General features: G+C 73.3%; 76 protein-coding genes, 1 tRNA gene and 1 pseudogene. 44 read left to right on the top strand and 34 right to left on the bottom strand.

What is annotated here, in order from left to right; genetic code table 11:
• Positions 1 to 639 (bottom strand): endo-1,4-beta-xylanase (locus tag CGE01nite_RS05325; RefSeq protein WP_141369441.1); only part of this gene is annotated, 639 nt, incomplete at its 3' end.
• Positions 640 to 848: 209 nt separating this feature from the next.
• Between CGE01nite_RS05325 and CGE01nite_RS05320 the strand changes: the two genes are divergently transcribed.
• The 6 genes from CGE01nite_RS05320 (at position 849) to CGE01nite_RS05295 (ending at position 4,903) form a co-directional block, all read left to right on the top strand.
• On the top strand, positions 849 to 1,313 hold the full coding sequence (locus tag CGE01nite_RS05320; RefSeq protein ID WP_141369439.1) for a nitroreductase/quinone reductase family protein: 465 nt from the start codon (positions 849 to 851) through the stop codon (positions 1,311 to 1,313).
• A 114-nt stretch (positions 1,314 to 1,427) separates the two neighbouring features.
• Positions 1,428 to 2,147, top strand: coding sequence for a PAQR family membrane homeostasis protein TrhA (gene trhA / locus CGE01nite_RS05315; RefSeq protein ID WP_048344038.1), 720 nt, complete (start codon positions 1,428 to 1,430; stop codon positions 2,145 to 2,147).
• 59 nt (positions 2,148 to 2,206) lie between these two features.
• On the top strand, positions 2,207 to 2,683 hold the full coding sequence (locus CGE01nite_RS05310; RefSeq protein ID WP_141369437.1) for a heme-binding protein: 477 nt from the start codon (positions 2,207 to 2,209) through the stop codon (positions 2,681 to 2,683).
• 146 nt (positions 2,684 to 2,829) lie between these two features.
• A tRNA-Lys gene (locus CGE01nite_RS05305) sits at positions 2,830 to 2,905 on the top strand.
• Between the two features lie 581 nt (positions 2,906 to 3,486).
• A complete protein-coding gene (locus CGE01nite_RS05300) occupies positions 3,487 to 3,975 on the top strand; it encodes a hypothetical protein (RefSeq protein ID WP_141369435.1) in 489 nt (162 codons plus the stop codon).
• Between the two features lie 46 nt (positions 3,976 to 4,021).
• A complete protein-coding gene (locus tag CGE01nite_RS05295) occupies positions 4,022 to 4,903 on the top strand; it encodes an IS5 family transposase (protein WP_141369433.1) in 882 nt (293 codons plus the stop codon).
• A gap of 9 nt (positions 4,904 to 4,912) precedes the next feature.
• Here the strand turns inward: CGE01nite_RS05295 and CGE01nite_RS05290 are convergent, their stop codons facing one another.
• Together CGE01nite_RS05290 and CGE01nite_RS05285 are read right to left on the bottom strand one after the other, a co-directional pair.
• Positions 4,913 to 5,233 carry a hypothetical protein gene (locus CGE01nite_RS05290; RefSeq protein ID WP_141369431.1) on the bottom strand — a complete coding sequence of 107 codons (321 nt, stop codon included), beginning with the start codon at positions 5,231 to 5,233 and terminating at the stop codon, positions 4,913 to 4,915.
• 76 nt (positions 5,234 to 5,309) lie between these two features.
• Entirely contained in the window at positions 5,310 to 5,762 is a 453-nt protein-coding gene (locus tag CGE01nite_RS05285) for a hypothetical protein (protein ID WP_141369429.1), read from the bottom strand.
• 267 nt (positions 5,763 to 6,029) lie between these two features.
• On the opposite strand from CGE01nite_RS05285, the gene CGE01nite_RS05280 reads away from it, so the two are divergent.
• The gene (locus CGE01nite_RS05280; RefSeq protein WP_141369427.1) at positions 6,030 to 6,551 is read left to right on the top strand and encodes a hypothetical protein; all 522 of its coding nucleotides are present in this window, start codon (positions 6,030 to 6,032) and stop codon (positions 6,549 to 6,551) included.
• A gap of 798 nt (positions 6,552 to 7,349) precedes the next feature.
• Positions 7,350 to 7,988, top strand: coding sequence for a fasciclin domain-containing protein (locus CGE01nite_RS05275; RefSeq protein ID WP_141369425.1), 639 nt, complete (start codon positions 7,350 to 7,352; stop codon positions 7,986 to 7,988).
• Between the two features lie 61 nt (positions 7,989 to 8,049).
• Here CGE01nite_RS05275 and CGE01nite_RS05270 read toward each other — a convergent pair whose 3' ends face one another.
• Positions 8,050 to 8,859 (bottom strand): SRPBCC family protein, encoded by an 810-nt coding sequence (locus CGE01nite_RS05270; RefSeq protein WP_141369423.1) that lies wholly within the window; start codon positions 8,857 to 8,859, stop codon positions 8,050 to 8,052.
• Entirely contained in the window at positions 8,856 to 9,437 is a 582-nt protein-coding gene (locus CGE01nite_RS05265) for an ArsR/SmtB family transcription factor (protein ID WP_048344045.1), read from the bottom strand. Before CGE01nite_RS05265 ends, CGE01nite_RS05270 begins: the two co-directional genes overlap by 4 nt.
• A gap of 312 nt (positions 9,438 to 9,749) precedes the next feature.
• Between CGE01nite_RS05265 and CGE01nite_RS05260 the strand changes: the two genes are divergently transcribed.
• Positions 9,750 to 11,291, top strand: a complete 1,542-nt coding sequence (locus CGE01nite_RS05260) for a non-reducing end alpha-L-arabinofuranosidase family hydrolase (RefSeq protein WP_141369420.1) — start codon at positions 9,750 to 9,752, stop codon at positions 11,289 to 11,291.
• 258 nt (positions 11,292 to 11,549) lie between these two features.
• Here CGE01nite_RS05260 and CGE01nite_RS05255 read toward each other — a convergent pair whose 3' ends face one another.
• Positions 11,550 to 14,600 (bottom strand): glycoside hydrolase family 2 TIM barrel-domain containing protein, encoded by a 3,051-nt coding sequence (locus CGE01nite_RS05255; protein ID WP_141369418.1) that lies wholly within the window; start codon positions 14,598 to 14,600, stop codon positions 11,550 to 11,552.
• Between the two features lie 243 nt (positions 14,601 to 14,843).
• On the opposite strand from CGE01nite_RS05255, the gene CGE01nite_RS05245 reads away from it, so the two are divergent.
• Positions 14,844 to 15,446, top strand: a complete 603-nt coding sequence (locus tag CGE01nite_RS05245; protein ID WP_141369416.1) for a class I SAM-dependent methyltransferase — start codon at positions 14,844 to 14,846, stop codon at positions 15,444 to 15,446.
• Positions 15,447 to 15,458: 12 nt separating this feature from the next.
• On the opposite strand, the gene CGE01nite_RS05240 is transcribed toward CGE01nite_RS05245, so the two are convergent.
• Positions 15,459 to 17,591: an MMPL family transporter gene (locus tag CGE01nite_RS05240; protein WP_141369414.1), complete on the bottom strand. Its 2,133-nt coding sequence runs from the start codon at positions 17,589 to 17,591 to the stop codon at positions 15,459 to 15,461.
• A 168-nt stretch (positions 17,592 to 17,759) separates the two neighbouring features.
• Between CGE01nite_RS05240 and CGE01nite_RS05235 the strand changes: the two genes are divergently transcribed.
• Both CGE01nite_RS05235 and CGE01nite_RS05230 read left to right on the top strand, forming a co-directional pair.
• On the top strand, positions 17,760 to 18,899 hold the full coding sequence (locus tag CGE01nite_RS05235) for a sensor histidine kinase (RefSeq protein WP_218022599.1): 1,140 nt from the start codon (positions 17,760 to 17,762) through the stop codon (positions 18,897 to 18,899).
• Entirely contained in the window at positions 18,896 to 19,600 is a 705-nt protein-coding gene (locus CGE01nite_RS05230) for a response regulator (RefSeq protein ID WP_141369412.1), read from the top strand. The genes CGE01nite_RS05235 and CGE01nite_RS05230 overlap by 4 nt, the downstream gene beginning before the upstream one ends.
• Positions 19,601 to 19,709: 109 nt before the next feature.
• Here CGE01nite_RS05230 and CGE01nite_RS05225 read toward each other — a convergent pair whose 3' ends face one another.
• The 3 genes from CGE01nite_RS05225 to CGE01nite_RS05215 all read right to left on the bottom strand — a co-directional run bounded on the left by CGE01nite_RS05225 (position 19,710) and on the right by CGE01nite_RS05215 (position 21,319).
• Complete coding sequence (locus CGE01nite_RS05225; RefSeq protein WP_048344049.1) at positions 19,710 to 20,276, bottom strand: hypothetical protein; 567 nt, start codon at positions 20,274 to 20,276, stop codon at positions 19,710 to 19,712.
• A 16-nt stretch (positions 20,277 to 20,292) separates the two neighbouring features.
• A complete protein-coding gene (locus CGE01nite_RS05220) occupies positions 20,293 to 20,739 on the bottom strand; it encodes a GNAT family N-acetyltransferase (RefSeq protein ID WP_141369410.1) in 447 nt (148 codons plus the stop codon).
• 157 nt (positions 20,740 to 20,896) lie between these two features.
• Positions 20,897 to 21,319 (bottom strand): hypothetical protein, encoded by a 423-nt coding sequence (locus CGE01nite_RS05215; RefSeq protein WP_141369408.1) that lies wholly within the window; start codon positions 21,317 to 21,319, stop codon positions 20,897 to 20,899.
• A 167-nt stretch (positions 21,320 to 21,486) separates the two neighbouring features.
• Between CGE01nite_RS05215 and CGE01nite_RS05210 the strand changes: the two genes are divergently transcribed.
• The 5 genes from CGE01nite_RS05210 (at position 21,487) to CGE01nite_RS05195 (ending at position 25,071) form a co-directional block, all read left to right on the top strand.
• The gene (locus CGE01nite_RS05210; RefSeq protein WP_053071767.1) at positions 21,487 to 22,089 is read left to right on the top strand and encodes a class I SAM-dependent methyltransferase; all 603 of its coding nucleotides are present in this window, start codon (positions 21,487 to 21,489) and stop codon (positions 22,087 to 22,089) included.
• Between the two features lie 75 nt (positions 22,090 to 22,164).
• On the top strand, positions 22,165 to 22,329 hold the full coding sequence (locus CGE01nite_RS16930; protein WP_156186677.1) for a hypothetical protein: 165 nt from the start codon (positions 22,165 to 22,167) through the stop codon (positions 22,327 to 22,329).
• The gene (locus tag CGE01nite_RS05205) at positions 22,326 to 23,807 is read left to right on the top strand and encodes a glycosyltransferase family 39 protein (protein ID WP_082156501.1); all 1,482 of its coding nucleotides are present in this window, start codon (positions 22,326 to 22,328) and stop codon (positions 23,805 to 23,807) included. Before CGE01nite_RS16930 ends, CGE01nite_RS05205 begins: the two co-directional genes overlap by 4 nt.
• A 73-nt stretch (positions 23,808 to 23,880) precedes the next feature.
• Positions 23,881 to 24,714 (top strand): aldo/keto reductase, encoded by an 834-nt coding sequence (locus tag CGE01nite_RS05200; protein WP_141369406.1) that lies wholly within the window; start codon positions 23,881 to 23,883, stop codon positions 24,712 to 24,714.
• Positions 24,715 to 24,807: 93 nt separating this feature from the next.
• The gene (locus CGE01nite_RS05195) at positions 24,808 to 25,071 is read left to right on the top strand and encodes a GlsB/YeaQ/YmgE family stress response membrane protein (RefSeq protein WP_141369404.1); all 264 of its coding nucleotides are present in this window, start codon (positions 24,808 to 24,810) and stop codon (positions 25,069 to 25,071) included.
• Between the two features lie 78 nt (positions 25,072 to 25,149).
• On the opposite strand, the gene CGE01nite_RS05190 is transcribed toward CGE01nite_RS05195, so the two are convergent.
• Complete coding sequence (locus tag CGE01nite_RS05190; protein ID WP_141369402.1) at positions 25,150 to 28,413, bottom strand: glycoside hydrolase family 48 protein; 3,264 nt, start codon at positions 28,411 to 28,413, stop codon at positions 25,150 to 25,152.
• A 318-nt stretch (positions 28,414 to 28,731) separates the two neighbouring features.
• On the opposite strand from CGE01nite_RS05190, the gene CGE01nite_RS16925 reads away from it, so the two are divergent.
• The 5 genes from CGE01nite_RS16925 (at position 28,732) to CGE01nite_RS05165 (ending at position 33,908) form a co-directional block, all read left to right on the top strand.
• On the top strand, positions 28,732 to 29,256 hold the full coding sequence (locus CGE01nite_RS16925) for a peptidoglycan-binding domain-containing protein (protein WP_053071769.1): 525 nt from the start codon (positions 28,732 to 28,734) through the stop codon (positions 29,254 to 29,256).
• 99 nt (positions 29,257 to 29,355) lie between these two features.
• Positions 29,356 to 29,940: an NUDIX hydrolase gene (locus CGE01nite_RS05180; protein WP_141369398.1), complete on the top strand. Its 585-nt coding sequence runs from the start codon at positions 29,356 to 29,358 to the stop codon at positions 29,938 to 29,940.
• A 34-nt stretch (positions 29,941 to 29,974) separates the two neighbouring features.
• Positions 29,975 to 31,474, top strand: a complete 1,500-nt coding sequence (locus CGE01nite_RS05175; protein WP_141369396.1) for an outer membrane protein assembly factor BamB family protein — start codon at positions 29,975 to 29,977, stop codon at positions 31,472 to 31,474.
• A 76-nt stretch (positions 31,475 to 31,550) separates the two neighbouring features.
• The gene (locus CGE01nite_RS05170; protein ID WP_141369394.1) at positions 31,551 to 33,038 is read left to right on the top strand and encodes a PQQ-binding-like beta-propeller repeat protein; all 1,488 of its coding nucleotides are present in this window, start codon (positions 31,551 to 31,553) and stop codon (positions 33,036 to 33,038) included.
• A gap of 51 nt (positions 33,039 to 33,089) precedes the next feature.
• Positions 33,090 to 33,908, top strand: coding sequence for a M15 family metallopeptidase (locus tag CGE01nite_RS05165; RefSeq protein ID WP_141369391.1), 819 nt, complete (start codon positions 33,090 to 33,092; stop codon positions 33,906 to 33,908).
• A 69-nt stretch (positions 33,909 to 33,977) separates the two neighbouring features.
• On the opposite strand, the gene CGE01nite_RS05160 is transcribed toward CGE01nite_RS05165, so the two are convergent.
• On the bottom strand, positions 33,978 to 34,598 hold the full coding sequence (locus tag CGE01nite_RS05160; protein WP_048344091.1) for a CE1759 family FMN reductase: 621 nt from the start codon (positions 34,596 to 34,598) through the stop codon (positions 33,978 to 33,980).
• A gap of 23 nt (positions 34,599 to 34,621) precedes the next feature.
• Positions 34,622 to 35,797, bottom strand: coding sequence for an LLM class flavin-dependent oxidoreductase (locus tag CGE01nite_RS05155; protein WP_141369389.1), 1,176 nt, complete (start codon positions 35,795 to 35,797; stop codon positions 34,622 to 34,624).
• A gap of 152 nt (positions 35,798 to 35,949) precedes the next feature.
• Between CGE01nite_RS05155 and CGE01nite_RS05150 the strand changes: the two genes are divergently transcribed.
• The 7 genes from CGE01nite_RS05150 (at position 35,950) to CGE01nite_RS05125 (ending at position 43,775) form a co-directional block, all read left to right on the top strand.
• Positions 35,950 to 37,023: a response regulator gene (locus CGE01nite_RS05150; RefSeq protein ID WP_048344060.1), complete on the top strand. Its 1,074-nt coding sequence runs from the start codon at positions 35,950 to 35,952 to the stop codon at positions 37,021 to 37,023.
• Entirely contained in the window at positions 37,020 to 38,015 is a 996-nt protein-coding gene (locus tag CGE01nite_RS05145; protein WP_141369387.1) for an ATP-grasp domain-containing protein, read from the top strand. The genes CGE01nite_RS05150 and CGE01nite_RS05145 overlap by 4 nt, the downstream gene beginning before the upstream one ends.
• A gap of 7 nt (positions 38,016 to 38,022) precedes the next feature.
• Positions 38,023 to 38,766 (top strand): PHP domain-containing protein, encoded by a 744-nt coding sequence (locus CGE01nite_RS05140; RefSeq protein WP_141369385.1) that lies wholly within the window; start codon positions 38,023 to 38,025, stop codon positions 38,764 to 38,766.
• Complete coding sequence (locus CGE01nite_RS05135) at positions 38,763 to 40,256, top strand: glycosyltransferase family 2 protein (protein ID WP_048344063.1); 1,494 nt, start codon at positions 38,763 to 38,765, stop codon at positions 40,254 to 40,256. The genes CGE01nite_RS05140 and CGE01nite_RS05135 overlap by 4 nt, the downstream gene beginning before the upstream one ends.
• Positions 40,253 to 40,429, top strand: coding sequence for a hypothetical protein (locus CGE01nite_RS16920; RefSeq protein ID WP_170210900.1), 177 nt, complete (start codon positions 40,253 to 40,255; stop codon positions 40,427 to 40,429). The genes CGE01nite_RS05135 and CGE01nite_RS16920 overlap by 4 nt, the downstream gene beginning before the upstream one ends.
• Positions 40,426 to 42,213 carry a sensor histidine kinase gene (locus tag CGE01nite_RS05130; RefSeq protein ID WP_141369383.1) on the top strand — a complete coding sequence of 596 codons (1,788 nt, stop codon included), beginning with the start codon at positions 40,426 to 40,428 and terminating at the stop codon, positions 42,211 to 42,213. Before CGE01nite_RS16920 ends, CGE01nite_RS05130 begins: the two co-directional genes overlap by 4 nt.
• Before the next feature lie 167 nt (positions 42,214 to 42,380).
• Positions 42,381 to 43,775: an FAD-binding oxidoreductase gene (locus tag CGE01nite_RS05125; RefSeq protein ID WP_141369380.1), complete on the top strand. Its 1,395-nt coding sequence runs from the start codon at positions 42,381 to 42,383 to the stop codon at positions 43,773 to 43,775.
• 38 nt (positions 43,776 to 43,813) lie between these two features.
• Here the strand turns inward: CGE01nite_RS05125 and CGE01nite_RS05120 are convergent, their stop codons facing one another.
• The 4 genes from CGE01nite_RS05120 to CGE01nite_RS05105 all read right to left on the bottom strand — a co-directional run bounded on the left by CGE01nite_RS05120 (position 43,814) and on the right by CGE01nite_RS05105 (position 47,650).
• Entirely contained in the window at positions 43,814 to 44,032 is a 219-nt protein-coding gene (locus CGE01nite_RS05120) for a hypothetical protein (RefSeq protein WP_048344065.1), read from the bottom strand.
• 4 nt (positions 44,033 to 44,036) lie between these two features.
• On the bottom strand, positions 44,037 to 44,759 hold the full coding sequence (locus CGE01nite_RS05115; RefSeq protein WP_048344066.1) for a signal peptidase I: 723 nt from the start codon (positions 44,757 to 44,759) through the stop codon (positions 44,037 to 44,039).
• Positions 44,760 to 44,770: 11 nt separating this feature from the next.
• Positions 44,771 to 45,463 (bottom strand): TasA family protein, encoded by a 693-nt coding sequence (locus tag CGE01nite_RS05110; RefSeq protein WP_141369378.1) that lies wholly within the window; start codon positions 45,461 to 45,463, stop codon positions 44,771 to 44,773.
• A gap of 90 nt (positions 45,464 to 45,553) precedes the next feature.
• Positions 45,554 to 47,650 carry a putative bifunctional diguanylate cyclase/phosphodiesterase gene (locus CGE01nite_RS05105; protein WP_141369376.1) on the bottom strand — a complete coding sequence of 699 codons (2,097 nt, stop codon included), beginning with the start codon at positions 47,648 to 47,650 and terminating at the stop codon, positions 45,554 to 45,556.
• A gap of 216 nt (positions 47,651 to 47,866) precedes the next feature.
• Here CGE01nite_RS05105 and msrB point away from each other — a divergent pair, with 216 nt between their 5' ends.
• The 3 genes from msrB (at position 47,867) to CGE01nite_RS05090 (ending at position 49,755) form a co-directional block, all read left to right on the top strand.
• Positions 47,867 to 48,271, top strand: a complete 405-nt coding sequence (msrB, locus tag CGE01nite_RS05100) for a peptide-methionine (R)-S-oxide reductase MsrB (protein WP_048344094.1) — start codon at positions 47,867 to 47,869, stop codon at positions 48,269 to 48,271.
• Between the two features lie 169 nt (positions 48,272 to 48,440).
• Positions 48,441 to 49,136 (top strand): nuclease-related domain-containing protein, encoded by a 696-nt coding sequence (locus CGE01nite_RS05095; protein ID WP_229747493.1) that lies wholly within the window; start codon positions 48,441 to 48,443, stop codon positions 49,134 to 49,136.
• 142 nt (positions 49,137 to 49,278) lie between these two features.
• On the top strand, positions 49,279 to 49,755 hold the full coding sequence (locus tag CGE01nite_RS05090; protein ID WP_141369373.1) for a MarR family winged helix-turn-helix transcriptional regulator: 477 nt from the start codon (positions 49,279 to 49,281) through the stop codon (positions 49,753 to 49,755).
• A gap of 76 nt (positions 49,756 to 49,831) precedes the next feature.
• Here CGE01nite_RS05090 and CGE01nite_RS05085 read toward each other — a convergent pair whose 3' ends face one another.
• The 3 genes from CGE01nite_RS05085 to CGE01nite_RS05075 all read right to left on the bottom strand — a co-directional run bounded on the left by CGE01nite_RS05085 (position 49,832) and on the right by CGE01nite_RS05075 (position 53,868).
• Entirely contained in the window at positions 49,832 to 51,493 is a 1,662-nt protein-coding gene (locus CGE01nite_RS05085) for an MDR family MFS transporter (RefSeq protein WP_141369453.1), read from the bottom strand.
• A gap of 195 nt (positions 51,494 to 51,688) precedes the next feature.
• A complete protein-coding gene (locus tag CGE01nite_RS05080) occupies positions 51,689 to 52,168 on the bottom strand; it encodes a MarR family winged helix-turn-helix transcriptional regulator (RefSeq protein ID WP_170210899.1) in 480 nt (159 codons plus the stop codon).
• 152 nt (positions 52,169 to 52,320) lie between these two features.
• Complete coding sequence (locus CGE01nite_RS05075) at positions 52,321 to 53,868, bottom strand: sugar porter family MFS transporter (RefSeq protein ID WP_141369369.1); 1,548 nt, start codon at positions 53,866 to 53,868, stop codon at positions 52,321 to 52,323.
• A 217-nt stretch (positions 53,869 to 54,085) separates the two neighbouring features.
• On the opposite strand from CGE01nite_RS05075, the gene CGE01nite_RS05070 reads away from it, so the two are divergent.
• Entirely contained in the window at positions 54,086 to 54,685 is a 600-nt protein-coding gene (locus CGE01nite_RS05070) for a hypothetical protein (RefSeq protein ID WP_048344071.1), read from the top strand.
• Between the two features lie 48 nt (positions 54,686 to 54,733).
• On the opposite strand, the gene CGE01nite_RS05065 is transcribed toward CGE01nite_RS05070, so the two are convergent.
• The 5 genes from CGE01nite_RS05065 to mshD form a co-directional block, all read right to left on the bottom strand.
• Positions 54,734 to 55,738 (bottom strand): inorganic phosphate transporter, encoded by a 1,005-nt coding sequence (locus CGE01nite_RS05065; RefSeq protein WP_048344072.1) that lies wholly within the window; start codon positions 55,736 to 55,738, stop codon positions 54,734 to 54,736.
• A 5-nt stretch (positions 55,739 to 55,743) separates the two neighbouring features.
• Positions 55,744 to 56,364 (bottom strand): DUF47 domain-containing protein, encoded by a 621-nt coding sequence (locus CGE01nite_RS05060; RefSeq protein WP_048344073.1) that lies wholly within the window; start codon positions 56,362 to 56,364, stop codon positions 55,744 to 55,746.
• Between the two features lie 322 nt (positions 56,365 to 56,686).
• Positions 56,687 to 57,661 (bottom strand): NUDIX hydrolase, encoded by a 975-nt coding sequence (locus tag CGE01nite_RS05055; protein ID WP_048344074.1) that lies wholly within the window; start codon positions 57,659 to 57,661, stop codon positions 56,687 to 56,689.
• Positions 57,658 to 59,898: an RNA degradosome polyphosphate kinase gene (locus CGE01nite_RS05050; protein ID WP_048344075.1), complete on the bottom strand. Its 2,241-nt coding sequence runs from the start codon at positions 59,896 to 59,898 to the stop codon at positions 57,658 to 57,660. Before CGE01nite_RS05050 ends, CGE01nite_RS05055 begins: the two co-directional genes overlap by 4 nt.
• Positions 59,895 to 60,881, bottom strand: a complete 987-nt coding sequence (gene mshD, locus CGE01nite_RS05045; protein ID WP_141369367.1) for a mycothiol synthase — start codon at positions 60,879 to 60,881, stop codon at positions 59,895 to 59,897. Before mshD ends, CGE01nite_RS05050 begins: the two co-directional genes overlap by 4 nt.
• 147 nt (positions 60,882 to 61,028) lie before the next feature.
• Here mshD and CGE01nite_RS05040 point away from each other — a divergent pair, with 147 nt between their 5' ends.
• A complete protein-coding gene (locus CGE01nite_RS05040; protein WP_176587484.1) occupies positions 61,029 to 62,657 on the top strand; it encodes a flavin-containing monooxygenase in 1,629 nt (542 codons plus the stop codon).
• Between the two features lie 107 nt (positions 62,658 to 62,764).
• Here the strand turns inward: CGE01nite_RS05040 and CGE01nite_RS05035 are convergent, their stop codons facing one another.
• The 4 genes from CGE01nite_RS05035 to CGE01nite_RS05020 form a co-directional block, all read right to left on the bottom strand.
• Entirely contained in the window at positions 62,765 to 64,177 is a 1,413-nt protein-coding gene (locus tag CGE01nite_RS05035; protein WP_141369365.1) for a cellulase family glycosylhydrolase, read from the bottom strand.
• A gap of 275 nt (positions 64,178 to 64,452) precedes the next feature.
• Positions 64,453 to 66,465 carry an acetate--CoA ligase gene (gene acs / locus CGE01nite_RS05030; RefSeq protein WP_141369363.1) on the bottom strand — a complete coding sequence of 671 codons (2,013 nt, stop codon included), beginning with the start codon at positions 66,463 to 66,465 and terminating at the stop codon, positions 64,453 to 64,455.
• 165 nt (positions 66,466 to 66,630) lie between these two features.
• Positions 66,631 to 67,431, bottom strand: coding sequence for a hypothetical protein (locus CGE01nite_RS05025; RefSeq protein WP_141369361.1), 801 nt, complete (start codon positions 67,429 to 67,431; stop codon positions 66,631 to 66,633).
• A 47-nt stretch (positions 67,432 to 67,478) separates the two neighbouring features.
• Positions 67,479 to 68,441: a formate/nitrite transporter family protein gene (locus CGE01nite_RS05020; protein WP_141369359.1), complete on the bottom strand. Its 963-nt coding sequence runs from the start codon at positions 68,439 to 68,441 to the stop codon at positions 67,479 to 67,481.
• A 91-nt stretch (positions 68,442 to 68,532) separates the two neighbouring features.
• On the opposite strand from CGE01nite_RS05020, the gene CGE01nite_RS05015 reads away from it, so the two are divergent.
• Entirely contained in the window at positions 68,533 to 69,660 is a 1,128-nt protein-coding gene (locus CGE01nite_RS05015; protein WP_218022598.1) for an NADH:flavin oxidoreductase/NADH oxidase, read from the top strand.
• Between the two features lie 87 nt (positions 69,661 to 69,747).
• Here the strand turns inward: CGE01nite_RS05015 and CGE01nite_RS05010 are convergent, their stop codons facing one another.
• Complete coding sequence (locus CGE01nite_RS05010) at positions 69,748 to 71,136, bottom strand: NAD-dependent malic enzyme (protein WP_141369355.1); 1,389 nt, start codon at positions 71,134 to 71,136, stop codon at positions 69,748 to 69,750.
• An 89-nt stretch (positions 71,137 to 71,225) separates the two neighbouring features.
• Here CGE01nite_RS05010 and CGE01nite_RS05005 point away from each other — a divergent pair, with 89 nt between their 5' ends.
• On the top strand, positions 71,226 to 72,158 hold the full coding sequence (locus CGE01nite_RS05005; RefSeq protein ID WP_229747492.1) for a Fic family protein: 933 nt from the start codon (positions 71,226 to 71,228) through the stop codon (positions 72,156 to 72,158).
• Positions 72,159 to 72,553: 395 nt separating this feature from the next.
• Here CGE01nite_RS05005 and CGE01nite_RS05000 read toward each other — a convergent pair whose 3' ends face one another.
• Positions 72,554 to 73,390, bottom strand: a complete 837-nt coding sequence (locus CGE01nite_RS05000; protein WP_048342094.1) for an HAD family hydrolase — start codon at positions 73,388 to 73,390, stop codon at positions 72,554 to 72,556.
• Positions 73,391 to 73,694: 304 nt separating this feature from the next.
• Here CGE01nite_RS05000 and ssd point away from each other — a divergent pair, with 304 nt between their 5' ends.
• Complete coding sequence (gene ssd, locus CGE01nite_RS04995; protein WP_229747491.1) at positions 73,695 to 74,753, top strand: septum site-determining protein Ssd; 1,059 nt, start codon at positions 73,695 to 73,697, stop codon at positions 74,751 to 74,753.
• Positions 74,747 to 75,949 (top strand): TadA family conjugal transfer-associated ATPase, encoded by a 1,203-nt coding sequence (locus CGE01nite_RS04990; RefSeq protein WP_229747490.1) that lies wholly within the window; start codon positions 74,747 to 74,749, stop codon positions 75,947 to 75,949. Before ssd ends, CGE01nite_RS04990 begins: the two co-directional genes overlap by 7 nt.
• 400 nt (positions 75,950 to 76,349) lie before the next feature.
• Here CGE01nite_RS04990 and CGE01nite_RS16915 read toward each other — a convergent pair whose 3' ends face one another.
• Positions 76,350 to 76,838 carry a hypothetical protein gene (locus CGE01nite_RS16915; RefSeq protein ID WP_170210898.1) on the bottom strand — a complete coding sequence of 163 codons (489 nt, stop codon included), beginning with the start codon at positions 76,836 to 76,838 and terminating at the stop codon, positions 76,350 to 76,352.
• An 82-nt stretch (positions 76,839 to 76,920) separates the two neighbouring features.
• On the opposite strand from CGE01nite_RS16915, the gene CGE01nite_RS04980 reads away from it, so the two are divergent.
• From CGE01nite_RS04980 to CGE01nite_RS17535, 4 genes and pseudogenes are all read left to right on the top strand, one after another.
• On the top strand, positions 76,921 to 77,484 hold the full coding sequence (locus CGE01nite_RS04980; RefSeq protein ID WP_170210897.1) for a type II secretion system F family protein: 564 nt from the start codon (positions 76,921 to 76,923) through the stop codon (positions 77,482 to 77,484).
• 188 nt (positions 77,485 to 77,672) lie between these two features.
• Positions 77,673 to 77,984: a DUF4244 domain-containing protein gene (locus tag CGE01nite_RS04975; RefSeq protein WP_141369351.1), complete on the top strand. Its 312-nt coding sequence runs from the start codon at positions 77,673 to 77,675 to the stop codon at positions 77,982 to 77,984.
• Entirely contained in the window at positions 77,981 to 78,325 is a 345-nt protein-coding gene (locus CGE01nite_RS04970) for a TadE family type IV pilus minor pilin (protein ID WP_141369349.1), read from the top strand. Before CGE01nite_RS04975 ends, CGE01nite_RS04970 begins: the two co-directional genes overlap by 4 nt.
• Positions 78,310 to 78,663: pseudogene (locus tag CGE01nite_RS17535) on the top strand (Rv3654c family TadE-like protein); the annotation flags it as partial. The gene CGE01nite_RS04970 and the pseudogene CGE01nite_RS17535, both read left to right, overlap by 16 nt.
• A 189-nt stretch (positions 78,664 to 78,852) precedes the next feature.
• Here the strand turns inward: CGE01nite_RS17535 and CGE01nite_RS04960 are convergent.
• Both CGE01nite_RS04960 and CGE01nite_RS04955 read right to left on the bottom strand, forming a co-directional pair.
• A complete protein-coding gene (locus CGE01nite_RS04960; protein WP_141369347.1) occupies positions 78,853 to 81,273 on the bottom strand; it encodes a DEAD/DEAH box helicase in 2,421 nt (806 codons plus the stop codon).
• Positions 81,274 to 81,398: 125 nt separating this feature from the next.
• Entirely contained in the window at positions 81,399 to 81,926 is a 528-nt protein-coding gene (locus CGE01nite_RS04955) for a GNAT family N-acetyltransferase (protein ID WP_141369345.1), read from the bottom strand.
• A 438-nt stretch (positions 81,927 to 82,364) separates the two neighbouring features.
• Here CGE01nite_RS04955 and CGE01nite_RS04950 point away from each other — a divergent pair, with 438 nt between their 5' ends.
• Both CGE01nite_RS04950 and CGE01nite_RS04945 read left to right on the top strand, forming a co-directional pair.
• Positions 82,365 to 84,206, top strand: coding sequence for a ribonucleoside triphosphate reductase (locus tag CGE01nite_RS04950; protein WP_141369343.1), 1,842 nt, complete (start codon positions 82,365 to 82,367; stop codon positions 84,204 to 84,206).
• 11 nt (positions 84,207 to 84,217) lie between these two features.
• Positions 84,218 to 85,063 carry an anaerobic ribonucleoside-triphosphate reductase activating protein gene (locus CGE01nite_RS04945; protein WP_307722630.1) on the top strand — a complete coding sequence of 282 codons (846 nt, stop codon included), beginning with the start codon at positions 84,218 to 84,220 and terminating at the stop codon, positions 85,061 to 85,063.
• The last annotated feature ends 243 nt before the right edge of the window (positions 85,064 to 85,306 follow it).

Genomic DNA, 85,306 nt, shown 5'->3' with positions numbered 1-85,306 from the left:
GTCGATGTTGTAGTCGTTGTAGCAGAGCTTGGCGCCCGGGTCCGCGGTGCGGGCCGTGCGGAACGCGACCTCGATCCAGTCGTTGCCGGTGCGCTGCAGGTTGGAGTCGCGGCGGCCGCCCGACGAGCCGTCGGCGAACGCCTCGTTCACGACGTCCCAGGCGTAGATCTTGCCCTTGTAGTACGACGCGACGCCGTTGACGTGGTTGATCATCGCGGTCCGCAGGCTGGAGCCCTCCATGCGCTGCATCCAGCTGGGCTGCTGCGAGTACCACGCGAGTGCGTGGCCACGGACCTGCTTGCCGTTCTGGCGGGCCCAGTTGAGGATCTGGTCGCCCTGGCTGAAGTTGAACTGCCCCTGGTTGGGCTCGGTCGCGTCCATCTTCATCTCGTTCTCGGCCGTGATCATGTTGAACTCACGGTTCGCGATGGACGAGTAGGTCGAGTCGCTGAGCTTGTACGCGGCGATGGCGGTGCCGAAGTACCGGCCGCTCTGAGCGGCAGCCGCCTGCAGGGTGCTGCCGGCGGCCTGGGCTGGGAGGGTCGCTGCGATCGTCGCCGCGAGGGTCAGCACGGCAAGGCCCGCGGCGCCTCGAGCGCCGAGCCCACGCCCGCGTCTGCGCGTGGTTGGGGGGGTCATCGTTCCTCCTTGATCGGCCGAGCGCCGGATCAACGGTGAGCCGGTCGGCGAACGTCACTCTCCGACCGGCCTCAGACGCGGTCAACGGACATAAACGTTTGGCTTTCGCGCGACGAGCCGAAACGTCTCGCCATCGATGAAGGGTGTGCCCGGGCAGCCCTCGTCGGTACTGTCGACCGTGTCGCGCCCATTCCCACGAGGGGGCCCACGTGACCGGTGACGCGCCGACGAAGCGGCTCCCCCCGCGCTGGTTCATCCGCACCGCGTGGGTGGTGCACCGCGCGATCTACCGCGTCACGCGGGGGCGCCGCGGGCTGTGGAAGCCCAAGCCCGGCAAGTGGGGCACGATCGTGCTGCGCACCACCGGCCGACGCACCGGCGCCGAGCGCGCCGCGATCGTCGCGTACCTCGAGGACGGCCCGAACCTCGTCACGATGGCCATGAACGGCTGGGCGGACCCGGAGCCGGCCTGGTGGCTGAACCTGCAGGCGACGCCGGACGCGACGGTCGACCTGCCCGACGGTGGCCGCCTGGCGGTGCGCGCCCGCGAGGCCGAGGGTGCCGAGCGTGACCGGCTGTGGGCCGCGTACCTCGTCACCGACGAGAACCTCGCCTCGTACACGGCCCGCCGCAACCGCCGCACCGCGATCGTCGTCCTCGAACCCCGCCGGTAGCACCGGGCACTCGACCGCGCAGTGACCGCGTAGGACGTGTGCCGCCGTGCGCGTCGCACGCGCGGGTAGGCTCCCGGACGAGCCGGGTCGACGGCTCACCAGGAGGAACGAACGGTGGAGACCACGTCCGCACGCACCACGCCGACGCCGACGACGGCCCCACCGCCACGGCTCAGCCGCGACGGCAGCGTGCACGTCACCGACGAGCGGATCAACACCGTCTCGCACCTCGCAGCGAGCTGCTTCGCGCTCGTCGGAGGCGCCGTGCTTGTCACCCAGGCGGTCACCCAGGGTGACCTCTGGAAGATCGTCGGGCTCAGCGTCTACGCAGCCTCCGTGCTCCTGCTGTTCGTCGCCAGCACGCTGCACCACGGCATCGACCGGGGGCCACGCGTCAACGGCGTGCTGCGGACGCTCGACTACGCGTCGGTGTTCGTCCTGATCGCCGGGTCGGTGACGCCGCTGGTGCTGGTGCTGTTCCGCAACGCGTTCGGCTGGGCCGTGCTCGGAGCCGTCTGGGCGGTCGCCGCTGTCGGCATCGCGCTGCGGTCGGCGCTGCGCGAGCTGCCCAAGTACGTGACGAACACGCTGTACATCGCGATGGGCTGGATGCCGGTGGTGCTCGTCGGGGCCGGCGTCACCCTGCCCGTGGGGGCGTACGTGCTGATGGCCGCCGGTGGGCTGGTCTACAGCATCGGGTTCGTCGTGTTCGTCGTCGAGCGGCCCAACCCCCTGCCCGGCGTTCTCGGCTTCCACGAGATCTGGCACGTGCTGGTGGTGCTCGCCTCGGTGCTGCACTACCTGCTGATGTACCGGTACGTCCTCCCGGCCTAGCAGCCGTGCATCCGGGGTCGTTGCGGTCATCGTGTCCCGGCATGCCGCAAGATGGGCCCGTGACCGAGCTCCCCACCTTCACCGTCGCCGACCTCGAGGCCGAGCCCGTCCTCGACCTGCCGGCGTTCACGCAGGACGACGCCGTGGACCTCGGTCTGCTGGCCGTCGCCGTCATCCGCGAGCGCGGCGCGAACCTCGCGGTGCGAGTCGAGCTGCACGGCGAGACGGTCTTCCTGGCCATGACCGGCTCGACCGGCGCTGGCAACCTGCCCTGGCTCGAGGGCAAGGCGCGGGTGGTGCACCGCTTCGGCGAGGCGTCGCTGCTGGTCCGTCGGCGCCACGAGGCCGCGGGCACGCCCTTCGACGAGCGCGCCGACGTCGACCACGACCGCTTCAAGGCGCACGGCGGGTCCGTGCCCCTGCGGGTCGACGGCGAGGTCGTGGGGACCCTGACGACGTCGGGTGAGCCGGACGTCGTCGACCACGCCGCCTCGGCGGAGACAGTCCGGCGGTACCTGGCGTCGCGCTCCCTCTGACGCGACGGCCGCAGGTCTCGCCGAGATCGAGCCCAGCGCGTCACACGCGGTACCTTCGACCTCGTCCTCGCCGGCCACCCTCGCGTGACTGGCGAACGACGCGGGTGGTGGTCCGAGGGCTCCACGGATGGACCGCCTCACCACCCGGGCCTCTAGCTCAACCGGCAGAGCAGCGGACTTTTAATCCGCGGGTTGTGGGTTCGATCCCCACGGGGCCCACCAGACCTTTGCGTTCCACTCGATCCTGAGTCTGCCCAGGCGCACAGAGTGTTTGTGCTGGTCACCGGCTGTCTTGGCGCCACGGCAGCAGCCGGGACCGTGTCCCATTTATCGGGCACTGGTCAGTGTGTGGCAGCAACTTGGTCGCAGGATGTGGACGGATGTTTGCGGACGCGTCATGGAGCCTCGCCGCTCGCCTCGGGCACCGCTCTCCGCGCTTTGTTCGGCGGTACGAGACGTAGTCGACGCGCCGCACTTGGCTCCTACGCCGCCACGGGCCGGGAAGGCACCCGAGTGGCACGTCTGCTTGAGCGGTCTCAGCCACGGTGCCATCGCGGAGCGTCACCCTGACCTCGGAGCGTGCGAGCCCGAATATCTCCGTGACGCGGCCATCCACCACCGCTTCAATGACGTCGCGCAGGAACGCCGCGTCCCGCCGCGTCCACGAGAGCTCCCATCGGCGGCCACCATCCCCGACGCGCAGGATGATGTCATCGCCCCTTTGCACTTCGCTAGGCAAGGCCAGAGGTCATCTGGCCAAGTATCGATGGCCACGGGGGCGGCATTCACGCCAGAGTGAGCCAGTGAGCACCTTCGAGTGGTGGACGATCGGTCTCGCGGCTCTCGCTGTGGCCGTTTCCCTCGTTACGGCGGTCTCCGTGGCACTCGGTGCACGTCGGGCGGCGAAGCGCGCGGCTGTCACCGTCTACCTGCACCGCCTCAACGACATGGCGCGGATCGTGCTGCCCACTGGCGGGGTCGCGCAGACGGGGTATCACCTGGTGCTGCGCAACCGTGGGCCAGCAGACGCCACCCAGGTACGAGTCACGGTCGCCGGGCCCGACGGGCAAGAGCTGAAGCTGGAAGCCTTGGACGCTGGAGAGCTCCCCCTCGCTTCGCTCGACGCTGGAAGCCGTTATCCGATTCCGTTCGTGCTGCCGGGTGGTGTCCACGAGGGTCGGCGCGGCTACCGGCGGTTCACAGTCCTTCTCGTATGGCGCGATGGACGAAGCAGCGAGAACCGGAAGATTATCCCGCTGAGACGCGGAGAGACAGGTGGTGCCGGCGACTAGGGCGTGTCTCTCAACCTCCGCCGTGGAGGGCGGGGATGCTGCGTTGGTGTCTCGTCGTGCGGTGCAGACCGATGCTCAGTGGGAGCGAATCGCTCCACTGCTGCCTTCGGACGTGGGCAAGCCCGGTCGCCGGTTCCGAGATCACCGGCAGGTGGTCGAGGGCATCGTCTACCGCTATCGAACCGGCGTCGCCTGGCGCGACCTGCCGGCGGAGTTCGGCCCTTGGCAGACCGTCTGGAAGCGTCACGCCCGGTTCTCCAGGCACGGCACCTGGGACAACGTCCTGACCAGCCTGCTCACTCAGGCCGACGCGGCCGGCGAGATCGACTGGGCCGTCTCGATCGACTCCACGATCAACCGCGCCCATCAGCACGCCGCGACCCTGCCCCGCGCCACAGGGGCCAATGCGAATCACAAGAATCAGATATCCGAGCCCGCTGACCACGCGATTGGCCGCTCACGCGGCGGGCTGTCCACGAAGATCCACCACGCGGTCGACGGACGCGGCCGGCCGCTGGCCGTCCTCGTCGGACCGGGGCAGGGCGGCGATGCGCCGATGTGTCTGCCGGTTCTGAACGCGATTCGCGTCCCGCGGCTGGGCCCAGGGCGTCCGCGCACTCGACCGGACTCGGTGCTGGCGGACAAGGCGTACTCCTCCCGGGCAATCCGGACCGAGTTGCGCCGCCGCGGGATCGTCGCGGTCGTCCCCGAACCGCGCGACCAGCAAGGAAACCGCAAGAGGCGCGGCTCACGCGGAGGGCGACCCGTCACTTACGACATTGACGCCTACCGCGGTCGCAACGTCGTCGAGCGGTCCTTCAACGCCCTCAAGCACTGGCGCGGACTCGCCACTCGCTACGACAAGCTCGCCATCACCTATCGCGGCGGCGCTGTCCTGGCAGCGATCATCGTCTGGTTGCGGGACTGACTCCAGCTTTCAGCGCCACTGCTCCCAGTCAGTGATCGCCCGGCACGCAGCCGCCGCATCTCCAAGCCGGGTCGACGTCGGCCATGGCGGAGACTCAACGCTCGCACTCCACGTCGGGTGAACGAGTGCGAACGCGCCATCGACCAGTCTGACCACGACGTCATCAGAGAGGCCGAAGCGCGCCTCCACCCGCACGACCTGACCGAACAGATCGTGGTCAGGGCCCAACTCCAGCTCGATCTCTCGAAGGACCGCCGCGAAGCTGTCCTCAGCAGGTCGCTCCGGATCGTGACGTGCCCACCAGTCGTCCGAAAGCTCGAGTTCTCCCACGCACCGATCGTGCCACGCTGGCCGGATCCGACGACGAGTCGTCGCGGTGACTCGAGACCTGGCCGCGGTTGACGTCCTACAGATCGAACTCCCCCAGGACTTCGTCGATCTCGCTGTCCGTCGCGCGCCACGGTGTGCGGGTCTCGGCAAGCTTGACGAGCCCGAGGAGGGTGACCGGGTCGTCCGCAATGAACCGCGCCCGACCGAATCGGGCCACCCAGCGTTCCGCGTCCTGGCTCACGTCGAAATGGAGGCGCCTCAGGGCGAGCACCGCGGGAACGAGCGTGTTGCCCGCGGCCGCGATGTCGACGGGACCCATACGCTCAGCCAGCGAGCCGACCGAGATACCTGCGGCCGGGCAGCCACCTGCGCGGCACTCGACATCGGGATCGCCGAGGTGCTCGAACGCGTAGTGGAAGCACGTGTAGTGCATCTGCTCGAACACGTCGAACGAAGCCGCATTCGCGACGACGTCCTTGCCGCAGCGACGACAGGTCGGGCGGTTCTCTCCCGAGTCACGGCTGCGCACCGAGGAGACGCTACTCCGGGGTTCCACGACGCGATGCTCCCATGCGCCGATAGCGCCGCTCATCATCGCGCGCACCGGTTAAGAGACACGTCCTAGGAGTCCGGACGCGCTCAGCGCCTGCCAAGAGCGTCATCGCGGCGCAGCACGAGACGTTGTGAGGGGTGCCGTGCTTGTCTCTGTTACCGCAGGAACCGCACGGCGTAGTCCGAGTGACATACCGCCGTTAGGGTCACGACGCCAGGTCCACACGAGTCAGGAGTCTGTCGGGTGCACGTGTTCGTCGACGAGTCGAAGGCAGGTCCATACCTGCTCATCGCGAGCGTTGTGCTACCCGCCGACCTGGGCGCCGCCAGGAGTGCCATCCGCTCGCTCCACCTGCCGAAGCAGAGCCGTATCCACATGAAGACGGAGACCGATGCGCGTAGACGCACGATCCTGAGCGCGTTCGCGAAGGCTGGGCTGCGGGTGACGATCTATCACGCAGTCGGCTACAAGACGAACATTGCCGCACGTGAGGCTTGTATCGACACGCTCGTCCGTCCGCTGGCATTCGAGCCGACCGCGCGGGTGACGCTCGAGTGCGACGAAACCCAGGACGCGCGCGATCGCCAGCAGCTGTACCGCTTGGTTCGCGAGCTCGGCTGCACCGAGCGGGTCCAGTACGAGCACCGTCTCGCATCGGCCGAGCCGCTGTTGGCCGTCCCGGACGCGATCGGTTGGGCATACGCGCGCGGTGGGGACTTCCGTAAGCGAGCGATGCCGCTCGTCACGAAGGTCGTGAACATCTGATGCCGGGACATGCGTAAGGCCCGAGCGCCACGACCGTCCGGACGGGTCTCGAGCCTTCGACTTCCCTCGGCTACTGCCTCGGGCACTGGAGACGATACGGGACTGCGTACGCCGCGTCTACCGCGTACGCGCGGCCCAGCACGTAGTTCAAGTGACCGCCCGGGATCACGCTTCCGGAGGCCTGGGCCTCGTTGAAGTCTTCGAACGTGAGCCGCTGCCGGATAGTCACCTCGGGCTGAGCTAGCCAGGTGGCTCCGTCGCCGCCCCGTAGGCCCACCCACAGGTCCTCCTGGCGGCAGCCGGCGTGTCGCACGCTCGTGAGTCGGCGTCCTCGATCTCGATCCGGGGTCATTCCAGAGTCACTCTCGACACTCGTGAGCGCTCCCTCTGGCCGATGAGGTCCAGTGAACGCTTGTCTGCAGGTCAGCGGCGCTTTCGATGGCGTCGGATGATGTCCAGTCGGCCTGCCACTACTCATCCGCGGGTTGTGGTTTCGATCCCCACGGAGCCCCACCTACGAGGGGGTTCCTCGTCGGCCACGGGCTGCGCTCGCTGTCGCCCACGGAGGACCGCGCGGCAGTGGGGGGGTGGCGCGTTCAGCCGGCCCGCACTCGACGGCGATGTCGCGCGCGGTGCCGGCGCGCATGTCCGCCGACGGGCGGAACGACTGGCCCGGCGAACCAGGATGAATCAGGTGCATCCAGACGTGGGCCCACGTCGGAAGAGGCGGTGAGGGTGTCGAGGACGACGCCCGCGGCGCGCCCGGCGTGCCGCCCGACCGTTGCCAAGGAGTGCCCCATGAAGAACCGTCGTCTCGCCGCATCGGTTGCCGTCGCCGCCCTGGCCGCAGGTGCGTTCATCGGCTCCGCGTCCGCGGCGTCCGCCGCCCCCGCGCCCAGGAGCCTCGCGTCGGTGCTCGCCGCCGACGGCAGCGGCTTCGACCGCAACTGGTACGACTTCGACATCGTCGACAACGCGGTCAACGCCGTGCTCGCGGCCAAGCCGGACAGCCCGGTGGCGGTCCTGGCCGACGGCACCGTGCCGCTCACCGCGTTCCTGCCGAACGACCGCGCGTTCCAGGTGCTCGCCCTCGACCTCACGCACCGCTGGTACGGCTCGGAGAAGAAGGTCTTCACGGCGGTTGCCTCGGCCGTGGGCATCGACGCGATCGAGCAGGTCCTGCTCTACCACGTGGTGCCTGGCGTGACCATCGACTCGGCGACGGCGCTCGCGTCCGACGGTGCCGTGCTGACGACCGCGCAGGGTGGCACGTTCACGGTCGACGTCCTGTCCAAGCGGATCCCGCTCGTCGTCCTGAAGGACGCGGACCGCAACGACGTCAACCCGCTGCTGGTGCGCAGCAAGCTCGACCTCAACAAGGGCAACCCGCAGATCGCGCACGGCATCACCTTCGTGCTGCGCCCCCTCGACCTCTGACGGCCAGGGCGCCCGGCCTGTCGACCCGGCCGGGCGCCCTTGCATGCCTACCGCCGTCGCCTCACGGCTGGGCGGCGCCCGTTGCCGCAGGCACGGCCAGTCCCTCGAGCAGGGCCTGCCAGGCCGGCGCCTCGTCGCGGGCGTAGGCGGCGGCGCCGGGGCCGAACAGGTAGGCCCGCACCCCGACGTACACCTCGCTCTCCATGGCGTGGGTGGTGACGGTGAGCATGCCGGGGACCGGGGTGTCGAGCCGGACGAGGGCGCTCCGGCCGGTCAGTCGCTCGACGGTGCCCGTGGCGCCGTGAAGCTCGACGGCGTGCCCCTCCTCGGTGAGGCCGAGCGCGTCGCGCACGGTGCGCCACACCGTCTCCTCGTCGCCCGCGTGGGGCGCGAACACCTCGACGGGTGTGGCCTCCTGGCCGGGGAAGCGCGCGAGGTACAGGCGCAGGACGTCGAACGACGGGCGCCAGGCGCGACCCATGTCGTCCCACCACTCCTGCTCCCAGTCGGCGCCGGTGCCGAAGCCGCTGGTGGTCACCCGCACCACGCACGTGCCGCCGGAGCTCGACTCGATGACGAACTCCGACGTCATGGGGCTGAGCTCGTCGGGGCTCTTGCCCATGAGGGCGGCCCAGTCCTCCTCGTAGCCGAGGGTGCGAGGCGGGTCCCAGCGGGTGACGTGACCCTCGGAGCCCATGCCCTCGCCCATCGCGAAGCGCAGGGCGCCGCCTTCGCGCTCCTCCAGGACGGTCGGCAGGAACCACGAGCTCAGGCCGGGAGCGGTGGCGATGGCCTGCCACACCTGCTCGGGGGTGCCGGGCACCTCGACGGCGAACTCCAGGCGGTACGGGACGGTGGGGTGCGTGGTCATGGCGTCTCCTCCTCGGGGACGGGGTGGGCGGCGACGACGAGGCGGTGCGGCCGACCGTCGTCATGGTGGTAGCGCGCGGCCAGGTCGAGCACCGCGGCGGTCAGCTCGTCGGCGAACGCCGCGCGGTCGGCGGCGGAGCGGAAGCCGATCTGCGTGTCGATCGTGAGCGTCGGCACGCGTGAGCCGGACGTGCCGGCGCGGCGGACGAGCGCGCCGACCTCGCGGACCACACGGCCGGCGAGCGCGACGAGGTAGCCGGCGGAGAGTCGGTCGCCTGTGGCTCCCGGGTCGGCGGCGGTGGCACTGACTGCGGCAGGGGAGACGACGAAGCGCGCCGCGGACGCCTGCAGCACGCGTTCGGTCAGGCCGCCGTGCCGGCGTTCCTCGGCCAGCTCGACGAGGCCGTGCGCCTCGAGGGACCGCAGGTGGTAGTTGACCTTCTGCCGGGGGAGGCCGACCCGAGCCGCGAGCCCGGCGGCGGATGCCGGGACGGCGAGCTCGGCGAGCAGCCGCGCGCGGATCGGGTCCAGCGCGGCCGCGGCGGCGCTGGGGCTCTCGATGACTTCCACGTCGTGCATGGGTCCAACCTCCTCTTGACAACAATATCTGTCAATAGGTCCCGCACGACGAGTGTGAATCGGGGCCCCGAGCGGAGCGGGAGTCGCCGGGTCGCGGGTCTTCACCGGCGGAAGTCGGTACCGGTCACACCCGTCGTGAATCGATTCGGAGCCCCACGAACCCCTTCGGCAACCGGTCTTCATCGGTGCAATGTGAAGGCTCACATTCGCGGTTCGAGGTCGTGGGAGTACCCGGACCGACGATCGGCGGACCTGATCGCAGCGGGCCACGGTCGCCCGAGGCGCCTAGAACGGCTCAAAGGAGAGCACCTCATGAGAGCAGCACATCTCGCCCCGACGAGGCGACGTCGCACGTGGCTGGCCACCCTCGTCGCGGCGGCCACGGCGGTGTCGGCCGGCGTCCTCGCGCTCGTCGTCGCGCCGGCGGCGTCGGCGGCCACGGTCGACCCCAACGCCTCGTACGTCCTGATCGGCCGCGGCAGCGGCAAGGCCCTCGACGTCTACAACCTCTCGACCGCCGACGGCGCCCGGATCACGCAGTGGACCCGCAACGACGGCCTGCAGCAGCAGTGGCAGTTCGTCGACTCCGGCAACGGCTACTACCGGATCAAGTCCCGCCTGTCGGGCAAGGTGCTCGACGTCTACAACTGGTCCACCGCCGACGGCGGCGCGATCGTCCAGTACTCCGACTACAACCAGAACAACCAGCAGTTCCGGCTCCAGGACACCTCCAACGGCTACGTGTCGCTGATCAGCCGGCACTCGGGCAAGGCCGTCGAGGTGCAGGGCGCGTCCACCGCCGACGGCGCCAACATCGTCCAGTACTCGAACTGGGGCGGGAACAACCAGCAGTGGCAGCTCGTGCGCGTGGGCGGGGGCAACGAGCCCACCCCGAACCCGACTCCCACGCCGAGCCCCACGCAGACGCAGAACCCGAACCCCGGCACCTGCCAGCTGCCCTCGTCGTACCGCTGGTCGTCGACGGGCTCGCTCGCGAACCCGCGCTCGGGCTGGGCCTCGCTCAAGGACTTCACCGTCGCGCCGTACCAGGGCCAGCAGCTCGTCTACGCCACGACGCACGACACCGGCAGCTCGTGGGGCTCGATGAACTTCGGGCTCTTCAGCAACTACAGCCAGATGGCGTCCGCCAGCCAGAACCAGATGCCGTTCAGTGCGGTCGCGCCGTCGCTGTTCTACTTCGCGCCGAAGAACGTCTGGGTCCTGGCCTACCAGTGGGGCGGCCCGGCGTTCTCCTACCGGACCTCGACCAACCCGGCGAACGTCAACAGCTGGTCGTCGGCGCAGACGCTGTTCTCCGGCAGCATCTCCGGCTCCGGCACGGGCCCGATCGACCAGGCCGTCATCGGTGACGACCAGAACATGTACCTGTTCTTCGCCGGCGACAACGGCAAGATCTACCGGGCCAGCATGCCGATCGGGAACTTCCCGGGCAGCTTCGGCTCGTCGTCGACCGTGGTCATGAGCGACACGACCAACAACCTGTTCGAGGCCGTGCAGGTGTACAAGCTCCAGGGCCAGAGCCGCTACCTCATGATCGTCGAGGCGATCGGTTCGCAGGGTCGGTACTTCCGCTCCTTCACGGCCACGAGCCTGAACGGGTCGTGGACCCCGCAGGCGACGAGCGAGTCGAACCCGTTCGCCGGTAAGGCGAACAGCGGCGCCACCTGGACCAATGACATCAGCCACGGTGAGCTGCTGCGGACCAACGCGGACCAGACCATGACGGTCGATCCCTGCAACCTGCAGCTGCTCTACCAGGGCCGCAGCCCGAGCTCGGGCGGCGACTACGGGCTCCTGCCGTACCGGCCGGGTCTGCTGACCCTCCAGCGGTAGCAGCCGCTCGGGCAGGCAGGCTGAAGCCCGCCCGGACCGATCGCCCGCCTCGTGCCACGACTCCTTCCCCGGAGTGGCACGAGGCGGGCGTCTCGTCGTCAGCGCGTTCCCGTCACGCCCCGTCGCGCGAGCCAGCGTCTGCTCCGGCCAACGCGCGCTGAGCCCGGAGCAGGCGCTGGTTCGTCGGACGACGCAGCGTCTGCTCCGGCCTGGGCGTGCCTTCGCCGGAGCAAGCGCTGCATGGCGAAGTCGCGAGCGTCACGCGTGGCGGAAGCGGAGGGTCAGCGTGCGGGCCTGTGGGCGCAGCAGGTGGTCGGGCCACACGTCGGGACCGCAGGCCCGTGAGCCGAGCCCGTTCTGCGCGGCGTCGAGGTAGAGGTACGCAAGGCCGGTGTCCGGCAGCTCGTGCGGGTGGCGCGCCGCGTCGAGGTGCTGCGCCGTGTGCCGGGTGAGCGTGAAGCCCGGCCTGCGGCCGCTCGTGTCGGCTGCGGCGTCCACCTGGAGCCACGCGGTTCCGCCACGAGTGAGCGTCAGCGAGCGCAGGGCGCTGCGGTGGCCGCTCTCCTGCGGTCTCGAGTAGCGCTCGGTGAGCTCGTCGATCGGCGCCGCGAACCGGCCGACTCGCGCGGCGTGGCGGCTGTCCGGGTAGGACTCGCGCGGCCCGGTGCCGAACCACGACGCGCCGTCGACGTCGCCCGGCAGGTCCAGGCGCAGGCCGATCCGGGGCCAGACCATGTCCCACCCCCGGCTGGGCTCGATCTCGGTGCGCAGCCACAGCTCGTCGTCCACCAGCTGCCACCGCTCGTCGGTCACGACCGTCGCTGCCTGGTCCGCGGCGGACCAGCGGCGGCGGACGTGCGCCGCCTCCTCGGTCGTCTCGACGAGCTCGACCCGGGCGGTGAGGCGGTCGAGGCCCGCCGCGCGCCAGATCTGGTCGTAGGCGGGGGCCGGCACGCCGTTGCCGTTGTTCTCCCACGGGTCGGCCAGGTCGTACGAGCCGCCGCCCTGGCCGCGGTCGTTGTCGGTGGGGCCTCGCCACAGCTCGAGCCGCGGCCCGGACACCGGCAGGCCGGCGAGGCGCACCAGGCGACCGTGCGCGAACTCGGCCGGTCCGAGCGTGAGCAGCTCGGCGGGTTCGGCCGCCGCCCGCGCGGGCGCCTCGAGGCGGGGCGCCGTGAGGCCCGCGCGCCGGGGGGTGAGCGCGTGCTGCGTGAACACGATGCCGTGCCCCGACGGCGCCCAGGGTGTGGCCTCGCGCAGCTCGGCCTCGACGGTCAGCCAGACCTCGCCGGTCGCCGGGACGTCGAGCTCGGGCAGCGGGACGGTCGCGGTCGCGCCGGCGGCCACGACACCGGCGTCGAGCACGCCGGTCGCGGTCGGGGCGCCGTCGGCCTCGACCCGCCAGCGCAGGACCAGGTCGCTCGTGTCGGCGGTGTGCCGGCGGTTCGTCACGGTCAGCGCCAGGCCGCGCCCGTCGTCGGGACCACCGGTCACGGCCAGACGCACGGGCGCCACCACCTGCTTGAACTCGAACAGGCCGGGCGTCGGGCTCGAGTCGGGCAGCACCATGCCGTCCATCACGAAGTTCCCGTCGTGCACGACCTCGCCGAAGTCCCCGCCGTAGCCGAAGAACTCCGTGCCGTCGGCGTCGCGCGTGCGCACGCCGTGCTCCCGCCACTCCCAGACGAAGCCGCCGTGCAACCGCGGGTGCTGCCACACGAGGTCCTCGTACTGGTCGATCGCCCCAGGGCCGTTGCCCATCGCGTGCACGTACTCGCACAGCAGGAACGGCTTCGTGCGCTGACGGGCCGACTCCGCCGCGGTGCACCCGAGCAGCAGCGAGCGCGAGTCGTCGGTGCCGATCGCGGCGGTCTCCGCCACTGAGGAGTACATGCGCGAGTACACGTCGGTGTAGGCGCCGGTGTGGTCGCCCTCGTAGTGCACCGGGCGCTCGGGGTCGCGGTCGTGCACCCAGGAAGCCATCGCGGCCAGGTTGTGGCCCGTGCCGGACTCGTTGCCGAGGGACCAGATCACCACCGACGGGTGGTTCTTGTCGCGCTCGACGGTGCGCTCGATCCGATCGAGGTACGCGTCGCGCCACGCCGCGTCGTCGCTCGGGTTGCCCGCCCAGCCGACGTGCTCGAAGCCGTGCGTCTCCAGGTCGCACTCGAGGATCACCCAGAAGCCGAGCTCGTCGGCGAGGTCGAGCAGGCGCGGGTGCGGCGGGGCGTGACTGGTGCGGATCGCGTTGACGTTGAACCGCTTCATCAGGGCGAGGTCCTCGCGCGCCCACTCCTCGTCGAAGACGCGTCCGCGGTCGGGGTGGGTCTCGTGCCGGTTGACCCCGTGGAACACGACGCGTTCGCCGTTCACGAGGAACCGGTCGCCGACGATGCGCACGGTGCGGAAGCCGAGGCGCAGCGAGAGGGTCTCGGCGGCGCTCGACACGGTCGCGTCGTACAGCCGGGGGACCTCGGCCGACCACGGCTCGACGGTGTTCACCCGCACCGGCGCGACGTCCGCGGGCGACGACCACTCGACGTCGATGCCGAGCTCGGGGACCCGCAGGGTGATCGGGTACGACCCATCGCCGGCCGTCAGCTCCGCCGTCACGAGGCCGGAGCCGTCCGGCTCGACGCCCGCCCGCAGCCACACGTCCTCGATGCCGCCGACCGGGCGCGCCTGCAGCGTGACGTCGCGGAAGATCCCGGGCAGCCACCACTGGTCCTGGTCCTCGAGGTAGCTCGCGGCGGACCACTGGTGCACGCGCACGACGAGGACGTTGGTACCGGGCCGCACGGCCGCGGTCACGTCGAGCTCCTGGGCGAGTCGGCTGCCGGACCCGACGCCGATCTCGGTGCCGTTGACCCACACCTTGTACCGGGACTCGACGCCCTCGAAGCGCAGCACCACCGCCTCGGCGTCGGACCACGCGGCCGGGACCTCGAAGCGGCGGCGGTAGTCACCCGTCGGGTTCTCGTCGGGCACGTGCGGCGGGTCGAGCGGGAACGGGTACTGCACGTTCGTGTAGATCGGTGCGCCGTGGGGTCCGCCCGCCGGCAGCACCCAGTGCGACGGCACGGGGATGGTGTCCCAGGTGCTGTCGTCGAACGCCTCGAGGGCGACGTCCTCGGCACCCTCGCCCGGAGGGAGGACGCCGTACGCACCTGGCTGGCCCGGTGCGCCGGGCAGCAGCCGGAAGCGCCAGTCGCCGTTCAGGGAGAGGGTCGGGGCGTCGGTGTGCAGCCAGGAGCGAGCGGGGCGCCGCGCGCCGGTGCCCGGTCCGCGATCGGTGAGATACCCGGTCATGCCGTGACCGCTCCTTCCGTGAGGCCGCCGCGCGACAGACGCTGCAGCACGGCCTTCGCGAGAGCGAGCGGGACGACCGCCAGCAGCACCTCACCAGTGGTGAGCCCGACGTTCAGCCCGAGCGTAATGGGGTCGAGCGAGGAGTATGGGCGCGACGGCCGTGGTGGAGCGGCAGGTCGGGCGCCCGGACGGGACGGTCGGCGCCGAGCCACGTGCTGCCGGTGAGGTCGATCGGGAGGCCGGGTGGACGGACGCGAGTACTGGGACGGGCAGGCGGCGACCTACGACCGGGCGACGGCGTGGGTCGAGCCGCGGCTGCTCGCGCCGGCGCGCGAGTGGGTCGCGCAGCGCGTGCGCGGGCGGACGCTGGACGTCGCGGTCGGGACGGGGGCGAACCTGCCGTACCTGCGCGGACGGTCCGACGAGCTCGTCGTGACCGACCAGAGCGCGGCGATGCTCGCGATCGCGAAGGACCGGGCGGCCCGCGAGCGCGTGGCCATGACCGCGGTGCAGGCCGACGCGGCGCACCTGCCGTGGCCGGACGCGTCGTTCGACTCGGTGGTGTGCACGTTCTCGCTGTGCTGTGTTCCCGACGAGGTCGCGGTGCTGGCCGAGCTGCGCCGCGTGGTCCGGCCCGAGGGGCGGGTGCTCGTGGCGGACCACGTGGAGTCGTCGGCGTTGCTCGGGCGCGTGGTGCAGCGCGGGTTGGACGTGGTCGGGCGGCGGCACGGTGAGCACCATCGTCGTCGGCCGTTGCTGCGGCTCTCGGACGCGGGCCTGGCGGCGGTCGAGCACGGGAGCAGCCGCTACCGGCTGGTGGAGCGGGTGGCTGCGCGCCGCGTCTGAGCCGCGGGGGCGTCACGCCGGTTCGGTGACGTCGACGTGCGGGAGGAGGCGGTCGAGCCAGCCCGGGAGCCACCAGTTCGCGTCGCCCAGGAGCTTCATGGTCGCGGGGACCAGGACGAGGCGGACCAGGGTCGCGTCGAGCAGGATCGCGGTGGCGAGCCCGATGCCGAACATCTTCGTCGCCGCGTCCTCGCCCAGCACGAACGCGAGGAAGACGCAGATCATGATCGCGGCAGCCGACGTGATGACGCGCCCGGTGCGGGCGGTCCCCCGGACCACGGCCTCGTCGTTCGAGCCGGTGCCCGTGTACGCGTCGCGCACGCGGGACAGCAGGAACACCTCGTAGTCCATGGACAGCCCGAACAGCAGCGCGAACATGAACATCGGGATGAACGACACGATCGGCACGGTCGACTCGAGCCCGATCAGGTCGGCGGCCCAGCCCCACTGGAACACCATCACCATGACGCCGTACGCGGCGCCGATGCTCAGCAGGTTGAGCAGCACGGCCTTGAGCGGGACCAGCACCGATCGGAACACGAGCATGAGCAGCACGAACGACATCGCCAGGACCGCGCCGACGAGCAGGGGGAGCCGGTCGTTCACGCGTTGCCCGACGTCGGCGAAGCTCGCGGTCTGACCACCGACGTGGGCCGCGGCGGGCGTCCCGGCCAGCGCCGCGGGGAACACCTCGGTGCGAAGCCGGTCGATCGTCCGGGCCGTGGCGACGTCCTGCGGGCCGGTGGTGGCGTGCGTGACGATCGTCGCGAGCCCGCCGCGCCGCACGGGCGGCTCGACCGCGGCGACGCCCGGGTCGGCGGCGACCGCCCGCGCCACCGCGTCGGCGGCGTGGGTGTCGCCGGCGAGGTCGACGACGACGACGAGCGGGCCGTTGCGACCCGGCCCGAACCCCTCGGCGACGAGGTCGTACGCCTGGCGCTCGGTGCGGCTGGGAGGGAGGGCGCCGTCGTCGGGGATGCCGACGCGCAACGCGACGACCGGTGCCGCGAGCGCGAGCAGGACCACGGTCACGCCGACCCCGTACGCGGCGGGGTGCCGGGTGACGTGCCGGGTCCAGCGCTCCCACCGCGGGCTCGTGGTCTCGAGGCGGTGGCGGCCCACGACGCGTTGGCCCGCGACCGCGAGGAGTGCGGGCAGCAGGGTCACGGAGGCGACGACCATGACGAGCACGACGAGGGAGATCGCGATGCCACCGGCGGTCATGAACGGCACGCCCGCGACCGCGAGGCCCAGGATCGACACGACGACGATCCCGCCGGCGAACACCACGGGCCGCCCGGCCCCGGCGAGCGACCGCGCGACCGACTCGTCAACCGCCATGCCCTCGGCGAGGTGCTCGCGGTGGCGGGTCACGACGAACAGTGCGTAGTCGATCCCGACGCCGAGGCCCACCATGGCACCGAGCACGGGCGCGAAGCTCGGCACGGTCATCACGCCGGCCAGCAGCGTCATCCCGCCGATCCCGACGCCCAGGCCGAGCACCGCCATGCCGACAGGCAGCGTCGCCGCGACGAACGAGCCGAACGCGAGCAGCAGCACGACGAGCGCGGCGACGATCCCGACGAGCTCGCCCACGTTGCTGTCCGCGCTCGAGTAGGCGAAGAACAGGTCGCCGCCCATCTCGACGCGCAGCGCGGGGTCGTGCGGCACCGCCTCGAGCGCCGTCAGGTCGGCGGCGGAGAGCTGGTCGAGCCCCGGGTACTGGACCCGGAGCTGCGCGACGCGACCGTCGGGTGACAGGGCGCCGACCGCCGCGGCGTCCTGCGCCCCGGTGAGGGCTCCCACGGGGTCGGTGGTGCCCAGGACGTGCGGCAGTGCGCGCACGTCCGCCTGGAGCCGGGCGAGGGCCGCGCGTGCGGCCTCGTCGTCGCGGAACGTGCCGTCGCCCGCGGGGGTGACGACCACCTGCGCGGTGATGCCGGCCTGCCCGCCGCCGGACGCGGCAACGAGCTCGTTGGCGCGCTGGGAGTCGAGCCCGGGCGCGGTGAACCCGTCCTCGAGCTTCGCGCCCGAGGCGGCGGCCGCGCCGACGACGACGACCGTGAGCGCCAGCCACGTGCCGATCACCGCCCAGCGGCGCCGGGTGGCGAACCAGCCGATCCGGTACAGGATCTGGGCGAGCATCGGTTTCTCCTCGGGACGACGGGCGGCAGCATCGGACCCGTCGATCGTCGTGACGGGCCCCGGTGCGCCACATCGGCCGCGCGGTCCGTGCCCGATGGCCGGACGTGCCGCCCAGGCCTGACCTTTCGGCCGATCCGGCCCGCGGCCCGCGTCCCTACGCTGGGCGCCGTGATCCTCGACGCCGCGCGACGACTGTGGGCGCTGCCGCCCGCCCCCGACCCGCCCGTGCGCGTGTGGCGCGACTGGGCGCTCGTCGTGCTGGTCACGGTGACCGCGGTCCTGGAGGTGACGCTGCGCAAGGACGTCGCGTGGCCGTTCGCGGCGGTGCCGATGACGGTCCTGCTGGCCGGCACACTGCTGTGGCGCCGGACCCACCCGTTGGCGGCCGTGCTGGTCGCGTTCGGCGCCGTGCTGGTCGTGGAGGTGGCGGTCCGCGTCTCGGGGACGACGAGGTCGGTCGGCCTGGGCTCGATGGGGTTCGTCCTGGTGCTCGGCTACGCCCTGTACCGGTGGGGCTCCGGTCGGCAGATCGTGCTCGGGTCGGCGGTGTTCGGCACGGCGTTCGTGTCGAGCATCACCCGTGACCCGACGTCGGTGGCCGAGACGGTCGCGGGGCTGTTCGTCGTGACCCTGCCGGCCGTCGTGGGCCTCGTCGTGCGACTGGGGTTCGCGGCGCGCACGCGTGCGCTGCAGGACGCGCGGTCGCGCGAACGTGAGCAGCTCGCGCGCGAGCTGCACGACACCGTCGCCCACCACGTGTCCGCGATCGTGGTGCGTGCGCAGGCGGGCCGCGTCGTCGCCGCGACGGACCCGTCCGCGGCGCGTGAGGCCCTCGCGGTGATCGAGCGCGAGGGTGCCCGCACGCTCGCCGAGATGCGCACGCTCGTCGGTGCGTTGCGCGGGACCGACGAAGCCGCCCTCGCGCCTGTCCGCGACGTCGCGGACGTGCCCTCGCTCGCCTCGACCGACTCGCGCGTGGTCGTCGAGCAGTCGGGCCGGCTCGAGGACCTGGGCCCCGCGGTGGGTGGCGCCGTGTACCGGATCGCGCAGGAGTCCGTCACCAACGCGGTGCGGCACGCGCGCGCCGCCACGAGGATCGTCGTGCGCGTCACCGGGGACGACGACGCGGTCCGGTGCACGGTGGCCGACGACGGTGAGACGGTGGGGCCTGTGCGCGGGACGGGGTACGGGATCGTCGGGATGGCCGAGCGGGCGGCGCTGCTGGGCGGCTCGCTGACCGCGGGGCCCGCGGAGCCTCGTGGCTGGGTGGTGGCGGCCGTCCTGCCGCGTCGGGGAGTGGGGGCATGACCTCCGACGACGAGCGCGGCGGGGGGCCGGGCGACCGCGCGCCCGGGACGGACGTGCGTGTGCTGGTCGCCGACGACCAGGAGATCGTGCGCACCGGGCTGCGGATGATCCTCGACGCCCAGCCCGGCATCCGAGTGGTCGGCGAGGCCGCCGACGGTCTCGCCGCCGTCCGGCTGGCCCGTGAGCTGCGCCCCGACGTGTGCCTCCTCGACATCCGGATGCCGGGGACCGACGGCCTGGCCGCGACGCGCCTGCTCGCCGGACCCGACGTCACGGACCCGCTCGCGGTCGTGGTCATCACCACGTTCGACCTCGACGAGTACGTGCACGGCGCGCTGCGCGCGGGTGCGCGTGGGTTCCTGCTCAAGGACGCCGGCCCCGAGCTGCTCGCGCAGGCCGTCCGCGCGGCCGCCGACGGCGAGGCGTTGATCTCCCCGGCCGTCACCGTCCGCCTGCTCGCGGCGTTCGCGCAGACCCGACCTTCCGCACGCCGCGACCCGCTCGAGCCGCTGACCGCGCGCGAGGAGCAGGTCCTGGTCACGGTCGCGCGCGGCCTGACCAACGCCGAGATCGCGACGGAGCTGCACGTCTCCCTGAGCACCGTGAAGACGCACCTCACGGGCCTGACGACCAAGCTCGGCGCTCGCAACCGCGTGCAGATCGCGATGTGGGCCTACGAGACGGGCCGCTTCCGCCCCTGAGCCCGAGGAAGGAGTCGCGCGCGCTACACCTCCTCGTCGACGCGGCTGCAGGCGCGTCGCGCCGACGAGCTGGCACCCGGCCCTGGCCATCACAACGAGGGCGCGTTTGTCACGGGCTTCTTGAAGAAGAGATGTGGAGCAGGCGGCGCAGTCGTGCGTGGCGCTCGTCCCTGCGGGCCGCGCGGGCTCGCTCTCGTTTCTCGCGTCGTCGTCGGTGGACCTCCGCGAGCGGGACCAGCGGAGCGATGTGCGCCACCCGCTCGCGCAGCATGGCGGCGTCGGCGTCGGTCAGCTCGACGACGATCGACGACGCGCAGTCGTGCAGGCCGACGATCGACTCCCTCGAGGCGTTCGGCGTCACGTAGCCGGACACGTAGATCGACCACGGTGCGTACAGCTCCGCGTCCGCCCACTCGGGGTCGTCGGGAGTCAGCGAGAGGCTGATGCCTGGATCGGAGCGCTTCGGGTGGCGTCGTCGGATGAGAGCGGTCAGTCGCGCCTGCGCCGCGAGCACCGGCTCGGGCATCTGGTCGTCGCGGTAGTCGCTGCAGACGTCGATGGACACGCAGCGCAGGTCCGGCCGGACCAGGTCGAAGATCGCGGCACTGACCGTCGCGGCGTCGTCGCGATCGCGCACGTGCGCATCGATCGTGTACGCCACGCGCGCCTGTTCCACGGGCCCGACCGTAGTGCTAGGGCGCGTCGGTCAGGGGCTTCTTGAAGAAGGTGGCGGACTCCTCGTAGCCGAGCGCGGTGGAGAACGCGCCTGCTCGTCGGCTCGCGAGCGCGAGGTAGGCGGCGCCGTTGTCGCGTCCCCACTGCTCGGCGTGACGCATGAGGTCTCGGCCCACGCCTGACCGGCGGCGGTGCTCAGCGACCATGACCTCCTCGACCCAGGCGACCGGGCCGTTGGCGAGGAACGTCAGGTGCCGGTGGGCGAGCAGGTATCCCACCACGACCTCGTCGGACTCGGCGACGGCGATCAGCGCGCCCGGGGCCGAGCGCAGGGCCCGCCACGTCGCCTCGAAGGCCTCGCGCCGTGGGGCGAGCGACGTCGCGAAGTCGCGGGCGAGCGGCCAGACCTGGTCGGAGTCGGCCGCCCGCGCGACGCGCACGCGCGGGCGAGGGTTCTGCGGCATCGACGCAGTGTCGCGAGCGGCCGTGCATGCCGCAAGGGTGTGGGCCGACGCTCGTCGCTCGCAGACTCCGGGAGTGCGGCTCTCCACACGCATGCTCGTCGTCGAGGGAGCCGCCGGACGGTCCGTACGCCGGCTGCCCGACGCGCGCGCGCGACCGCTACGGCACTGCGGAAGGTACCGGGTCGTGCGGCACCACCTCGGTGGAGCTGCCGCGAGCGAGCACGAACCAGTACACAGCCGCAGCCACACCCACGGCAGCCAGGACGACGCCCACGCCCAACCACACGTTGCGACGCAGGTCGGGGCGCCTGACCCGCAACCAGACGCCCACTGCGAGCGCGAGCAGGGAGACCAGCGCCCCAGCCGGCGGCAGCAGCACCAGCAGCACCAGGCCCGTGACAGCCGTGACCACGGCACCTGTCACCGCACGCCTGTCGTCTGCGGTCAGCGTCCTCGGGTGTTCGACGCTGGCCGCGAGAGCCTCGGGCGGTCCCAGCTCAGCGATCGCCGCGGTCACGCCCTCGCCCGTCGAGCCGGGCCCCAGCGGCTGGTCCACCTCGGTGCGTGCCGTTCGCTTCACGTGTGAAGTCCCCCTTGAGTGCGCGGTCGTCCTCGCGGACGCACTCCCGCCAGGCCGACCTGAATGCCATCAGGGCGGACAGCCCCGATGGTGTGAGCATGCCGTACCGGCGAGGCGCCCCATCCGACGCCGCGCCTAGGCTGGCCGGGCGCGGGAGGGGAGCTGCAGTGGTGGAGGGGCAGGCGTACTGGGACACGCAGGCGGCGACGTACGACCGGGCGACCGCCTGGATCGAGCCGCGCCTGCTGGCTCCCGCCCGCGAGTGGGTCGCGCAGCGCGTGCGGGGCCACACGCTCGAGGTCGCCGCCGGCACCGGCGCGAACCTGCCGTACCTCCGGGGCCGGTACGAGCTGGTGGTGTGGGACTCGAGCGGAGCGCTGCTCGCCGAGGCGCGGGGCCGCGCACGTGACCTCGGCGTCGACGTCACCGCGGTCCAGGCGGACGCGTCGCGCCTGCCGTGGCCCGACGCGCACTTCGACACCGTGGTCTGCACCTTCGCGCTGTGCTGCGTGCCGGACGAGGTCGCGGTGCTGCGCGAGCCCGCGAGTGTGGTGCACCCCCAGGGAGCAGTGCTGCTCGCGGACCACGTCGAGTCGTCCGCCTGGCTCGGGCGCCTGGTGCAGCGCGGGCTCGACGTCGCCGGCCGACGATACGGCGAGCACCACCGTCGTCGCCCGCTCCTGCGCCTCTCGGAAGCCGGCCTGACGGCGGTCGAGCACACCGCCGGCCGCTACCGCCTGGTCGAGCAGGTCGCCGCATGTCGCGCATGACCGCGGAACCCCGGACAGGCGCTAGGCCCGGTTCCTAGAGTTGCGGACACCCGAACCCGGCATCCGGAGGGCCCGATGGCCGAACGCCCGCCCGACGACATCCGCGCCGGCGTGCTCGTCCTGCTGGCGGCGGTGTGCGCCCTCCCAGTCGTCGCGTGCCTCGGTGCGGTTCGCGACGCAGCGGGCGTCGTCGTCGCTTCTCCCCTGCTGGCCGCGGCGGCTGCGACGTTCGTCGGATGATGCGGATAAAGGAGGAGACGGACGTCGACGGGCCGAAGCCGATCGCGTGGCGGCCCCTGCTTGCGGTCGTCGGCGGGCTCGTCGTCGTGCTGCTCGCCTTCGCGGGGCGGTACGGGGCGCACCGGGACGAGCTGTACTTCGTCGCCGCGGGGCACCGGCTCGCGTGGGGCTACCCGGACCAGCCTCCGCTCACGCCGCTGCTCGCGCGCCTGGCCGACGAGGCCGCGCCCGGCAGCGTGTGGGCGCTGCACGTGGTGCCTGCGCTCGTCGTCGGGGCGCTCGTGCTGGTCGCGGCGCTGACGGCCCGCGAGCTGGGCGGGGCGCGCGTCGAGCAGACGGTGACGGCGGTGCTGGTCGCGACCGGTGTGGTGACGCTGGTCTCCGGGCACATGCTGTCGACGACGACGACGGACACGCTGTTCTGGGCGCTCGTCGTCTGGCTCACGCTCGCGACGCTGCGGCGCGACGACCCGCGCGGGTGGCTCGTCGTCGGCCTGGTGGCGGGGGCGGGGCTCGAGAACAAGCACCTGGTGGCGTTCCTGCTCCTCGCGCTCGCGGTCGCAGTGGTGGCGACGCGCGAGACCCGCCACCACGCGCGCTCGCCGTGGGCGTGGGCGGGCGCCGGGATCGCGCTCGTGCTGTGGCTGCCGAACCTGCTGTGGCAGGCGCAGCACGGCTGGCCGCAGCTCGAGCTCGCGGCGGACATCCGCGACGAGTACCTGACGCTCGGGGGACGGCTGGAGTTCGTCGGGCTCTCGCTCGTGCTGCTCAACCCCGTGGTGACGGTGGTCTGGGTGATCGGGCTCGTGCGCCTGCTGCGGGAGCGCGCGTGGCGGTGGGCGCGGCCCGTCGCGTGGGCGTACGTGCTGCTCGTCGTCGTCTTCCTCCTGACGGGCGGCAAGGCGTACTACCTCGCGGGCCTGTACCCGGCGCTCGTCGCCGCGGGCGTGTGCGCGCTCGCGGCCACGCGGCCGGCCCGACGCACCGCGCGGCTGGGCGCGATCGCGGCGGCCGCGAGCCTTATCGCGCTGCCCGCGGCGCTGCCCGTGCTGCCGGTGGGCACGTTCGCGGGCTCGCCGTGGGCGGCGCTGGGGGAGGACCAGGTCGAGATGATCGGCTGGGACGTGTTCTCCGCGCGCGTCGCCGAGGTCGTCGACGAGCACGACGCCGGGCTGGTGCTGACCGCCAGCTACGGCGACGCGGGTGCGCTCGAGCACGTGCGCGTGCTGCCGTCCGACGTTCGGGTGGCCAGCGGCCACAACGGGTTCGCCGCCTGGGGCCCGCCGCCCGACGACGAGCGCACGGTCGTCCTGACGGGCTACCCGCGGGCGCCTTCGTGGATGCGCGGCTGCACCCGCGTGGCCCCGGTCGCCACGGGTGTCGACAACGAGGCGTCGCAGGCTCCGCTCTTCGTGTGCGACGGGCCGACGAGGCCATGGGACCAGGTCTGGCCGCAGGTCACCCACCTGTCCGCGTGAGCGCGGGCGCTCGTCGGGAATCCGGGCGGGATCCGGGTGAGACTGGGCGCACCGCATCAGCACAGGAGGAACGATGACGTCCGTCCCCACGATCGCTCTCAACAACGGTGTGACGATCCCGCAGCTCGGCTTCGGGACGTTCCAGATCCCGCCCGACGAGACGAAGGACGCGGTCCTGACGGCGTTCGAGGTCGGGTACCGGCACATCGACACCGCGCAGGGCTACGGCAACGAGAAGGGCGTGGGCGACGCGCTCGCGGCCAGCGGCCTGGCGCGCGACGAGGTGTTCGTGACCAGCAAGCTCAACAACAGCTTCCTCACGCACGACGACGCTCTGGCCTCGTTCGAGCGCTCGCTCGAGGCCCTCGGCTCGGACCACGTCGACCTGTTCCTCATCCACTGGCCGCTGCCGACGGCGAGCGACTTCGTCGCGCGGTGGCGCGCGCTCGAGGAGATCTACGCCTCGGGCCGGGCGCGGGCGATCGGTGTGTCGAACTTCCAGGTCAACCACCTCAACCGCCTCCTGGCGGAGACGACCGTGGTCCCCGCGGTGAACCAGATCGAGGTGCACCCGTACCTGACCAACGAGGCGGTGCGGGCGGCGGACGCCGCGCACGGCATCGCCACCGAGGCGTGGTCGCCGATCGCGAAGGGCGAGGTGCTCGACGACCCGGTGGTCCAGCGGATCGCGCAGGCGACGGGCCGCACCCCGGCGCAGGTGGTGCTGCGCTGGCACGTGCAGCGCGGGGACATCGTGTTCCCGAAGTCCGTGACGCGCTCGCGCGTCGAGGAGAACTTCGCGCTGTTCGACTTCGAGCTCTCGCCCGAGGACGTCGCGGCGCTGGGCGCCCTCGACCGCGGCCACCGGACCGGTCCCGACCCGGACACGTTCGACTTCGTCGGCTGAGCTCGGCGGCCCGGGCCGACCCGCTCGGCGCGCGGATGCAGGCGGTCGCGCCTACATTCCAGAGGTCCGTTCGTCTGGCTTCTGGAGGTTGGCATGACCGTCACCGGGATCATCTCCGCGATCATCATCGGCCTGATCATCGGGGCACTCGGACGACTGTTCGCGCGCGGCAAGCAGGACATCCCGATCTGGCTGACGATCGTCGTCGGCATCATCGCGGCGCTCCTGGGCTCGCTCCTGGCGGGTCTGCTGGGCGTGCGTGACACGGACGGGATCGACTGGATCGAGCTCATCATCCAGATCGTGCTGGCCGTGATCGGTGTCTCGATCGCGGCGAACATGCGCGGTCGCCGGTAGTACCGGACGACGCAACGGGAGAGCCCCGGGGACCAGATGGTCCCCGGGGCTCTCCCGTGTGCGACTGCAGTCAGGCGATCAGCTGCAGGCCGTGCCGTTGAGCGTGAACGACGTCGGGTTCGTGTTCGTGCCCGTGTGCGAGCCGTTGAACCCGATGTCGGCGGTCTGCCCCGGTGCCAGCGTGCCGTTCCAGGCCGCGTTGGTCGCCGTGACGTTCGCGCCGGACTGGGTCCAGTTGGCGCTCCAGCCCTGCTGGACCTGCTGGCCGTTGGCGAAGCTGAACTTCAGCGTCCACCCGTTGAGGGGCGTCGTGCCGGTGTTCGTGATCCTCACCGACGCCGTGAAGCCGGTGTTCCAGCTCGGGGCGTTGTAGGTGACCTTGCAGGTCCCGGTGGGGGTCGTCGTCTTCGTCGTGACCGACAGCGCGGAGGAGGCCGCCGAGACGTTGCCCGCCGCGTCCTTGGCCCGCACCGTGTACGAGTACGCCGTGCCGGCGGTCAGGCCGGTGTCGGAGTACGTGGTGCCGGTCGAGGAGCCGACGAGCGTCGTGCCGCGGTAGACGTCGTAGCCCGTCACGGCGACGTTGTCGGTCGACGCCGTCCAGGACAGCGCCACGGAGGTCTCCGTGACCGTGCCCGCCGTCAGGCCCGTGGGCACGCTGGGTGCCTGCGTGTCGACGACCGTGCCGGTCTTCGTCGTCACCGACAGCGCGGAGGAGGCTGCGGAGACGTTGCCCGCCGCGTCCTTGGCCCGCACCGTGTACGAGTACGCGGTGGCGGCCGTGAGGCCGGTGTCCGTGTACGTCGTGCCGGTGGCCGACCCGACCTTCGTCGTGCCGCGGTAGACGTCGTACCCGACGACCCCGACGTTGTCCGTGGACGCCGTCCAGGACAGCGCCACCGAGGTCTCGGTGACCGTGCCCGCCGTCAGGCCCGTGGGCACGCTGGGTGCCTGCGTGTCGACGACCGTGCCCGTCTCCGTGGTGACCGCCAGGGCCGAGGAGGCCGACGAGATGTTCCCCGCCGCGTCCTTGGCCCGCACCGTGTACGAGTACGTGGTGCCGGCGGCCAGGCCGGTGTCGGCGTACGACGTCGTGGTCGAGGAGCCGACCTTCGTCGTGCCGCGGTAGATGTCGTAGCCCGTCACGCCGACGTTGTCGGTCGAGGCGGTCCACGAGATCGTCGCCGACGTGCTGGTGACACCGCTCGCCGTCAGGCCGGTGGGGGCCGTCGGGGCCTGCGTGTCGCCGGGCGTGGTGCCCTCGTCGAACAGGCGCGAATAGTCCGCGAGCGCCGCCGCGATGGCCGTCTGCGACCAGAAGCGGTGGTAGGTGAACGTCGGGGCGACGCCCGTGCTGAGCGCGGTCTGGACCTTCGACCAGGCCGGGTCCTTCTTGTAGAAGGACCGGATGTCCAGGAACGAGACGCCCGGCTTGATCACGTCGCCGTTGGGCATCGTGCCGGTCCAGCCCGACGGGATGTAGATGCCGTCGCCGCCGGCCACGTACGCGTCGTCGAACCGCTTGTAGTCCTCACGGGTCTCCGGTGCGGACACGCCCAGCGGGTCCTGGTTGTTGGCCCAGATCGCGTCGAGCAGCGCCTTGGCCTTGTCACGCGCCGCGGTGTTGCCGGACTTGGCGGCGTAGAACAGCAGGGCACGGGCGGTGTCGCCGGCGACGCCGACGTCCTGGCCGTAGTCCTTGACCGTGACCGTCAGACCGGGGTTGCCGGTGGGCGCCGAGGCGTTCCACGTGTCGGGCTTGCCGGTCCAGACGAGCGTGCTCGGGACCTTCCAGTTCGCGCCGTCCGTCGAGATGTTCGCGACGACCCAGGGGACCCACTTGTCGAGGATCGCCTTGGCCTGCGGGTTGCCCGACGCGTAGTAGAGCTCGGCGACGCGCTGCACGCCCCACGCCTGCATGCCGAACCACTGGTTCGACGGCGGGTCGTTGTAGACGGGCGCCTCGGTGTAGCCCATGCCGTAGAACGTGGGCGTGCCCGCCGGCGGCGTCGCGTACGCACCGTTCCACGAGTTGGTCGCGCCACCGGCGATGCCGCCGTTCGACGCCTGCAGCCAGGTGTAGAACTCGAGCTGACGCGTGAGCGACTTGCTCCAGTCGTCCTTGGCGGTCGCCGACTTCGGCGTGAGCGCCGCGTCGGTCGACAGGGCCCAGGCCGCGAGCGGGTTCTGGTAGCCGAAGTGCGCGTGCGACGAACCGATGCGCCAGGCCCAGCCGGAGCTCGTGTCGGTCGCGCCGCCCCACGCCATGTACCAGGACAGCAGGTAGTGCGCGCTCTCCCGGTTGGAGCCGGCCGCGCAGCTGGGCGAGGTGCAGCCGATGGTCTTGAAGTACTTGTCGAACAGCGTGTAGCGCAGGTAGTCGCCGAGCTTGGCGGCCTTGGCCACCGTCGCCGCGACGGCGGACTGCTTGCCCTGCGCGGTCGCCCACTGGTTGGCCCAGTAGACGGCCTCGATGGCACGCGCGTCGGCGTCGGAGGCCGACGTGTACTTCCACTGCTTGGCGTACGCCGAGTCACCCGTGAACAGGTCGAGGTACCCGTTCTTGCCGCCGTACTTGAACTCCTCGCAGCTCGGCTGCGGGACGGTCTCCCAGACGGACTCCTGCTGGCCGCGCTGGAAGGTGTTGATGAAGGACGTGCCGGTCGCGGTCGGGCCCAGCTCACAGCCCGCACCCGGCGTCACGCCGAAGCCGTAGACGTTGTCGACGTCCGCGAGCCAGTGCATCTGGTAGATGTCGGAGGTGCCGTAGGTGGACTTCAGCTCGTTGGCGAGCGGGTCCTTGCCCACGCTCACGCCGCTCGACAGCTGCGCCGGGTAGCCGCTCGGGTGGGCGTACTCGGAGGCGTACGTCGCCGGCGAGTTGGGGTTGTAGAAGGAGTTCGTCGGCTGGTCCACCGACTGGGGGATCATGTACTTCTCCATGGTCTCCCAGGCATGGTTCAGCGGCGCCCAGTCCTCGGTGACCTGTCCGTACAGGGCCTCGAGCCAGATCCAGTAGGAGTACGCCTCGGACGTCGTCTCGTGGCCGTAGTCGGGTGCCTCGACGATGAGGGTCTCGACGGAGTGGTACGGGATGCCCTGAGCGGAGAAGTAGCCGTTCGCGGGGTCCTTGATCTTGTCGTACTGCGCGAGGAAGCGCTGCGCGTAGTCACCGTCCACGGCGGCGCGCACGGGCGACGCGGCCGGGACGGACAACGTGGACGGCAGGGAGCCTCCACCGGTCGCGGCGGAGGCTGGGGTGATCCCGGCCGCCAGGAGAGACGACACGCTGAGGGCGGCCAGGGCCACCCAGGCGTGTCGCCGTCGGGTCGAATGGGACATCGTCCGTACCTTTCTGGCTGGTGGGCGAGCCCGGCGCTACGACGCAGGACGGCCCGCCGCACCCGCGGGCTGACGCGGGGCGGTGGTGGAGGTGCACTGATCCCGGGTGCGGCGGACGGGCGCGGGGCGTCGATGCCGAGCGGCCGTGGACGACGGTCGGGACGCGTTCACCATCGCGAGCGGCGGAAGAGCCGTAAAGCACTCGAATCGATTAACGTGGGAGCGCGACCACCGGTCCGACCCGTGCCACGCGTACCCCTGTGCCAGGTTGTCCGAGGCACCGATACGTGCCGTCGGACGAGACCCTGGAGGACGTACATGAAGCTCGCTGGACGACTCGCACTGACCGTCGCCGTCGCGGCACTGACCGTGGGCCTCGGGGGTGTCCCGGCGACGGCGACGCCCGGAGGCAGCGGCTACGTGGACGGGGACGGCGGCGCCGCGACGAACGACTGGGCCGGCGAGGGCGTCGTCAACCAGTCCACGAGCGCCCGCAGCGCGGCAGCCGGCCTGTGGCAGGCGTTCCTGTTCTCGCAGGGCTACCTCGGCTCGTGGGACGACGTCGACTGCTCGTTCGGCCCGAACACCGCGAGCGCGACCCGCAGGTTCCAGGCGGACCGCGGCCTCACGGTCGACGGCTCGGCCGGCCCGCAGAGCTTCGGTGCGGCCGACAACGCCCTGCGCCTGGCACCCGACGGCGCCTACGACCAGGTGCTGGCCGGCACGGGCAGCCGCACGGTCTCCTACCTGCGGGTGACCAACAACATCTACGCGTTCCAGTACCAGGCGACCAAGGGTGCGTGGCTCTACGCCTCGTACGCGAACCGCTCGTCGCTGTGCTGACGGTTCGGCCCTGACCCGCTCGGTGCCTGCGGGTGCGGCGTCGCGATCACGCGTCGCGGTGCCGCACCCGCAGCGGCATGCTGGCGCGTGGGAGGCGGCATGGGAGCGCGCAGCGCGGGGCTGGTGGTCTACCGGCGGGACGACGACGGCGTCCGCGTGCTCCTGGCGCACATGGGCGGCCCGTTCTGGGCTCGTCGCGAGCGGGCGTGGTCGATCCCGAAGGGCGTGATCGAGTCCGGCGAGGAGCCGCACGACGCGGCGCTGCGCGAGTACGCCGAGGAGCTCGGGTTCGCACCGCCCGAGCCGCTGCGCGCCGACGAGCCGCTCGGCGAGGTGCGGCAGTCGGGCGGCAAGATCGTCGAGGCATGGGCCCGCGAGGGCGTGGTCCAGGTGGACGCGCTCCTCGGGCACGACGAGGCCGGCGGGACCACGGTGACCGGGGCGACGGCGACGATCCCGTGGCCGCCGCGCTCGGGCCGCACGCTGGAGGTGCCCGAGGTCGACCGCGTCGCATGGGTCGGTCTCGACGACGCGCGCCGGCTGGTCGTGGCGGCGCAGGAGGCGTTCCTCGACCGGCTCGTCGACCTGCTGGCGACGCGTGCGGCAGACGACGGACGGGCCGACGAGCAGCCCGACGAACTGCTCGTCGCACAGCCGGACGAGCCGGTCGACGCCCCCGGGTGATGCGGGCGCGCCGGCGCGGGGTTACCGTCCGAGGATGAGCGACGGGCACGCTCTGCAGCGTGTCGAGCTCGTCGAGGACGACGCGCTCGCGCTCGGTCCTGCGCCCGGCGACGGTCGCCGGCTCGCGCACGCCGACGGCACCGGTCCTGCGCCCTCCGGGAGACGGCGCGTCCGCTGGCTCGTCGCGACGGTCGGCGTGGTCGGCCTGCTCGGGTTCGCGGTGGTGGGCGCGCAGGCGGCGCTCGACTCGGGCTACGAGGACCGCGTCGCCGCGCGGGCGGCCCTGCCCGGGGCGGTCGAGCCGATGCGGCCGCGGTTGCAGGTGCGGTGGTCCACCGAGGCCGCGGTCATGGACTCCCTGCTGCTCGACCGCCCGGTCGGCGGCGCGTACCTCGGCGCACGCGCCGTCCCTGACGGCTCGGTGCAGGCTGTGGCGCTCGACTCCGCGACCGGCGGTGCGCGCTGGACCACGTCGCTGCGCGGCGGGCTCGGTGAGGACGCGATCGTCCCCGGGTCGGGCCGTGGGTGCACCACCGCGACCACGCCCGACGCTCCCGTCGACGCGCTGGTGTGCGTCGTGGTCTACCGCGCGCACGGCCAGCACGAGTCGGACCCCGCCGAGCGCGCCGAGGTCGTGGCCCTCGACGCGACGACCGGCACCGTCCTCGCGCGCCACGCCGCGCCCACGCAGGCGGGCCGCGTCGTGGTGCTCGGCGACCAGGCGGTGGTCGCGTGGCGCGCGCTCGGCACCGTGAACGTCCACGCGCAGGACCTCCTGACGGGCGCGGCCCGGTGGCAGACCCGGCTCTCGGTGCCGCGCTCGGGCATCCTGACGGTCGGCTCGCTGCGGGACGCGCCGCGCATCGGGCGCGTGCAGCTCGCGGCGGGTGGCGGGGTCGTCGTCGTAGGCGCGGCGCAGCAGGTCTTCCTCCTGACACCGAGCGGCGACCTGCGCGAGGGGACCGGGCGCCTCGACGGCTACGTGCGGCAGGTGCGCGCCGACCGCGTCGTGGTGCTCACCGTCCACGGGTCCGCGGGGACGCTCGTCGTGCGGTCCGGGGCCGACGACGTGCACGTGCCGCACGTCGTCGCGCTCCCGACCCTCGACGACGGGTCTCTGGCGGACCTGGTGCTCACGGTCGAGGCCGGCCTGCGCGGCTACGACCGGACGTCCGGCGCGCTGCGGTGGGCGCTCGACGGCAGGGACAGCGGGACGATCGTGCTGGACGGCACCGTCTACCAGAGCGGTGACGCGGCGCTGGTGCGTGCCGTCGACGGGCGCTCGGGGCGCGAGCTGTGGGCCGTGCCCGCGCCGCGCGCGGCGTACGTGACGGACCTCGTCACCGACGGCGAGCGGCTGTACGTGGCGCTGCACGGGCTGGTCGGCTCCGACAAGACCTGGCGGGTCTACGGGTTCGACGGTCTCGACGAGGGCACGCTCGAGGCGCCCGCCGGGTGGCGCGGCCTCGAGATCCGCGGCCGCGTGCTCGTCGCGACCTCGACCGACGCGTCCCGGGCAGCAGTCCTCGGCTGAGAGTCGCCCGGTCCGTCGTGGTCGTGTGCGACGCTCGTCGTGAACTACCGGACGAGGGCTGACGAGGACGGGAGCGATGAGCGGCGACCTGCAGCGTGTCGAGCTGGACGACGACACCGACGACGCGTCCCGGTTCGGGCAGAGCGAGCACGCCGACGCGCGCGGCGAGGACGGTCCGCGCAGGTCACGGCGCGGGCGCGTCGTGCTCGGGGTGGGTGCCGCGCTCGTCGTCGCCGGGCTCGTCGCGGCACAGGCGGTCCTGGACGCGCGCGAGCGCGACGCGGTGGCGGCGCTCCGGGAGGTTCGCGGTGTGCTCGCGCCGATCGGGGACAGCCTGGAGGTCGCCTACTCGGTCCCGGGCCTGCAGTGGCTCGAGCTGCCGAAGGACGACGACGTGCTGCTGCTCGTCACGGCCGACGGCGGCACGGGCTCGCACCTGCGTGCGGTGGACGCCGAGACAGGCGTCGCGCGGTGGGACGTTCCGGTCGGCGCGCAGGTGGCGACGGCGCAAGGGGTGCAGTGCGGTGCGGGACGCCTCGACGGGGTCGGTGCTGTCGTCGCGTGCCTGGACACCGACGGCGGGGTCCGCTGGGACGACGACGGCCAGTCCGAACGCCGTCCGGCGACCTACGCGCGCGTGCTCGTGCACGCGCAGGACGACGGTCGCCAGGTCGCCGCGTGGGACCTCGACCTGACGGGCGAGGGCTTCGCGGTGCTGGACGGGCAGGTCGCGGCCGTGGCGCGCGACGGCGCGGACCTCGTCGTGACCGCCCACGACCTCGCCACGGGCCAGCAGCGCTGGCGACGTTCCCTGGTCGGCGCGGGGGGCGAGCAGGCCGAAGGCGACGTGGACGCGTACTACACGTCGGTGAACGTGCTCGTCGGCGGCGGGGCGTTCGTCGTGTCGGCGCCTGACGGCTCCCAGGTGGTGGTGGCCGCTGACGGCACCGTGCTGCCGCCGACCCGCGGTGTGAACTGGGTGGGGCCCGACACGCGCACGCTCGTCGTCGACATCAACGCCGACGACGCCGACGGTGCGCGCACGGCACTCGTGCGCGACGGCGTGCTCAGCCCCGCGGTCCGGGGCACGGCGGTGAGCACCGGCGTCGACGACGGGTCGTTCGGCGACGTGGTGTTCACGTCCGCGGACGGGCTCACGGCCTGGGACGCGACCACGGGCGCCCGCCGGTGGGCGACGGACGGCGACGACGGCGTCGCGACCTACCACGGGGTGCTCGTCGCACGCGGCACCGTCTACGGGTGGGGGCCGTCGGGGCTCACCGCGTTCGACCGCGACGGCCACGTGAGATGGCGGCACGCGCTGCCCGACGAGGCGACGCCCTCGAACGTGAGCACCGACGGCGAGCGGCTGTACGTCGTGGTGGACACCTCCGACGGGCAGGAGCCGAGCGTTCCCGAGGTGCAGGCGCTGACGTTCGACGGCGAGCCAGCCGGACGTGTCGCCGTCCCGCGCGACATCCGGTGGCTGAGTCCCATCAACGACCGGTTCTGGGGCTCGGTCGTGACCGACGACGGCGAGAGCTCGATCGCCGTCCTGCGCTGAGGCGTCCCACCACGGGTGGCCGCGCTCCGCCGCCGCCCCGATGATGAGGCGATGGACGAGCGCGGACCGCTCCGCACGCTCGTCGTGCTCGCGCTCGCGGGCGGGCTGACCGGCGTGGCGGCGTGCACCGCGGGGGAGTCCGACGACGGCGCGGACCCCGCGAGCAGCGCGCGCCCGCCGACGACGAGCCTCGCTCGCACGCCGACACCCTCCGCGAGCCCCAGCCCGACACCGAGTCCCTCACCGAGCCCGTCACAGCGTCCGTCCGCAGGCCCGAGCCGGAGTCCCACGCCGGCCGCGCCGACGTTCACGTCGAGCGTCACGACGATCGACGACGAGATCGCGGTACGGATGCACGCGTCGTGGCGCCGGGGCTGCCCCGTGCCGCTCGCCGACCTGCGCTACGTGCAGGTCAGCCACGTGGACTTCGACGGCGTGGTCCGCCAGGGCGAGCTCGTGGTGCACGAGGACCTGGCCGACGGGATCGTGGACGTCTTCGCGCGGCTGTTCGCGCTCGGCTACCCGATCCGGTCGATGCGCCTGGTCGACGACTTCGGGGCCGACGACACCGCCTCAATGGACGCGGACAACACCTCGGCGTTCAACTGCCGGGCGATCACGGGCGGCACCGCGTGGTCGGAGCACGCCTACGGGCGCGCGCTCGACCTGAACCCCGTCGAGAACCCCTACGTGATCGGCTCGCACGTCGCACCGCGCGCGGGGCGGGCGTTCGTGGACCGCGCGCCCGCCCCGGGGGTGATCCGCGCGGACGACGAGGTCGTGCGCGCGTTCGCCGCGGCGGGGTGGCGCTGGGGCGGGTACTGGGACTCGCCGACCGACTACCAGCACTTCTCGACGACGGGCCGCTGAGCATCGTCGTCCCCTCGGGGAGATCGCGCTCAGCGGCCCGCCGCCGTGGGGCGTGCGGGTGGGACCCGGTCAGTGGCCGAGCAGGTCCTCGAAGCTCGGCACCGCGTCGTACAGGCCCACGGGCTTGGCGGGCTCACGCTCGGCGACGGTCTCGGCGAGCTCGCGGCCGGCGCGCCGGATGCGCTCGGGCAGCGGCTTGACGTCGTCGCCGCCCCCGTCGGCCCAGTCGTCGGTCGCGGCGAACACGCCGGTCCCGACGACGTCGGCGTGCAGGTAGCCGAACAACGGCCGCAGCGCGTACTCGAGCACGAGCGAGTGCCGGCCCGTGCCGCCCGTCGCCCCGAGCAGCACGGGCATCCCGGCGAGCGCGTCCTTGTCGAGCACGTCGACGAACGACTTGAACAGCCCTGCGTACGAGGCGGTGAACACCGGGGTCACGGCGATCACGCCGTCGGCGGCGGCGAGCTTGGCCAGGGCGTCGGACAGCGCGCCGGACGCGAAGCCGGTGAGCGTCATGTTGACGACCTCGTGCGCGAGGTCGCGCAGCTCGATCGTCGTGACGCTCGCGCGCAGGCCGCGTGCGGCGAGCTCGTCGGACGTCGCGGCGGCGAGCCGGTCCGCGAGCAGGCGCGTCGAGGACGGCTGGCTGACGCCCGCCGAGATCACGACGAGCGAACGCTCCTGGCCCATGAGTCCTCCGATCGGCGACGTGCTCATCGTGCCACCGCGTCCGCTGCCGCGACGTCGTCCTCGGCGGTCTTGCCGGTCCAGTGGTCGGCGGCGGCGACGGGCTGCGCGTGCACCTCGCCGGCGGCACGTGCGGCGGCGACGCGCTCGGCGTGCGACGGCGGGCCGGCCGGCACGTGCGCGGGACGACGAGCCTCGGCCTCCTTGCGGAGCACCGGGACGACCTCGCCGGCCAGCAGGTCGATCTGCTCGAGGACGGTCTTCAGCGGCAGCCCCGCGTGGTCCATGAGGAACAGCTGGCGCTGGTAGTGCCCGACCTGCTCCCAGAACGCGCCGTACCGGTCGATGACCTGCTGCGGCGAGCCCACGGTCAGCGGCGTCTCGCGCGTGAAGTCCTCCATCGTCGGACCGTGGCCGTAGACGGGGGCGTTGTCGAAGTACGGCCGGAACTCGTCCCACGCCTTCTGCGAGTCCTTGCGCATGAAGACCTGACCGCCCAGCCCGACGATCGCCTGGTCGGCGCTGCCGTGCCCGTAGTGCTCGTAGCGCTCGCGGTAGAAGTTCACCATCTGCGCGGTGTGCTCCATGGGCCAGAAGATCGCGTTGTGCAGGAACCCGTCGCCGTAGAACGCGGCCTGCTCGGCGATCTCGGGGGAGCGGATCGAGCCGTGCCAGACGAACGGCGCGACGCCGTCGAGCGGGCGCGGCGTCGAGGTGAAGCCCTGCAGCGGCGTGCGGAACTTGCCGGACCAGTCGACGACGTCCTCGGTCCACAGCCGCCGCAGCAGCGCGTAGTTCTCGATCGCGAGCGCGATGCCCTGACGGATGTCCTTGCCGAACCACGGGTAGACGGGGCCGGTGTTGCCGCGGCCCATCATCAGGTCCATCCGGCCGTCGGAGATCACCTGGAGCATCGCGTACTCCTCGGCCAGGCGGACCGGGTCGTTGGTGGTGATCAGCGTGGTCGCGGTGGACAGCGTGATCTGCTTCGTCACGCCTGCGAGGTAGCCGAGCATCGTCGTGGGCGACGACGGCACGAACGGCGGGTTGTGGTGCTCGCCGGTGGCGAACACGTCGAGGCCCGCCTCGTCGGCGTGCCGCGCGATGGTGAGCATCGCGCGGACGCGCTCGGTGTCGTCGGGTGTGCGGCCGGTGGTGGGGTCGGTCGTCACGTCACCGACGGAGAAGATGCCGAACTGCATCGCTATCGCCTCGTTCCTCGGGCAAATCCATGCGTTTGCATGTACTGGCCGACTCAACCGGACGTCACTGGCGAGTATTCCCTGGTCGTCGCGACCCCGCTGGATTGCGGGTCGCCCGCGGGGATGGTGGCATAGCCGCGGGAGGACGATGCATGACGGACGCACAGGTGAGGGTGCTCGTCGTCGAGGACGACGCGGACACCGCGCTCTTCGTGCGGACCGTCCTGGAGCGCCGCGCGGGCATGTCCGTGACGGTCACCGCCGACGCGATGAGCGCGCTGGCCCACGTCGCCAGCCAGGGCGTCGACCTCGTCCTGACCGACATCCAGCTGCCCGGCATGTCCGGGCTGGAGCTGCTGGGCGCGCTGCGCAGCGCGGCGCCGGGCGTGCCGGTCGTGGTCATGACGGCGTTCGCGAGCGTCGACTACGCGGTCGACGCGCTCCAGCGCGAGGCCGACGACTTCCTCGTCAAGCCGCTGTCGGCCGCCGACCTCGTCGAACGCGCGACGCGGATCGCCGAGCGCGGCCGCGCGCGCCGCGAGGCGCACCAGGGCTCGGTCGTGCTCGCCGTCGGGGCGCACCCCGACGACGTCGAGATCGGCATCGGCGCGACCCTCGCCGCGCACCGCGACGCGGGCGACACCATCGTCGTGCTCACGTTGTCCGGCGGAGCGGTCGGAGGCGATGCCGCGCAACGCCATCAGGAGGCGCTCGCGGCGGCGGCCGTGGTCGGCGCGCGCCTGTTCCTGCTCGACTTCGTCGACACCAGGCTCGACCCGGCCGACGGGGTCATCACCGCGGTCGAGGAGACGATCGCCCAGGTCCGGCCCACGATCGTCTACACGCACTCCGTGCACGACCGCCACCAGGACCACCGCGCGGTGCACCGGGCCGTGCAGGTCGCGGCACGTCAGGTCCCGACGCTGGGCTGCTTCGAGAGCCCGTCCGCGACCGTCGACTTCCGGCCCACGCGCTTCGTCACGGTCGACGGCTACCTCGAGACCAAGCTCGAGATGCTCGCCGCGTTCGCGTCGCAGGCGCACCGCGAGTACATGGCGCCCGACCTCGTGCAGGCCACCGCGCGCTACTGGGCGCGGTTCGGCACCGGGAAGTACGTCGAGCCGCTCGAGATGGTGCGCACGTCGGGCCGCGTCGGCGCGTCGGGGCTGAGCGGGTCGACCGCCCGGGTCGGCGAGGGCGTCCAGGACGGGGCGGTGGGCACATGAGCGTGCGGGTTCTCGTGACCGGGGCAGGTGGCCCCGCGGGCGTGGCGGTGATCCGCTCGCTGCAGCGTCGCGGCGACGTCGAGGTGCTGGCCGCGGACATGGACCGGTGGGCGAGCGGCCTCTACCTCGTGGCCGCCGACCGTCGCCGGCTCGTCCCCGCGGGCCGGGCCGACGACTTCGTCGAGACGGTCCTGACGCTGTGCGCCGACGACCGCGTGGACGTCCTGTTCCCGACCGTCGACGTCGAGCTGCCGCGCATCGCCGCCGCACGCGAGCGCTTCGCCGAGGGCGGGACGCGCGTCGCGTCGCCGGAGCTGCGCACGCTCGAGACCGCGCTCGACAAGCTCGCCCTGGCCCGCGCGTGCGCCCGCAGCGCCTACGTGCCGCGCACCGAGCTCGTCGGGACGCCGCAGGCGGTCTCGGGCTGGGACTTCCCCGTCATCGTCAAGCCGCGGTGGGGCGCCGGCTCGCGGGGCGTGCGCGTGGTCGCGTCGCAGACCGAGCTGGACGCCGTGCACGCGGAGGAGGACCTCCTGGTCCAGGAGCTGCTGCCTGGTGACGAGTTCTCCGTCGACGTGCTCGCGGACCTCGACGGGCACGTGGTCGCAGCCGTGCCGCGCGCGCGGCTGCGGGTCGACTCGGGGGTGGCGGTCGCGGGCGTGACGGTGCACGACGAGGCGCTGATCGCCGCCGCGACGGCCGTCGCCACGGCGATCGGGCTCACGACCGTCGCGAACGTCCAGCTCAAGCGCACCGTCGACGGCACGCCCGGGCTCCTCGAGGTCAACCCGCGGTTCCCGGGCGCGATGCCGCTGACCGTCGCGTCCGGCGTCGACATGCCTTCGCTCGTGCTCGACGCGGTGCTCGGCCGGCCCGTGCCGCGCCACGTGGACTTCGTCGAGACCGCGAACGTGCGCTACCTCGAGGACGTCTTCCTGCCGCTCGACGAGGTGCTGCCCGCTCCCGCGCCCGCCGTCGCGCCCGGGTCCTGAGGCCGCGATGACGCCCCCGCGTGCCGCGTCGGCCGGGCCGTCGCTCGTCGAGGACCACCACGTCCACTCGACGTTCTCCGACGACGCCGTGAGCACGCCGGAGGAGAACCTCGCCGCCGCGGTCGAGCGCGGGCTGCGGGTGATCCGGATGGTCGACCACGTGCGCGCCTCGACCACGGACGTGCCGCAGCGGCTGGCCGCGCTGCGTGCGCTGCCGCGCGTCGAGGGGCTGACCGTGCTCACCGGGGTCGAGGCCAAGATCCTCGACGTGAGCGGCGCGGTCGACGCCCCCGCCGACGTGCTCGCCGCGGCGGGCTCGCCGCGCGGCGTGGACCGCGTGCTGCTGGCGGACCACCAGCTGCCCGGACCCGCCGGCCCGTGGAGCCCGCGCCGCACGCGCGAGGCCATGGAGCTCGGCCTGGCCGCCGACGACGTGCTGGCGATGCTCGTCGACGGGACGGTCGCGGCGCTGCGTCGCGTGCCGCACGCCCAGCTCGCGCACCCGCTGTCGCTCCTGCCCAAGCTCGGGCTCGCCGAGGACGACGTGTCCGACGAGCACCTCGACGCGATCGCCGCCGCGGTGCTGGCCGCAGGCGCGCTCGTCGAGGCGAACGAGAAGTGGCACTGCCCGGGGCCGCGCGTGCTCGACCGGTGGCGGGCCGCAGGCGTGCCTCTGGTCGCGTCGACGGACGCGCACGACGCCGCGGACGTCGGCGTCTACCGGCGCCTGCGGGGCGGGGGACAGGCGTGAGCGCGCACGACGCGCTCGTCGTCGCGCTCGTCGTGCTCGTGCTGCTCGGTGCCGTCCCCGTGCTGGCCGGGATCCTGCAGTACGCGCTGATCCCCGTCCACGCGTGGCGCAACCACCTGCGGGACGCGGCGCCGCACCTGCCGCGCGTCGTCGTGGTGGTGCCCGCGTGGAACGAGGGGGCCGTGCTGGCCGCGTCGCTCGAGCGGCTCATGAGCCTGCAGTACCCGCCGGACCGGCTGCGCGTGCTCGTCGTCGACGACGCGTCCACCGACGACACCCCCGACGTCGTGCTCGCCAAGGCGGCGCAGCACCCGGGCCGGATCGTGCACCTGCGCCGCGCGCAGGGCGGTCAGGGCAAGGCGCACACGCTCAACCACGGGATCGAGCACGCGCTCGCGGACCGCTGGATGCAGGCGCTGCTCATCATGGACGCCGACGTCATCTACCGCCCCGACTCGCTGCGCAAGATGACCCGGCACCTGGCCGACGAGCGCGTGGGTGCGGTCACGGCGTTCATCCGGGAGGGCAGCGGCCGGCCCGGGTCCGTCGCGCGGTTCATCGGGTACGAGTACGTGACCGCGCAGGCCGCGGCGCGCCGTGCGCAGAACGTGCTGGGCGCGATGGCCTGCCTCGCGGGCGGCGCCCAGCTGCACTCGCGCGCGAACCTCGAGGCCATCGGCGGGCGCATCGACACCACGACCCTCGCCGAGGACACGTACACGACGTTCCTCACCCAGCTCGACGGCCGCCACGTGGTGTTCGAGCCCGCCGCGGTGGTCCTCGCCGAGGAGCCTGACTCGGTGCGCGCGCTGTGGAAGCAGCGCGTGCGCTGGGCCCGCGGGAACGTGCAGATCACGAGCATGTTCGACCATGTCTGGTTCCGCCGCCCGTGGCCGCTGCGCCGCGGGGGCGAGCGGCTCGGGTCGTGGACGTTCGGGCTCGTCTGGTTCTCGGTGTACCTGCTGCCCGTCTCGATCGTCGCGGCGACCGTCGGGCTCGTCGGGCTGCACCTCGTCGCGCAGACGACCGCGCTGGTCGCGTTCCGCTCGCTGTGGTGGCTCGCCGTGGCCGCGTACGTCTTCATCACGACCGTCACGCTCCTGCTGGACCGCGAGACCGCGCGCCGGTCCTGGTTCCAGGGGCTGACGTTCCCGGGCCTGCTGGCGCTCGTGGTGATGAGCGCCGCGTGGGTCCCCGGGCTGTGGGAGGAGACCGTGCCGGGCGTCTTCGGGCTGCGGATGACGGACGACGGCCGGGACTGGTGGCAGCTCGCGCTGTACGCGTGGCCGCTGCTCGCGATGCTGCTCGCGCCCCTGGTGCGCGCGTGCGACGGCGTGCGCGGGCTGCGCCTGCTGTCCGTCCCGCTGCTGTACGTCATCGGGTTCGGGCCCGTGCTGTGCGCCATCACACTCGACGCGTACGTCAAGCAGTGGCGTGGCGCGTCGGCCGCCTGGGACAAGACGGAGAAGACTGGGCGCGTGGTCGGATGAGCACGCGCGACGATGCCGCTCCGGGTCCCGCGCCGCGCGACCCGTTGGCCCCCGATGCCCTCGAGGCCGAGATCCGCGACGATGCGCGCGCCGAGCGCCGCGTCGCGTGGATCGGGCTCGTCGGCGTGCTCGTGACCGCGGGCGTGCTGGTGCTGCTGAGCGTGCTGCGATGAGCGTCCACCCCGACGAGGGCGTCGAGCGGCGCCGGCCCGGCACGCGGCTGGTGCGCGGGATCTCCCGGTTCACCGGTCCCGAGGCGGGCGTGCTCGAACGGCAGCTGCCCTTCGTGGTGGCCTTCGCCGTGTCGATGGTGGTCCTGTGGGCGGTGCCGTCCCTCGTGACCCGGCCCGGCCTGGTGCTGCTGTCCGCCGCGGTCGCCGTGACCGTGCCGGCGCTCGCCGTCCTCGCGCCGTGGCCGAGATGGCCCGACTGGGTGGCGGACGTGCTGCCCGTCATCGCCTTCGTCTCGGTCGCCCTGCTGCGGACCGGGACCGGTGGTGCGGGCTCGGTGTTCGCGGCGCTCGTGTTCCTGCCCGTGCTGACGCTCGCGGCGCAGCGCGGTCGGCGCGGCGTCGCCGTCGCGACCGCGGGCGTGGTCGGCGTCGTGTTCACGCCGGTCGTGTTCGACCCCGCAGCGTTCTCCGCGCAGACGGTCGCGCGCGCGCTCGTGGTCGCGTTCGTCGCGCTGCTGCAGGCGGTGGTCGCGCACGAGGCGACCGAGCGCCTGCGGGCGCGCAACGCCGCGCTGGACCGTGCCCGGGTGCACCAGGACGAGCTGCTCGCGATCGTGCGCGACGACGCCGAGACGATCTCCCGGGTCGCGAGCGAACGCGAGTCCGCACTCGAGCAGCTGGTCTCCGTGATCGACTCCGCGACCGAGCAGGCGATCATCGCGACCGACTCCGACGGCGTGGTCCAGGTGTTCAACGCGGGTGCGGAGCGGCTGCTCGGGTACGCGCAGGGCTCGGTCGTCGGCCGGGTCCGGCTCACGACGTTCCACGACCAGGAGGAGCTCGCCGCGCGGTACCGCGACGTCGGCGGTGAGCGCCTGCTCGACGCCGTCGTCGCCTCGGCCTCGGGCAACGGTTCGCACGTGCGGGACTGGACGTGGGTGCGCCGCGACGGCGGGCGGCTGACCGTGCGCCTCGCGGTCACGCGCCGCGTCGACGCCGACGGGAACAGCAGCGGCTTCGTCGTCGTCGCGACCGACGTCACCGCCGAACGCGAGACGGCCGCGCTCAAGGAGCAGTTCGTGAGCCTGGTCAGCCACGAGCTGCGCACGCCGTTGACCGCGGTGCTCGGCTACCTCGAGCTCCTGCAGGACGGTACCGACCCGCTCACGGACGAGCAGCGCGAGTACCTCGGGATCGTCGAGCGCAACGCGCGCCGCCAGCTCCGGCTCGTGAGCGACCTGCTGCTCACCGCGCAGCTCGAGGCGGGACGGTTCTCGATCACGCCGCAGGCGATGGACCTCGCCGACGTGGTGCGCGCGTCGATCGCGTCGGCCGCGCACGGTGCGCACGCCGCGCAGGTGCGGCTCGTCGAGCACGTCACGCCGACGCCGGTCGTCGCCGACGCACTGCGGCTCGCGCAGGTCGTCGACAACCTGCTGAGCAACGCGATCAAGTTCACGCAGCCGGGGGGCACGGTGGCGGTCTCGGTCGAGCCCGACCTCGACGGTCACGGCGGGGGCGGCGGCGAGGGCGGCGCGGTCCTCGAGGTCAGCGACTCGGGAGTCGGGATCGCGCCCGACGAGATCGACCAGCTCACGCAGCGGTTCTTCCGCGCGAGCGCCGCGGCGCGGGGTGCCGTGCCCGGCGTCGGGCTGGGTCTGTCGATCACCAAGGCCGTCGTCGAGGCGCACGCCGGCTCGCTCGACATCGCGAGCACGCTCGGCGAGGGGACGACGATCACCGTGCGGCTCCCGGCGGGGCCGTCGAGCTCGTCGACCTCCTGACCCCGGCACCGCCGGACCACTCCGGCGCGCGCGACGGCCGCGGTGACGGCTGCAGACCGGACGTATCAGGCGAACTGGTCGTGCGTCCTGATGTTCCGTGCGCCGCCCCCGGCGCGCCAGGATCCGACGAGCCGACGCGGCTCGTCGTGGAGCGAAGGACACCACCCATGACCCTCACGACGCCGATCGACGCCGGCTCCCGGCCCGCCGCCGACGCCGCCGTGCGCGCCCTGACCACCGCGGTCACGCGCGTGCACCTCCCCGGGACCGAGGCCTACGCGCGCCTCACGGCCACCCAGAACCTCGCCACGCCCGTCCAGCCCGTGGCCGTCGTCGAGGCGCTCGACGCCACCGAGGTCGCCACGACCCTGCGCCTGGCCGCCGAGGCCGACGTGCCCGTCGCCGTGCAGGGCACCGGCCACGGCGTGACCGACGCGATGACCGGCGCGCTGCTGGTGCACACCGCGTCGCTCGACGAGCTCACCGTGGACCCCGTGCTGCGCCGTGCCCGCATCGGCGCCGGCGTGCGCTGGGGTGCCGTGCTCGATGCCGCGGTGCCGCACGGCCTCGCGCCGGTGTGCGGCTCGTCGCTGCACGTCGGCGTCGCCGGGTTCCTGACGGGCGGCGGGGTCGGTCCGTTGGCCCGCTCGCACGGCCTCTCGTCGGACTACGTGCACGCGTTCGAGGTCGTCACCGGCGACGGCGTCGTGCGCCGTGCGAGCCGCACCGAGCACCCGGACCTGTTCTGGGGCCTGCGCGGCGGCAAGGGTGCGCTCGGCATCGTCACGGCCGTCGAGCTCGACCTGGCGCCCGTCGCCGAGGTCTACGGCGGCGCGCTGTGGTTCGCGGCCGAGGACGCGACGCCGGTGGTCCGCACGTGGAGCGTGTGGGCCGACCTGCTGCCGACGCAGGCGACCACGTCGCTCGCGGTCCTGCGGCTGCCCGACCTCGACCTCGTCCCGCCGCCGCTGCGCGGCCGCACGGTCGTGTGCGTGCGCTTCGTGTGGACCGGCGCGCCCGACGAGGGGGAGGAGCTGGTGCGGGCGATGCGCGCGGTCGGCGAGCCCCTGATCGACTCGGTGGCCGTGCTGCCGTACGCGGCGATCGGCTCGGTGCACGCCGACCCCGACGACCCCATGCCGACGTCGGAGTCGTCGTTCCTGCTCGAGGACTTCGGGCCCGAGGCCGTCGAGCGGTTCCTCGACCTCGTCGGGCCGCACGTCCCGTCCCCGCAGCTCATGGTCGAGGTCCGTCAGCTCGGCGGGGCGGTGCGGTCGGGCGACGACTGCGCGTTCGCGCACCGCGACGCGCCGTTCTCGGTGTTCACCGCGGGCTTCGCGATGCCGGAGACCGCCGACCTCGTCGCGGGCGACGCGCGACGGATCGCGCAGGGCCTGGCGCCGTGGGCGCGCGAGGGCAGCATGCCCAACTTCACGACCGGCGGCGGCAGCAGCTGGGTCGAGCGCGCCTACCCGGCGCCGGTGGCCGCGCGCCTGCGCGAGCTGTCGGTCGCGTACGACCCCGCGGGCGTCCTGCTCGCCGCCCGGCGCCTGCGCGGCTGAACCCGCGACAGCCGAGACCGCTCAGGTCGTCGCCCGCCTCAGGGGGTGGGCGACGACCCGTCGGTCGGGTCCGGGCTGGGTGACGGGTCGAACGTGGTGGCGGTCCGGAACGTGGCGGGCAGCTCGACGGAGTCCGTGAACTCCGCCCCGGTGTGCGCGACCCGCGGCCCGACGAGCGCGCACGCGCCCAGCAGCAGCGCCACCGCGAGCCGGACGAGGGCGCCCCGGTCGACCGCGAGGAACCCGGACCCGCTCACGCGCTCACCCCTCGAGGAACGCATCGAGGTACCTCTCGTCGGGTGAGGTGGCGTCGCGCGCGCGTCGACGGGCGTCGCGCAGCGCGAGCAGCTCGAGCGTGCCGAGCGCGAGCAACGGGGGGACCAGCATGATCGCCCGGCCCGCGGCCGAACCGGCCCACTGCAGCACCCAGCCCCAGCTGGGGTGCACGTCGAGCACGATCCCGCGCACGCGCGTGTAGGGCGTCGCGTTCGGGTCGTTCTCGGGGTTCGCGTCGCCGCGCGTGATGAGGTACTGGCTCTCGACCGGCTCGTCGGTCTTCGGGTCGATGACCGGTTCCATGCGCCCGGTCTCGTCGTTCTGCTCCAGCGTCGGCAGGGTCACGAGGTCGACGATCCGGTGCGTCACCAGGCGCTCGGAGCCCAGCGGCCAGAACGAGACGATCTGGCCGACCTTGAGCTGCGACGGGTGGTCGACCTTGCGCATGACCACCGCGTCGCCCGCGTCGAACACCGGGGACATCGAGCCCGACGTGACGATCAGCAGCCGCTGGTCGCGTGCCTGGAACCACAGCGGCACCGCCAGGGACGTCGCGAACGTCAACGTGCCGACGACGACGACGGCCCAGAGCCCGACCGAGCCGGCGACACGCCAGCGGGACCGGCGCTGCGCGGGCTCGACGCGGGCCGGAGGCTTCTCGCGTCGCTCCAGCTCGAGCGCGACCGGGTGTCGTGGCGGGCGAGGCATCGTCCGTGGGGTCAGGGTCCGGTGATGCCCGACTCGTCGGGCTGCGAGTCGTCGAAGTCGAGCTGGCGGGCGTCGAACCGCAGGGTCAGGGTCGTCGAGGTGTCCTGGTAGGAGTTGTCCGCGGCGGCGTCGAACTGGACGCGCACGCACAGGTTCTCGGACTCGCTCGCGCTCAGGAACCGGTTCGCCGCGTTGGCGTAGTCGGCGGGGTCGCCCACGATCGGCGTCAGGGCCGTGGCGAGGCCGTAGCCGCTCGTCGTGCTCCGACCGATCAGGCCCGTGGTGCTCAGGGTGCCCGTGATCGTGCAGTTCCCCGCCGCGCGCGTGAAGATCTCCACGCGCAGCCGGTCGGACAGGTCGGCCGTCTCGCCCGAGCCGTTCACCGCCTGGTAGCTGATCGCGTACTGGTAGCGCAGCGAGCCCGCGTTGCGCACCTCGAGCGGCGCGACGATCGCCGCGCCGGGCAGCATGTTGTCGACCGGGACCGTGAAGGTCATCGCGTCGGTCTCGAGGCTGACGGACCCCGTCTTGATCGTGTCGCTCGCGGTCTTGTTGTCCGTGAACAGCGCCGACGTCGTCAGCGACGTGACGCCGAGCGCGGCGAGCCCGACGATCGTCACCGTGGCCCACAGCCGACGGCGCCGTGCCTTGTCGGCCTGCGCGGGCGCGGGGTTGACCATCTCTTCGAGCAGGTCGTCCATCATCTGCGGTACTCCCCCTGGTCGGGTGGGCGGTCACCTCGGGTACAGATCAATCGGCACGCCCGACCCGAACTTGACCAGTCTGCCCGACTTTCATCCGGAAGATCGCACGCGCGCCGATCTGCCCGGGTGAGAACCAGCCCGCGAACCGCCTGACGCGCGCACCGCGGGGACCTCCTCGGCGGGGACCGCGGGGGAGTAGAGGAAGCCCTGCGCACGGTCCACGCCGAGCCGGCGCAGCGTCGCCGCCGTCTGCTCGTCCTCGACGCCCTCGGCGACCACGCGCAGCCCGAACGAGTGCGCGAGGTCGACCAGCGCCTGCACGACGACCTCGGACCCCGAGCGGTCGCCGTCGCGCAGGTCGGAGACGAACAGCCGGTCGATCTTCAGCTCGCCGACCGGCAGGTCCCGCAGCTGGGAGATCGAGGTGTTGCCGATCCCGAAGTCGTCGATCGCGACGCGCACGCCCAGCCGTCCGAGCCGCTCCAGCACCGGCACGATCCGGGACGGGTCGGCGACCAGCGCGGTCTCGGTGATCTCGACCTCGAGGAGCTCGGCGGGCACGTCGTGCTGCGTCAGGAGCTGCTCGATCGCGTCGACGACGGCCGTCGTGGTCACGTCGTGCGCGGACAGGTTGACCGCGACCGGCAGCGGCGTGCCCTTGCGACGCCACTGCGCGAGCTGGGTGATCGCGCCCGTGAGCGCGAAGCGCGTGAGGTCGTGGATGAGCCCCGACTGCTCCGCGAGCGGGATGAACGTGCCGGGCAGGAGCAGGCCGCGGGTCGGGTGCTCCCAGCGCATGAGCGCCTCGTAACCGACCGTGCGGCCGGTGTCGAGCGCGATCTTCGGCTGGTAGTGCATGACGAGCTCGGACTCCGCGTGCGGGGCCTCGATCGCCTGGTGCAGGTCGCCGAGCAGCACGAGCCGCTGCGGCGACGAGTGGTCCTCGTCGGGGTCGTAGACGGCGACGCCGGTGCGGTGGTGCTTCGCGCTGTACATCGCCACGTCGGCGGTGCGCATGAGCGAGGACGCGTCGGTCGCGTGGTCCGGGATGCACGCCACGCCCACCGACGTCTCGACGTGCAGCGACATCTCCCCGAGCTGGAACGGCGGGACGAAGAGCTGGCGCACGCGCCGCGCGAGACGCTCGGCGTTGGCCACCGACCGCACGTCGGGCAGGAGCACCGCGAACTCGTCCCCGCCGAGGCGCGCGACCACGTCCTCGTCGCGCAGCGCGCCGCGCAGCCGCTCGGCGACCTGCTCGAGCAGCTCGTCACCGTGGTCGTGGCCCAGCGAGTCGTTGATGTCCTTGAAGCGGTCGATGTCGAGCAGGACGAGCCCCACGCGCCCGCCGCTCTTGAGCGCGTCGGCCACGTCCCGGCGCATGCGGTCGGCGAGCAGACGGCGGTTCGGCAGGCCCGTGAGCGAGTCGAGCAGCGCGAGCCGGGCGTTCTCGAGCGCCGAGGACTGCAGCCGCTTCGACGTGGCGTGCACGGTGCGGAACAGCAGCAGCCACAGCGCGACGAGCCCGGCAGCCACGACGAGCGTCACGGTACGACTCGCCTCGGCGAGCGCGTCGACCGCCTGGGTGTGGTCGAGCATCACCGCGGCCACACCGATGACCTCGTCGACCTCGCCCGGCGCGAGCGGGGGCCGCGACGGCAGCGGTGAGCCGATCTCGATGCCGGACAGGTCCTGCGCGTCCCGCGCGCCGACCGGCACGTACACGTCCAGGACCTCCTGGATGGTGGCGCCCGTGCCTGCCGCGTCGACCTGGTTCACGTCGTCGAGCACGCGCGCGTCGGCGCTCCCGGAGGCCAGCACGCCGTTGAGCCGCTCGGTGTCGGGGAACGCGCCGCCGGTCGCGTCCGCGCTGTACATCAGCACACCCGCGGTGCTCCACAGCCGCAGCTCGACGATCCGCGACCCGAACCCCATGGTCGACGTCTCGATCGCGGTGACCTGGGCGTCGGTGAGCAGGCCCTCCGCGAACGCGTGGGTCGGCAGGGGAGCGGCCGCGTAGGACATGACGGACGTCGCGGACTGCGTGCCGTCGCGCACGGACTGCTCCTGCATGACGCGGCCGGTCATCCAGATCAGGGCCACGCCGAGCGCGAGCATCGCCAGGAAGCTCACCACGCCGAAGTAGCGGGTCAGCGACCAGCGACGGCGCGCGGTGGCTCGCGGCACGCTGCCTCCCTCTGCCCGGTTCGGGGCCCTGTCCCGCCGGTGCGCTCACCGGTCGGATAGGGGCAAAGGTAAGCGGTCCGGACGTGCCGGGCGAGCACCCCGTCGCCTTATCACCCCCGTGCCTGCGGCGACGAACCATCGGGAACGTCCGGGGTGGTCCTCCTGTTGGAGTGGTTCGAGGACGCGCACGGGTGCGTCCGACGAGGAGGTGGGCACGTGACGTACGAGGTCACGAAGACCGACGAGCAGTGGGCGCTGGAGCTCGAGCCGCAGGAGTTCGCGGTGCTGCGCCGCGCGGGGACCGAGCGCGCCTGGACGGGTGCGCTCCTGGACGAGAAGCGCACCGGGGTCTACCGGTGTCGGGCGTGCTCCGCCGAGCTGTTCTCGTCGGACGCGAAGTTCGACTCGCACTGCGGGTGGCCCAGCTTCTTCACGCCGCTCGCAGGTGGCGCGGTCGAGCTGCACGAGGACCGCTCGCTGGGCATGGTGCGGACCGAGGTGCTGTGCGCGCGGTGCGGGTCGCACCTCGGGCACGTGTTCGACGACGCGCCGCAGACCCCCACGGGTGACCGCTTCTGCATGAACTCGGTGAGCCTGACGTTCGAGCCCGCGGAGCGGTGAGCAGGGGTGTTGGCGCGTCCGGTCGTCGACCGGGTCCGCCTTTCGGTCGACTTCGCGGGTGAGTCTGGGCGTCGGACTGAAGACGGGCCCCGTCTACGCCGATAATGCCCACGTGGAACAAGTGCTCACGGTTCGCAGGTGGCGGCGCTACGGCGCCGACCGTCTCTTCGTGACGCACGAGACCGGGGCGCGGGTCGGGTCGATCGACCTGCAGTCCGGCGAGGTCGTCGTCGAGGAGCCCGAGCTCGAGGACGGCCTGCGCCGCGCCGCGCAGGAGTTCCTGCGCGGGGACGGCAACGAGATCCAGCTCCCGCTGCCGCGCCAGCCGTTCGGCGAGCCCGAGCGCACGGCGCTCGTCGCGTGGCTGGGCACGCCCGACGAGTCGCGGGTCGAGCGCGGCGCACCGCTGCGCACGCGGCTCGAGCGGCTCTACGCCGAGGGGTGGCACGTGATCCACGACGTGCCGCTCGGCAGGCAGGGCACCGTGGTCGAGCACCTGCTGATCGGCCCCGGCGGCATCCGCACGGTCGCCCAGCGCAGCGAGCCGGGTGAGCACGTGGTCGTCGAGGGCCGGAGCATGACGGTCGACGGCGTGCCCGTCGGGCACCTGCACGCGGCTCGCATGGAGTCCGCGCGCGTCCAGGGCTTGCTGCTGCGCGCCGGGTGCGCCGACGTCGCGGTGCGGTCGATCGTCGTCGTGCGGGGCACGCTGACGCACGACGGAGCGCCCGACCCGCACGGCGCGCTCGTCGTGACGCGGGCCGGCCTGCCGCGCGCGATCCGTGCGATGCCGGCCGCGCTCGAACCCGACCGTGTCGCCGCGATCGCCCATGTCGCGCGGCAGCGCGCCACGTGGGGGCGCTGACCGCGCGGAACCGGGGACCCGGGCTACCGGTCGGTAGCCCGCCCTGATGGGTGCCAGCACCCCGACGATCATGGTGCTGCGGCAATGTTCGCCCGCGTCAGGTGTGCCGTGATGCCGTCCGGCGCGCCAAGATGACCGTGTGATGGACGACGACTTCCAGCAGCTCGAACGCGAGCTCGGCCTGTTCCTGCGCCGGGCGACCGCGTCGTCGAGCGCGATGGCGCGCCGGGTGCACCCCCAGCTCGAGCCGTCGGCCTACGAGCTGCTCGCGCTGATCGAGCGGACGCCGGGCGTGCGGGCCAGCGACCTGGCCGCGTACATCGGCGTCGGCCGCGGCACGATGTCGCGCCAGCTCGCGCGCCTCGGCGCGCTGGGCCTGATCACGCGCACCCCGGACCCCGACGACTTCCGCGGGCAGCTCCTGGCGCTCACCGCGGACGGCGCGTCGCGCCTGTTCGCCGCGCAGGTCGCGCGGCGGGACTTCCTCGGCCGCGCGCTGGAGGACTGGTCGCCTGAGCAGATCTCCCAGCTCACCGCGCAGCTGGGCCGTCTGAACCGCGACCTGTCGTCGGCGTGGACCACGCAGCCGCCCGCGGAGCACCCGCACGCCACGGTCTGAACCGACCGCCTCCTGACACGACGGAGGGCGCGGACCACGTGGTCCGCGCCCTCGGTGCGGGCGGAGCGGTCAGGCGTCAGCGGTGCGAGCGCTGCGTCTCGACCGGGCGCCTGGCCGCACTGCCGGTGGCCTCGTCCGTGCGCGTGCTCTCGTCGTGCGTGCCGAGAGCCGCCGGGACGAGCTCGTCGGTCACGGGGACGATCGCCGCCGCGGACTCCGCGAGCTCCTCCTCGAGGCGCTGCTCGACGCCCGAGCGACGGCCGAGCGGGACCTCCTTGAGGAACAGCACCGCGACGAGCGCGATGAGCGCGATCGGCGTCGCGACCAGGAACAGGTCCGCGATCGCGTCACCGAACGACTGCTCGACGACCGTGCGCACCGGCGCGGGCAGCGTCGCGACGTCGGGCAGCGCACCGTCGCCGCCGACACCCGCCGGGTCGATGCCGAGCGTGGCCAGGCCGCGCACGATGTACTCGGTCGACTTGTTCGACAGGACCGCACCCAGGGCCGACACGCCGATCGCACCGCCGAGCGTGCGGAAGAACGCGACGGTCGCCGTGCCCGAGCCGATCTCCGAGACGTGCAGCGTGTTCTGCACCGCGAGGACCAGGTTCTGCATGAGCATCCCGACGCCCGCGCCCAGGATCACCATGTAGGCGCTCACGAGCACGAAGCTCGTGTCGTAGTGGATCGTCGCCATGAGGCCGATCCCGCCGGTCAGGAGCACGGCGCCCCAGATCATGAACGCCTTGTACTTGCCGGTGCGCGAGATGATCGCGCCCGAGATCGTGGACGACAGCAGCACGCCGGCGATCATCGGGATCGTCATGAGACCCGACTCGGTGGGCGTCTTGCCGCGCGCGAGCTGCATGTACTGGCTGAGGAACACCGACGTGCCGAACATCGCGATGCCGACGGCGACGCTGGCCACGACGGACAGCACGAGCGTGCGGTTGCGGAACAGCCCCAGCGGGATGATCGGCTCGTCGACGCGCGACTCGACCCACAGCGCCGCGGCGAGCGTGACGACCGAGGCGCCGAGCATCGCGAAGGTCTGCCACGACGCCCAGGCGAACTTGTCGCCCGCGAACGTGACCCACAGCAGGAGCAGCGCGATGCCGACGGACAGGAGCGCGGCGCCCCAGTAGTCGATCTTGACCACGCGGCGCGGCAGCGGGGGCAGGTGCAGCGTGCGCTGCAGGACGACGATCGCGAACACCGCGAACGGCAGGCCGACGAAGAAGTTCGCGCGCCACGTCAGCGAGGAGTCGGTGATCACGCCGCCGAGCAGCGGGCCGCCGACCATGCTGATGCCCATCACGGCGCCCATGAGACCCATGTAGCGACCTCGCTCGCGCGGGCTGATGATGTCCGCGATCAGCACGGTGCCCAGCGCCGTCAGGCCGCCGGCGCCGATGCCCTGCAGCGCGCGCATCCCGATGAGCATCTCGGTGTTGTGCGCGAGGCCCGCGAGCGCCGACGAGACGACGGTGATGCCCAGCGCGAGCTGGATGAGGAGCTTGCGGTTCACGAGGTCGGCGAGCTTGCCCCAGATCGGGGTGGAGATCGTCGTGGTGAGCAGCGTGGCGGTCACGACCCACGTGAACGCGGACTGCTTGCCGCCGAGGTCGGTGATGATCCGCGGCAGCGAGGAGGAGACGACGCTCGTCGCGAGCATCGAGACGAACATCCCCAGGAGGATGCCGGAGAGCGCCTCGAGCACCTGGCGGTGCGTCATCCGGGGCGGGTGCGACTCGGTCGCCTCGGGGGCGGCGGCTCCGGGCGCGATGGTCGGCGCGGTGGTGGGTTCGGTGGGCACGGTGTTTCCTTGCTTCTTCTTGTCGGGTGCCCGGCGGCGTCGGCGGGTGCTGGTCTCTCAGGTGCTGGTCTGTCAGGTGCTGGTCGGTGGTGGGTCGTGCGGGTCGGTCGAGGGTCAGGCGGGGGCGCGCTCGTGCGCGGCGAGGGTGGCGCGGTCGAAGGTCGTCGTGAGCCGTCTGATCGTGTCGACGGCCGCCGTGACGTCCTGCGGGGACCAGTCGGCGAACAGGCCGACCGTGCTGCGCAGCAGCGCCGCCTCGATCACGTCGGCACGCTCCAGCCCTGCGGGGGTCAGGCGCAGGGACCGGGCCCGCCGGTCGTCGGAGTCGACCGTGCGCTCGACCAGGCCCTCGTCCACGAGCTGGCTGACCTGCCTGCTCGCGACCGAGATGTCGACGCGCAGCGCGTGCGCCACGTCGCCGACCTGGGTGGCGCTGCCCGCGCGCGTGCGCGTGGCCAGCAGCCGGATGAGCGTCGCGGTGGACCTGCTGCACTCCACGTCGCGCCAGAGGTGCGAGCCGGCCTCCCGCAGGGTGCGCCAGAGCTCCTCGACCGCACGGAGCATGTGGAGCTCGGGGATCGGTGCTGCGGGCATGTGGCGGGCGTCCTCACGTGTGGTTGCTGCAAGCAAACGTACGTCCGATGCGTGCAGCATGCAAGTGATTCGCCTGTCTGCCCGGTCACACCTCGCCGCGACCCTCGGTGGGCATGGCGAAGGGGTCGCGCCGAAGGGGGTCGCCGGCGAGGTCAGGCGGCTGCGCCGCGCGTGCGCCGTTCGACCTTGAGCCCTTCCATGTCCTCGAGCTCGACGCCCTTGGTCTCCGGGACCTTCCACAGCGTGAAGAAGAACGACAGCGCCGCGAAGATCGCGTACATCAGGTAGGGCACCGACGCGCCGAACGCCCCCAGGAGCGGCGGGAACGAGATCGTGATGAGGAAGTTCGCGATCCACTGCGCGGCGGCCGCCAGCCCCAGCGCCGCGGCGCGGATGCGGTTCGGGAACATCTCGCCGAGCAGCACCCACACGAGCGGGCCCCACGTCGCCCCGAAGAACACGACGAACGCGTTCGCCGCGACCAGCGCGACCGTGCCCCAGCTCCCGGGCAGCTGCGTGAGGACCTCACCCGCGTTCTCGGGGTCGGGGATCTCGTAGGACTGCGTGAACGCGAGCGCCATGAGCCCCAGGCACAGCGCCATCCCGGCCGAGCCGATCAGCAGCAGCGGACGGCGGCCGACCTTGTCGACGAGCGCGATCGCGATGAACGTGACGACGACGTTGGTGATCGACGTGATCGTCGAGATCGTGAACGAGTCGCTCTCGTCGAACCCGACCGCCTGCCACAGCGTGTTCGAGTAGTAGAAGATCACGTTGATCCCGACGAACTGCTGGAACACCGACAGCAGGATCCCGACCCAGACCAGCGGCAGCAGGCCGAACCGCGGCCCTCGCAGGCTCGCCTTGGGCGCCGACTCGTCCGCCTTGATCGTCTGCTGGATCTCGCCCAGGCGGTTCTCGGCCTCCTCGCGCGTGCCGAGCACGTCGGTCAGCACGGACAGCGCCTCGTCCTGCTTGCCCTGGGCCACCAGGTAGCGCGGGGACTCGGGGATCATCAGCGCGAGCACGCCGTACACGGTCGCGGGGACCACCGCCACGATGAACATCCAGCGCCAAGCCTCGAGGCCGAGCCACAGCTCACCCGAGGCGTCGGCGCCCTCGCCGGGCGTCGCCAGCGCCAGCATCTGGTCCGAGAGCAGAGCGGCGAAGATGCCGATCACGATCGCCAGCTGCTGCAGCGAGCCCAGCCGCCCGCGGATCGTGGCGGGTGCGATCTCGGCGATGTAGGCCGGCGCGATGACCGACGCGATGCCGATGCCGATGCCGGCCATCGCGCGCCACAGGATCAGGTCCCACACGCCGAACGCGATGCCGGACAGGATCGACGACACGAAGAACAGCACCGCGCCCAGGAACATGACGCGCGTGCGGCCCCACCGGTCCGCGAGCCGTCCGCCGAGCCACGCGCCCAGAGCGCAGCCGAGCAGCGCCACGGCGACGGCGAACCCCGAGAGGGCGTCGCCCAGGGCGAACTCGTCGGTGAACGCCTTGACCGCGCCGTTGATGACGGAGGAGTCGAAGCCGAACAGGAAGCCGCCGACCGCCGCCGCGATCGCCAGGCCCACCGCCTTGCCGTGGTGCGGGCTGCGCAGGCCCCCGGCGCCCGAAGCGCCGCCTGCGCGTGCGGGGCTCGCGCCGACCGGCTCGTCCGACCCCGTGGACCCCGTTCCTGTGGACATGATGCGTGCCCCTCTCCCCTGACGGCCCTCGTCGAATCAGCCCTGCCGACCCGCCCCGTCGGCGCGGGGGCGATGCCCTGACTCACACACTGGACCGCGACGTGCGACGCTGCACCTCGAGAGATGGCCGGGGCACCCGATCCGGACGTGCCGCCGACGCCCGACGAGGAGGAGGTGAGGCGTGGCTGACGAACCGCGCCGCCCGCGCCGACCCGCGATGATGGACCCGCAGGAGGCCGACGAGCTCCCGGGCGCGATCGACCCCGCGCTGCGCTCCGAGATCGCCCACACCACCGCCGCGGCGCTCGTGCACCAGGGGCGCGCCACGGCCGACCCGGACGTCGTCGCGAGGCTCGTCGCGCTCGTCGAGACCGAGGGCCTCGACGTCGTGGCCGCCCTGTGGTCCGACAGCGCGCCCACGACGCTGCCGGGCGCGCTGTGGCGCCTGTACGTGCTGCGCGAGTGGGTGCGCCGCGACCCCGCGACCGTCGCGGACCGGTACCGCCAGGGCACCGCCGCGGTGCCCGTGCACGACGTGGTCGCGGGCGTCGCCGACGCCCCCGGACCCGCCGACGTGCGCGCCGTCGCCGATGCGGTGCTCTCGGGCGTCTACACGGGCGACCTCGACGTCGCGCTCGAGCGTGCGGGCGCGTTCTGCCGCGTGCTCGCCGCGGGTGCGGCGTTCGACGCCGACCGGCTCGACGACGTCGACCCGACCGGCGCGACGCGCATGACGCTCGGCGCCTCCGCGTTGCTGCGCACGGCCGAGGAGCTCGAGGACGCCGCGCGCCTGTGGCGCGCCGGCCGACTCGACTGACGGGGCCGAGGCCCGGGCGTCAGGCGTCGGGCGCGAGGCCCCCGGGTGTCAGGCGCCGAGGATCGGGCGCAGCACCAGGGTGAAGAGCGCCGCGACGAGCGCCGCCGCCGGGATCGTCAGGACCCACGCGATGGCGATGTTCTTGGCGACGCCCCAGCGCACGGCCGACAGCCGCTTGGTCGCGCCGACGCCCATGATCGCCGACGTGATGGTGTGCGTGGTCGAGACCGGCGCGTGCAGCGCGAAGGCGTTGACGTAGAGCACCACGGCCGAGACGGACTCGGCGACGAGGCCGCGCGCCGGGTCGAGCTCGATGATCTTGCGGCCGAGCGTGCGCATGATCCGCCAGCCACCCGCGTACGTGCCCGCGGAGATCGCACCGGCCGCGGCGAGCTTGACCCACAGGGGGATCTCACCGGGCGTGGCCCAGCCGACGGCCGCGAGCGCCATGACGATGACACCCATCGTCTTCTGCGCGTCCTGCAGACCGTGGCCGAGCGCCATCGCGGCCGCGGAGACCGTCTGCGAGAGGCGGAAGCGGCGCATGGCCCGCGTGGGGTTCGCGTTCCGCACGGCCCACAGCAGCAGCACCATGATGACGAACGCGAGACCGAAGCCGACGAGCGGCGAGAAGATCATCGGCAGGACGACCTTGTCGACGATCGCGGAGCCGTAGACCCCCAGACCGCCCGCGAGGCCCGCGCCGACGAGACCGCCGATGAGCGCGTGCGTCGACGACGACGGCAGGCCGAACCACCAGGTGATGAGGTTCCAGGTGATCGCGCCGATGAGCGCGCACAGGACGACGACGAGCTGGGAGTGCGGTGCGGCGTCCTGGAAGTCGACGATCGACTTCGCGATCGTCTCGGCGACCTCGGTGCCCAGCAGCGCACCCGCGAAGTTCATGACCGCGGCCATGATCAGCGCGATCCGGGGCGTCAGCGCACGGGTCGAGACGGACGTCGCGATGGCGTTCGCGGCGTCGTGGAACCCGTTGGTGTAGTCGAAGCCGAGCGCGAGCGCGACGACGAGGATGACGAGCGCGACCTCCACGGAGCTCAGGACTCCTTGACGGCGATCGTCTCGACCGCGTTGGCGACCTTCTCGAACGCGTCAGCCGCGTCCTCGAGCGCCTCGACGATCTCCTTGAACTTCATGAGCAGGATCGGGTCGGCGATCTCGTCGAACATCTGCGCGAGGAGCTTGCGGAACGTCTTGTCCGCCTGGTTCTCGAGGCGGTTGACCTCGACCCAGTACTCCGAGAGCGAGTCCATCGAGCGCAGCCGCGGCATGGCCTCGGCGGTCAGCTCGGCGCACCGCTGCAGGACCTGGACCTGGTCGGCGACGCGCGCCGGCAGCTCGCCGACCTTGTACAGGACCATGAGGTCGGCGGCCTCGTCCATGTAGTCCATGCAGTCGTCGAGCGCCGAGGCGAGCATGTAGATGTCGTCGCGGTCGAACGGCGTCACGAACGTCTGGTTGAGCCGACGCATGATCTGGTGCGTCGCCTCGTCCGCGAGGTGCTCGGCCTCGGAGATCCGCTTGTTGATCTCCTTGCGGGCCGCAGGCGTGGCGCCGAGCATCTCGCTCAGCAGGTTCGCTCCCGTGACCAGGTGCTGCGCGGACGCAGCGAACAGGTCGAAGAACGTGGTGTCGCGCGGTGTCAGGCGCAGGCGCACTTCAGGCTCCGGAGGAGGGGAGGTAGGTCGGGCTCAGGTTAGTTCCCGGACGACGATTCCTGAAACGGGGTGCGTCGACCGCATGGACACATGGTGACAGGCTCACCGGATGTCCGTGGGCACTCTCCTGACTGACCGGGGGGACTGACGGGAGCGCGACGCCGGACCGGGAGCGCCTCTCGGCGCACGGCCGCTCGAAGCGGCTGAAGATGGAGCCCGGGGCTACCGCGGCCCGACGTCGCTCGATCATCGTAAGGCCCGCCGCGGCCCACCAGGGCGGGGTGGACGTCCCGGGGTGCGGCACGTCACAGCCGGTCGTCGGTCACATCCAGGAGCGGTGCGTCTCGACCGCGACCACGCGCGGCCCCGACGCGCGCTGCGCGACGTGCGCGACGAGCACCTGCCCGGGGTGCAGGTAGGGCTCGTCGGCCGGCAGCGCCTCGCGCACCGAGCGCCGGGCGTGCGCGGCCAGCGCCTGCATGACGGTCGGCAGGACGGGGCGGTGCGTGCACAGCAGCGAGTCGCCGGGCCACTGGAGCAGCTCGCCGACGAGGGCGGCGACGTCCTGCGGCGCGTGCGCGTGCCCGTGCTCGGACAGGGCCGCGACGTTCTCGATGGGCACCTGCGCGCCCGACGCGTAAGGCTGCGCGGTCTCGACGCAGCGCCGCCACGGGCTGGTCACCACCCGCACCGCGCCGAACGCGGAGACCACCGGCACGAGCTGCGCCGCCTGCCGACGGCCGACCGGCGTGAGCGGACGTGACTCCTCGCCGTCGGGCCACGTGCTGCGGCGCTTGGCCGTGCCGTGGCGCGCGACGATCACGGCGCGCGTGTCGAGGCGGCCCTTGGCGTGCGCGGCGACCAGCGCGACGAGCGGCGCGCGGTCGCCGGGTCGCGTCAGGCGCGCCGCGGCGGCCTCGACGTCGTACCAGCGCACCTGGTCGATCTCGTCGCGCGACGCCCGCGGCACGGGCGGCCGTGCGCGCAGGGCCGCCGCGTCGTCGCGCCCCGCGACCTGCGCGGCCCAGTAGTGCACGCGCTTGAGGCGACCGTCGGACAGCGTGTACTCGAGCGGGGGCAGCGGGACGCCGAGCACGACGTCGTGCCCGGTCTCCTCGGCGACCTCGCGCCACGCGGCGGCCACGACGGTCTCGTCGGGGTCGAGCTTGCCCTTGGGCCACGACCAGTCGCGGTAGCGCGGCCGGTGCACCAGGGCCACCTGCAGGCGCCCGGTGCGCACGCGCCAGACCAGCGCACCGGCCGCCTCGACGACGGTCGTGCTGGGTGTCGAGCTCACAGGCCCGAGCCCGGCCGCCGCCGCTGGCGCGTGATGAGAGCGGACTGCTGGTCGAGCAGCGGCGTGCCGTCCTGCGCGCGCGAGTGCCGCTGCCACGAGCCGTCGGGCTCCAGGTGCCACGACGACGTGGTGGGCGCGACGGACTCGTCGATCAGGTCGACGATCTCCGCGACCTGGTCCGGGTCGGCCACCCGCACGAGCGCCTCGACGCGCCGGTCGAGGTTGCGGTGCATGAGGTCAGCCGAGCCGATGAACACCTCGGGCCCCTCGAAGCCGTCCTCGGGAGCCGGCTGGGCGTGCGCGAACGCGAACACGCGCGAGTGCTCGAGGAAGCGGCCCAGGATCGAGCGCACGCGGATGGTCTCGCTCAGGCCGGGGACGCCGGGACGCAGCGCGCAGATCCCGCGCACGACGAGGTCGACGGGCACGCCCGCCTGGCTCGCGCGGTACAGCGCGTCGATCGTCGCCTCGTCGACCATCGAGTTGACCTTGATCTTGATCCACGCGGGCTGCCCGGCCAGCGCGGCCTCCGCCTCGCGGTCGATCCGCTCCACGAGCCCGGTGCGCACCGAGCGGGGCGCGACGAGCAGCCGGTGGAAGCGGCTCTTGGGGGCGTAGCCCGAGAGCTGGTTGAACAGCCGCGTGAGGTCCTGCCCGACGTCCGGGTCGCTCGTGAGCAGCCCCAGGTCGGTGTAGAGCCGCGCGGTCTTCGGGTGGTAGTTGCCGGTGCCGACGTGGCTGTAGCGCCGCAACCCGTCGGCCTCCTGACGCACCACCAGGCTGAGCTTGCAGTGCGTCTTGAGCCCGACGATCCCGTACACGACGTGCACGCCCGCCTGCTCGAGCTTGCGCGCCCACGAGATGTTGTTCTGCTCGTCGAACCGGGCCTTGATCTCCACGAGGGCCAGGACCTGCTTGCCGGCCTCGGCCGCGTCGATCAGGGCGTCGACGATCGGTGAGTCGCCCGACGTGCGGTACAGCGTCTGCTTGATCGCCAGCACGTTCGGGTCCGCCGCGGCCTGCTCGAGGAACGTCTGCACGCTCGTCGAGAACGAGTCGTACGGGTGGTGCAGCAGGATGTCGCGCTCGCGGATCTTGGCGAACATCTCCGTGGGCGTGGCCGACTCGACCTCGGCGAGCTGGCGGTGCGTCGTCGGCACGAACCGCGGGAACTGCAGCGAGCTGCGGTCCAGGTCGGCGATGACGTTGAGCCCCGTGTGGTCGAGCGGCGCGGGCAGCTCGTAGACCTCGTCCTCCGCCATGCCGAGCTCGCGCACGAGCAGCGTGCGGATGCGGGGGCTGATGCCCTCGGCGATCTCGAGGCGCACCGGCGGGCCGAACCGCCGGCGCAGCAGCTCCTTCTCCATCGCCTTGAGGAGGTTCTCGGCGTCGTCTTCCTCGACCTCGACGTCCTCGTTGCGCGTCACCCGGAACGTGTGGTGCTCGCGCACCTCCATGCCGGGGAAGAGGTGGTCGAGGTGCTCGGAGATCACGTCCTCGACGGGCACGAAGCTCGTCGGGCCCTTCTCGACCGACGCCGTCTGCTCGTCGGGCGCGCTGGGCCGGCCCGAGGCGTCGACCGCGATGAACCGCGGCAGGAGCGGCGGGACCTTCACGCGCGCGAAGTGCTCCTTGCCGGTCACCGGGTTCACGACGACGACCGCGAGGTTGAGCGAGAGCCCCGAGATGTACGGGAACGGGTGCGCCGGGTCCACCGCGAGCGGCGTGAGCACCGGGAAGATCTGCCGCTTGAAGAACTTGCGCAGGCGGTCCTGCTCCGACTCGCCCAGGTCCTGCCAGCGCACGAGCGTGATGCCCTCGCTCGCGAGCGCGGGCTGCACGTGGTCGACGAACACGCGCGCGTGCCGGTCCATGAGCTCGTGCGCCTTCTCGCTGATCGCCTCGAGCACCTGTCGCGGGCTCAGCCCGGACGCCGCGGTCACCGCGATGCCCGTGGCGATCCGCCGCTTGAGGCCCGCGACGCGCACCATGAAGAACTCGTCCAGGTTCGAGGCGAAGATCGCGAGGTACCGCACGCGTTCGAGCAGCGGCAGGTCGACGTCCTCCGCGAGCTCCAGGACCCGCTGGTTGAACGCGAGCCACGACAGCTCGCGGTCGAGGAAGCGGTCGTGCGGCAGGGGCTCGAGCTCCACGCTCGGCACGGCGGCGTCGGCGCGCGCGAGGTGCTCGGCGATGCGGTCCTCGAGCTCGGAGTCGAGGGCGGTCGCGTCCGTCATGGGGCCATGGTGGCACCACTGGGTGAACGAGGCGTGTCGTCCCCGAACATCACGTCCACCCCGCTGCGCACGAACCCCGCACGGCGGTACGTCCTGATGGCGACCTCGTTCGCCGCCTCGGTGTAGAGGATGACCGAGCGCAGCCCGGTGACCGTCAGGTGCGTCAGCCCGAGGTCGGTCAGCGCGCCGCCCAGCCCGAGCCCCTGGGCGTCCGGGTCGACGCCGACGACGTAGATCTCCCCGACCGGCTCGTCGCCGTGCTCACCCGCCGGGTGGACCTTGGTCCACACCGAGCCGAGCAGGACGCCGTCGCGCTCGGCGAGCAGGAAGCCGGCCGGGTCGAACCACGGCTCGGCCTCGCGCGCCCGCAGGTCCGCGCTCGTCATGCGGCCCTGCTCGGGGTGGTGGGCGAACGCGCGCGAGTTGACCCGGCGCCACGCCTCCTCGTCCTGTCCCGGCACGAACGCGCGCACCGTGACCCCGGGCGGCAGCGGCCGGTCCGGCGCCGTGGGCCGCCGCGCGAGGTCGAGGCGCATCTGCCACAGCTCGCGCACGACCGCCATGCCCGCCGAGCGCACGAGCGCCCGGGCCTGCGGCAGGTCGCCGTGCGCCCACACGTGCAGCACGCGCGACGGGACCTCGCGCGCCTGCCCGCCCGCGGCCTCGAGCAGGGCCGACCCCACGCCCGCTCCGCGGTGCGCCGGGTGCACGACGAGCTCGGCGCGGGCCGTCGTCGTGCTGCCGACCTCGACCTGCGCGTAGCCGACGACCTGTGCGGCGTCCCCCGGCGAGAGCGTCGCCAGCAGGTGGACGACTGCCGCCTGCGGGTCCTCGAGCCACAGCAGCGGCTGCTCGGAGAGAGGGGCCACCTCGTCGTGCGCCGCCGCCTCGGCGGCGAGCCGACGGACCGCGGCAGCGGTCAGGGGCTCGAGGGGTCCGGTGTGCGCGGTGACCGCGACGCGTGCCTTCGTCGGCTCGACCATCCGCCCATCCCATCACGCGAGACGGCTCGAGGGCAGCGGGTCACCCGGGAGAGCGACAGGTGGGGAGCCGGTGAGCGGCCCCGGTCGCCTGACCGCCGCGCGATCGGCCTGTGGTCGGCGGTCCGGGTGACGTACGTTGGACCGATCATGAACCTCGACCCCGACCTCGTGCGCGCGGGCCGGGATGACCGCGACCCGCTGCCTCCGGCAACAGCGCTCGCGGGCGCCGCGGCCGTGACGGAGCCCTCGGCCGACCAGGCCACCCCGACGAACCCTGCCGGGACGCGGCGCGTGACCCGCCGGAGCCTGCGCGCCGCCGCGGCGGCCGCCGCCGAGAGCGCCGCGCCGCCGCGCACCGACCCCGCGACGGCCGACCCCGCGACTGCGGAGCCCGCGACGGCCGAGCCCGCCGGTGTCGCGCCGGTGGCCGAGCCCGCCGGTGTCGCGCCGGTGGCCGAGCGGGCGCAGGGGGTCGTCGGCGGACGACGAGCCCGGCGGGCACGTGCTGAGGCCGAGGCCGAGTCCCGTCCGGAGGTCGACGGCACCCAGCAGGACGGCGCGCCCACGGTGGTCGACGTCGACGTCGTCGTGATCGGAGCCGGCCAGGCGGGCCTGTCCGCGGCGTACCACCTGCACCGCGCGGGGCTCGTGCCCGTCGGAGACCGCGGCTGGCAGGACGCGGCCGCGACGTTCGTCGTGCTCGACGACGCGCCCGAGCCCGGCGGCGCGTGGCAGCACCGGCCGCCCGGCATGCGGGTCTCCGACGCGCACGGGGTGCACGACCTGCCGGGCATGCCGCTGCTCGTGCCGGACCCCTCCGAGAGCGCCGCCAAGGCGGTGCCGTACTACTTCGCGCAGTACGAGGAGGCGTTCGGCCTGCACGTGCAGCGTCCCGTGACCGTGACGCGCGTCGAGGAGGACCCCGACGAGCCGGACGACCGGCTCGGCCGCGGGCGCCTGCGGGTCACGTCGCACCTCGTCGACACCAGCGGCGAGTCGGTGGTGTGGCGTGCGCGCGGGGTCGTCAACGCGTCGGGCACGTGGCGCAAGCCCTTCTGGCCCACCTACCCGGGCCGTGCGGCGTTCCGCGGCCGTCAGGTGCACTCGCGCGACGTGCGTGACCCGCACGATCTCGCCGACGGCCACGTCGTCGTCGTGGGCGGCGGGACGTCGGCCGTGCAGCTGCTGCTCGAGCTCGCCCAGGTCACGACGACCACGTGGGTCACCCGCCGCCCGCCCGCCTGGCGGCACGGCGACCTGACGCCCGAGCTCGGGCGTGCCGCCGTCGCCCTCGTCGCCGAGCGCACCGCGGTGGGGCTGCCGCCCGGGTCGATCGTCTCCGTCACCGGTCTGCCGCTGACCGACGCGTACCGCGAGGGCATCGCGTCCGGCGTGCTGCGGGCGCGGCCGATGTTCAGCCGGATCGTCGCCGACGGCGTCGCGTGGGACGACCCGGTCCCGCCACCCGTGCCCGCCGTCGGTGCCGACGGTGCGCCCGACGACCCCCTCGTCGGGCCGGGCGCGTGGGTCGGCGGCGACCCGCACGTCGAGGCGCGCACGATCGTGTGGGCCACGGGCTACCGGCCCGCGCTCGACCACCTCGCGTCCCTGCGGCTGCGGGGCCCGCACGGCGGGGTCGTGATGGAGGGGACACGCGTGGCCGCCGACCCGCGGATCCACCTCGTCGGCTACGGGCCGTCGGCCTCGACGGTCGGCGCCAACCGGGCCGGTCGTGACTCGGTCAAGGAGCTCCTGACGCACCTCGCCCTGGCCTGAGCGCGAGGCTCGGACCAGGGCGAGGCGGCGCCGGTGCTCGCCGGCGCGTGCCCGTCGGACGCGTGCTCGTCGGACGCAGGTTCGTCGGACGCAGCGGACGCGTCAGCTCAGGCGCACGTCACCGGGGGCGGCGTGCTGGGCGCGGCACCCGAGCCGATGAACCCGTACTCGGCGGTCTGCCCCGGCGCGAGGGCCCCGTTCCACGGCGCGTTCGTCACGGTCACGATGGACGTGCCGCTGAACGTGCCGCTCCACCCCTGCTGGACGGTGGCACCCGACAGGGCGAACGTCGTGCGCCACGACGAGAGCGCGGTCGCGCCCGCCTTGACGGTCACCGCGCCCTGGAACCCGCCGGGCCACGAGCCGACGACCGTGAAGGTCGCCACGCACGTGCCGGTGGGGTTCGTCGTGGGCGACGCGGTGGGCGTCGGTGACGGCGTGCTCGTCGGGGTGGGTGTCGGCGTCGGCGTGACCGTGGGTGTCGGCGTCGGGGTGGGCGTGGAGGTCGGCTGCGAGCCGAAGATCTTCGCCGTGACCGCGGTGGCCTTGATGCCGTTCGCGCCGTCGAAGATCCGCGTCCCCCACGAGGTCTTCTGGGCGGGGTTGAAGCCCGTGACCATGTCCAGGTACTCGACGCCGCCGCCGTTGCCGGACCACGACCAGCCGTAGTACCCGAGCCCCCGCGCGACCGCCTCGGACATGATCGTGTCCTCGTCGGGGTCGCCGTCGGAGTGCATGTTGCCGAACTCGCCGATCACGAGCGGCAGGCCCTTCGCCTTGAACGCGTCGAGGTACGTCTTGATGGTCGAGGCGTTGTTGTAGACGCCGTACATGTGGACGGAGAACAGGACGTTGCCGTCCGGGTCGCCCGCGGCGACGGTCTGGGCGTTGTCGCGCATGATGCCTGCCCAGTCCTGACCCCACGACGGTGCGTCGATCACGATGTTGTGGTGCAGGCCCGCGGTGCGCAGCTTCTTGATCGCCGCGATCGAGTCAGCGGTCCAGCCGGCGTTGGCGGTGGCGTTGTTGCCGTACGGCTCGTTGCCGATGTTGATCTGGACGTAGTCCTCCTGGCCCTTGAGGGCCGAGGCGATGCTCACCCAGTAGTCGGCGGCCTTGTCGAGCGTGACCGCACCGCTCTGCTCGCCGTAGCCCGTGGTGTCGTGGTTCTCGAGCATGCAGATGAGCTTGTTGGCCTTGCACAGGCTGATGATGTTCGCGACGTCGGTCGCGTCGTTCTTGGTCCAGCGGTCGCCGCCGGACAGCACGACGCGCAGCGCGTTGGCCCCGGCGGCGCGGATCGCCGGGATCGCCGTGGGTGTCTGGGACGTGTACCAGGTGTGCGCGTGGCTCACGCCGCGGGCGACGAACGGCGTGCCGTCCTTCTCCAGCAGCTGCGTCCCGGAGACGTGCAGGCCCGGGGGCGTCGCGGCGGTGGCCGACGTGGCCAGGGCCGTGGCGCCGAGCGCGACGACCATGGCGGCCGCCGCAGCGCACGCGAACAGGGGTCGAGACCTCATGGAAAACCTCTTCCTGAGAGCCTCGGCGACTGGGCTGGGTAGCCGAAGATCATCGTGGGTCGTGGCCACGGCGTGCGTGGCCGGTGGGGTTGGCTGAGTACCCGCCGAGGGCAGGCACACCGTCACCCAACCAGGGCGGTCGCCGTCGGGACACGCGCCTAAACGTTGCGCGTCGGGGACGACGAACGCGGCCCGGGGCGGTTGCACGTCCCGGGCCGCGTGACCTGGAGGTCGCCGCTTCGTGCGGCGCCGCAGCGGTTCTCGGCTCGCGCCCGTCAGTCCTGCGACGAGGCCGAGGGTGTGGACAGACCCTGTGCGATGAGATCCATCACCGAGGAGTCGGCGAGGGTGGTCGCGTCGCCCACCGCCCGGTGCTCGGCGACGTCGCGCAGCAGCCGGCGCATGATCTTGCCCGAGCGCGTCTTGGGCAGCTCCTGGACCACGAGCACCTGGCGCGGCTTGGCGATCGGGCCGATCTCCTTGGCGACGTGGTTGCGCAGCTCGAGCTGCACCTCGTCGGGCGAGGACTCGCCCACGCCCGCGTCACCGCGCAGGATCACGAACGCGACGACCGCCTGCCCTGTGGTGTCGTCGGTCGCGCCGACCACCGCGGCCTCGGCCACCCACGGGTGCGAGACCAGAGCGGACTCGATCTCCGTGGTCGACAGCCGGTGACCGGACACGTTCATCACGTCGTCGACCCGGCCCAGCAGCCAGATGTCGCCGTCGTCGTCCTTCTTGGCGCCGTCGCCCGCGAAGTACAGGCCCCGGAACCGCGACCAGTACGTGTCCTTGTAGCGCTCCTCGTCGCCCCAGATGCCGCGCAGCATGGCCGGCCACGGCTCGGTGAGCACGAGGTAGCCGCCCGCGCCGTTCGGGACCGGGTGCGCGTCGTCGTCGACGACGTCCGCCGCGATGCCGGGCAGCGGGACCTGCGCCGAGCCCGGCTTGGTCTCGGTCACGCCCGGCAGCGGGCTGATCATGATCGCGCCCGTCTCCGTCTGCCACCACGTGTCGACGATCGGGGCCTTGTCGCCACCGATGACCCGGCGGTACCACATCCACGCCTCGGGGTTGATGGGCTCACCCACCGACCCGAGCACGCGCAGCGACGACAGGTCGAACTGGCCCGGGATCTCCTCGCCCCACTTCATGCACGTGCGGATCGCCGTGGGAGCGGTGTAGAGGATCGTCACGCCGTACTTCGCGATGATCTCCCACCAGCGGCCGCGGTGCGGGGTGTCCGGGGTGCCCTCGTAGATGACCTGCGTCGCTCCGTTGACCAGCGGCCCGTACACGACGTACGTGTGACCGGTGATCCAGCCGATGTCGGCCGTGCACCAGTAGACGTCCGTCTCCGGCTTGAGGTCGAACACGTTGAGGTGCGTGTACGCCGCCTGCGTGAGGTACCCGCCGGTCGTGTGGAAGATGCCCTTCGGCTTCCCGGTGGTGCCCGACGTGTAGAGGATGAACAGCGGGTGCTCGGCGTCGACCTCGACCGGCGTGTGCTGGTCGGACGCCGGGTCGACCACGTCGGACCACCACACGTCGCGGCCCTCGGTCCACTCGACGTCCTGTCCCGTGCGCTTCACGACGAGCACGTGCTCGACTGACGTCGGGCCCTTCGCGAGCGCCTCGTCGACCGCGGGCTTGAGCGCGGACGGCGCGCCGCGCCGGAAACCGCCGTCGGCCGTCACGACGAGCGTCGCCTCGGCGTCGAGGATGCGGCTGTGCAGCGCCTCGGCGGAGAAGCCGCCGAACACGACCGAGTGCGGCGCGCCGATGCGGGCGCACGCGAGCATCGTGAAGACCGCCTCGGGGATCAGCGGCAGGTAGATCGCGACCCGGTCGCCCGTGCCGACGCCCAGCGCCGTCAGGGCGTTCGCGGCCTTCGAGACCTCACGCTGCAGGTCCGCGTAGGTGATCGTGCGGGTGTCGCCGCCCTCGCCCTCGAAGTGCAGCGCGACCCGGTCGCCGCGGCCCTTCTCGACGTGCCGGTCCACCGCGTTGTAGGCGGCGTTCAGCCTGCCGTCCGCGAACCACCGCGCCACCGGTGCCTGCGACCAGTCGAGCACCTCCTGGAACGGCGTGCTCCACGAGATGAGGTCGCGCGCCTGCTCGGCCCAGAAGGCGGGGCGGTCCGCGTTCGCCCACGAGTAGAGGTCCGCGGTGGCGTTCGCCTGCGCGACGAACTCGGCAGACGGCGGGAAGCGACGGTCCTCGGAGAGAAGGTTCTCCAGGCCGCCGGCGGTCGGGTCGGACACGCAGGCCTCCAGGTGCAGCGACATCGGTGCGGGTCGAACGAGGCAGGACCAAGGTCCTTCCGTGGGGAGACTCTAGCCACCACCGGGCCCGATGCGCCCTGCGGTGGGCGGTATCCGGCGGTTCGCGGGTCGCGCAGCGACCCGCGGGGTGCCGCGCGGTGGGACCCGTGCGCGCCGCTCGTCGGGAGGTCAGCGGTGGCGCTCGCGGAACGCCCCGAGGGCGAGGCCGCGCCGGTGCGCTGCGAGCGCCACGACGCCCGCGAGCAGCAGCAGGAAGCCCGCGACCAGCAGCGTGCCCGACGTGCCCGCGACCGTGACCTCGAGCGCCGTCGACCGCCAGCTGCTCTCGTCGACCACGCGGAGCACCTGGGTGTGCACCACGTGCGGGGCCGTCAGGGCGACCGCACCGAGCACCGTGAGCACCACGCCGCCCGTGATCGGAGCCGCGGGGGTCCACACCGCGAGCAGCGCGACCCACCCCAGCGCGACGAGCGCGAGCACGACGAGCACGACGCCCGACCAGTCGACCGCGTCGTCCCAGCCCACCACCTGCACCGCGAGGATGCGCGACTGCCCGAGCAGCAGCACCGTCACCGCGAGGGGAGCGAGCAGGAGGCCCGCGAGCGCACCGAGCACGTGGGTGCCCGTCGCGGTGCGGTGCGGTGCGTTCGGCGTGGGGAAGAGTGCGGGGTCGTCGGCGCGCGTCTGATCACCGGCAGGCTGTGTCGCCTGGGGTGGCGCCTGCCCGGTCGTGGGCTGCTCCGTGCCGTCGTCGGGCGGGCTCGCGAGGACCGGCGCGGGCGAGGGTGCGGGCGGTGGTGCGGGGACGGTCGAGGGCCTGGCGCCGCTGGGTGGCGGTGGCGGAGGGGTGGGCTCGGGGCGCACCACGGCGTGCCGGGCGGTGTCCGAGGAGGGCTCGGAGGTGCTCGTCGGGTCGGCGGCTCGTCCAGCGGCCTCGGCACGAGCGGTCTCGTCGTCGGAGGTGCTCATCACGGCTCCCGGCTCCGGGCGGTGCCGGCTCGCACCGCCGTCACCACTCACCGTAGGGCGGGTTCGCTCCGGGTCGCCTGCTGGGGGACGCGAGTCGCGGAGGAGTCGCGGTCGTCCGCCTGCTCGTCGGTCGGGGTCGCGGCGACGTCGCTCGCAGGCGCGTCGTTCGCGGGCGCGTCGGCCGCCGGCTCGTCGGACGGCGTCACCGCCGCCGTGACGGCCGCGGTCGGCTCGGTGAGGCGCGGCGTCGCGCGGTACGCGTACGCGGCGCCGACGAGCAGCGCGCCGCCGATCGTGTTGCCGAGGCCGACGAAGAGCATGTTGCGCGCGAACTCGAGCACGGTCGCGCCCGGCAGGTCGCCGAGCAGGCCGAGCGACATCGTCGTCATGTTCGCGACCACGTGCTCGAAGCCCGAGGTGATGAAGACCATGACGCACGCGAAGATCGCCATGATCTTCGCGGCCTCGTCGCGCAGCTTCGTCGCGCACCACACGCCGAGGCAGACCAGCAGGTTGCACAGGATGCCGCGGACCAGGAGCTGCACGTTCGTCTCGTGCGCCTTGTGCTCGATCATCCGGGCGATGTTCTCGCCCGCCGCGGTGCCCGGTGCCGTGACGCCGGACAGGTGCACGAGCGTCGCGAACAGGAACGCGCCGACGAGGTTCCCGGCGAGCACCGCGAGCAGCGTCACGCCCGCCTTGCCCCAGGAGATGCGACGGCGCATCGCGCCCTGCGTGAGCATCATCATCGCGGACGTCGCGAGCTCGCCCCCGGCGATCACGACGATCGTCAGCGCGACGCCGAAGACCATGCCCTGCACGAGCGGCGCGAACGGGTTCCCGGCGGCGACGAGCGGGCCGCCCGCCTCGACCATGATGACCACGCCGATGCCGATGTACGCACCGGCCAGCATGGTGCGGACCAGGAACAACCACGGCGTCGACAGCAGCTCGACCTTGTGGTGCGCGTTCTCGGCCTGGGTCTCGACCGCTTCCTCGATGCTCAGCACCTGGCCATGCTCGCGTGGACGCGTATCCGGTTCGTGGGACGAAAGGCTGCGCGCGCGGGTGAGACGCGCTCGGGGACGTAGATTCGCGCGCGTGACGCACCTGTTCTCACCCCTGACCCTGCGTGGCACGACGTTCACCAACCGTGCGTGGCTCGCGCCCATGTGCCAGTACTCGTCGGTCGACGGGTTCGTCGACGACTGGCACCTCGTGCACCTGGGCGCACGCGCGTCGGGCGGGTTCGGCCTGCTGCTCACCGAGGCGACCGCGGTGGTCCCCGAGGGTCGGATCACCCCGCAGGACGCCGGGCTGTGGTCCGACGAGCACGCGGTCGCGTGGCGGCGCGTCACCGACTTCGTGCACGCGCGCGGCACCCGGATCGGCGTGCAGCTCGCGCACGCGGGGCGCAAGGCGTCGGTGTACCGGCCGTTCTCGGCGTCGTCGGGCACCGTCCCGGCCGACGACGGGGGCTGGACGACGCGCGGTCCGTCGGCGCTCGCGTTCCCCGAGCTCGCACCGCCCGCCGCGCTGTCGGCCGACGAGGTCGCCGCGGTACCCGAGGCGTTCGCCGCCGCCGCGCGCCGCTCGGTCGACGCCGGGTTCGACGTCGTCGAGGTGCACGCCGCGCACGGCTACCTGCTGCACCAGTTCCTGTCGCCGCTGTCCAACGAGCGCACCGACGCCTACGGGGGCTCGCTCGAGAACCGGGCGCGCCTGCTCGTCGAGACCGTGGACGCGGTGCGCGCCGCCTGGCCCGACGACCGCCCGCTGCTCGTGCGCGTGTCCGCGACCGACTGGACCCCGGACGGGCTGAGCGTCGAGGACGTCGCACAGGTGGTGCGCACGCTCGTCGGGCACGGTGTGGACCTCGTCGACGTCTCGACCGGCGGCAACGCGCTCGCCGCGATCCCCGTCGAGCCCGGCTACCAGGTGCCGTTCGCCCGGCGGGTCCGGGAGGTCTCGGGGCTGCCCGTGGCGGCGGTCGGCCTGCTCGACGACCCGGCGCTCGCGGAGCAGGTGCTTGCCGACGGCTCAGCCGACGCCGTGCTCGTCGGACGCGGTGCGCTGCGAGACCCGTCGTGGCCGTTGCGCGCGGCGCACCACCTCGGCGTGCGGCTCGGCGAGCTGCCCGCCTCACCCGAGCCGTCCGCGTCCGTGCCGCTCAAGGCCGTCACGACGACGGGCTACCAGCCCCAGTACGTGCGCGGCGCCTTCCGCTGACCACGCCCGCCGGGGCGCGAGTCGATTGGGTGGACCCGGTCATGTACGGCGTGACCTTCTCCACCCAGTGGCGCGGTTCGAGCGGCGTCAGGGGTGGTCGTGGGCGGCTTCCGCGACCGCGGCCGCGACGCGCGTCGTGACCTCCGGGTTGAAGACGCTCGGGACGATGTAGGTGGGGTTGAGCTCGTCGGGGCGGACCACCGCGGCCAGGGCGCCGGCCGCCGCGAGCAGCATCTCGTCGGTGATGCGGTGGCTCTGCGCGTCGAGCAGGCCGCGGAACACGCCCGGGAACGCGAGCACGTTGTTGATCTGATTCGCGAAGTCGGAGCGGCCCGTGCCGACGACCGCCGCGTACTGCGCCGCGTCGTCGGGGTCCACCTCCGGGCGCGGGTTCGCGAGCGCGAACACGATCGCGTCCTTCGCCATGTGGGACACGTCGCGGCCCGTGATCACGTCCGGCGCGGAGACGCCGATGAACACGTCCGCCCCCACGAGCGCCTGCGGGATCGTCCCGGTCACGCCGCGCGGGTTGGTCACCGAGGCCGTCCACCGCAGCGACTCGGTCAGGCCCGGCCGGTCCGGGTGGATCACGCCGTCGATGTCCGCGACGACGACGTCGTGCGCCCCGGCCGCGAGCAGCAGCCGCAGCACCGCCGTACCCGCCGCACCGGCACCCGACAGCACGATCCGCACGTCCTCGATGCGCTTGCCCACCACCTGCAGCGCGTTCGTCAGCGCCGCCACCACGACGATCGCCGTGCCGTGCTGGTCGTCGTGGAACACCGGGATGTCGAGCCGCTCGCGCAGCCGCCGCTCGACCTCGAAGCACCGCGGCGCGCTGATGTCCTCCAGGTTGATGCCCGCGAACACCGGAGCGATCGCGCACACCGTCTCGACGATCTGGTCGACGTCCGTGGTGTCGAGCGCGATCGGGAACGCGTCGATGTCCGCGAACCGCTTGAACAGCACCGCCTTGCCCTCCATGACCGGCAGCGCGGCGAGCGGGCCCACGTCGCCCAGGCCCAGCACGGCCGTGCCGTCGGTGACCACGGCGATCGTGTTGCGCTTGATCGTCAGCCGCCGGGCGTCCTCCGGGTGCGCGGCGATCGCCTCGCAGATCCGCGCGACGCCCGGGGTGTACGCCATCGACAGGTCGTCACGGTTGCGCAGCGGGACCTTGGACGTGATCTCGAGCTTGCCGCCCAGGTGCATGAGGAACGTCCGGTCGCTCACGCGGTCGACGCGCACGCCGTCCAGGCCGTCCAGAGCCGCGACGATCTGCGCGGCGTGCTCCTCGCCGCGCGTCGCGCACGTCACGTCGGCCTGCATCTGCTCGTGCTCGGACGCGGTGACGTCGAGCGCGGTGACGATGCCGCCCGCCTGCTCGATCGCGGTCGTCAGCTCGCTCACCGCCGTGGGGCGGGCTGCGAGGTGCAGGCGGACGGTGATGGACGACGACACGCTGGGCCCGGCCATGGCGCCAGTGTGCCGCGCGGTCAGTGGCCGCGCACCGTGCTCGGGCCGCGCGGCCGTTCGGGGACTCGGGGCGCGGGTACCGTCGCGGGGTGACGCGGGACGTGCTGGCCGGGTGGGTCGAGATGACGGCTGAGGCCGTCGAGAGCGCGCGCACCGCGTGCGACGAGCTGCGCTGGCATGAGGCGTACCGCAGGCGCTGGCGAGAGGTGCGCGCCGAGGCCGGGCTGCGCGCCGCGCACGCCAGCGCCTCGCTCGAGGGCGCGCGGCTGCCGCTCGACCTCGTGCGCTCGCTCGCGACCGGCACGACGAGCTGGGCGACGAGCTCGTCGTCCCCGCCCGACGACGGTGCACGGGCGACTGCCCCGCTGGGGGCCGGTGCCGCGCCCACCGGCGTGCAGTACGCCGGTGGGCGCGGCGTGGATGCGCAGTCCGTGCTCGTCGGGGCGCTGCGCGGGTCCTCGCTCGTCGAGGCGCTCGTGCCCGACCTCGGCGCGCAGCAGCGTGCGGCGCTGCCGCCCCTGCCGCAGCTGCTCGCCCGTGCGCACACGGTCGTCGGTGCCGGGTGGTTGCCCGTCGACGCGCTCGGGCGGCTGCGTACAGACGAGCCGGCGCTCGACCAGCGAGGGCTCGGCTCGTCGTCGACAGGGCTCGAGGTCGCGTCGCGCATCGACCTGCTCGCCCGGACCGTCGCCACGACCACCGCGCCCGCGCTCGTCGTCGCGGCGCTCGTGCACGCGGAGGTGCTGGCCGTGCGGCCGTTCGTCGCGGGCAACGGGATGGTCGCTCGGCTCGTCGCGCGGGTGATCGCCACGTCCGGCGGGCTCGACCCGACCGGCTCGATCCTGCCCGAGCTCACGTGGGCCGCCTCGCCCCAGCTCTACGTCGCGGGGGTGGCGGGCTACGCGACGGGGGAGCCGGACCGGGTCGCGGCGTGGGTCACGGCGTACGCGTCGGCGGTCGTCGCGGGCGCCACAGCAGCGCGCGCGGTGGCGGACTCGGTGCTCGCCGGCTCCCTGTCCTGACACGTCCGTCGTCGCCCGCGAGGTCGTCAGGACTGTGCGAGGTCGTCAGATCCCGCTGACCTCGGTGGCGGCTGACGACCTGACCGCGATGCCGGACGGGATCGGCGCGCACGAGCGACGGCGCCCCGAGGGACGCCGTCGTCGTGTCTGCTGCCTGAGGGTGATCAAGCGTGCACTCTCGTGGTTCGCAACGGGACCAGCCCGGTCGACCTGCCCGAAGGTGGGCTACACCTGCGCGTGGGTACCCTCGCGGCTCTGCAGTTGTGACTCCGTTGATACCCCCGATCGCGGGGTTCGGATAGTGGTGCCGTCGTCGTCGCAGGTGACCGGCCCCGCCGGTTCACAGTCTGGGACCGGTGTCCGCAGTCCGGACGGGCCAGGGAGCGTGCCGTGCGTCAGCGCCCGCGTGCTCGGCGCCGGTGCCAGAGCCACCACGCGAGGCCCCCGGCGACCACCGCGGCGACGACGAGCGCGCTCGCGACCCGTGCCTCACGGTCGAAGTCGAACAGCGGCACGGGCCGTCGGAACGCCAGCACACCCCAGCCGTTCTCGACCGCGAGCCGCCGCAGCGCGCGGTCGGGGTTGACCGCGAACCCGTGCCCGACGACGCCGAGCATCGGGGCGTCCGTGATCGAGTCGGAGTACGCGAAGCTCGACGCGAGGTCGTAGCCGTGGGACTGCGAGAGCTCGCGGATCGCCTCGGCCTTGTTCTCGCCGTAGGCGTAGAAGTCGATGTCGCCCGTGTAGAGGCCGTCGACCACCTGCATGCGCGTCGCGACGACGTGGTCCGCCCCGAGCACCGCCGCGATGGGCTCGACGATCTCGCTGCCCGACGCCGAGACGACCACCACGTCCCGGCCCGCCGCGTGGTGCTCCGCGATGAGCGCGACGGCCTCGGCGTAGACGGTCGGGTCGATCGCCTCGTGCAGCGTCTCGGCGACGATCTGCGACACCTGCGAGACCGGCCAGCCCGTGACCGTGCGCGACAGGTTCGCGCGCAGGCGCTCGGTCTGCGCGGCGTCGGCGCCGCCGACGAGGTAGAGGAACTGCGCGACCGCGGTACGCAGGACGTTGCGGCGCGTGAGCAGGCCCTCGGCGAGAAAGCCGCGCGAGAACGCCGTGGCCGACGACGTGGCGATGATCGTCTTGTCGAGGTCGAAGAACGCTGCGGCGCGCGTGGGCCGGTGCGCGGTGCGCGCGGGCTCGGCCCGGTCGTCGGCGTCGTCGGCCATCGGCGCGCTCCTTCCTCGGGTCGCGGGCTCGTGGTGCGTCACGTGCCCGGGGAGGGCACCCCCGCGAGCGTAGCGACCTCGTCCGACACGGCACCGGCGGGGCCGGACGTTGTCGGCGCGACCCGACCCCAGCCCACGTCGACGGCGTGCGCGTCCACAGGTTCGTCGAGGCGCACCGCTCGCCGCCGACGCGGTGCGCCAGGGTCGGCACATCCGCGCTTGCGACGAGCCCGGCGACGCAGGCCGCCTGCTGGCGCACGCCGCCGGCCGAGCGGGCGATGGGACGACCGAGGGGAGGCGGAGCGTGGGGGCAACGGACGAGCACGGCGTGTGGCGGGGCAGGGACACGTGGCCGACGGCCGAGGGCACCGAGCTGGACGCTCCGCCGCCGGCGGCCTCGTCGTACCGAGCGGTGCCGAGCCGCGGACCGGGCGCGGGTCAGGACCCGGCGCGCGCGCGGGTGATCGGGGTCGTCGGCGGGCGTGGTGGGGCAGGCGCGTCGACGTTCGCGGCGGCGCTCGCGGCGCGGTTCGCGCGGCGCACCGCGACCGCGCTCGTGGACCTCGACCGGTGCGCCGCGGGCATCGACGTCCTGCTGGCGCTCGAGGACACCGACGGCGTGCGCTGGCCCGACCTGACCTCGGCGCGCGGCGACGTCGACGGCACGCAGGTGCTCGCGCTGCTCCCGCGCTGGGGGCCGTGCGCGGTGCTCAGCGCCGACCGGCAGCGTCCGTCGTTCCCCGAGCCGGGCGTGGTCGCCGACGTGCTGCACGCGCTCGCCGGGGTGTGCGGCGTCGTGGTGCTCGACCTCGAACGCGCCGGCGTCGTGACCGGGGAGTCGGTCGCCGCGGCATGCGATGCGATCGTCGTGCTCGCGCCGCGCGACCTGCGCACCGTCGCAGGCGTCCTGGCGATGCGCGACCGGCTCGTCGGCCACGGCGCGCATGTCGGCATCGTCGCTGTCGGGCCGTCCCCGGGCGGGCTGGGGGCGGACGAGCTCGCGCGTGCGGTGGAGCTGCCGGTCCTCGCGCGGCTCGCCGTCGACCGCCGCACCGCGGCCGCGACGGAACGCGGTGGGGTGCCGTTGACCGGTGCGGTCGCGCGGGCCGCGGCGCGCGTCGCGCGAGCCGTGGGCACCGATCGCACGGCCGGGCCGGCACCGGACCGTGCCACGTACGGGGGTGGTCCGGCGCGTGGTGGTGTCGGTCCTGCGGTGGGTCCCGGGGTCGGCGGCGCGGCCGGTCTCGGCCCGGAGGCCCGGCTCGGCACGGACGCCCGGCTCGGCCCGGGGGGCCAGGTCGGTGCGGGGGGCGGGTTCGGCGTCGACGAGCCTGCCGGGTCGGTGCGGGTCGGCGCGTGGTGAACCTCGTGCTCGCGGGTGCGGTCGAGCCCGTGGTCGTCGAGCCGGGCTTCGTCGACGCGGTGCGCGAACGGGTCCACGAGCTCCCGGCCGGTGAGCACGCGCTCGCGCGCGCCGTCGAGCTCGTCGCGCGCGAGCGCGGTGCGGTGCTCGGGTCCGCCGTGCTCCCCGCGACGGTGCACGCCGTGCGCGCGGCGATCTTCGGGGCCGGTCCCCTGCAGCCGTTCCTCGACGACCCGCGCGTGAGCGACGTGCTCGTCAACGGTCCGCGCGACGTGTGGGTCGAGCTCGACGGCCGGCTGACGCGCACGGACGTCGACCTGGGATCCGAGCAGGACGTGCGGGCGCTCGCGGTGCGGCTCGCGGCAGCCGGCGGGCAGCGGCTCGACGACGGCGCACCCACCGTCGACGCTCGCCTGCCCGACGGCACCCGGCTGCATGCCGTGCTGCCGCCCGTGGCAGGCGGGTGCGCGCTGCTGAGCCTGCGCGTGGTGCGCTCGCGCGCGCTGTCGATGGACGAGCTGGTCCGCGTCGGGACGATCGCCCCCGAGATCGTCGGCGTCGTGCGCGGCCTCGTCGACGCACGCGCCAACCTGCTCGTCTCCGGCGCGACGGGCGCGGGCAAGACGACGCTGCTGGCCGCGCTCCTGTCGTGGGCGGGTCACGACGAGCGCATCGTCGTCATCGAGGAGTCCGGCGAGCTCGCGCCCGACCACCCGCACGTCGTGCGACTGCTGGCCCGGCGCGCGAACGTCGAGGGTGCGGGCCGGGTGGACCTCGCCGAGCTGGTGCGCCAGGCGATGCGCATGCGGCCCGACCGGATCGTGCTCGGGGAGTGTCGTGGTGCCGAGGTCCGCGAGGTCATGGCCGCGCTGAACACCGGCCACGACGGAGGGTGCGCGACGGTCCACGCGAACACCGCGGCCGACGTCCCGGCCCGACTCGAGGCGCTCGCGGCGCTCGCGGGCCTCGGGCGTGACGCGACGGCCGCTCAGGCCTCCGCCGCGTTCGACGCGGTGCTGCACCTGCGGCGGGCGGGACCGGGCAGGGCGCGGCGGTCGCTCGCGGAGGTCGCCGTGGTCCGGCGCTCGCGTGACGGGCTCGAGGTCGCGACCGCCGTCGCCGTCGCGCCGTCGGGCGCCGTGACCCGCGGGCCGGGTTGGCCGCAGCTCGCGGCCCGCCTCGAGGCCGTGACGTGACCCGGACCGACACGGGCGCCGGTGCATCCGGCGGCACCAGGCGCGCCACCCCTGCCCGGACGTGGGCGGGCGGGGTCGCGTCCTTCGGCGGGCGGCGCTGCGCGAGGTCCGTGTGAGCGTCGCTGCGGGGGTTGCCAGCGCCGTCGTCGTGCTCGTGCTCGTCGGTCCGCCGGGACGGGTCCCCGGACGCCCGTCACACGTGTCGGGGCTGACGCGGAGCGCGGTCGCACCGCCGACGGGCGTCGCGCTCGAAGCGCTGCTCGTCGCGGTCGGGGCGCAGCTGCGGGCGGGGCGTGCTCCGCGCGACGCGTGGGAGACCGCGCTCGGGATGCGGCTGGTAGGCGACGTGCCCGACGTCGGGACGCTCGTCGCGGCCTGCGGTGGGGCTGGCGGGAGCGAGTCACGCGGTCGGGTGTCGCGCGCGCGACGAGGCGGAGCCGTGGCACGTGAGCGGCTGCGCCTGGTCGAGCGGACCGCCGCCGTGGTCGCAGCCGCCCAGACCGCGCATGAGCTCGGCGCGCCGCTCGTCGGGGTGCTCGAACGCGTCACGGAGTCGCTGGCCGCCGATGCCGCGGAGCGCGACGACGTCGAGGCGGCACTCGCCGGTCCACGCGCGACCGCCCGCGTCCTCGGGTGGCTGCCGCTCTTGGGCGTCGCGCTCGGGACCGTGCTCGGCGCGGACCCGGTCGGTGTCCTGCTGGGCGGTGGCCTCGGCACCACAGCGGGTGTCGCGGGGGTGCTCCTGCTCGTCGCCGGGCGGCGCTGGACCGCCGCCCTGCTCACGCGCGCGGCTCGCGGGGCTGCCGCGCCCACGCGAGCGCGGACCGGCGTGCCCCGGCGCGGAGCCGGACGCCGTGCGGGCGAGCGCCGCCCAGCGACCGAGGGTCACCCAGTACCCGAGGGTCGCCCAGCGCCTGGGCGTCGCCCGGTGCCCGAGCGCCGCACGGTGCCTGGGCGGGCCGGGGGCTGACGTGGAGGTCGTGCTCGTCCTGTCCCTCGTGCTCGCGGTGACGCCGTGGAGCGTCCATCCGGCGCGGCCGGTGAGCGGCACACGTTCGCCGGCCCGACGTTCCCGCGGCCGTCCGGCGCGGACGGCCGCGGTCGAGGGCGTGCTGCTGCTCGACCTCCTCGACGCCGCGGTCGCCTCAGGCGCCTCCGTGCCACGAGCACTGAACGCCGTGGGCAGGGCCGCGGGCGGCGAGGCGGGAGATGCGCTCGTCGCGGCCGGAACCGCGCTCATGCTCGGTGCGTCGTGGCAGGCGGCGTGGGCCGGGGCGCCCGAGGGTGCGCTGGACGTGCGGGACTGCCTGGAGGACGCGTGGCTGACCGGGTCGGCACCCGGCCCGTCGTTGCGCGTGCGCGCGGCGACGGTGCGACGTGAACGCCGCCGACGAGCCCGGACCGCGGGTGCCGCGCTGGGCGTGCACCTCGTCCTGCCGCTCGGCCTGTGCTTCCTGCCGGCGTTCGCGCTCCTCGGCTTGGCCCCGCTCGTCCTCGGGCTCGGCTCGGGCCTGCTCGTCGGGCTGCTCCCGTGATCGAGGACCCGGCCGGCGAGCCGTCCACAGGTCACGCCGGCGACCGGCTCGCCCCCAGATCGCGTCCGCGGCAGCCCACGCGAGGCAGGAAGTCGTGACGCTGGCGGCGTCCGGCAGGCGTCGGACGGGGCGCGCAGGCCGCGCCCCACTCACCAGGCCGACCCAGGTCGGAGGACAGGAGGTGCCGGATGGACGGCACAGCACTGCAGGAGCACGCGGGCGGGGAGCCGGCGGAGCCCGCTCGGGCCGAGGCCGCGGACGGGGCCGGCACGGCGTCGCGCCGGCGGTGGTGCGCACACCGCCCGGCCACCGGCTGGGTGCCGACGCGCGTCGTGCGACGCGTGACGCGCCACGCGCACGACGCGGGCATGGCGACCGCCGAGTACGCCATCGCGACCCTCGCGGCGGTCGGGTTCGCCGGGCTGCTCGTCGTGATCCTCAAGGGCAACGAGGTCAAGGGGTTGCTCGGCGGGATCATCAAGCAGGCGTTGTCCCTGTGAGGCGCGGGCAGGCCGACCGCGGGTCGGTGACGGCGGAGCTCGCGGTCGGTCTGCCCGCGGTCGTCCTGCTGCTGCTCGCGGTGCTGGGGACCAGCGCGGCGGGTGTGGTGCAGCAGCGGTGCGCGGAGGCCGCGCGCACCGGCGCGCGACTGGCGGCGCTGGGGGAGGACGACGCGGCGGTGGTCGCAGCCTCGCGTCGTGTCGCGGGCGACGCGGCGAGCGTGGGGGTGACGCGAGACGAGGGCTGGGTGACGGTCAGCGTCGCGGCGTCGCTCACGGTCGCAGGGATCGGCAGCGCGGTCACGCTCACGGGGCGGTCGGCCGCGTGGAGCGAACCGTGACCGGGGCGCCGCGCCTCGACCCGCGCGACGAGCGTGGGGCCGGGACGGCGCTGCTGCTCGCCGTCGTGCTCGTCGCGCTGCTCGCCGCCGCCGCGGTGGCCACGGTGGCGGCGGCGCACGCCGCGCGCGGGCGTGCTCAGGCCGCGGCGGACCTCGCGGCGCTCGCGGCCGCGACGCGCATGCAGCGCGGGGACGACGAGGCGGCGGCCTGCGCGCTGGCGAGCCGTGTCGCGGAGCGCAACGGTGCGGAGCTGGTCAGGTGCACGGCGGGCCCCGCAGGCGTCGTGGCGGTGGATGTCGACGTGGCCGCGCCGGGAGCGGCGGCCCGCGCTCACGCCCGCGCCGGCCCGCGCGGCGCGGAGCCGGCCGGTGCCGAGCCGGGTGCTACGGATCCTGGTGATGCTGGGTCGGCCGCCGGGGAGTCTGGCGCTGCCGGGTCAGGCGCTGTGGAGCCTGGTGACACGGGGTCGGGCTGGCCGAGGGCCGGCTGGGTCGCGCCAGGTGGGGTGGCGTCAGGTGGGGTGGCGTCAGGCCGTGGCGTGACGCAGGACGGCATCGAGCAGGCGCAGCGCGGCGGCCTTGTCGAGGGGGTTGTTGGCGTTGCCGCACTTGGGCGACTGCACGCACGCGGGGCACCCCGTGGTGCACCGGCAGTCGGCGATCGCGGAGCGGGTCGCGGTGAGCCAGGTCGCTCCGAGGTGGAAGCCGCGCTCGGCGAAGCCAGCCCCGCCGGGGTGGGCGTCGTGCACGAAGACGGTGGCCTCGCCCGTGTCGGGGTGCAGCGCGGTGGACAGCCCGCCGAGGTCCCAGCGGTCGCACGTCGCGAGCAACGGCAGCAGACCGATCGAGGCGTGCTCCGCGGCGTGCAGCGCTCCGGGCAGTGCTTCGAGCGTCACGCCCGCCTCCTCGAGCACGGACGCCGGCACGGTCCACCACACCGACGACGTGCGCAGCGTCCGCGGCGGCAGCTCGAGGTCCTCGTAGCCGAGCACGCGCAGGTCGGGCAGGTGCTTGCGGTGGAACCCGAGCACCTGCGACGTGACGTCGACCGTGCCGAGGTACCACGCGACCGGGCCCCAGTGGCGCTCGTCGTGCACGTCGACGATCGCGGTCGTGGACAGCCACTTGGCCCAGGTGCCGAAGTCGACGTCCCGGCGGGTCGCGAGCGCGACGTCGTCTGCCTGGTGCAGCTCGTCGACGACGAACGTCGCCCCCTGGTGCACGTAGACCGCGCCCGGGTGGAGCGTGGCGTCGGCCGCGGCGGCGTCGACGGTGCCGAGGACACGCCCGGTGTCCGTCTCGACGACGCGCACGGGGTTCCCGCCCGCGCCGCGCAGGTCGGTCAGCCGCGAGGCGGGCTCCGCATGCGTCCAGTACCAGCCCGACGAGCGGCGGCGCAGCACGCCGTTGGCGACGAGGTCGTCGAGCACGGCCAGCGCGCGGTCGCCGAACAGCGGGAGCTCCTCGGCGCGGATCGGGCGCTCGGCGGCGGCCGCGCACAGGTGCGGGGCGAGCACGTACGGGTTGGTCGGGTCGAACGCGGTCGCCTCGACGGGGACGTCCAGCACCGCCTCGGGATGGTGGACGAGGTAGGTGTCGAGCGGGTCCTCGCGCGCGACGAGGGCGACGAGCCCGTCGGCGCCCGCACGCCCGGCACGGCCGGCCTGCTGCCAGAACGAGACGCGCGTCCCCGGCCACCCCGCGATGAGCACCGCGTCGAGGCCGGAGATGTCCACGCCGAGCTCGAGCGCGTTCGTCGTCGCGAGCGCGCGCAGCGAACCGGACCGGATCGCGTGCTCGAGCGCTCGTCGTTCCTCGGGCAGGTACCCGCCGCGGTAGGCCTGGACCGTGGCGCGCAGCGACGGGTCGGCGTGGGCGACGTGCTCGCGCGTGGCGGTCGCGACCGACTCCGCCGCCCGGCGCGAGCGCGTGAACGCCAACGTCCGGCCGCCGTGCACGACGAGGTCGGCCAGGAGGTCGGCGACCTCGGCGGTCGCCGTGCGGCGCGGCCGGGTCTCAGGTTCGCCCGGGGTCGCCCACGGGTCCTCGTCCGGCAGCAGCGAGGCCCACGGAGTGCTCGCGTCCGGGCCGTAGCCGGGCAGCTCGGGCGGCTCCCACAGCACCACGGTCTTGCGTCCCGCGGGCGAGGCGTCCTCGGTGACGGACTCGACCTCGTGCGGGTCGACGCCGAGCAGGCGTGCGGCGCTCGCGGCCGGGTCGGCCGTGGTCGCGGAGGCCAGCACGAACGTGGGCGAGGCGCCGTAGGCCGCGGCCAGGCGGCGCAGGCGGCGCAGCACGAGCGCGACGTGCGCGCCGAACACCCCGCGGAACGCGTGGCACTCGTCGAGCACGACGTACTGCAGCGACGCCAGCAGCCGCGACCATCGCTCGTGCTGCGGCAGGAAAGAGAAGTGCAGGAAGTCCGGGTTGGTCAGCACGACGTCGGCGTGGTCGCGCACCCAGCGGCGCTCGTCGGTCGAGGTGTCCCCGTCGCACGTCGCGACCCGGACGTCGCGCACCTGCGCGGCGGTCAGCAGACGGTCGAGCGCGGCGAGCTGGTCGGCCGCGAGCGCCTTCGTCGGGCACAGGTACAGGACGCTCGCGCGACGTCGGGCGGACTCGATGCGGCCCGGGTCGAGCGCGGCCTCGGCCGCCCGCCCGCGCACCGCGCTCAGCGCGGGGAGCCAGTACGCGAGGGACTTGCCGGAGCCCGTCGACGTCGCCAGGACGGTGTGCCGGCCGGCCCATGCGGCCTGCGCGGCCTGCGCCTGGTGCCGCCACGGCGAGTCGACCCCGAGGGCGCGGTAGCCGCGCACCAGGTCCGTGTCCGCCCACGCAGGCCACGGCTCGCGCACCCCCTCGCGTGCCGGGACGTGGCGCACGTGGGTCGCGCGCTCGGCTCGTCGTCCACCGGCGAGCAGCACGTCGAGCAGCTCGTCGGACTCCACCCGACCATGCTCGCACCCGAGCGGCCGTGCTCCGGACGAGGTCCGTGAGCTCGCGCTCGCAGGTGTCGGGGATGAGGCGCCGACGAAGTGCCCCCGCGGGTGCGTCCCGGCGGGGGCACGGGCGGTCACCTGGGCAGCGTCCGCATGCGCCACACGGTGCCGAGCGCGGGGTCGCCGCTCGGGTGAGGGTCGACGTGGTCCACCGCGAACCCTTCACGCTCGTAGAACGCGGCTGCACGGCGGTTGGCGGCGACGTGCTCGACGAACAGCCGGTCGACATCCGGGGGGAGCCGCTCGACGAGTGCGGCGACGAGGCGAGGCCCGAGGCGGCTCCCGCGCAGGCCGGGCGCGACGTAGAGCTTGTAGACCACGTGGTCGTGGCCGGCCCGACCGTGCTGCGCCACCCCGACGACGCGACCGTCGCGCTCGGCGACGACGACGTCCCGAGCCGCGACCGCCGCGCCCACGTACTGCGGGCTCCACCAGCGGCGCACCTGCTCGTCGGCGGCCGCCGTGCCGATCAGCGGCGCGTAGTGGGCCCGTACGTGCGCCTCGCCGAACCCGCAGATGCCCGCCACGTCGTCCGCGACCGCGGCGCGGACCGCGACGTCGCGCGGGGTGAGGGCCCGTGCGTCGGGGTCGTTCGCGGTCATGGTTCTCCCACGGCGGGGCTGGGGCGGTGGCGGTCGGCAGGGCCGGCGCGGTGGTGCCGTGCACTCGACTGCGACGTGCGCCAAGGCTACGACGCGGTGCCCCGCGCGCCGGCACCTGCGAGGGTCGAGGGGTGGTCGGCGCTCGTCGCCGCATGCCCGGGCAGGGCCGCCTCGGCGCCCGTCGTGAGGGCCGGAGCGAGCCCGCGGACCGACACGCCGGGGCGTCCGGGTGAACTGCGCGCAGCGACACGCCGTGTCTTCGCGGCGCGGCCGCGCGCGCCACCTGCGGGCACCCGGTCCCCCGGGACCAAGGTCCCGGAGCGCCACCCGCCGTGGGCATAGAAATTCCCACATCTTGTGAACGTCCACCAAGCGCACCACTACATGTGGGGGTCGCGGTGAGATCATGAATTCGACGACGAAGGAGCGCACACCGCCATGTCCGAGCCCGCCGCGCAGGCCCCCACCCCGACCGCGCCCGTCACGGTCGACGTGGCGTCGTCGATCGACGAGTACCTCGACCGCAGCGACTGGCGCGTCAACGCCAACGCCAACCAGGGCTACTCGCTGGGCGGCCTGATCCTCAACACCGCGGGCAAGGTCGTCGCGAACTACTGGCTGTCCGAGGTCTACCCGGCGGCGGTCGGTGAGGCGCACCGCGAGGGCGACCTGCACATCCACGACCTCGACATGCTCTCCGGCTACTGCGCGGGCTGGAGCCTGCGCACGCTGCTGCAGGAGGGCCTCGGCGGGATCCCCGGCAAGGTCGACGCGCGTCCGGCGAAGCACTTCTCGGCGGCGATCGGTCAGATCGTGAACTTCCTCGGCACGATGCAGAACGAGTGGGCCGGGGCGCAGGCGTTCAGCAGCTTCGACACGTACATGGCCCCGTACGTGCGGACGGACAACCTGACGTACGCGCAGGTCAAGCAGGGCATCCAGGAGCTCGTGTACAACCTCAACGTGCCGAGCCGCTGGGGCACGCAGACGCCGTTCACGAACCTCACGTTCGACTGGATCTGCCCTGACGACCTCAAGGACCAGGTCCCGATGGTCGGCGACGAGCCGTGCGACTTCACCTACGGCGACCTGCAGCCGGAGATGGACGTCATCAATCGCGCGTACATCGAGATCATGACCGAGGGCGACGCCACGGGCCGCGTCTTCACGTTCCCGATCCCGACGTACAACATCACGCAGGACTTCGACTGGCACAGCGCGAACGCGGACGCGCTGTTCGCGATGACCGCGAAGTACGGCCTGCCGTACTTCCAGAACTTCATCAACTCGGAGATGAAGCCGGGCGACGTGCGCTCGATGTGCTGCCGCCTGCAGCTGGACCTGCGTGAGCTGCTCAAGCGTGGCAACGGCCTCTTCGGGTCGGCGGAGCAGACGGGCTCGATCGGCGTCGTCACCGTGAACTGCGCGCGCTTGGGGTACGTGCACGCGGGCGACGAGCCCGCGCTGCTTGCCCGGCTCGACGAGCTCGTCGAGTACGCCCGCACCAGCCTCGAGCTGAAGCGCGAGGTGATCGGCCGGCTGATCGACCAGGGCCTCTTCCCGTACACCAAGCGCTACCTGGCCACCCTCGACAACCACTTCTCGACGATCGGCGTCAACGGTCTCAACGAGATGATCCGCAACTTCAGCGGCGACGAGTACGACATCACCGACCCCCGCGGTCACCAGATGGCCGTGCGGGTCCTGGACCACGTCCGGGCCCGGATGGTCGACTTCCAGGAGGAGACCGGCCACCTCTACAACCTCGAGGCGACGCCGGCCGAGGGCACGACGTACCGCTTCGCCAAGGAGGACCGCGCGCGCTTCCCCGGCATCCTGCAGGCCGGCACGGACACCAACCCGTACTACACCAACTCTTCGCAGCTCCCGGTGGGCTTCACCGACGACCCGTTCGAGGCGCTCGAGCGCCAGGACGAGCTGCAGACGAAGTACACGGGCGGCACGGTGCTGCACCTGTACATGTCGGAGCGACTGTCGACCCCCGACGCCGCCCGTGAGCTGGTCCGCAGGTCGCTGTCCCGGTTCCGCCTGCCGTACCTGACGGTCACCCCCACGTTCTCGATCTGCCCGAACCACGGCTACCTGGCGGGCGAGCACCAGGAGTGCCCGCGCTGCGCCGAGGTCGGCCGCATGCAGGAGTGCGAGGTGTGGACGCGCGTCATGGGCTACCACCGGCCTGTGTCGTCGTTCAACGTGGGCAAGAAGGGCGAGCACGCCGAGCGCACGCACTTCCGCGAGTCCGTGGCGGCGCTCGCGTGACAGTCGCGTCGGTGGGGCAGCGTCCGTCGTCGTCCGACGACGAGCGGGCGCTGCCCCCTGCGCGCGGCGAGGCGGCCCCGCTCGGGACCGCGGGGGACGCCGGTCCCGCGCGGTCGGGTCCGCGGGGCGCGGCCGCGGGCCCCCTCCTGCCCGGAGTGGGTGCCGCTGCGGCGCTCACCCTCGGCGGCGGGCGCAAGGAGGCTTGCGCCGGTGACCTCGTGATCGCCGGGCTCACGCGGATGTCGTCGTGCGACTGGCCGGGCAGGCTCGTCGCGACCGTGTTCCTGCAGGGCTGCCCGTGGCGCTGCACGTACTGCCACAACCACGCGATCCTCGACCCGCGAGCGCCGGGTCAGGTCCCGTGGCGCGAGGTGCGCGAGCTCCTCACTCGTCGTGCCGGGCTCCTCGACGGGGTCGTGTTCTCCGGCGGCGAGCCGACGAGGCAGACGGCGCTGGCCGACGCGATGCGCGAGGTCCGCGACCGCGGGTTCGGCGTCGGCCTGCACACCGGCGGGGCCTACCCGCGCAAGCTCGAGCCGCTGCTGCCGCTCGTCGACTGGATCGGATTCGACGTCAAGGCGCCGCGGCACCTGTACCGCGCGATCACGCGCGTCGGCGGCGAGACGACGGCGGCCGACCAGGCGTTCGCGAGCCTGCGGATGGTGCTCGACTCGGGCGTCGACGTGCAGGTCCGCACCACGGTCGACCCCACGGTCCTGTCCGACGACGACGTCCGCGCCCTGACCGCGACGCTGCACGACCTCGGTGTGACGGACCACGTCCTGCAGGAGGTCCGCCCGGACGGCACCACCACCGAGTACCAGCAAGCCCTGGCCGCCACCCGCCACCCCTCCTGACCCCGCCCAGACCCCCGCCCCGTCCGCACCACCCGCGACCCAGCGTCTGCTCCGACTGAGAGTGATCGAGCCCGGAGCAGTCACTGGGTCGGCGAGTTTCTCCGCCGCGACCCAGCGCTTGCTCCGGTTCTGAGGCGGTGAGGCCGGAGCGATCGCTGGGTCGGCGAGCCTCCCCGCCGCGACCCAGCGGTCGCTCGGGGTCCCGGATCGGGCTCGGCGGACGAGACGCGCTGCCGGTTGGGT

The sequence above is a fragment of the Cellulomonas gelida genome, assembly GCF_006538725.1.
Lineage (GTDB): Bacteria > Actinomycetota > Actinomycetes > Actinomycetales > Cellulomonadaceae > Cellulomonas > Cellulomonas gelida.
Note: the sequence above shows the minus strand (reverse complement) of the source record. Positions and strands in the feature narration are given on the sequence as shown.

Bases quoted from the DNA above. Each gene is read 5' to 3' on its own strand.
- CGE01nite_RS05275 (WP_141369425.1), top strand. From the start codon at position 7,350: ATGAAGAACCGTCGTCTCGCCGCATCGGTTGCCGTCGCCGCCCTGGCC.
- CGE01nite_RS05270 (WP_141369423.1), bottom strand. From the start codon at position 8,859: ATGACCACGCACCCCACCGTCCCGTACCGCCTGGAGTTCGCCGTCGAG.
- CGE01nite_RS05265 (WP_048344045.1), bottom strand. From the start codon at position 9,437: ATGCACGACGTGGAAGTCATCGAGAGCCCCAGCGCCGCCGCGGCCGCG.
- CGE01nite_RS05260 (WP_141369420.1), top strand. From the start codon at position 9,750: ATGAGAGCAGCACATCTCGCCCCGACGAGGCGACGTCGCACGTGGCTG.
- CGE01nite_RS05255 (WP_141369418.1), bottom strand. From the start codon at position 14,600: ATGACCGGGTATCTCACCGATCGCGGACCGGGCACCGGCGCGCGGCGC.
- CGE01nite_RS05240 (WP_141369414.1), bottom strand. From the start codon at position 17,591: ATGCTCGCCCAGATCCTGTACCGGATCGGCTGGTTCGCCACCCGGCGC.
- CGE01nite_RS05230 (WP_141369412.1), top strand. From the start codon at position 18,896: ATGACCTCCGACGACGAGCGCGGCGGGGGGCCGGGCGACCGCGCGCCC.
- CGE01nite_RS05220 (WP_141369410.1), bottom strand. From the start codon at position 20,739: ATGCCGCAGAACCCTCGCCCGCGCGTGCGCGTCGCGCGGGCGGCCGAC.
- CGE01nite_RS16930 (WP_156186677.1), top strand. From the start codon at position 22,165: ATGGCCGAACGCCCGCCCGACGACATCCGCGCCGGCGTGCTCGTCCTG.
- CGE01nite_RS05205 (WP_082156501.1), top strand. From the start codon at position 22,326: ATGATGCGGATAAAGGAGGAGACGGACGTCGACGGGCCGAAGCCGATC.
- CGE01nite_RS05200 (WP_141369406.1), top strand. From the start codon at position 23,881: ATGACGTCCGTCCCCACGATCGCTCTCAACAACGGTGTGACGATCCCG.
- CGE01nite_RS05195 (WP_141369404.1), top strand. From the start codon at position 24,808: ATGACCGTCACCGGGATCATCTCCGCGATCATCATCGGCCTGATCATC.
- CGE01nite_RS05190 (WP_141369402.1), bottom strand. From the start codon at position 28,413: ATGTCCCATTCGACCCGACGGCGACACGCCTGGGTGGCCCTGGCCGCC.
- CGE01nite_RS16925 (WP_053071769.1), top strand. From the start codon at position 28,732: ATGAAGCTCGCTGGACGACTCGCACTGACCGTCGCCGTCGCGGCACTG.
- CGE01nite_RS05180 (WP_141369398.1), top strand. From the start codon at position 29,356: ATGGGAGCGCGCAGCGCGGGGCTGGTGGTCTACCGGCGGGACGACGAC.
- CGE01nite_RS05175 (WP_141369396.1), top strand. From the start codon at position 29,975: ATGAGCGACGGGCACGCTCTGCAGCGTGTCGAGCTCGTCGAGGACGAC.
- CGE01nite_RS05170 (WP_141369394.1), top strand. From the start codon at position 31,551: ATGAGCGGCGACCTGCAGCGTGTCGAGCTGGACGACGACACCGACGAC.
- CGE01nite_RS05165 (WP_141369391.1), top strand. From the start codon at position 33,090: ATGGACGAGCGCGGACCGCTCCGCACGCTCGTCGTGCTCGCGCTCGCG.
- CGE01nite_RS05160 (WP_048344091.1), bottom strand. From the start codon at position 34,598: ATGGGCCAGGAGCGTTCGCTCGTCGTGATCTCGGCGGGCGTCAGCCAG.
- CGE01nite_RS05155 (WP_141369389.1), bottom strand. From the start codon at position 35,797: ATGCAGTTCGGCATCTTCTCCGTCGGTGACGTGACGACCGACCCCACC.
- CGE01nite_RS05150 (WP_048344060.1), top strand. From the start codon at position 35,950: ATGACGGACGCACAGGTGAGGGTGCTCGTCGTCGAGGACGACGCGGAC.
- CGE01nite_RS05145 (WP_141369387.1), top strand. From the start codon at position 37,020: ATGAGCGTGCGGGTTCTCGTGACCGGGGCAGGTGGCCCCGCGGGCGTG.
- CGE01nite_RS05140 (WP_141369385.1), top strand. From the start codon at position 38,023: ATGACGCCCCCGCGTGCCGCGTCGGCCGGGCCGTCGCTCGTCGAGGAC.
- CGE01nite_RS16920 (WP_170210900.1), top strand. From the start codon at position 40,253: ATGAGCACGCGCGACGATGCCGCTCCGGGTCCCGCGCCGCGCGACCCG.
- CGE01nite_RS05130 (WP_141369383.1), top strand. From the start codon at position 40,426: ATGAGCGTCCACCCCGACGAGGGCGTCGAGCGGCGCCGGCCCGGCACG.
- CGE01nite_RS05125 (WP_141369380.1), top strand. From the start codon at position 42,381: ATGACCCTCACGACGCCGATCGACGCCGGCTCCCGGCCCGCCGCCGAC.
- CGE01nite_RS05115 (WP_048344066.1), bottom strand. From the start codon at position 44,759: ATGCCTCGCCCGCCACGACACCCGGTCGCGCTCGAGCTGGAGCGACGC.
- CGE01nite_RS05110 (WP_141369378.1), bottom strand. From the start codon at position 45,463: ATGATGGACGACCTGCTCGAAGAGATGGTCAACCCCGCGCCCGCGCAG.
- CGE01nite_RS05090 (WP_141369373.1), top strand. From the start codon at position 49,279: ATGGACGACGACTTCCAGCAGCTCGAACGCGAGCTCGGCCTGTTCCTG.
- CGE01nite_RS05085 (WP_141369453.1), bottom strand. From the start codon at position 51,493: ATGACGCACCGCCAGGTGCTCGAGGCGCTCTCCGGCATCCTCCTGGGG.
- CGE01nite_RS05080 (WP_170210899.1), bottom strand. From the start codon at position 52,168: ATGCCCGCAGCACCGATCCCCGAGCTCCACATGCTCCGTGCGGTCGAG.
- CGE01nite_RS05075 (WP_141369369.1), bottom strand. From the start codon at position 53,868: ATGTCCACAGGAACGGGGTCCACGGGGTCGGACGAGCCGGTCGGCGCG.
- CGE01nite_RS05070 (WP_048344071.1), top strand. From the start codon at position 54,086: ATGATGGACCCGCAGGAGGCCGACGAGCTCCCGGGCGCGATCGACCCC.
- CGE01nite_RS05050 (WP_048344075.1), bottom strand. From the start codon at position 59,898: ATGACGGACGCGACCGCCCTCGACTCCGAGCTCGAGGACCGCATCGCC.
- mshD (WP_141369367.1), bottom strand. From the start codon at position 60,881: ATGGTCGAGCCGACGAAGGCACGCGTCGCGGTCACCGCGCACACCGGA.
- CGE01nite_RS05040 (WP_176587484.1), top strand. From the start codon at position 61,029: ATGAACCTCGACCCCGACCTCGTGCGCGCGGGCCGGGATGACCGCGAC.
- CGE01nite_RS05035 (WP_141369365.1), bottom strand. From the start codon at position 64,177: ATGAGGTCTCGACCCCTGTTCGCGTGCGCTGCGGCGGCCGCCATGGTC.
- acs (WP_141369363.1), bottom strand. From the start codon at position 66,465: ATGTCGCTGCACCTGGAGGCCTGCGTGTCCGACCCGACCGCCGGCGGC.
- CGE01nite_RS05025 (WP_141369361.1), bottom strand. From the start codon at position 67,431: ATGAGCACCTCCGACGACGAGACCGCTCGTGCCGAGGCCGCTGGACGA.
- CGE01nite_RS05010 (WP_141369355.1), bottom strand. From the start codon at position 71,136: ATGGCCGGGCCCAGCGTGTCGTCGTCCATCACCGTCCGCCTGCACCTC.
- CGE01nite_RS05000 (WP_048342094.1), bottom strand. From the start codon at position 73,390: ATGGCCGACGACGCCGACGACCGGGCCGAGCCCGCGCGCACCGCGCAC.
- CGE01nite_RS04975 (WP_141369351.1), top strand. From the start codon at position 77,673: ATGGACGGCACAGCACTGCAGGAGCACGCGGGCGGGGAGCCGGCGGAG.
- CGE01nite_RS04955 (WP_141369345.1), bottom strand. From the start codon at position 81,926: ATGACCGCGAACGACCCCGACGCACGGGCCCTCACCCCGCGCGACGTC.
- CGE01nite_RS04950 (WP_141369343.1), top strand. From the start codon at position 82,365: ATGTCCGAGCCCGCCGCGCAGGCCCCCACCCCGACCGCGCCCGTCACG.